Annotated in this window: 96 protein-coding genes, 2 tRNA genes and 3 pseudogenes (1 of these 101 running past the window's edge); 46 read left to right on the top strand and 55 right to left on the bottom strand. The window is 62.6% G+C overall.

What is annotated here, in order from left to right; all coding sequences use genetic code 11:
* The 3 genes from J7E82_RS09705 to J7E82_RS09695 form a co-directional block, all read right to left on the bottom strand.
* Nucleotides 1–760, bottom strand: the beginning of a protein-coding gene (locus tag J7E82_RS09705) for a chromosome segregation ATPase (RefSeq protein ID WP_214862394.1). It extends 1,607 nt beyond the left edge of the window; 760 of the gene's 2,367 nt are visible here — the first part of the coding sequence; its start codon is at nucleotides 758–760; the stop codon falls past the left edge of the window.
* A gap of 234 nt (nucleotides 761–994) precedes the next feature.
* Nucleotides 995–2,095 carry an AI-2E family transporter gene (locus tag J7E82_RS09700; RefSeq protein ID WP_214862445.1) on the bottom strand — a complete coding sequence of 367 codons (1,101 nt, stop codon included), beginning with the start codon at nucleotides 2,093–2,095 and terminating at the stop codon, nucleotides 995–997.
* A gap of 238 nt (nucleotides 2,096–2,333) precedes the next feature.
* Complete coding sequence (locus J7E82_RS09695) at nucleotides 2,334–3,398, bottom strand: DMT family transporter (RefSeq protein ID WP_214862393.1); 1,065 nt, start codon at nucleotides 3,396–3,398, stop codon at nucleotides 2,334–2,336.
* A gap of 71 nt (nucleotides 3,399–3,469) precedes the next feature.
* On the opposite strand from J7E82_RS09695, the gene J7E82_RS09690 reads away from it, so the two are divergent.
* The gene (locus tag J7E82_RS09690) at nucleotides 3,470–4,024 is read left to right on the top strand and encodes a CGNR zinc finger domain-containing protein (RefSeq protein ID WP_214862392.1); all 555 of its coding nucleotides are present in this window, start codon (nucleotides 3,470–3,472) and stop codon (nucleotides 4,022–4,024) included.
* Between the two features lie 56 nt (nucleotides 4,025–4,080).
* On the opposite strand, the gene rfaE2 is transcribed toward J7E82_RS09690, so the two are convergent.
* From rfaE2 to J7E82_RS09635, 11 genes are all read right to left on the bottom strand, one after another.
* Nucleotides 4,081–5,670, bottom strand: a complete 1,590-nt coding sequence (gene rfaE2 / locus J7E82_RS09685; protein ID WP_214862391.1) for a D-glycero-beta-D-manno-heptose 1-phosphate adenylyltransferase — start codon at nucleotides 5,668–5,670, stop codon at nucleotides 4,081–4,083.
* A gap of 256 nt (nucleotides 5,671–5,926) precedes the next feature.
* The gene (locus J7E82_RS09680; RefSeq protein ID WP_214862390.1) at nucleotides 5,927–6,766 is read right to left on the bottom strand and encodes an SDR family oxidoreductase; all 840 of its coding nucleotides are present in this window, start codon (nucleotides 6,764–6,766) and stop codon (nucleotides 5,927–5,929) included.
* Nucleotides 6,767–6,816: 50 nt separating this feature from the next.
* A complete protein-coding gene (locus J7E82_RS09675) occupies nucleotides 6,817–8,208 on the bottom strand; it encodes a PfkB family carbohydrate kinase (RefSeq protein WP_214862389.1) in 1,392 nt (463 codons plus the stop codon).
* Nucleotides 8,205–8,846, bottom strand: coding sequence for an SIS domain-containing protein (locus tag J7E82_RS09670; protein ID WP_214862388.1), 642 nt, complete (start codon nucleotides 8,844–8,846; stop codon nucleotides 8,205–8,207). The genes J7E82_RS09675 and J7E82_RS09670 overlap by 4 nt, the downstream gene beginning before the upstream one ends.
* On the bottom strand, nucleotides 8,843–10,150 hold the full coding sequence (locus tag J7E82_RS09665; RefSeq protein WP_214862387.1) for a glycosyltransferase: 1,308 nt from the start codon (nucleotides 10,148–10,150) through the stop codon (nucleotides 8,843–8,845). Before J7E82_RS09665 ends, J7E82_RS09670 begins: the two co-directional genes overlap by 4 nt.
* Nucleotides 10,151–10,184: 34 nt before the next feature.
* A complete protein-coding gene (locus tag J7E82_RS09660) occupies nucleotides 10,185–11,138 on the bottom strand; it encodes a glycosyltransferase (protein WP_214862386.1) in 954 nt (317 codons plus the stop codon).
* Nucleotides 11,135–12,205 (bottom strand): glycosyltransferase family 9 protein, encoded by a 1,071-nt coding sequence (locus J7E82_RS09655; protein WP_214862444.1) that lies wholly within the window; start codon nucleotides 12,203–12,205, stop codon nucleotides 11,135–11,137. The genes J7E82_RS09660 and J7E82_RS09655 overlap by 4 nt, the downstream gene beginning before the upstream one ends.
* 89 nt (nucleotides 12,206–12,294) lie before the next feature.
* A complete protein-coding gene (locus J7E82_RS09650; protein WP_214862385.1) occupies nucleotides 12,295–12,900 on the bottom strand; it encodes an HAD-IIIA family hydrolase in 606 nt (201 codons plus the stop codon).
* A gap of 357 nt (nucleotides 12,901–13,257) precedes the next feature.
* Nucleotides 13,258–13,629: a hypothetical protein gene (locus J7E82_RS09645; protein ID WP_214862384.1), complete on the bottom strand. Its 372-nt coding sequence runs from the start codon at nucleotides 13,627–13,629 to the stop codon at nucleotides 13,258–13,260.
* Nucleotides 13,630–13,707: 78 nt separating this feature from the next.
* Complete coding sequence (locus J7E82_RS09640) at nucleotides 13,708–14,259, bottom strand: hypothetical protein (RefSeq protein ID WP_214862383.1); 552 nt, start codon at nucleotides 14,257–14,259, stop codon at nucleotides 13,708–13,710.
* A 9-nt stretch (nucleotides 14,260–14,268) separates the two neighbouring features.
* Nucleotides 14,269–15,609 carry an MATE family efflux transporter gene (locus J7E82_RS09635; RefSeq protein WP_214862382.1) on the bottom strand — a complete coding sequence of 447 codons (1,341 nt, stop codon included), beginning with the start codon at nucleotides 15,607–15,609 and terminating at the stop codon, nucleotides 14,269–14,271.
* A 163-nt stretch (nucleotides 15,610–15,772) separates the two neighbouring features.
* Here J7E82_RS09635 and J7E82_RS09630 point away from each other — a divergent pair, with 163 nt between their 5' ends.
* A complete protein-coding gene (locus tag J7E82_RS09630; RefSeq protein ID WP_214862381.1) occupies nucleotides 15,773–16,207 on the top strand; it encodes a DoxX family protein in 435 nt (144 codons plus the stop codon).
* Between the two features lie 85 nt (nucleotides 16,208–16,292).
* On the opposite strand, the gene aztD is transcribed toward J7E82_RS09630, so the two are convergent.
* Nucleotides 16,293–17,642: a zinc metallochaperone AztD gene (aztD, locus tag J7E82_RS09625; RefSeq protein ID WP_251041694.1), complete on the bottom strand. Its 1,350-nt coding sequence runs from the start codon at nucleotides 17,640–17,642 to the stop codon at nucleotides 16,293–16,295.
* A gap of 383 nt (nucleotides 17,643–18,025) precedes the next feature.
* On the opposite strand from aztD, the gene J7E82_RS21020 reads away from it, so the two are divergent.
* The gene (locus tag J7E82_RS21020; protein WP_308113730.1) at nucleotides 18,026–22,381 is read left to right on the top strand and encodes an SGNH/GDSL hydrolase family protein; all 4,356 of its coding nucleotides are present in this window, start codon (nucleotides 18,026–18,028) and stop codon (nucleotides 22,379–22,381) included.
* A gap of 102 nt (nucleotides 22,382–22,483) precedes the next feature.
* Entirely contained in the window at nucleotides 22,484–23,458 is a 975-nt protein-coding gene (locus J7E82_RS09615; RefSeq protein ID WP_214862379.1) for an acyl-CoA thioesterase, read from the top strand.
* Here the strand turns inward: J7E82_RS09615 and dnaB are convergent.
* Nucleotides 23,455–24,834, bottom strand: a complete 1,380-nt coding sequence (gene dnaB, locus J7E82_RS09610) for a replicative DNA helicase (protein ID WP_214862378.1) — start codon at nucleotides 24,832–24,834, stop codon at nucleotides 23,455–23,457. The genes J7E82_RS09615 and dnaB overlap by 4 nt on opposite strands.
* Before the next feature lie 643 nt (nucleotides 24,835–25,477).
* Here dnaB and J7E82_RS09605 point away from each other — a divergent pair.
* On the top strand, nucleotides 25,478–25,954 hold the full coding sequence (locus J7E82_RS09605; RefSeq protein ID WP_251041692.1) for a hypothetical protein: 477 nt from the start codon (nucleotides 25,478–25,480) through the stop codon (nucleotides 25,952–25,954).
* 2 nt (nucleotides 25,955–25,956) lie between these two features.
* Nucleotides 25,957–26,532: a hypothetical protein gene (locus J7E82_RS09600; protein ID WP_214862377.1), complete on the top strand. Its 576-nt coding sequence runs from the start codon at nucleotides 25,957–25,959 to the stop codon at nucleotides 26,530–26,532.
* Between the two features lie 21 nt (nucleotides 26,533–26,553).
* Here J7E82_RS09600 and J7E82_RS09595 read toward each other — a convergent pair whose 3' ends face one another.
* On the bottom strand, nucleotides 26,554–26,925 hold the full coding sequence (locus J7E82_RS09595) for a zf-TFIIB domain-containing protein (RefSeq protein WP_214862376.1): 372 nt from the start codon (nucleotides 26,923–26,925) through the stop codon (nucleotides 26,554–26,556).
* Between the two features lie 91 nt (nucleotides 26,926–27,016).
* Nucleotides 27,017–27,637: an FMN reductase gene (locus tag J7E82_RS09590; protein WP_214862375.1), complete on the bottom strand. Its 621-nt coding sequence runs from the start codon at nucleotides 27,635–27,637 to the stop codon at nucleotides 27,017–27,019.
* Between the two features lie 153 nt (nucleotides 27,638–27,790).
* Between J7E82_RS09590 and J7E82_RS09585 the strand changes: the two genes are divergently transcribed.
* Complete coding sequence (locus tag J7E82_RS09585) at nucleotides 27,791–28,213, top strand: DUF1801 domain-containing protein (protein ID WP_214862374.1); 423 nt, start codon at nucleotides 27,791–27,793, stop codon at nucleotides 28,211–28,213.
* Nucleotides 28,214–28,403: 190 nt separating this feature from the next.
* On the opposite strand, the gene rplI is transcribed toward J7E82_RS09585, so the two are convergent.
* The 6 genes from rplI to J7E82_RS09555 all read right to left on the bottom strand — a co-directional run bounded on the left by rplI (nucleotide 28,404) and on the right by J7E82_RS09555 (nucleotide 32,906).
* Nucleotides 28,404–28,856 (bottom strand): 50S ribosomal protein L9, encoded by a 453-nt coding sequence (rplI, locus tag J7E82_RS09580; protein ID WP_214862373.1) that lies wholly within the window; start codon nucleotides 28,854–28,856, stop codon nucleotides 28,404–28,406.
* 17 nt (nucleotides 28,857–28,873) lie between these two features.
* Complete coding sequence (gene rpsR, locus J7E82_RS09575) at nucleotides 28,874–29,113, bottom strand: 30S ribosomal protein S18 (protein ID WP_003800144.1); 240 nt, start codon at nucleotides 29,111–29,113, stop codon at nucleotides 28,874–28,876.
* Nucleotides 29,114–29,238: 125 nt separating this feature from the next.
* Nucleotides 29,239–29,820 carry a single-stranded DNA-binding protein gene (locus J7E82_RS09570; protein WP_214862372.1) on the bottom strand — a complete coding sequence of 194 codons (582 nt, stop codon included), beginning with the start codon at nucleotides 29,818–29,820 and terminating at the stop codon, nucleotides 29,239–29,241.
* A 52-nt stretch (nucleotides 29,821–29,872) separates the two neighbouring features.
* Nucleotides 29,873–30,178 (bottom strand): 30S ribosomal protein S6, encoded by a 306-nt coding sequence (rpsF, locus tag J7E82_RS09565; protein ID WP_214862371.1) that lies wholly within the window; start codon nucleotides 30,176–30,178, stop codon nucleotides 29,873–29,875.
* A 236-nt stretch (nucleotides 30,179–30,414) separates the two neighbouring features.
* On the bottom strand, nucleotides 30,415–31,347 hold the full coding sequence (locus J7E82_RS09560) for a hypothetical protein (RefSeq protein WP_214862370.1): 933 nt from the start codon (nucleotides 31,345–31,347) through the stop codon (nucleotides 30,415–30,417).
* A gap of 11 nt (nucleotides 31,348–31,358) precedes the next feature.
* A complete protein-coding gene (locus J7E82_RS09555) occupies nucleotides 31,359–32,906 on the bottom strand; it encodes a hypothetical protein (RefSeq protein ID WP_214862369.1) in 1,548 nt (515 codons plus the stop codon).
* Between the two features lie 278 nt (nucleotides 32,907–33,184).
* Here J7E82_RS09555 and J7E82_RS09550 point away from each other — a divergent pair, with 278 nt between their 5' ends.
* Nucleotides 33,185–33,877: a DUF1345 domain-containing protein gene (locus tag J7E82_RS09550; RefSeq protein WP_214862368.1), complete on the top strand. Its 693-nt coding sequence runs from the start codon at nucleotides 33,185–33,187 to the stop codon at nucleotides 33,875–33,877.
* 32 nt (nucleotides 33,878–33,909) lie between these two features.
* Here J7E82_RS09550 and J7E82_RS09545 read toward each other — a convergent pair whose 3' ends face one another.
* The 3 genes from J7E82_RS09545 to hisC all read right to left on the bottom strand — a co-directional run bounded on the left by J7E82_RS09545 (nucleotide 33,910) and on the right by hisC (nucleotide 37,305).
* Nucleotides 33,910–34,389 carry an Lrp/AsnC family transcriptional regulator gene (locus J7E82_RS09545; protein WP_214862367.1) on the bottom strand — a complete coding sequence of 160 codons (480 nt, stop codon included), beginning with the start codon at nucleotides 34,387–34,389 and terminating at the stop codon, nucleotides 33,910–33,912.
* A 167-nt stretch (nucleotides 34,390–34,556) separates the two neighbouring features.
* Nucleotides 34,557–36,203 (bottom strand): thiamine pyrophosphate-binding protein, encoded by a 1,647-nt coding sequence (locus tag J7E82_RS09540; protein ID WP_214862366.1) that lies wholly within the window; start codon nucleotides 36,201–36,203, stop codon nucleotides 34,557–34,559.
* 16 nt (nucleotides 36,204–36,219) lie between these two features.
* Nucleotides 36,220–37,305 carry a histidinol-phosphate transaminase gene (hisC, locus tag J7E82_RS09535; protein WP_214862365.1) on the bottom strand — a complete coding sequence of 362 codons (1,086 nt, stop codon included), beginning with the start codon at nucleotides 37,303–37,305 and terminating at the stop codon, nucleotides 36,220–36,222.
* Between the two features lie 328 nt (nucleotides 37,306–37,633).
* Between hisC and J7E82_RS09530 the strand changes: the two genes are divergently transcribed.
* The 4 genes and pseudogenes from J7E82_RS09530 to J7E82_RS09515 all read left to right on the top strand — a co-directional run.
* Nucleotides 37,634–39,040, top strand: a complete 1,407-nt coding sequence (locus J7E82_RS09530) for an amino acid permease (protein ID WP_251041690.1) — start codon at nucleotides 37,634–37,636, stop codon at nucleotides 39,038–39,040.
* A gap of 106 nt (nucleotides 39,041–39,146) precedes the next feature.
* The gene (locus J7E82_RS09525) at nucleotides 39,147–39,665 is read left to right on the top strand and encodes a hypothetical protein (protein ID WP_214862364.1); all 519 of its coding nucleotides are present in this window, start codon (nucleotides 39,147–39,149) and stop codon (nucleotides 39,663–39,665) included.
* 74 nt (nucleotides 39,666–39,739) lie between these two features.
* Nucleotides 39,740–41,422 carry an ABC-F family ATP-binding cassette domain-containing protein gene (locus J7E82_RS09520; RefSeq protein ID WP_214862363.1) on the top strand — a complete coding sequence of 561 codons (1,683 nt, stop codon included), beginning with the start codon at nucleotides 39,740–39,742 and terminating at the stop codon, nucleotides 41,420–41,422.
* Nucleotides 41,423–41,682: 260 nt separating this feature from the next.
* A pseudogene (locus tag J7E82_RS09515) lies at nucleotides 41,683–42,846 on the top strand (MFS transporter); the annotation flags it as partial.
* Here the strand turns inward: J7E82_RS09515 and J7E82_RS09510 are convergent.
* Nucleotides 42,800–43,360 carry a phosphatase PAP2 family protein gene (locus J7E82_RS09510; protein ID WP_374223605.1) on the bottom strand — a complete coding sequence of 187 codons (561 nt, stop codon included), beginning with the start codon at nucleotides 43,358–43,360 and terminating at the stop codon, nucleotides 42,800–42,802. The pseudogene J7E82_RS09515 and the gene J7E82_RS09510 overlap by 47 nt on opposite strands.
* 208 nt (nucleotides 43,361–43,568) lie before the next feature.
* Here J7E82_RS09510 and J7E82_RS09505 point away from each other — a divergent pair, with 208 nt between their 5' ends.
* From J7E82_RS09505 to J7E82_RS09440, 13 genes and pseudogenes are all read left to right on the top strand, one after another.
* Nucleotides 43,569–45,071 (top strand): bifunctional phosphatase PAP2/diacylglycerol kinase family protein, encoded by a 1,503-nt coding sequence (locus tag J7E82_RS09505; protein WP_214862360.1) that lies wholly within the window; start codon nucleotides 43,569–43,571, stop codon nucleotides 45,069–45,071.
* Nucleotides 45,072–45,159: 88 nt separating this feature from the next.
* Entirely contained in the window at nucleotides 45,160–46,155 is a 996-nt protein-coding gene (locus J7E82_RS09500) for an ATP-binding cassette domain-containing protein (protein WP_214862359.1), read from the top strand.
* A complete protein-coding gene (locus tag J7E82_RS09495) occupies nucleotides 46,152–46,913 on the top strand; it encodes an ABC transporter permease (RefSeq protein WP_374223603.1) in 762 nt (253 codons plus the stop codon). The genes J7E82_RS09500 and J7E82_RS09495 overlap by 4 nt, the downstream gene beginning before the upstream one ends.
* A 105-nt stretch (nucleotides 46,914–47,018) precedes the next feature.
* On the top strand, nucleotides 47,019–47,963 hold the full coding sequence (locus J7E82_RS09490; RefSeq protein ID WP_214862358.1) for an ABC transporter ATP-binding protein: 945 nt from the start codon (nucleotides 47,019–47,021) through the stop codon (nucleotides 47,961–47,963).
* Nucleotides 47,964–47,965: 2 nt separating this feature from the next.
* Nucleotides 47,966–48,817, top strand: coding sequence for an ABC transporter permease subunit (locus J7E82_RS09485; protein WP_214862357.1), 852 nt, complete (start codon nucleotides 47,966–47,968; stop codon nucleotides 48,815–48,817).
* Nucleotides 48,818–48,844: 27 nt separating this feature from the next.
* A complete protein-coding gene (locus tag J7E82_RS09480) occupies nucleotides 48,845–50,221 on the top strand; it encodes a sensor histidine kinase (protein ID WP_251041689.1) in 1,377 nt (458 codons plus the stop codon).
* 71 nt (nucleotides 50,222–50,292) lie between these two features.
* Complete coding sequence (locus J7E82_RS09475; RefSeq protein ID WP_308113735.1) at nucleotides 50,293–50,967, top strand: response regulator transcription factor; 675 nt, start codon at nucleotides 50,293–50,295, stop codon at nucleotides 50,965–50,967.
* A 141-nt stretch (nucleotides 50,968–51,108) separates the two neighbouring features.
* The gene (locus J7E82_RS09470; protein ID WP_214862355.1) at nucleotides 51,109–52,017 is read left to right on the top strand and encodes an intradiol ring-cleavage dioxygenase; all 909 of its coding nucleotides are present in this window, start codon (nucleotides 51,109–51,111) and stop codon (nucleotides 52,015–52,017) included.
* Between the two features lie 47 nt (nucleotides 52,018–52,064).
* Complete coding sequence (locus J7E82_RS09465) at nucleotides 52,065–53,372, top strand: M18 family aminopeptidase (protein WP_214862354.1); 1,308 nt, start codon at nucleotides 52,065–52,067, stop codon at nucleotides 53,370–53,372.
* 271 nt (nucleotides 53,373–53,643) lie between these two features.
* Nucleotides 53,644–54,495: a glycosyltransferase family 2 protein gene (locus J7E82_RS09460; protein ID WP_214862353.1), complete on the top strand. Its 852-nt coding sequence runs from the start codon at nucleotides 53,644–53,646 to the stop codon at nucleotides 54,493–54,495.
* Between the two features lie 2 nt (nucleotides 54,496–54,497).
* Nucleotides 54,498–55,496: a glycosyltransferase family 2 protein gene (locus J7E82_RS09455; protein ID WP_214862352.1), complete on the top strand. Its 999-nt coding sequence runs from the start codon at nucleotides 54,498–54,500 to the stop codon at nucleotides 55,494–55,496.
* Nucleotides 55,497–55,624: 128 nt separating this feature from the next.
* Nucleotides 55,625–59,254 carry an Ig-like domain-containing protein gene (locus tag J7E82_RS20670; protein ID WP_251041710.1) on the top strand — a complete coding sequence of 1,210 codons (3,630 nt, stop codon included), beginning with the start codon at nucleotides 55,625–55,627 and terminating at the stop codon, nucleotides 59,252–59,254.
* A gap of 209 nt (nucleotides 59,255–59,463) precedes the next feature.
* A pseudogene (locus J7E82_RS09440) lies at nucleotides 59,464–59,760 on the top strand (DDE-type integrase/transposase/recombinase); the annotation flags it as partial.
* 542 nt (nucleotides 59,761–60,302) lie between these two features.
* On the opposite strand, the gene J7E82_RS09435 reads toward J7E82_RS09440, so the two are convergent.
* The 13 genes and pseudogenes from J7E82_RS09435 to J7E82_RS09375 all read right to left on the bottom strand — a co-directional run bounded on the left by J7E82_RS09435 (nucleotide 60,303) and on the right by J7E82_RS09375 (nucleotide 75,187).
* Nucleotides 60,303–61,355, bottom strand: a complete 1,053-nt coding sequence (locus J7E82_RS09435) for a hypothetical protein (protein WP_214862351.1) — start codon at nucleotides 61,353–61,355, stop codon at nucleotides 60,303–60,305.
* On the bottom strand, nucleotides 61,352–61,558 hold the full coding sequence (locus J7E82_RS09430) for a hypothetical protein (RefSeq protein ID WP_214862350.1): 207 nt from the start codon (nucleotides 61,556–61,558) through the stop codon (nucleotides 61,352–61,354). The genes J7E82_RS09435 and J7E82_RS09430 overlap by 4 nt, the downstream gene beginning before the upstream one ends.
* Nucleotides 61,555–61,839, bottom strand: coding sequence for a hypothetical protein (locus J7E82_RS09425; RefSeq protein WP_308113728.1), 285 nt, complete (start codon nucleotides 61,837–61,839; stop codon nucleotides 61,555–61,557). Before J7E82_RS09425 ends, J7E82_RS09430 begins: the two co-directional genes overlap by 4 nt.
* Before the next feature lie 59 nt (nucleotides 61,840–61,898).
* Nucleotides 61,899–63,710 carry a glycosyltransferase gene (locus J7E82_RS09420; protein ID WP_214862348.1) on the bottom strand — a complete coding sequence of 604 codons (1,812 nt, stop codon included), beginning with the start codon at nucleotides 63,708–63,710 and terminating at the stop codon, nucleotides 61,899–61,901.
* The gene (locus J7E82_RS09415; RefSeq protein WP_308113727.1) at nucleotides 63,707–64,990 is read right to left on the bottom strand and encodes a polysaccharide biosynthesis protein; all 1,284 of its coding nucleotides are present in this window, start codon (nucleotides 64,988–64,990) and stop codon (nucleotides 63,707–63,709) included. The genes J7E82_RS09420 and J7E82_RS09415 overlap by 4 nt, the downstream gene beginning before the upstream one ends.
* Entirely contained in the window at nucleotides 64,987–65,799 is an 813-nt protein-coding gene (locus tag J7E82_RS09410; protein WP_214862347.1) for a glycosyltransferase, read from the bottom strand. The genes J7E82_RS09415 and J7E82_RS09410 overlap by 4 nt, the downstream gene beginning before the upstream one ends.
* 13 nt (nucleotides 65,800–65,812) lie before the next feature.
* Nucleotides 65,813–66,904, bottom strand: coding sequence for a hypothetical protein (locus J7E82_RS09405; RefSeq protein WP_214862346.1), 1,092 nt, complete (start codon nucleotides 66,902–66,904; stop codon nucleotides 65,813–65,815).
* A gap of 455 nt (nucleotides 66,905–67,359) precedes the next feature.
* Nucleotides 67,360–68,655, bottom strand: a complete 1,296-nt coding sequence (locus tag J7E82_RS09400; protein ID WP_214862345.1) for an FAD-dependent oxidoreductase — start codon at nucleotides 68,653–68,655, stop codon at nucleotides 67,360–67,362.
* A gap of 179 nt (nucleotides 68,656–68,834) precedes the next feature.
* On the bottom strand, nucleotides 68,835–69,425 hold the full coding sequence (locus J7E82_RS09395; protein ID WP_251041688.1) for an amidase family protein: 591 nt from the start codon (nucleotides 69,423–69,425) through the stop codon (nucleotides 68,835–68,837).
* A 113-nt stretch (nucleotides 69,426–69,538) separates the two neighbouring features.
* A pseudogene (locus tag J7E82_RS09390) lies at nucleotides 69,539–69,850 on the bottom strand (LysR family transcriptional regulator); the annotation flags it as partial.
* A gap of 319 nt (nucleotides 69,851–70,169) precedes the next feature.
* Nucleotides 70,170–72,140, bottom strand: a complete 1,971-nt coding sequence (locus tag J7E82_RS09385) for a penicillin-binding transpeptidase domain-containing protein (protein WP_308113726.1) — start codon at nucleotides 72,138–72,140, stop codon at nucleotides 70,170–70,172.
* A gap of 91 nt (nucleotides 72,141–72,231) precedes the next feature.
* Nucleotides 72,232–73,707: an NAD(P)/FAD-dependent oxidoreductase gene (locus J7E82_RS09380; protein ID WP_214862343.1), complete on the bottom strand. Its 1,476-nt coding sequence runs from the start codon at nucleotides 73,705–73,707 to the stop codon at nucleotides 72,232–72,234.
* Between the two features lie 10 nt (nucleotides 73,708–73,717).
* Nucleotides 73,718–75,187, bottom strand: a complete 1,470-nt coding sequence (locus J7E82_RS09375; protein WP_214862342.1) for a glycosyltransferase family 87 protein — start codon at nucleotides 75,185–75,187, stop codon at nucleotides 73,718–73,720.
* A gap of 155 nt (nucleotides 75,188–75,342) precedes the next feature.
* Between J7E82_RS09375 and J7E82_RS09370 the strand changes: the two genes are divergently transcribed.
* On the top strand, nucleotides 75,343–75,834 hold the full coding sequence (locus J7E82_RS09370; protein WP_214862341.1) for a hypothetical protein: 492 nt from the start codon (nucleotides 75,343–75,345) through the stop codon (nucleotides 75,832–75,834).
* Between the two features lie 335 nt (nucleotides 75,835–76,169).
* On the opposite strand, the gene J7E82_RS09365 is transcribed toward J7E82_RS09370, so the two are convergent.
* Nucleotides 76,170–76,754 (bottom strand): histidine phosphatase family protein, encoded by a 585-nt coding sequence (locus J7E82_RS09365; RefSeq protein WP_214862340.1) that lies wholly within the window; start codon nucleotides 76,752–76,754, stop codon nucleotides 76,170–76,172.
* The gene (locus tag J7E82_RS09360; RefSeq protein ID WP_214862339.1) at nucleotides 76,755–78,221 is read right to left on the bottom strand and encodes a CCA tRNA nucleotidyltransferase; all 1,467 of its coding nucleotides are present in this window, start codon (nucleotides 78,219–78,221) and stop codon (nucleotides 76,755–76,757) included.
* Nucleotides 78,222–78,418: 197 nt separating this feature from the next.
* On the opposite strand from J7E82_RS09360, the gene J7E82_RS09355 reads away from it, so the two are divergent.
* From J7E82_RS09355 to J7E82_RS09330, 6 genes are all read left to right on the top strand, one after another.
* A complete protein-coding gene (locus J7E82_RS09355; RefSeq protein ID WP_214862437.1) occupies nucleotides 78,419–78,919 on the top strand; it encodes an NUDIX hydrolase in 501 nt (166 codons plus the stop codon).
* Nucleotides 78,920–78,968: 49 nt separating this feature from the next.
* On the top strand, nucleotides 78,969–81,029 hold the full coding sequence (murJ, locus tag J7E82_RS09350) for a murein biosynthesis integral membrane protein MurJ (RefSeq protein ID WP_214862338.1): 2,061 nt from the start codon (nucleotides 78,969–78,971) through the stop codon (nucleotides 81,027–81,029).
* A gap of 143 nt (nucleotides 81,030–81,172) precedes the next feature.
* The gene (locus J7E82_RS09345) at nucleotides 81,173–82,885 is read left to right on the top strand and encodes an ABC transporter substrate-binding protein (RefSeq protein ID WP_214862337.1); all 1,713 of its coding nucleotides are present in this window, start codon (nucleotides 81,173–81,175) and stop codon (nucleotides 82,883–82,885) included.
* Between the two features lie 183 nt (nucleotides 82,886–83,068).
* A complete protein-coding gene (gene trxB / locus J7E82_RS09340; protein ID WP_214862336.1) occupies nucleotides 83,069–84,022 on the top strand; it encodes a thioredoxin-disulfide reductase in 954 nt (317 codons plus the stop codon).
* 39 nt (nucleotides 84,023–84,061) lie between these two features.
* Entirely contained in the window at nucleotides 84,062–84,388 is a 327-nt protein-coding gene (gene trxA / locus J7E82_RS09335; protein WP_214862335.1) for a thioredoxin, read from the top strand.
* 902 nt (nucleotides 84,389–85,290) lie between these two features.
* Nucleotides 85,291–85,464: a hypothetical protein gene (locus tag J7E82_RS09330; RefSeq protein WP_214862334.1), complete on the top strand. Its 174-nt coding sequence runs from the start codon at nucleotides 85,291–85,293 to the stop codon at nucleotides 85,462–85,464.
* 5,522 nt (nucleotides 85,465–90,986) lie between these two features.
* Here the strand turns inward: J7E82_RS09330 and J7E82_RS09325 are convergent.
* The 8 genes from J7E82_RS09325 to rpmH all read right to left on the bottom strand — a co-directional run bounded on the left by J7E82_RS09325 (nucleotide 90,987) and on the right by rpmH (nucleotide 96,569).
* The gene (locus J7E82_RS09325) at nucleotides 90,987–92,183 is read right to left on the bottom strand and encodes a ParB/RepB/Spo0J family partition protein (protein ID WP_214862333.1); all 1,197 of its coding nucleotides are present in this window, start codon (nucleotides 92,181–92,183) and stop codon (nucleotides 90,987–90,989) included.
* A gap of 65 nt (nucleotides 92,184–92,248) precedes the next feature.
* Nucleotides 92,249–93,301, bottom strand: a complete 1,053-nt coding sequence (locus J7E82_RS09320; RefSeq protein WP_308113725.1) for a ParA family protein — start codon at nucleotides 93,299–93,301, stop codon at nucleotides 92,249–92,251.
* Between the two features lie 85 nt (nucleotides 93,302–93,386).
* Nucleotides 93,387–94,037, bottom strand: a complete 651-nt coding sequence (rsmG, locus tag J7E82_RS09315; RefSeq protein ID WP_214862332.1) for a 16S rRNA (guanine(527)-N(7))-methyltransferase RsmG — start codon at nucleotides 94,035–94,037, stop codon at nucleotides 93,387–93,389.
* A 6-nt stretch (nucleotides 94,038–94,043) separates the two neighbouring features.
* A complete protein-coding gene (locus tag J7E82_RS09310; protein WP_214862331.1) occupies nucleotides 94,044–94,604 on the bottom strand; it encodes a R3H domain-containing nucleic acid-binding protein in 561 nt (186 codons plus the stop codon).
* The gene (gene yidC, locus J7E82_RS09305) at nucleotides 94,604–95,566 is read right to left on the bottom strand and encodes a membrane protein insertase YidC (RefSeq protein ID WP_214862330.1); all 963 of its coding nucleotides are present in this window, start codon (nucleotides 95,564–95,566) and stop codon (nucleotides 94,604–94,606) included. Before yidC ends, J7E82_RS09310 begins: the two co-directional genes overlap by 1 nt.
* 17 nt (nucleotides 95,567–95,583) lie before the next feature.
* Nucleotides 95,584–95,979: a membrane protein insertion efficiency factor YidD gene (yidD, locus tag J7E82_RS09300; RefSeq protein ID WP_214862329.1), complete on the bottom strand. Its 396-nt coding sequence runs from the start codon at nucleotides 95,977–95,979 to the stop codon at nucleotides 95,584–95,586.
* Nucleotides 95,972–96,391 (bottom strand): ribonuclease P protein component, encoded by a 420-nt coding sequence (gene rnpA, locus J7E82_RS09295; protein WP_214862328.1) that lies wholly within the window; start codon nucleotides 96,389–96,391, stop codon nucleotides 95,972–95,974. The genes yidD and rnpA overlap by 8 nt, the downstream gene beginning before the upstream one ends.
* Before the next feature lie 40 nt (nucleotides 96,392–96,431).
* Nucleotides 96,432–96,569 carry a 50S ribosomal protein L34 gene (gene rpmH / locus J7E82_RS09290; RefSeq protein ID WP_011776797.1) on the bottom strand — a complete coding sequence of 46 codons (138 nt, stop codon included), beginning with the start codon at nucleotides 96,567–96,569 and terminating at the stop codon, nucleotides 96,432–96,434.
* Between the two features lie 472 nt (nucleotides 96,570–97,041).
* On the opposite strand from rpmH, the gene dnaA reads away from it, so the two are divergent.
* The 12 genes from dnaA (at nucleotide 97,042) to J7E82_RS09230 (ending at nucleotide 110,403) form a co-directional block, all read left to right on the top strand.
* Nucleotides 97,042–98,463 (top strand): chromosomal replication initiator protein DnaA, encoded by a 1,422-nt coding sequence (gene dnaA, locus J7E82_RS09285; protein ID WP_214862327.1) that lies wholly within the window; start codon nucleotides 97,042–97,044, stop codon nucleotides 98,461–98,463.
* Between the two features lie 560 nt (nucleotides 98,464–99,023).
* Nucleotides 99,024–100,148, top strand: a complete 1,125-nt coding sequence (gene dnaN / locus J7E82_RS09280) for a DNA polymerase III subunit beta (protein ID WP_214862326.1) — start codon at nucleotides 99,024–99,026, stop codon at nucleotides 100,146–100,148.
* 95 nt (nucleotides 100,149–100,243) lie between these two features.
* On the top strand, nucleotides 100,244–101,128 hold the full coding sequence (gnd, locus tag J7E82_RS09275; RefSeq protein WP_214862325.1) for a phosphogluconate dehydrogenase (NAD(+)-dependent, decarboxylating): 885 nt from the start codon (nucleotides 100,244–100,246) through the stop codon (nucleotides 101,126–101,128).
* 24 nt (nucleotides 101,129–101,152) lie between these two features.
* Nucleotides 101,153–102,382 (top strand): DNA replication/repair protein RecF, encoded by a 1,230-nt coding sequence (gene recF, locus J7E82_RS09270; RefSeq protein ID WP_214862324.1) that lies wholly within the window; start codon nucleotides 101,153–101,155, stop codon nucleotides 102,380–102,382.
* Nucleotides 102,369–102,935: a DUF721 domain-containing protein gene (locus J7E82_RS09265; RefSeq protein ID WP_214862323.1), complete on the top strand. Its 567-nt coding sequence runs from the start codon at nucleotides 102,369–102,371 to the stop codon at nucleotides 102,933–102,935. Before recF ends, J7E82_RS09265 begins: the two co-directional genes overlap by 14 nt.
* 438 nt (nucleotides 102,936–103,373) lie before the next feature.
* Nucleotides 103,374–105,449: a DNA topoisomerase (ATP-hydrolyzing) subunit B gene (gene gyrB / locus J7E82_RS09260; RefSeq protein WP_214862322.1), complete on the top strand. Its 2,076-nt coding sequence runs from the start codon at nucleotides 103,374–103,376 to the stop codon at nucleotides 105,447–105,449.
* A gap of 56 nt (nucleotides 105,450–105,505) precedes the next feature.
* Nucleotides 105,506–108,232: a DNA gyrase subunit A gene (gene gyrA, locus J7E82_RS09255; RefSeq protein WP_214862321.1), complete on the top strand. Its 2,727-nt coding sequence runs from the start codon at nucleotides 105,506–105,508 to the stop codon at nucleotides 108,230–108,232.
* On the top strand, nucleotides 108,229–108,873 hold the full coding sequence (locus J7E82_RS09250; RefSeq protein WP_214862320.1) for a DUF3566 domain-containing protein: 645 nt from the start codon (nucleotides 108,229–108,231) through the stop codon (nucleotides 108,871–108,873). The genes gyrA and J7E82_RS09250 overlap by 4 nt, the downstream gene beginning before the upstream one ends.
* A 112-nt stretch (nucleotides 108,874–108,985) precedes the next feature.
* Nucleotides 108,986–109,059: transfer RNA gene (locus tag J7E82_RS09245), tRNA-Ile, on the top strand.
* Between the two features lie 57 nt (nucleotides 109,060–109,116).
* On the top strand, nucleotides 109,117–109,233 hold the full coding sequence (locus J7E82_RS09240) for a DLW-39 family protein (protein WP_214862319.1): 117 nt from the start codon (nucleotides 109,117–109,119) through the stop codon (nucleotides 109,231–109,233).
* 70 nt (nucleotides 109,234–109,303) lie between these two features.
* Nucleotides 109,304–109,379 (top strand) — tRNA-Ala (locus tag J7E82_RS09235).
* Between the two features lie 85 nt (nucleotides 109,380–109,464).
* Nucleotides 109,465–110,403: a DMT family transporter gene (locus J7E82_RS09230; RefSeq protein ID WP_214862318.1), complete on the top strand. Its 939-nt coding sequence runs from the start codon at nucleotides 109,465–109,467 to the stop codon at nucleotides 110,401–110,403.
* 57 nt (nucleotides 110,404–110,460) lie between these two features.
* Here J7E82_RS09230 and J7E82_RS09225 read toward each other — a convergent pair whose 3' ends face one another.
* Both J7E82_RS09225 and J7E82_RS09220 read right to left on the bottom strand, forming a co-directional pair.
* Nucleotides 110,461–111,336 carry a glycosyltransferase family 2 protein gene (locus tag J7E82_RS09225; protein ID WP_214862317.1) on the bottom strand — a complete coding sequence of 292 codons (876 nt, stop codon included), beginning with the start codon at nucleotides 111,334–111,336 and terminating at the stop codon, nucleotides 110,461–110,463.
* Nucleotides 111,337–111,468: 132 nt separating this feature from the next.
* Entirely contained in the window at nucleotides 111,469–112,464 is a 996-nt protein-coding gene (locus J7E82_RS09220) for a hypothetical protein (protein ID WP_214862316.1), read from the bottom strand.
* Nucleotides 112,465–112,617: 153 nt separating this feature from the next.
* Between J7E82_RS09220 and J7E82_RS09215 the strand changes: the two genes are divergently transcribed.
* Together J7E82_RS09215 and J7E82_RS09210 are read left to right on the top strand one after the other, a co-directional pair.
* Nucleotides 112,618–113,163 carry a peptidylprolyl isomerase gene (locus J7E82_RS09215; protein ID WP_214862315.1) on the top strand — a complete coding sequence of 182 codons (546 nt, stop codon included), beginning with the start codon at nucleotides 112,618–112,620 and terminating at the stop codon, nucleotides 113,161–113,163.
* Between the two features lie 13 nt (nucleotides 113,164–113,176).
* Nucleotides 113,177–114,031, top strand: a complete 855-nt coding sequence (locus tag J7E82_RS09210) for a rhomboid family intramembrane serine protease (RefSeq protein WP_214862314.1) — start codon at nucleotides 113,177–113,179, stop codon at nucleotides 114,029–114,031.
* Here the strand turns inward: J7E82_RS09210 and J7E82_RS09205 are convergent.
* Nucleotides 114,028–114,498: an SRPBCC family protein gene (locus J7E82_RS09205; RefSeq protein WP_214862313.1), complete on the bottom strand. Its 471-nt coding sequence runs from the start codon at nucleotides 114,496–114,498 to the stop codon at nucleotides 114,028–114,030. The two genes, J7E82_RS09210 and J7E82_RS09205, sit on opposite strands and share 4 nt — an antisense overlap.
* A complete protein-coding gene (locus J7E82_RS09200) occupies nucleotides 114,495–114,860 on the bottom strand; it encodes a helix-turn-helix transcriptional regulator (protein ID WP_214862312.1) in 366 nt (121 codons plus the stop codon). The genes J7E82_RS09205 and J7E82_RS09200 overlap by 4 nt, the downstream gene beginning before the upstream one ends.
* Between the last annotated feature and the right edge of the window lie 483 nt (nucleotides 114,861–115,343).

The raw sequence follows: 115,343 nt of genomic DNA, 5'->3' as shown, positions 1-115,343 counted from the left end.
CCACTGCCGCAGCGGCAGCAGCGGCCACTCCCTCAAGCGTCGAAAGTTCACCTTCGGCTGCCGCGATCTGGCCATTCTTGGCTGTCAGCGCGTCAGCTGCAGTTTTCGCAACAGCGTCCAACCCCGCCAACTCTGTCTCAGCAGCACCGATGCGTCCCTCGAGTGCGGCAATGTCGCCCTGTACGCCGTCAGCTTCTGCTTTGAGTTGGGCAGCCGTAGTCTGTGCCGTGGCGAGCTCAGCCAGCAGCGGCGTGAGCTTGCTTTGGACGCCGTCGCGCTCAGCCTGCAGATTGGCCAGCTGGGCGGCTGTGGCAGCAGCCTCGGATTCAGTAGAGGCCTTCAAGGCCTCAAGCGCTGCAAGGGACTTGCTCGTCGTCGCGAGGTCGCTGGTGAGCTGCAACTCTTCCGCGTCAAGGGCGGCAATTGCCGTGTCTGCCGAGGCGATTTCGACCTGCAACGAGGCCGCACTTGCCTCCAGTGCCGATTTCTCGGCCTGGAGCTTCGCGATGAGCTCGGCGTTCTTCCGGGCGGCTGCCTTGAGAAGGTTCTCCTGGACAGTGCCCCGGTGTGCAGTTTGGCTCACCACCCCGGTGCAGATTCCCGACGCCGTTGGAGTGGGCGCGGCCATAGCCGGCGGAGTGAACACCAGCATTCCGGTAATGATGCCAGGAACGACGACGGCGCCGGCCAGCCGACGTGTCAGTCGCCACGGCCTGTCGCCGGACGGTGGCAGGGCAGAAGAAAGTAGTGCGTTGCGCATTGAGACCCCCAGTAATGAGATGCGTAACAGCAGTCGCCGTCGACCGCCGCGGAAATCAAACGTACTGGGAGTGGCATACCGTGGGCACGAGTAGTTCGTACTCTATTTTCGGCGGTGACTACTCGTCTTTTGGCGAAAGATTCCGCCCAAGCTACTTGGATTGTTGCCCGAAGCCGCTGCCAACGTGGCCCCAAATCCTGCCGTTGGCGTACCACCGAGCGGAATGGAGTACAGCTATGTGGGCTGCGTGTGTGCAGGCGGAAGGTCCGGATTCATGGGTTCAAGCCGGGGGTCTTCGGCCGTCCAGACCTGGATGATGGCCCAGACCACCGCCGCCAGTGGAACGGAGAGGACCGCCCCCACAATGCCGGCAAGGATGGTTCCGGCCGTCAGTGCCATGAGGATCACCAGGGCATGGAGCTGGAGGGACTTCCCCATGACAACTGGTTGCAGGAGGTCGCCTTCCAGCTGGTTCACAGCAATCACCACGATGACGACGATCAGCGCAACAACGGGCCCCTTGGCTACGAGGGCGACCAGCGCAGCCAGGATGCCTGCCACAGTGGCCCCCACCAAGGGAATATACGCGCCGAGGAATACGATCATGGCCAGCGGAAAGGCCAGTGGAACCTGCAAGATCAGCAAGGCAGCACCGATGGCCACGGTATCGACCAAGGCAACGATGGTGGTGCCGCGTACGTACCCGCCCAGCACTTCCATTGTCCGGGTCCCCACCCGCCGCAGCTTGAGCTCTTTGGCTCCGCTGAAGGGCCTCAGCAGGAAATTCCAGATCTTGGCGCCGTCCTTGAGCAAAAAGAATAGGATGACGGCCATGAGGCTGGCGCCGGCCAGGAATTCCGTGGCCAGGGACAGTCCGGACAATGCGCCGGAGCGGGCCTGGGAGCTTGTGGCGAAGTCGATAACGCCCTGCCGGGCCTGGTTGAGCTGCTCCTGGTCGATAGGGAACGGCCCTGTCAGGAGGAAGGACTGCAGCTCGTCCAGGCCTTCGGATGCCTGCGCTACAAGCTCGTCCCACTGGTTGCGCACGGACATCACGATCACGGTCACCGCAAGGGCAAGGAGCGCGAGGATGCTTAGGAAGGCCACGCCGGTGGCGAGCGCGCCGGGTACGCCGCGACGCCTCAACAGGTTCACGAATGGGCCGATGGCCGCGGCCAGGATCAGGGCAATGAGCACTGGAATCACCAGCAGCCGGATCTGGAGGAGTCCGTAAACCGCCACGCTGGCGAGGGCAAGAATCAGCAGGACCTGGGCGCATCTGATGGATGTTCGGCCAAGGCCCGTGGCCCACAAGTTTGGTGGTGGCGTGGCCATATTGGGTGGAGCTGTTGTGCCCGGGGTTGTGCTGCGGTCGGTCGCCGGGATGGGGGCCGCTGGAGGAGTCGACGGCCTGGATTCAAAGAATTCCAGGGCCCGGGAAATTATGGACTTTTTGGCCATCCGTGCACTCCTTCGCTCACGCGGCAAGGTCCCGAACACGCTGCGGCAGACTGCGTTACCGCTTGCTGCGAGTCTATCCGGGACTCATCGCCACCGCGTAGACGTGGCTCGGCTAGGGAACGGGCTCGACGTCGTTCGCGTGGTCCAGCTCGGCACTCACACCAGAGCCCGTGCCCTGCGGCCCGGACACGGCGGCGGGAACACCGCCGTCGGGCATCTTTGCGAGCACCACCTCGGTGCGCGCCGCGCGCAGCTCATCTACACGGACCAGCACGACGCCGGCGACGATCAGCACGCCGCCAAGGAGCTGTATGGTCCCCGGAAGCTCACCGAGCAGCAGCCATGCCCAGACGACGGCGAACAACACCTCGGTAAGCGACACGAAGGAAGCCACCTTTGAACCGAGGGCGCGGGCGGCCATGACCCCTGCCACATAGGAAAGGACGGTGGACATGATCACCAGGCCCGCGAGGGAAACCCACCACGGTGCCACCCACGGTCCTAGCCTGGCGTCCGCGACCGTAAAGGCCATCGGCAACAGTCCTGTCACAGCCACGAGCCACATCACCGCAGCCCCCACCATCAATCCGCAGGACGCGAGCACGATTGGCGGCAGGGTGTCGTTCTCTTTGGCTGTAATAAAGAAGTAGATGGCCAGGCAGACAGCGGCCGCCATACCCCATAAGACGCCGATGAAGTCCACCTTCACGGAACCAGTGAGGTCCAGTACCAGCACAAGGCCGCCGAGGGAGAGCAGGGTACCCGCGATAGTCAGTATCCGGGGCCGGCGCCTGCTTGCCAGCCAGAGCCACAGCACAATCAGCACGGGGGCGAGATATTCGAGCAGGAGTGCCACACCCACGGAAAGCCGGGCGACGGCGTTGAAGAAGAAGAGCTGGCAGGCCGCTACGCCGATCAGTCCGAATAGCGCGATGGTCAGCCAGTTGTCCTTGAGCTGGTGCCACCTGCCTCGAAGTGCGAGGACTGCAGGGATGGCCAGAATCAGGGCTGCGCCAGTCAGGCGGGCCGCCACCGCGGAACCGGGAGTCCAGCCCGCCTCCAGCAGGGCCTTCCCAAAGGACCCGGACATACCAAACACGGCCGAAGAGAAAAGGGCGATGCCCAATCCCGAACCCAAGAATCCTGCCGTCCCAGCGGGCCTCGTTGCAGCTGACACAGCAGCCTCCTGTCAGGAGTAAAGTTGCGTAATGGTCCTGACAGTACTCCCCAATCCCGTAAGGAGTCAAAGTGCTCTTTGCCCCTGACACTGAGGTGGCCCTCCGCACCGTGGTCAACCTGATCAACACGGCTGCCAATGGCAGCGATACCCTGACCACCCTGGATCAGCTGGACGCCTTCCTGGAGGCCGAACAGTTCTCCGGTTCGCGCACGCGCACAGAGGCGGAATTGGACAGCATCAGGAAGCTCCGTAGCGAGTTGGCCGCCGTGTGGCTGGCCGATGAGGGAACTGCGGCAATGGCGGTCAACCGGCTGCTGGCGGAGGCCCATGCACTCCCCCAACTCGTGAAGCATGATCAATGGGACTGGCACCTGCATGCCACGCCGCCCGAGGCGCCGCTGGTGGATCGCATGGGAACGGAAGCGGCCATGGCCATCGTGGACGTGATCCGCAGCAAAGAACTCGAGCGGCTCCGTGTATGCGACGCCGAGGACTGCGACGCCGCTGTCCTGGACCTCAGCCGGAACCGCTCCAAGCGCTACTGCGATACCGGCAACTGCGCCAACAGGGCTCACGTGGCCGCCTACCGCGCACGGAAAGCGGCAGGCGAACTCGCGAGCTAAGCTGCCGACCGAAACCCACGAGATTCCTGAAGACCCAGAACCCTAGAGGCTGGGCTCTAGAGGCTGGTCTGGATCCTGCCCACGACTGCCGACGTCGAATGGTCCGGCACGTAGTCCAGGATGGCCACCCGGCCGCCGCACTCCTCTACGACGGGTGCCTCTGCCAGGCTTCCGGCGTCGTAGTCCCCGCCCTTGGCATAGACATCCGGCCGCAGCGACTCGATCAAGGGAATGGGCGTGTCCGAGTCGAACACCGTCACGTAGTCCACACAGCCCAGGGATGCGAGCAATGCTGTGCGATCGGTGACGGGATTGATTGGCCGTCCAGGACCTTTGAGCCTGCGCGTGGAGTCATCGCCGTTCACTGCCACCACCAGGATGTCGCCCAGGCCCTTTGCCTGGTTGAGGTAGCTCGTGTGGCCGCGGTGGAGGACATCGAAGACGCCGTTGGTCAGCACGATTCTGAGTCCCTGCCTGCGCGCCTCGGCAACCTCCCTGAGCAGCCGAGCGGAGTCAACCACCTTCCGGGGAGTGTCACCGAGATGCTCGGCGAGGTCGGCCGTCGAACATACCGCGGTTCCCGGGCGGTGGACCGCTACGTCGGCCGCCATCTGGGCAAGGTCCGCGCAGAGCGGCAACGGCAGGCCGCTAGCGCGGGCTACCGTGAGTGCTGCCACGAAGGTGTCCCCTCCGCCGCTGGCCTGCTTGTTCGGCACCGGGTGGGCCCATGTTCGGTGGCTCTGGCCCACGCGGTGGCTCAGGTCTGTCCGGCTCAAACCATTTTGAGCGTCAGAACCTTCACCGCCCTCAACCAGCACGGTCCCGTCCCTGTCCAGGGTCACCACGAGGTTCCTCGCGCCAGTGCGGGCAAGGATTTTTGGGGCAACGGCCAGCACCCATTCGTCGCGACGGTAAGGGTCGACGGCGGGGACGCCCGCCAATCCGGCAGCCTCGCTGGCATTGGGAGTGATCAGGTCCGGTTCCAGCGCTGCCCAACGGGAGGCGTCATGGGCGTCAACCACGTAGAACGGCTGGTGTGGAGCCCACCCCCGGAGCTCCCCCGCCAACCAGAGGGGAAGCAGTTCCTGGCCGTAATCACACACGATCACTGCATCGGCGCCGGCCACTGCCTGGCGGACGACGGCGGCGAGTCGCTCCTGGGCTTCGGCGACCTTCGCCGCAGCCGCGCCGCCCGCCTGGCCGCGCTGGCCGTCGTCGAACCTTAACAGCAGCTGTTCGTCACTCGTCAGGCGGGTCTTGGTTTCGGTCCGACCGCCGGACATGGCCAGGACACCACGCGTGTCCACTCCAGCCTGGGCGAGGAGGTTGCGAAGCAGCCGGCCGTCGTGGTCGTCTCCGACAAGCCCGAACAGCGAAACCTCAGCGCCCATGGCCGCAAGGTTCACAGCCGTGTTTGCGCCGCCGCCGGGGCTGTACTCACGCGACCTGACATCGAAAACTGGAACAGGAGCTTCCCGGCAGAGGCGATCGATGCTGCCGGACCACCAGCCGTCCAGGATCAGTTCCCCCAGAACCACTATGCGCGGCCGGCAGTCGGCGATATCCCCGGGGAGCAGCGGATCCAGGGATCGTCTCTCCTGAATCCGCCGGCGGGCATCAAGGCCCGTCACCTCAAGGGCGTCCATGGATGGCAGCCTCCTCTCGTGCTGCTTGAGCGCGGGTTGCGCTGTTTACTGCTCCGAACATTGCTAGCTCCGCCTCGCCCGCCCCTGAACGGCGTGGTGTCCGCCGGGGCCGGTGGACCAAATGCCCATTGTCCGCCGCTCTTTGGGACAGGGAAAATGAACGGTATCGCCGTGGTGATGCTTGCTGTGCGGGCGGCGTTTCATCGGAAACTGCGTACGGGGGCCTCTCACGGTTACTCCAAGGATTCCAGCCCCGTCACGGCCACGAGTCTTCGGCACTCGGGCACACCAGCAGTTCCCTGATCTCACAGCCCTTGGGTTGCCCGAGGGCAAAAATCACGGAATCAGCGACCCGTGCGGGGTCATTGAGGAGGCTGGGGTCGGCCGGCTTGTACTTCTCCTCGCGACTGTCGAAGAAGGCTGTGTTCATGCCGCCGGGAATGAGCGTGGTAACTCCGATTTCCCCCCGAGTTTCCGCCGCGAGCGCCCTGCTGAAACCGATCACGCCGAACTTGGAGGCACAGTAGGCCGTGGCTTCCGGCAGCGCCCGGAGCCCGAGCGTGGACGCCACAGTGACCACCCTCCCGTTCGGCGCTTCCTTAAGCCAGGGCATTGCTGCGCGGATGACGGCGGCCGTACCCAGCAGGTTCACTCCGATGACCTTGTTCCAGTCGTCGGCCGCCACTTGGTCCAGCCGGCCGCACCGGTCGATGCCAGCCGCCGTCACGACGGCGTCGATGCCGCCGAAAACCTCGGCAGCCGCCGCGATGACGTCGGGTACTGCCTGGCTGTCGGAGACGTCCAGTGCAAAGCCTGCTGTCCGCTCGGCGTCCAAGCCAGGGCTGTTCCGGGCGGGTTCGCCGCCCGAGAGGCCAGCGGATGCGCCCGCCGGGGCGCCGCCCTCGGAGGCATGACCGGCAAAGGCCCCCACCGCCGTCGGAATGCGGGATGTTTCGTTCGCTACGGAGAGGTCCAGCACCACAGCGTTTCCGCCAGCGGCGAGAACGCCCTGCACGACGGCGGCGCCAAGCCCGGAGGCGCCTCCCGTCACAAGAACTGTCTTTCCGGCGAGGTTTCCTTGGGTTTCGGGGTTCATGTGTGTCCTTCCTGTTTCCGTTGGTATTGGACGTCTTTGCAGCCAGTGTCCTAGCCGATCTTTTCCAGGACGGCGGCCAGTTTGGTGGTGGACCGTGCCGGGTGGTGGGGCAAGGTGATGGTCCGGCCGCCCCACTGCTCCAGCAGCTCCGATTCCGGTAGCCGGGTGCCGGCGTAGTCTCCACCCTTGATCCAAAGGTGCGGCCTGAGTTCGGCCAGGATCCGCTCCGGCGTATCCTCGTCAAACACCGCGACGGCGTCGACGCACTTCAGCGCCATGAGCAGTTCAACCCTGTCATTCAGTGAGATCACCGGCCGGTCAGGGCCCTTTAGCCGCCGGACCGAATCATCGGAGTTCAGGCAAACGATCAGGCAGTCGCCCAGCTTCCTGGCCGCTTCGAGCGTGCGGACATGCCCTGCGTGGACCAGGTCGAAGCAGCCGCCCGTCGCCACTACCGTCCCCTGCTGCGCCCGAACCCTTCGCGCCAGGTCCGCGGCCGACAGCCCGAATTCATCGCTCATAGCCTCCGGCTCCTCCGGATAGCTGCTGTGGGCTACACCCCCGAGGCTCAGGAAGTGCGCGGCTTCCTCCACCGCAGCCTGCACGGCCGCCGGGAGCGCTTCATGGGCGGCGAGCCTGAGTGCCAGCGAAGCCGCAAACCTGTCGCCGGCTCCGCAGGGGTCGTCCACCACCGTGCGTGGGGCCGGGAGCACCTGCGGAACGCTCGGGGAACCGGCGGGCAGGCCCTGTGCAGGCTGCTCAAGCAGCAGTGCGCCCATTCCGCCCAGGGTGACCACCACGGAACTACTGACCCAACGCTCCATGAGCCGCTCAGCCGCGGCGGCCGCCGACGTCGTGCCTCTAGCGGGGATCCCGCTGAACTTTGCGGCTTCCGAGGCATTGGGGGTTACCGCCGCGACCCCCGGAACCGGAGTAGTGCCGGACGGGTGCGGATCCCAGACAATAGGAATCCGGGGCGCCAGCTGCTCCAGCCGTGAACGCAGGAGCGCATTGCGGGTGATCCCCCGCCCGTAGTCGGCCACCACGATCGCATCAACGCTGTCCAGCGAATAGAGCATTTCCTCGGAGAACTCCGGCACGGGGACAATCCGGCACCCCGTATCGATCCTCACGACTGCCTGCCCCGATGCGCGGACCCTGGTCTTGACCGGGGTGGGCCCAAGGAGCGGCGCCGCCGTGATGGACACGCCTGCTAGGGCGGCCCGGATTTTGCCGGCCCATTCATCCGTGGAAAGGGCCGTGATGAGTTGGACCTCTTCGCCGTCCTCGGCCAGCATGGACGCCACCAGTCCGGCACCCCCGGGGCGGTGAACTGTTTCCTGGACGTCCACTACCGGCACCGGCGCATCCGGTGACAGCCGGTCGGCGTCGCCGAACATATCAACGTCGAGCAGGACATCCCCTACAACTGCGATTTTCATGGCTTTCCTGCCAGCCTTTCCACTGCAGCGTCGAAGCATTCACAGAGCGCGTGAAGGGCGATCAGGTGCGCCTCCTGGACGTTCGGGGACGGCGCATTGATACAGATCACGTCATCGACGACGGCGGCGAGCGGGTTGGGTGCCGCCCCCGTCAGTGCCCAACTGGTAGCCCCGGCCTCCCGAGCGGCCTTCGCGGCTTCGAGGAGGTTGGGGCTCCGTCCGCTGGTTGTCAGCAGCAGGAGGATGTCTCCCTCGCGGATATGCCCTGTGACCTGGCGGGCGAAGACGTTGTCATAGCCGTAATCGTTGCCGATCGCAGTGATGGCCGAAGAGTCACCGTGCAGAGCGATAGCGGAAAACGGACGCCTCTCCCCGGCATAGCGACCCAGCAGTTCCGCCGTGAAATGTTGGACTTCGGCTGCGGATCCGCCGTTGCCCGCCGCCAGGATGCGATGTCCATCAATGAGGCGGCGGGCCAGTTCATCCCCCCAATTTGCAAGCCTTGATGACTCCCGGCGCAGTGAGGCGACGGCCGGAGCTACCTGGAAGAGGTGCTCGAGGACGATATCCACTCCGTAGGGAGCCTCGGTTGCGGGGGCGCGCCGGCCCCGGTACGGCCTCCTGTCAATGGTCCTCATTGCGCCCAGCTCCTTCCAAAGCCGCTGCCGTCTGAGCGCACCACGCGCCTTCGCACCGCTTCCAAGGCTTCGGTGCGCTTGCTTTCCCGGCCCATCATCAGCTCATAAATGCGTTCGGTATCCGCCGCGATGCGCTCCCAGGTGTAGCGGCTGCGCACTCGGCTTACCCCTGCCCTGCCGAACGACCTAAGGATGTTAGGTTGCGGAAGAAGCTCTGCCAGGGCTTGCGCCAGCGCATCGGGGTCCTTGGGTGGAACATGCAGCCCGGTGACTCCGTCAGTCACGGTGTCGACCAGCCCGCCCACGGCGGAGGCGATAACGGGAATCCCGCAGCCCATGGCTTCCAAGGGCACAATCCCGAACGGCTCATACCAGGGTGTGCAGACCACGACGTCGGCGCTCCTCAGCACCGCGGGCATGCGTTCCCGTGGAACCTGGCCTATGAACTTGACGTGGGACGAGACGCCGACGTCGGAAGCCAGGCTGCTTAGGCGCCTGACCTCGGCATCGTCGCCGAGTGCTTCGGCTCCTGAGCCTCCGCCCACCACCCACAATTCGGTGTCGGCGACGCCCAGCTCCTTCAGGGTTGCAAGGGCCTGAATGATGGTGTCCATGCCCTTCCGGGGAACCAGGCGTCCCACAGTGACGATCCGATACCGTGACGTCCTTGTCTCGGCGCGACCCCTGGGCGTGAACATCCCGGTATCGACCCCGCACGGGACGATTGAGATGCGGGAACGGTCGACGCCGAGGCTCTTTAGCTCGAAGGCCTCGTCCGTGCAGGTGGCAATGACCCGGTCCGCTGCCCGCCCTACCCAGGGCTCCATCCATTCCCGTTCCTCGGGGCTGGTGTCCTTGATTCCCTGATGCCGCCGCTTCACGCTCCCCAGGGCGTGGAACGTTTGCGCCATTCGCGGCGGTTCTGCTAGGTCCAGGGATAACTGCTGGACAGCGTCAATACTTGCGACGCCGGACATCCAGAAATGCCCGTGCACCACGTCCGGGGCGTCATGTCTCCAGGATGCGGTGATGCCGTCGGCCAGCGCGGGAATGAAGGGGAGGAGCTCGTCCTTCGGGATGAGCTCGGGAGGACCGGCCGATATATTGACGATGTCGTAGCCTTCCGCCACCGTGACCCGCTCCGGGAGCTCCCGGTCATCCTTCCGGGTGTAGACGGCTACCTCGTGTCCCCGTGCCGCGAGCGCCTTGGCCAGTTCGGCCACATGGACATTCTGGCCGCCGGCATCCACACCTCCGATCGCCGCCAGTGGACTGGCGTGTTCCGAAACCATGGAAATCTTCATTCTGCTCTCCCTTCACGTGCCGCTACACCTCAGGTCACTGCCCCAACATCAGGTCCCATCGATGCAGGAACTGCTCCAGTCCGTACTTCTCCAAGGCGACACTGCGTGCGGCCCGTCCACAGTCAGCAGCCAGGTCCGGATCGGCGATGAACCGTCCGGCCGCTGCTGTGAGTTCCCCCAAATCATTGGAGACAACGCCCGCCTCCGGCGGCACCGCCCGGCCGGCCTCGGTGGCGGCCACCACCACCACCGGCATCGCCAGGAACATGGCCTCCAGCAGCGACAATCCCAGCGATGTCCACCTTGCCGTGTGGATGTATGCCCTGTTGGCAGCGAGCTGCTTGTGCACGTCCGCGGTGGGCAGGTCGCCCTTCCAGGTCAGCCTGCCCGCGGGGAGTCCCAGCTTTTCCTGGACGCCGGCGCCATCGATTCCAAAGAGCTCCAGCGGAGCAACCCCGGCAAAGTCCGGCAGGAGGTCGGTGCCCGTGATGCGCCAGCGGCGCAGGGGTTCGTTGATCATGGCGCCCAACGAGTCCTGGTCCCCCGTGTAGAGGGGACCGGGGTCCGGGATACCGTGGTCGATCACTGTTGTCCGGGCGCGGCCGTTGTCCCAAAAGAGCCTGTTGAAGTGCGTGACATGGACTATGGGGATCTCCCGCTGGTCCGCCAAGGGATGAAGGGTGTTCACGGCATCCGGTTTTGGCGTGTTGTGTTCAAGGTAGAAGGCGGCCACGTCCCGTCCCGGTCGCCTGTGCATCAGTTTCGCGACTGCTCCGACTTCCTCGGGGCGTTGCAGGATCACTGCGTCCACCTCAGCGTCGGAGAGTTTGTTGAGCGGGATATCGCGAACACTGTCCGGCCAGTTCCGTCCGGCCCTGCCCAACCCCCAAGGTCCGCCTTCGGGTGTGACGGGAAGCAGGTATTCGTGTTGTCCGCGCACAAACGCGTCGGTCCAGCCGCCGTGGACATGCCAAAGGAGGATTCTCATGTGATCGCCCCCGTTCGTCGTCCGGCAGCCGCAGCCACAGCGGTTTCAGCCAGGGTGCGGCCGGTCGCTGCGGCGAGCCGATAGACGGCGTCCACCACGTCTCCGGGAGTCACCGAGCTGAGGCAGGGATGCCCGGGTACGGGGCATTCCCGGGCGCGCGTCATGGCACAGGTAGCCGATTGATCCCCAAGCAGTTCGAGGGCAACGCCGTAGGGTGCCCAGCTTTCGGCCGCGGTTACCGGAGAGAACAGGCAGACCACCGGGGTCTGCAGGGCGGCAGCCAGATGGGCGGGGCCCGTGTTTCCGGTGATGAGTACCGAGGCGCCCGCGATTATGTGGACAAGGCCGGCGACGTCGGTTGTCCCGGCCAGATTCCGGGCAAGTCCCCCGCCGGAGACGAACGAGCACAATTCGGCTTCCTCCGCTCCGCCCGTCACGAAAACCTCATGGCCGGCGTCGACCAACTGCCGGACACACTCGGCATAATGGCTCGCGGGCCAGGTCCTGGCGGGTGCGTCGGCGCCCGGGTGAACCACGATGTACCCGCCCGGGACTGTTCCTTCGGGCGTTGTCCCTGGGACTATTTCAGTCCTGGCGGGCAAGCGAACCGCGAGCTTGCCGTCGTCGTCGTCGGGCAGTTCAAAGCCCGCCGCGCGGACAACTGCAAGGTTCCGTTCCGGCTCGGGAATCAACCCGGGAACGTCGACGTCCGGTCGCACCCGGACGTCCAGGAGCGTGCCGGGATAGTCCTCCGAGATTGCCGCGATGTGGCGTACGCCCGCCAGGCGGAGCACCAAGGCGGTGGGCAGGGACGACTGATGGAAGGAAGTCAGGATAACTGCCCGCGCGGGTGCGGGGTCCAGGAGCTGCAGCAGCTCAGCCACCATAGCCCAGGTGGCGTCGGGAGCAGGGTTGGCAATCCACGGGCAGTCCCACACGAGCACCCTGTCCACTCCTGGAAGAAGCTCGGCCGCTGCTTGTCCCCTGGGTCCGCACAACATGGTCACGCTCCGAGCGCCATATGCCACGGCGCGGACGGCGGGCCCGGTCATCAGCATGTCGCCCATGCTGTCCAAGCGGACGATCAGGACGTCTTCGCGGGAGTTCCGATTGGGGCTCTCTTTTCCCAGGTGGTCTTTGCTCAGGATGTCTTTCCTCAAGGTGCCACCCGCTTGCGGCCCGCGTCCTGGAATTCCCGCCCTTCGGAATCCGGCGCGGGGTGCTGGTACTCCCCCAATAGCAGTGCCAGCACCTCGTGAAGATCGGTGGCAACCTCCTCCGCGGACTCCGCTTCCTCCCGGAGGGTTTCCGCCGTAGGGACAAGGATGCCTCGGGCGCCGGCCGCGCGTGCAGCCTCGACGTCGGCTCCTATGTCACCCACCACCGTCACGTCCTTCGGGTTGAGACCAAGGTTGGAGGCGGCATCGAGGATCATCCCCGGCTTGGGCTTCCTGCAGGCGCAGCCATCCTCCTCAATGTGCGGACAGTGCTTCCAGACATCAAAGGGGCCCAGGAGCCGGTCGACACGATCATTGACGGCAGCCACTGCGTCGCGAGTGAGCAGGCCTCGGGCAATTCCCGACTGGTTGCTGACCACTCCGAGCTTGAACCCGTGTGCCCTCAGTGTGGAAACCAGGGCACGGGCACCAGGCATTGGCACCACTCGGTCGGGAAGCCCGTTGTAGGGGACATTCACGATCAGCGTTCCGTCCCTGTCGAACAGAACACCCCGACTTGGTGCCTGCTTGGTTTGCTTCGTCATAGTCTCTCCAGAATCTGAGTCACACCCTGAATATTAAGAAGTATACTTATCTTTTCGAGAAGAAGCTCGAGCCTGTTCTCCGAAGAGCGTGTCCCGGCCCGCGAAAAGGTGGCCTGCGATTCGACGGAAAACCGCGTAATTACTGGGCAAACGACGGGTCTCGGAGGATTTGCGAGAGGAAAAATCCAGCATCACGACCTCCGAGCACAATGAGCTAAAGTGGTCGTGCCAACTGCCTGACACAGTTACAGAGAAGCAGAAGCAAGGAGGAGAAGCAATACTTCTCCTCGATTCCCCCTATCGCCCCAATCGTCCGGGATAGCGGGCATTCCGGCGTCGTTTTGGCTCCGCTGGGGGTCAGCGGGCCGCCGGATCCTCGGGCTCATCGGATGGGAAACCGCCGGAGGAAGTGCCTCCGTGGCCGGGTCCGCCATGACCTGTGCTGGGCTTCCGGGAGCTCAGGTTCACTCCGGAGCCTTTGCCAAGGTGGTCGGCGTTTTCCTTGTGGCTCATGGACAGCATGGCCGCGATCACCAGGCTGACGATGAACGCAATGCCGGCGCCAGTGAACGCGAGGTCGAAGCGCGGTGCGCGGGCGCTTCCTCCAGAAGCAAAAATCAGCACGGCCAAAAATGCCAGTACGCCCCAGAAGGCGGAGAACATGAGCGGGCCCTTCACCGAGGTCCGCAGCTTGCGCGGGGCTCCTGGTTCCTGGTTTGCCACAGTCATTCCTCCAATAGTGGCGGGCCATTCAGGGGTGTCCGCCGTTGAAAAGTTCTACAAGCAGTAGAACGTGCGACTACTAGTTTACGGCCTCGCAGCCGCGACCCGCCCATCATGCCGCAGGGTCAGGCCAGAGAGCATCCAGAGCACCCCGGAAATAATGGCTCCGCCGCCCGCCACCCCAAGCAAGGCATGGGCGCCTAGTCCCACAAAGAACGGAAGCGCCGCAGCGGTTCCGATGCCGATCACGCCCGACACCAGCCAGTCCCTGGCCAGAATATGGCGGCGGCGAGACCTGATTCCCAGCACGAGCTCCCCCACGCCAAGCACAAAAAGGCCAAGGGACGCGGAGGCAGCAACGGCTGCGTCGGACTGGAAAATCAGCGCAGCCACGCCCGCCACCCCCACCACGGCCGGAATCACGACGGCGACGGTCCTGGTGAGGAAAACGGCAGCCGCTGTTCCGAGCAGGTAGAGTCCGACTGCCCAGGCAAGGACCTGCACTGATGGCTGCGCCCAGAAGATGGTCACGGCGCCGAACACTGCGGCGACTGCGGCCCGCAGCAATACCGGTTTCCATAGCCCCGCCTTGGCGGCAGGGACGGGTTCGGGCGCTGGAACGGCGGGGAGAGTCACCCGTCCAGTTTAGTGCGAACCGAGGACCATCCACTTGTCCGTTCGGGCACGAAGGCCCAGCGTGACTCCCCGGGCCAGCATGTACCCCAGCGAGAACGCCACCCAGAGCCACACAAGTCCGGAGACGCCGTCGGGCCTGGTCAGGTGTACCGCAACAAGCAGCGGCAGGTAAACCGCAAGGTTTACGACGCCGGCAATCGCCAGATACTTCCCGTCACCCGCGCCGATCAGCACTCCGTCAAGCACGAAGACGTACCCCGCCAGGGGCTGGCCCACAGCCAACACCCACAGGGCCGGTGTGAGGGCCGACTGGATGCCGGCATCAGACGTGAACAGCAGCCCCGCCCATGGAGCCGCGATAGCCAGCAGCACACCCGTAACGACCCCAAAGCCGGCACCCCAGCGGATCATGATGCGGGTCAGCTCCCTGGCCCGCTGTGCATTGGCGGCGCCCAGCTCTTTGCCGATCAGGGCCTGGGCGGCGATGGCGAGGGCGTCGAGGGCGAAGGCGAGAAGCGAAAAGATGGCCATGGCCAGCTGGTGGGCCGCGAGGTTCACGGCACCCTGGGCAGTGACCACGAGCACCGTGACGAGGATGGCAAGGCGGAGGCTAAGCGTCCGCAGCATCAGCCAGGAGCCCACCTTGGTCATGGAGCGAATGCCGCGCCAGTTCGGGCGGAGCGGGACGCCAAGCCGCCGCGCATTGCGGGCCACCATCACCAGGTACACCGCTGCCATGGCCCACTGCGCAATGCTTGTCCCAATCGCCGAGCCTGCCACGGAGAGGTTCATGCCGTAGACCAGGAACCAGTTCAGGGCGATGTTGAGGGCGAAACCTGCCGTGGCAACCACCAGCGGTGTGCGGGTGTCCTGCAATCCACGCAGCACGCCGGTCCCCGCAAACACCAGCAGCATAGCCTCCAGTCCAGGCATGGACCAGCGAAGGTAGTCGACGGCGAAGGTGCGGACCTCGCCGACGGCGCCGGTGAGGCCCACCAGGGGTTCCGCGGCGGCTGTTCCGGCGAGAGCAAGCGCAACTCCCAGGAGCAGTGCCAGCCAGACGCCGTCGCGCCCTGCCGCCATTGCCTTGGCGAGCTGGCCCTCGCCAATGGCACGTGCGACGGCGGGCGTCGTCGAATAGGCAAGGAAGACCATGAGCCCGACGGCGGTGTGCAGCACTGCGGAGGCGAGTCCGACGCCGGCCAGCTGGGACACGCCAAGGTGACCGACGATAGCCGAATCCGCCAGCAGGAAGAGCGGCTCGGCGATCAGGGCACCGAACGCCGGGACGGCGAGGCGCAGGATCTGCCGGGCGTGACTGCGGGGCGGTCGGAGAGCGGTGGATGGCACGAGTCAAGGGTAGCTGTCAGTTGGATTGGATTGATTGAGTAGGACGTAACACTTGGTTGACACGTCAACAAATTTCAGGGAGAGTTTTAGATGAAGTTTCAACTAAGCGGCACCGGCCGCGGGCTTCCGCAAAGCAATAGCTATTCGAAACGGTGATATTTCCATGAACCAGTCCACCCTGACCAACACAGCCCTTACCCTCCTGCGCGTCATCGTCGGCTTCATCTTCGCCGCACACGGCCTCCAGAAGTTCAATGAATTCACCATCGCCGGCACCCAGGCCGCCTTCACGCAGATGGGAGTGCCCGCCGCACAGCTGGTCGCCCCTGTTGTGGCCACGCTGGAAGTGGTTGGCGGAATCGCCCTTATCGCCGGCGTCCTGGCTCGCGTCTTCGCCGCCCTCCTCGCCCTGGACATGCTGGGCGCGCTCTTCCTGGTGCACGCGTCGGCGGGTGTGTTTGCAGACAAGGGCGGATTCGAGTTCGTCCTGGCCCTCGCCGCAGCCTCCCTGGCCATTGCACTGATCGGCGCAGGCCGCTTCTCCGCAGACGCCGCCCTCTTCGGCCGCAGCAACTCGAAGCTGAGCGTCCTGGCGTAACCAACCCAACTGACTCGCAATTGTTGTCGCCACGAGCCCGAATGGCGACAACAACTGCGAGTCAGATGGGCCATCCTGGCGCTTTTTAGCCGGTCACACCGGTCAGTTCGTTAGGAATATGCTCAAGCTCCGCGGTCTTCGCGACGGCGGCCTTCTTCAGGTCCACCGCGTGGATCTTGCGCGCCTCGGGTTCGGTGACGTACGCAGTCGAGCCCTGCACAAAAAGTGTGGGGCGTGGGTCCTGCCACGTCTCCGACTCCTCCCAGGGAGCCACCACGGGAATCGTGGAAGTCACCGTCCCTGACAAGGGGTCGATCACCCGGAGGGCGCCGTCAGTGCCCAGCACCAGCGCTTCGCCGGCCGGGCCGCGACCCAGGGAGCGGAAGGAATAGCTTGTTCCGAGCTCAACCAGCTGAAGTCCACCGGTGCGTGTATCAACAAGGGAAATCCGCGTAGGCCGCTCAAGTGTCGCTTCCTTGTCCACCTTGTAGTCACCCAGGACTATGGGCGACGCCTCGGAGCCGGCCTGGTTACCCATTCGGCCATAGGCGTCAGGGCTTTTTACTTTGGTGATCACCCCGTCCTTATAGATGAGCATCCCGTTCTCGCAGTCAACTACCACGGCGCCATCAGCGGCAGTGGCTTCGCCGTGGACACCCGGGCAATCCTCGTTACGCAGAAGTTCCTCGCGATCCTGGCCCTTCCCTGGTCCCAGAATTGCAATGCCCGTACGTGCTTCTTCGGTGCCGACGGTGACCAGCAACTTCCCCTCCTCCAACGGCACAGCGACGCCGTGATGCGGCGACGGCGTCGTGTAAACGTCCGTGTCCGGGAGTCCTGATTCCAGGCTTGACGCAAGGTCCTCCGAATTAAAGGACTCCACCTTTCCGGAGCCGTCGCTAAACAAGACGGTGAGGTCCTCATGAACAACGACGTGGCCGGCATGATCTGCCTCGAAGGCCCGATCCGTCAGTTGAGGCTGCGCAGCGTAGTGGTGGCCATGGTCGCCGTGCGCCTCGGTCCAGGAACCGGCGTCGAAGACCCGGAAGGCGTCTCCCGTCGAGACCAGTACGTGCCGGCCATCCCCGGCGGGGTTCAGGCGGTTGAAGCCGGGGAGATCGGCGTCGCCCACCGGCGCCAGCGTCTTGGCGTCGAGGACAACGATGCCGCCGTCGTAGGTGTGCATCAGGCGCTTCGCTGGGGCTGAAACCTCCTTGGCAGCTTTGGCCCTGGACTCCTGGCCGGAATTTTCGCCGGCTGCCTGTGCTGCTGACTGATCGCCGTTGCTGCAACCGGCAAGCACCAGAGTGGCGGCAAGCAGCACGGAAGGAACGACGGCGGCGCGCAGGGCGGGACGGGCGGCGGCAGGCCTGGTGGCCAGGCCGAGAGGGACGGGGGCAAGCCTCAGTGGGGAGAGAGTGATCTTTTGGGTCATCCCTAGATGATATTCATTCTCATTTGCATTTCCAAAGCGTGTCCTCTTGCGCCCGCATGATCTGCGATGCCACGCAAGCATTCCGCGAGAAAATGGCATGTCTGTACGTGGGGTGGGGCACATCCTGACACAAAAGAGAACACTTCAGAACAGAAATTCCTTGACGCTTGAAACGATACACTGATAAACATAGGCGTCATGGAAAGCGGTTACCGAGGGATTGTCCGGTTTGAGGCATCACCTGGGAGGCGGAAATATTACCCCTTCGAGCCGCAGTCTTCGTTCCTGACTGAAACGATACAAAATCGCTATAGCAGTCCCGCAACGATATGCAGTCCGACACTGCGGTTGGGCACAACTACGTGTCATCAAAGGAGATGTTCGTGAAAGAACCCTGTCATCGCGCGGCCAGGACGGGCGCTACCGCCCTGACAGCCGCGGTCGCCTCGGCGGCGATCGCCTTCAGCGGCATGCCGACCGTTCACGCCGAGGCCAGCCTGCCGCCAGCAGGCTCAGGCTTTAGCTTCGACTTCGGACCTGGCGCCACAGCCTCCGGGTACACCCCGGTAGATGCCACAACGGGCTACAACCCCGAGCTAAAGTTCGGATTCACCAATACCGATGTCACTACCGGCGCCGACCGCGGAACATCCGACCCGCTGCGCAGTGACTTCGTGCAGGCCCAGGGCAGCACGTTCCAAGTGGACCTGCCAAATGGCGATTACACCGTAAAGCTGATTGCCGGCGATGCGTCGGAGGCCACGAACATCGCCATCACCGCTGAGAAGATGGCCAAGGTCCAGCTAACGGACAAAGCCGCCGGCCAGTACCTGGAAATGGAATTCCCCATCTCCTTGGTGGACGGCCAGCTCAACCTCGATTTCAGCGGCTCGGCCGCGAAAATCAACTCCCTCGTCATCGCGGCCCGTGCTCCCCGAACAGCAACTGTGGACCCCGGCGTCTACCTGGCCGGTGACTCAACGGTCCAAACCTACGACCCCGGCTTTGCACCGCAGGCAGGCTGGGGCCAGATGATCGACCGCTTTTTTGACGACAACGTGGCCTTCTACAACAAAGCCATCGGCGGCCGCAGCTCCAAGAACTTCATCAGCCAGGGCCGCTTGGACGAAATCCTCCGGGTCATCAATCCGGGCGACTATCTGATGGTCCAGTTCGGGCACAATGACGCGACGACCGGCGTGGACGACCGCTATGCCTCCCCCGCGGACTACAAGGAGTACTTGCGCGTCTACGTCAATGGTGCCCGCCAGCGCGGAGCCATCCCCATCCTGGTGACCCCGGTTGGCCGACGCGACTATGACGAGGCCACCGGCAAGTTCAACGTGAGCTTCCCGGAATATGTCGAGAAGATGAAGGAACTCGCGGCAGAGGAGAACGTCGCCCTCGTGGATCTTTCCGCCCTCAGCCGGGCCTACTTCGACGAAATTGGACCCGAAGCCACCAAGTCCGTCTTCCTGCACGTCGATGCCGGCGTCTACCCCAACCGCCCCAGCGGAACCGTGGACAATACCCACTTCCAGGATTATGGCGCCATTCAGGTAGCCCGGCTCGTGAGCGGTGGCGTGAAGCAACTCAATCTTCCGCTGGCTTCCCGCGTCGAGGAGATCGTCCCGCCGTCGTCCGTTCCGTCCAAGCCGCAAGGCCTGGTGGCGGGCAGCGTCTCCAACGCCGGAGCTTTGCTGAAATGGCAGGCAACCGAGGGTGCGGATATTTACAAGGTCTACCGGAAGCTGGCCTCCGAACCCGACTCGGCCTACAAGCTGGCCACTACTTCCACTGTTCCCACGGCAAACCTCTCCGGACTGGCTGAAGGCACCGCGTACTCCGTACGGCTGACGGCCATGAACGCGAAGGGCGACTCCGAACCGAGCGACGCGCTGCCCGTGACCACGAAGGAAGCCAAGTACCGCTTCGACTTCGGCCCGGTGGGAGCTCCCGTTGAAGCCGGCTACACCGAGGTCAACCGCACCATGGCCTACTCAAAGGATCGCGGTTTCGGCTTCAAGGACCTCTCCGTGCTCAGCGACCGCGACCGCGGCGCCGTCACCACCAACCTGCTCCGCGACTTCGTCCTCAGCGGCTCAAGCTTCGAGTTCCAGCTCGACGTCCCCAACGGAACCTACGCCCTGAAGACCTACCACAGCGACTGGATTGGCTCCACGAGGACCGACGTGGCCGCCGAGGGCAAGGGCTTCGGCCAGGTGACCTCGGGCAGGGCGTCCTCCGCTACGAAGATCATCAACCAGGTCCTCGTCACGGACGGCCAGCTTAACCTCACCATCAGCGGCCCAGGTCAGCGCCTGAACGGCCTCGAAGTCACGCCGCTGCTCATTGGCCCCACCAACCTTCGGACCACGAACGTCGACGCCGCGGCGAGCCCACCCGCCGTCGACCTCGCCTGGGACCCCGTAACGGACGCGGCCAGCTACAAGGTCTTCCGCCAGGCGTCCTATGAGACCGAGCCCCAGCTGGTTGCCGGGAACCTCACGGGAACCAGCTACCAGGACACCACGGCGTTCGCCGGGCTGCCCTACAAGTACCACGTGATCGCCGTCGACAACACGGGACTGGAATCCGTGCCGTCCAATATTTTCGAGGTGTCCCTGACTGATCCGAACACCGCCATTCCGTCCGCCCCGGCCAAGATCGACGTCAAGGGCATTGAGAAGACCAGCGTCAGCCTGAAGTGGCAGAAGGTTACCGGAGCCACCGCTTACCACATCTACCGCTCGACGTCGGCGACGGGTCCGTTCACGTTCGCTGGCCGCTCCTCGGAGGTCGATTTCACCGACCATACGGTGCTCACCACGATCAAGTACTACTACCGTGCCACTGCCATTAATAATGGCGGCGAATCGGCTCCCTCTCCAGTCACGGGTACCGAAAGAGTCACAGTCGTGAACCGCCAGATGGAAGCCTTGGACCGGGCACCAGTGGCCATCGCAACCGAGCAGGGAATCCGCGTGGGCTGGCGCATGCTGGGCCGTGACCCGCAGAGCATCGGCTTCCATGTGATTCGCGACGGCGTCCAGCTCACCGTAGACCCGATCCGCAACAGCACAACGTACCTCGACCCTGAAGGCACCACAGCGTCCAAGTACGTGATCAAGGCCGTGGGCAACGGCGCTGACCAACTCACCGCCCAGTTCACGCCGATGAGCGGCAACTACCTGTCCATCAAGCTGGACAAGCCCGCCGACGACTACACGAAGGACGGCCAGCCATACAGCTATTCGGCAGGTGACGCGAGCGTGGCCGACGTCGACGGCGACGGCGCGTACGAAGTCATCCAGATGTGGTCGCCCTCCAATGCGAAGGACAACTCGCAGGCCGGATACACCGGAACGGTCTACGTGGACGCCTACAAGATGGACGGCACCAAGCTCTGGCGCATCAACATGGGCCCGAACATCCGCGCCGGCGCACACTACACGCAACTGCTGGCCTACGACTTCGACGGTGACGGCAAGGCCGAAATCGCCATGAAGACAGCGGACGGCACACGCGACGCAGCGGGTACGGCCATTGGCAACCCCAATGCAGACCACCGCAACAGCAGCGGCTACGTCCTGACCGGGGATGAGTTCCTCACTGTGTTCCATGGCTCCACCGGCACCATCATGGACACGGTCAAGTACGATCCGCCGCGCGGAGACGTGGCCGCGTGGGGCGACGGCTATGGCAACCGCGTGGACCGTTTCCTCGGTGCGGTGGCCTACCTCGACGCCGAACACCCGTCCATGATGTTCAGCCGCGGCTACTACACCCGTACGGTGCTGGCCACGTATGACCTGGTCGGCGGAAAGATCGCCAAGCGCTGGATCTTCGACTCGGACGCCGCCGGAAGCCAATACCGCGGACAGGGCAACCACAATCTGTCCGTAGCGGACGTCGACGCCGACGGCAAGGACGAATTCGTCTTCGGTTCCATGACGATCGACGATAACGGCAAGCCACTCTACACCACAGGCCTCGGCCACGGCGATGCCATCCATACCAGCGATCTGGACCCAAGCCGTCCCGGCCTGGAAACCTTTGCAGTCCATGAGGACATGGGATCGAGCGGCAATCTGGGCGCCACGTTCCGCGACTCGGCCACCGGGGAAGTGCTCTGGAGCATCCCGGCGCTCAAGGATACGGGGCGTGGTGCAGCAGGTGACATCGATCCTCGCCATGCAGGCGCGGAAGGCTGGGCCATCGGCGGCACCGCCGCCTGGAACTCCCCAGTCGGAGAACTGCGCTCCGCCAAGGGCGAGCTGATTGCCAACAAGATCCCTGCAGCCAACTTTCTGGCGTGGTGGGATGGCGACCTGCTCCGTGAAATCGTCGACCACGATTTCGATGAAGCGGCCTACAAAGGAGTACCGACCATCAGCAAGTGGAACTGGAATACCGAATCCAGCGACAAGTTGCTGACAGCCACCGGAGCCAAGTCCAACAACGGCACCAAGGGCAATCCGGCCATCCAGGCGGACCTCCTCGGTGACTGGCGCGAGGAGATCGCGTGGCCGTCGTCGGACAGCACTGAACTGCGGATCTACACCACCACTGCAGGAACAGACGTCCGCTTGCGCACACTGATGCACGATCCCGTATATCGGCTCTCCGTGGCCAGGGAGAACATCTCCTACAACCAGCCGCCTCACCCGAGCTTCTATATCGGAGAAGGCATGGAGACGCCCACGATGCCCGACATCACGTACACGGCTGTTCGCTAGCGCTGTCCACTAGCAAGCGCTGTCCCGGCCACCTCCAACGGTCGGGACAGCGTTTCGCTTTTAAGTCACGTAACGAACACCCGCCCTCAGTAAACTTCGAGCATGAGCGAGCACCCCTCCAATTCAGTCACCCTCCGCTTCCTGGCGGCCCCTACCGACGTCGGGCATAGCGGCTCCGTCGACGCCGGCACCGTCCTGGAGTGGGTGGACAAGGCCGCCTACGCGGCGGCCGTAGGCTGGGCCAAGTCCTACTGCGTCACCGCCTATGTGGGAAACATCCACTTCGCCGATCCCGTGAACAGCGGGGACATGGTGGAAGTCGAGGCTACGATCGTGTACACCGGCCGCTCTTCCATGCACATCCGTACCGTGGTTTCCTCGGGAGATCCCAAGGGTGGACCGGCGACCATGCGCAGCCAATGCATGGTGATTTTCGTGGCGGTGGGCGCCGACGGCAAGCCCATCCGCGTGCCGGAATTCGAGCCGACGGCCGCCGAAGAGATTGAGCAGCGGGACCATGCGCTGGCACGTATCGAGGTGCGCGAGCAGATTGTCCAGGCGATGAACGCACAGGAATACACCGACGCCGGAACTGCCGAGCGGGTGGTCCTCCGCTTCATGGCCGCGCCCACGGACGTGAACTGGGGAGGCAAGGTCCACGGCGGAACCGTCATGAAGTGGATCGATGAGGCGGCCTATGTCTGCGCCTCACGCTACTGCGGCAGGGACACGGTGGCGGTGTTCTCAGGCGGAGTGCGCTTTTACCGGCCACTCCTGATCGGGCACCTCGTTGAGGTCGAAGCGCGGCTGGTGTACACCGGCCGAAAGGGCATGCACATCGCAGTCCATGTCCGCTCCGGCGATCCGAAGGGCCATGAAATGAACCTCACGACATACTGCCTGACGGTGATGGTGGCTCGGGACGAGACGGGGACTTCCGTTCCGATTCCCGCCTGGCACCCCGTCTCAGACGAGGATCGCAGGCTGCACGCCCACGCCCGGGAACTCCTGGAGATCCGTGGCCGCGCACCCGGGAACCGGCTTCCGGACCACCTGCTGCGGGCAGGCGGCGCCTAGAAGCCGCCGCCCGAGTCACCGGCCATGTTGGCGAAGCGGGAATAGTGTCCTTGGAAGGCCACCACAATGTCTTTAGTGGGGCCGTTACGGTGCTTGGCCACGAGGATATCTGCTTCACCAGCGCGCGGCGATTCCTTGTCATAGACGTCCTCGCGGTGGAGCAGGATGACCATGTCGGCGTCCTGCTCGATGGAGCCGGATTCACGCAAGTCCGACACCATTGGGCGCTTGTCCTGGCGCTGTTCCGATCCACGGTTCAGCTGTGACAGCGCAATGACCGGAACCTGCAGTTCCTTGGCCAGGAGCTTGAGCGCACGGGAGAACTCCGAGACTTCCTGCTGGCGGGACTCGACCTTCTTGCCTGAGCTCATGAGCTGGAGGTAGTCGAGGATCACGAGCTTGAGATCGTGCTGCTGCTTGAGGCGCCGGCATTTGGCCCGAATTTCCATCAAGGACATGTTGGGGCTGTCATCGATGAACAGCGGGGCATCGTTCATCCGGCCCATGGTGGTAGCGATCTTGGACCACTGTTCGTCGCGAATGGTGCCCTTGCGGAGGTCCTGCAGGCCGATGGTGGCCTCGGCGGACAGCAGGCGCATGGCGATTTCGTTGCGACCCATTTCGAGGGAGAACATCACTGTGGCCAGGTTGTTCTTGATGGCGGCGGAACGGGCAAAGTCCAGGGCGAAAGTGGACTTACCGACGGCGGGGCGGGCGGCGATGACAATCATCTGTCCCGGATGCAGTCCATGGGTGAGCTCGTCGAGTTCATAGAATCCGGTAGGGACACCAACCATGCCTTCGCCACGGTGGCCTGACGCCTCGATTTCGTCAACCGTGGACTCCATAACGTCCTTGAGTGCCACGTAGTCCTCGGCCGTCCGCCGCTCGGCCACGGCGTACACCTCGGCCTGCGCCTGGTTGACGAGGTCTTCCACTTCGCCGTCCTGGCCATAGCCCATCTGGACAATCTTGGTGCCGGCATTAACCAGGCGCCTCAGGACAGCCCGCTCGGCAACAATCTCAGCGTAGTAGCCTGCGTTGGCGGCCGTGGGCACGGTCTGGATGAGCTCGTGAAGGTACGCCGGCCCGCCGATCCTGTTGATTTCCCCGCGCTTGGTCAGCTCATCGGAGACGGTCACGGCATCGGCAGGTTCGCCGCGACCGTACAGGTCGATGATGGACTCGTAGATTGTCTCGTGTGCGGGGCGGTAGAAGTCGTGCCCCCGAACGATCTCCACCACATCCGCAATGGCGTCCTTGGAGAGCATCATGCCGCCCAAAACGGACTGTTCGGCGGCGATATCCTGAGGCGGCTTCCTACTGGCTTCGGATCCTCTAGTGCCTTCGATCGAGTCCAAGTGCGTAACTGACAAAGCCGTCCTCCATTGTGTACCGCGGTGGAATGGTTGCTGACCGGCGGCGTCAAAGCTCATGCCGCCGGGTGCGCCCAAACGGCTGGAAACCGCGTAGGCGAGACCACTTTTACAGCCCCCTACGACAATTTCCTGACCCGCCCCCAACTTTCCATAACTTATCCACAGGACAATCCACAGGGGCATCCGTAAACGCTGCTACGGAGCCTGAAAGCGAACGTCAAGCACACAAATTTGGCTATCGGGAACGGGTATTTAGCCACGGTAGCCGTCGTTTTCAATGCAACCAAGCCCGCTGCCCCTAGAGGGTGTGGATAAGTTGTGGAATACGTGCTCCTCCTTGTGCACAGCCTGTGCGCAGGCCTGTGGAAAGAAAAATAGTTTGGCCCTTAAACTGCCTCTGACCTGCGAAAACGTCTCAGCCAACGTGTGGACGAAAGGATTTTTTTCCACACGTCATCCACAACCGGCGTGTCGTTCCCATCCCGTTTTTGGACCTAGGCGTGTCGCTGGAGAACCAAACATGTGGAATTTGTGATGGATTCCACAGGCTCCCTGGAGAATTTGACAGCCCACTCTCAAAACCATATGTGGATTGGGGAATATGGTGTGGATAACCTGCGGAAGGGAATAAGCTTTCTGCATGGGACCGAGTATGGGTGATGTGCTTCTCGTCGGTTTTCCAGCGCTGGTCCTTCTTGCCGTCCTCTGGGCCGTCTCAGCAGCTTTGAAGCCCCGAGACCATGGCCTCTCAGACGCCGAACGCTACCAGCGGGAGCTGGCTGCCCGCTCGGCCGCTCACCAGGCGGCGCAGACGCAGGCTGCCTTGGCTGCGCGGGCCAAAATGGAAGCATCCACCAGGCATCGCGACGCTGAACAGCGGCATCAGCAGAATCCACAGGCCCATTCGGTATCAGGGCAACTGGCGGCTTTTGCGCCGGGAGGAACGCCCTCCGGGCATCAGGGCAATATACTTCCGAATGGTCAGCTCAATCCGCAGTTGGCGCTGCAGTTGCGGGCCATGGTCCGCAGCGGCCAGAAGGTCCAGGCCGTCAAGCTCCTGCGGCAAGCCACACACGTGGACCTTTCCACCGCAAAGAACTACATAGATCGGCTTTAGGAATGGAATCTTTGTTGGTGCCTGTACTGATCCTGCTTGCCGTCATCGGCGGCGTCCTGGTGACAAGCCGCATCATTGCCCGTCGCGCAGCCGCATCGAAGGCGGAGTCGGCGCAGCCGTCCGCCCCCAAGGACGCCGCCGAACTTGCGAGGGAATCGGCGGCCAAGCTCAGTGAGGACCAGCATCGGCGGCTGTATTCGCTTATCGCGCAGGGACAGGCCATGGCCGCCATCAAGCTCTATCTGGAGGCTACAGGTGAGGGCCTGCGCGCCTCCCGTGACGCCGTCGGCGCCCTGGCGGCACATCCCCAGCCCTTCCGCGCCCCCGAGCCCGCGCCGCAGGACCTGATGCCCGACGACGACGAGCCCGTCCGCTTCCCGTACCGCTACCGCGCCATCGCCAGCAAGGGCGATGTCACCCGGGAAGTCAGCAGCAACATGCTGAATGACGAAATCTATGGGCGCATTCGCACTCTGGCCAAAAGCGGGGACGTCGAGGCGGCGGCCCTCGCACTGACGAAACATTCCGATATCACCATGAAACAGGCACTCGAGTTCATCGAACTCCTGGAGGATTAGCGGGCTGGTCCAGGGGCTTGCCTAGAAGTCGAAAAGGTCCCCCAGCCATCCTTCCTTCTTTTTCCGGCGACGATCGTAGTCGCGATCGTAACCGGGCTTGCCGTAGTTCCTGTCGCCCTCGTGACGGTCGTCGTAGCGGGGCTTTCCGCGCTGGTCGCCATAGCGGGGATCGAAGTTGTTGTAGAGCGGTGGCGGTGTCATGCCAGGGGCCGGAGCCTGTGGTGCCGGAGCCGCCTGAGCCTGCTGGGCCGCGGGCTGCGAATTGACGCGGTCTATGATCTTGTCCAGCTCGCCGCGGTCCAGCCACACACCTCGACATTGCGGACAATAATCGATCTCCACACCGCTGCGTTCGCTCATGATCAGGTCATTTGAATCAACAGGACATTTCATGTCCAGCCCAACGACCGGCCCTTCGGAAAAGTTCGCTCTGTCAGAAAAGTTCACCTGTCAGAAAAGTTCGCCCTGCCAGAAGAGCTGAGCGTCAGCGGTTGCCTGAGATGCCGGCAAGCAGTTGTTCGAACGGCAGGGACTCAAGCGGTTCGGGCTTCCGTGACGGCTGCCGTCCGCTGAGCAACTGGGTGAATTCAGCAGCCGCCCTTTCCACGCGGGCAGACAGCGAACCGTCGTCGTTGTTTCCCCAGTCCTGTGGTCCGGCAAACACCGACGTGGCAGTCATCCTGGTGCGCAGGTAGGTGAACAGCGGGCGCATCGCGTAGTCAAGGACCATCTGGTGCCGGTCGCTGCCACCTGTGGCCCCGAGCAGCACTGCCTTGCCCTCCAGGGACTTCGGATCCAGGACATCGATGAAGGACTTGAAGAGTCCGCTGTAGGACGCGCTAAAAACAGGCGTCACGGCGATGATCCCGTCCGAGGATTCAACACCTGCGATCACGTCCGCCAGCCGGGGCCCGGCATAGCCGGTGACGAAGTTGTTCGCGATGTCCACGGCCAGGTCGCGGAGTTCGACGACGTCTACCACGGCCTCGTAGCCCGCCTCCGCAAGTTGCCTGCGTACCGAAGCGGCCAGCTGGTCCGCGAGCAAGCGGCTCGAAGACGGCAGACTAAGTCCGGCGGATAGAACGGTAATACGACGTGTCTCCATGACGTCCTCCTGCGCTGAAATCATCAACTGCCTTACATGCATTTGCATCTAAATCATCAAACTGCCCCGGTGTCGCTTTTATTCCGCCGGGCGTTCCTGACCCGGCGATCTCCCTTTGCTGACACAGTGCCGGGTGCGTGCGAAACTACGGTCATGGGAGAGAACAAGACCCGCCCCAGCGATGCGGTGGTAGAGGATTTTCTGGGCTCAGTGGAGCATCCAGTGCGTCGGGAGGACGGTTTTGCACTCCTGGAACTCATGCGTGAAGGGACCGGACAGCCTGCCGTGATGTGGGGCGCCAGCATGGTGGGCTTTGGCAGCTACCACTACAAGTACGACACCGGACGCGAAGGGGATTCCCTCGCCGTGGGATTTTCGCCGCGGAAGGGCAACCTGGCCCTATACGGCCTCACATACTCTCCCGAGGCCGGCAAGCTCCTCCGCAAGCTCGGTAAGCACAAAACCGGAGCTGCCTGCCTCTACATCAACAAACTCGACGACGTGAACCGCTCCGTCCTGCTGGAACTGATCAGGGCCGGCTACAAACACGTGACTACCGAAATGAACCAGGCGTAAAGCAACGCGGGGTCAGTTACGGCCCATCCGTGGCACCACATGGGCGTTAGGTGACCCCGCGTTGGGGTTAAAAGCGAAGCCCCCGCCTCCGGAATCCGGAGACGGGGGCCTGCGAAGCACTCGCGCTACTACTTGCGCTGCGTGATGCCCCCTCGAAGCTTCGCAAGCTCAGCTTCCAGGGAACCCAGCATCACTTGCTTGCTACGACCTCGAGGTCGATGACAGCGGAAACGTCTTCGTGCAGACGAACGTTGGCCTGGTACGAACCGACGGACTTGATGTGGTTCGGCAGTTCAACGTTGCGCTTGTCGATGGCGCCGAGGCCGGCAGCCTCAACAGCAGCGGCGACGTCGGCCGGCTTGACGGTACCGAAGAGACGACCGGACTCGCCGGCCTTCACCTCGAGCGTAACCTTCTTGGAGGACAGTGCAGAAGCCTGGGCCTGCGCAGCCTCGATGGAAGCGTGGGCACGGGCAGCACGGGCAGTCTTGATGGACTCAACCTGCTTCTCGCCACCCTTGCTCCAGGTCAGTGCGAAGCCGCGGGGCAGCAGGAAGTTACGTGCGTAACCGTCCTTGACCTCGACAACATCGCCAGCAGCACCGAGACCGGTTACTTCGTGGGTCAGAATGAGCTTTGCCATGTTAGTTAATCCCTTCCTTAGCCGCGGCCAGCGCCGGAGTAAGGCAGCAGAGCAACTTCGCGGGCGTTCTTGATTGCCTGGGCGATCTTGCGCTGTTCCTGCACGGTCACGCCGGTGACGCGACGTGCACGGATCTTTCCGCGGTCGGAGATGAACTTGCGCAGCAATGCTACGTCCTTGTAGTCGATGACGGTGATGTCAGCGGCCTTCAAGGGGTTGGACTTTGGTTTGGGCTTACGGAGTTCAGCCTTAGCCATCGTGGAGCTCCTTTTCTATGGAGCCCGTGGAATGGATCCACGGGATGGTGGGTGTTCGACGACGATCGCCACCCAGTGCCATTCGGCACGTAAGGCGGGTTCCGGCGTCGGACGTTATTGGTTGTTTAGAAGGGAGGTTCGGAATCCGGGCCGTTGCCCCAGCCGCCAGCGTTGCTGACACCGGGCGTCGCCCAGGGGTCTTCCTGCTGTGCGGACTGGCCGCCGCCCCAGTTGCCTCCGGAGCTGCCGCCCTGATTTGCACCAGCGCCGCCTCCCCCGAAGCCACCGCTGTTTGCGCCGCCAAAGCCGCCGCTGTTTCCAGCGCCGAACCCGCCGCCGGAGCGCTGGGTACGGTTGACCTTGGCAGAGGCGTAACGCAGACTCGGGCCGATCTCGTCGACTTCGAGCTCAATAACGGTGCGCTTTTCGCCTTCTTTGGTTTCGTAGGAACGGCTCTTCAGGCGGCCGGAGACAATCACGCGCATGCCCTTGGTCAGGGACTCCGCAACGTTCTCGGCCGCTTCACGCCACACGGACGCCCGGAGGAACAGGGTCTCCCCGTCCTTCCATTCGTTCGACTGGCGATCGAAGGTCCGGGGAGTAGACGCGATGGTGAAATTCGCTACTGCCGAACCTGACGGGGTGAACCGCAGCTCGGGGTCATTGGTGAGATTACCGATGACCGTGATAGTGGTTTCGCCTGCCATCTACTGCCTCCTTGTTTCGTTCCTGCGGATAAAGATTTGAAGGAAGTGCTGATTACTCAGCAACAACCTTCTGGTCTTCGGGGCGGATGATCTTGGTGCGCATGATGGTCTCGTTAAGACCAAGCTGGCGGTCAAGCTCCTTGGCGGTAGCCGGCGCAGCGGTGAAGTTCACCACGGCGTAGATACCTTCGGACTTCTTCTTGATGTCGTAGGCGAGACGGCGACGGCCCCAGATGTCAACCTTTTCGATGGTTCCACCATCGTTGGTGATGACGTTCAGGAACTTCTGAAGCGACGGCTCAACGGTACGCTCGTCGACCTCGGGGTCGATAATTACCATCAATTCGTAAGGACGCATATGTGAACCCACCTCCTTTGGGCTAAGCGGTTACGGTATTTCCGTAACAGGAGGTTCATTTGCGATTCCGTGCCTCGGCCCGCTTTCATCTACATGAAGGCAGGGCGCAGCACAGACCTTCAATATCTTAGTGCATCTCCTGCATTCAAGCCTATTCGGGCGTGTCGCACAGCAAGGGGTGCGAAGTCGGCTTTGTGGAAAACATGTTCGCGCCTCGCGCGGGTTCCTAATGTTGACTAGTAGCGGCTCAACTCCACAATCACCTTTCCACCTTCGATGCTGACCGCCCCTCGTAGCTGGAACTCGTCTGAATCCGAATCGGGTTTCCAGTCAGGCTTGTCCTTGTTCCACGAGGCGTTTCGCTCGTAGTTGACTGCGGCCAGTCCGGAAGCTCCTCCGGAGAGTCGCCATCCACCATCCGAAGATCGCAGCAGTTCGTATGTCGGTTTCCTTGTCACGGACCACGAGACTCCGCGCACGTCACCAAAGGCGTAGACAGAGAAGGGGCAATTTTCGGGAGACAGTTTGTCCGAAGCGGCACAGCCCGCAAGGGCTACATCGACGTGCTGAGCAACTTCCGCACGCAGGGCTTCGCTCGCTTCTGTCTTGAGTCCCGCACCGTCCGGTGCCTGCTTGCCTGTACCAATAGTCACGAAGGCCTTGGCTTCAACTGCAGCAAGATACTTCTCCTGGACACCCAGCGCGAGCGTGTACTCCCCCGGGAAGGCAGCCAGCGTGAGCGTACTTTTTCGTGAGTAGGCATCGGGGGCGTCTGTCACGGGAACTTCTACGCCGTTGACTCGCACAGCCTCCACAGCTGTATCGACTGTCAGAGTCACGGGTTGGGAAGCGTCTGCAGTCAGCCTCCATCGATCGTCCAGCAGTTCGGGATCGACCTTTGCCAGCCCATAAACGACTTCGGTTTTACGGCCCGACTGGCGCAGTTCCGCACGCACAATAGCCGAATCCCCGGTGACGGTTGTTGAGAGGAGGGAAAATCCATCGATCCTCTTTCCGGCCTTGGCGTAGACGGCGTTGCTGAGGAGCGGCCGCTCTTCCTCCGGAATGTTTGGATCCGAAATGCGCAGTGCCGCCTCCGCATCCCCGTCAATGAGTGCCTGCAAGTAGTCCTCAACCAGTCGGTCCGGCCCGTTTGCGCCCTTAATCACATTCACAGTGATCAAGGAGCCCGCCGCAAGCACCCCGACGCAAAGGCTGCAATCAGCCCTGCCAGGATGCGCTTGCGCTGTTTGGGACTGGGTGTCTTAGCGGGATTCTCATTGTGCAGAGGCTGGAGGGAGCCCATATCGCCTGGTTCGGTGGTAGTCGCAATGTCGGTGGCCGCAACGTCTGATGCAGAACCTGCAGCCGAGGGCGTCCCAAACCCGGCCTGTTTCATCGCAGTTCTCCCGCCGCCTCCTCGTTCTGAGAGCGCAGCCCGGAAACGGACGGGCAGGTAGGGAAGCACAAATGGTGCCAAGTAGCGGGACCCCGCCTCGACCAGCACGCCCCAGAATGCCATTACCGCAACAAACCACGATGCTGCGCCAAAGGAGTAGTCAGCGGTGAACATGCCTGCCATGTCAATCTGCAGCCCCGCACCCAGGAGGACAGTAGCCACGAGTCCCAGCGCTGCGAAGGCGAGGGGTACCGGCAACCAAGCGATCAAACCGGCGGCAGGAACATGGCCACGATGGAACAGCAGCACTGCGGAGCTCACGGCAACGGAAACAAGGGAGAGCAGCACCAAAAGCCAAGCCGCCCATGTTGGAAGGCCGACATCAGCCATGGTTCCGGCGACGCCATAGAAATACCCGTCACTCGAGGATGTCCCCGACGCTCCCCAAAGCTGTGACGTCCGGGCGATACCGTGAAGGCCACCGAGGTGGCCGTCAACAAATAGGTAGCCCGCAACATTCACGACCCACAAAGGTGCCGACAGAGCACCAGCCCAACCGAGCTTGGCCCCCGCAACAATCCACGCCGTTGGAACGGCGATAAGGAAGAAGACGACCACGTGAGCACCCACAGCCGGAAGCAGTCCCTCTGTGAAGCGCTTTGACCACCCCGAACCTGGATCTTGGACCTCCTTGGGACCCGGCCCCTTGACATGTGTGGAGGAACGCCTTCCCAGCCACGACATGCCCGTGACAGCGACAAAGGCAACAATCAGCGGCCAAAGACCGGCAGCACTCACGGGCTCCACTCGCAACCCGCCTATGGCCGGGAAGTTTACGGATGCCACCGCGGCCACGGAGGTAGTGAGGACGGAGAAGACTCCGCCGGCAATAATGGACTGGGCCCAAACCTGGGCCGAGGTTACAGAGCTCACCCTTCCCTCCGCGATTCGTCCCGAGAACCAGGCTGCGGCGAGGCAAATGGCAAGCAGCACCAAGGGAACGGCGGAGGCGGATGCCTCTATGCGGACCTGCCCCAGGAATGGAACACTGCCCTCGGACGTCGTCGATAGCACGCCTAGATGCGCAAGGGGAATGAGCTGTGCGGCGAACTGGCCGAGAATTGACCATCCCTGCCCCAAGGACGTTTCTGGGATGGCGGCGGCTGGCAGCAACATTGTCTGTTGTCTCGCCGAGGCGGCAACTCCGGCAATGGTCAAGGCAGCCAGCGCGAGCGACGCAAGGAAGGCCAGCAAGTAGAGGGCGCCTCCCGCGACGGCGCCGAGCCAGAGCGTCCGGCAATCAATGTCCGCTAGCAGCTTCGGAGGCATGCCCACGGGCATCGCCGGCAGAACCGAACCCGGCCCTTGTCCAACGGCAGGTGGCTGTGAAGCCGGTGGCTGGGAAGCGGTTTCAGCGGATGGTGGTGGCTGATGAGACGTCATGAATCCCCAAATTCCTCGTACCGATACTCATTACGGGCGACGCTATCGGCAGTTCAGGAAGCATTCCAGTCACAAAGAGGAGTCTGTGGATAAGTTCGAGCATGCGCTGTAACACCTCCCTGTTCCAACACACCTGCGGCGCCCTCCTTGACTAGGGTTGGCTCATGGATGGTCCAGTGAACGGTCCGCGGGAAAGCAAGATCAGGCACAGCCGCCTTCGCTTCGTGGTGATGGTGTTCACGGGCCTCGCGGCTGGTTTCTCCGCGGCAGCCAGTGGCCATCTGGTGGAAGCCCCGGCCGTGGGCTGGGGAACAGCTGCATTGACCTATGTGGCCTGGGCCTGGATAGTGGTGGGCCCGATGGATCCGGAGCAGACTCGTGCGCATGCCACCAGCGAGGATCCGTCCCGGGGAGTGACCGACATCCTGATCCTCGCGGCGAACATCGCTAGCCTGGCGGCAGTCGCCGTCGTCGTCATTGATTCCCACCGGGGCGACGGCGGCGGCCGGCTGGGCGGAGGCCTCCTCGCGCTGGCGTCGGTCGCCCTATCCTGGATGCTCGTGCAGACATTGTTCACGCTGCGGTATGCGGAGCTCTACTACAGCAGCGGTGAAGGCGGCAGGAACGACGTCGGCAATGGCCAGGGAGGCGGCATCGACTTCAACCAGGAGGACCCGCCCCGATACACCGACTTCGCCTACCTTGCCACGAGTCTCGGCATGACGTACCAAGTATCAGACACCAACCTGCAAAACCACAGGATTCGGGCGGAGGCCCTCAAACACGGTCTGCTTTCCTATCTGTTTGGCACGATCATCCTGGCGGCCACCATCAACCTTGTGATCGGCCTCGCCTGAGTTCGACTAGGTGCGGGCCAGCTAGCCCCGGGCTAGCCCCGCTTGCCGGAGGCCACCGCCTCCAGCAGCGGCAGCGTTCTTCCTTGGAAGTGGGTGTTAAGCACAATCACGGAGGAGGACCGCAGTATTGTCTTCGTGGCCATCATCGCGTCGAGTACACGCTGCAGGTCGGAATTGGAACGGGCAGCAATACGTGCCATGAGATCCGAACTCCCGGATACGGTATGCATTTCAATGAGCTCGGGGATTTCCGCGAGGGCGGCCACAACGGCGTCGTGCCCCAGGTCCTGGTTGATGGTCAATGAACAGAACGCCACCACGGGAAACCCGAAATGCGACGGTTCAGGATGTGGCACCCACGATCCAATCACGCCGCTGTCGGTCAAACGGTCCAGCCGGGACTGCACCGTTGCGCGTGCGATCCCCAGCACGCGGGAGGCCTCGAGCACCGACGCCCGCGGCGAATTGGTGAAGAATCGGACTATTTTCGAGTCCAATGCGTCCACGTTCATCGTGTCCTCCCGCCTACTGGGGCCCGCAATACAAAGTGCTGCAGTGTCGGCCGATCCTTAGAGCAAACTGCGCCCATGATCTCACGCGGACTTCGTCTCAGGCGGACCTGGATGCAGGGCCGGGTGCACCCGGACATGAGTGCAGGGCCGGTCACTGTAAGAATCTGCTAAGCAGCGGAGAGGATGTCGGCCATGCTTTCGCGCATATAGTCGGCCACGACAGTCTGGGAAATAGCCACATCGAGGATAAAGAGACCCTCGGCGCCCGCAGCCAGCCACTCCTTAAGGGGAGCAATGTCTGCCAGCGAACGCATCTTGATACCGTGGGCGCCCATTGCCCGGCCCAGCGCACTGAAGTCCACTTCGTCGATCTGCATGGCTGTATCGTCCAGACCCCGTACTGCATACTGGTGAATTTCGGCGCCATAGGCGGCGTCGTTGAAGACGACCATGATGCCGCTGGGGATCGTACGGACGGCGGTCTCGAGATCCGCCAAGGCCATGAGGGCTCCTCCGTCACCTGAAATAAGGACGGTGGTCCGGTCAGGTCGGGCCACAGCAGCTCCGACGGCGGCTGGCAGTCCGAGGCCGATGGTCTGGAAGGCGGTTCCAACCATCATCAGGCCCTCCGGGTCGGGGGCCTGGCAGTACATAGGAATCCATCCGCAGAAGTGCCCGCCATCCTGGACGATGCTGCGCTCAACGGGCAGAACGGAATCCAGGAGCTGGGCTACAGCGGGAGGGTTCAATCGGCCATCAGTCGCAAACTCGACCATCGGCTGGTTGGGGAGGAGGGCCCCGTCGGCAATCTCAGCGTGTTCAGCACGCCATCCACCATTAGCGGACGGCTGGACCGTTTCAGCCAGTGACCAGGCAAAGGCGGCGGCATCTGCCTGCACAAAATCGGTCACTTGCTCGCACGTGGGTGCCTCACGTTCGTCGACCTGGACCACAGCAGTTCCTGGAGAGAAGAGGGAGCCGTAGCGGGTCTGGAAGAGGTTCAGGCTTGCCCCAACGACCAGCACAACGTCCGCGCTGCGCATGATGTCCACACGCTCTTGTCGGGCGAAGCCACCCGCGATGCCCAGATCCCAAGGGGAATCAAAGAAGTTCCGCGCCATCACGGACGTGGCAAAGAGGGCGCCGAGCTTGTCGCCCAGTTCCAGGAGGGCTGCCCGTGCCCCTGCCGCCACAGCACCATGGCCGGCGATAATCAAAGGCCGCTGGGCCTGCATGAGCAACGCGGAAATCCGTTGTGTGGCCAGAGCATCAATCTGCAAGGGCCGTTCGGCTACCAAGGTCCGCTGCGGTTGTTGCGGGCCGGCCGGCAGCGCCGAGATGTCATAGGGGATTGCAACCACAACCGGTCTCCGCTCCCGGTAGGCGGTTGCCCATGCTTCTTCCGTGATGCGAGCGGCACTCTCCGGCGTAACCGTCAATGTCTGCACGCCCAGTCCTTGGGCCACGACAACCTGGTCGATGTCCCAGGGCCGGGGGCCGCTGGTCGGGGCATCGCCCACCACCACAACCATCGGGATGCCTGCCTTTGCTGCTTCTGTGAGCGCGGTGAGGCTATTAGTAAACCCGGCCCCGTAGGTGACTGTGGCAATCGCAAGCCTTCGGCAGGCGCGGTGATAGGCGTCGGCCATGGCAATGGTTCCGGCCTCGTGCCGTGCACTGACGTAGCGCATGCCGCGGCTTGTGAGGTTGCTGATAAAGAAGGCGTTGCCGTTGCCCATCAGCCCAAAAGCCACATCGGCGTAGCTGGCGCAGACGTCAGCAACGACGTCGGATACGGTCTGGTTGTTTGTCATGGGGTGTCCTAAGAGATCAGAGTCGGGGAGTCAGTAGGCCGGCGGCCTGCCGGGCCGTGGCCAGGACACGGTCGTTGCTGTCGGGAGTACCGACGGAAATGCGAATACCCTCGCCGGGGAAGGCGCGGACGGACAGCGCGTTGTCTTCGAACAACGAGGCGAGGGCGTCTGTGTGAATCCCGCTGCCCAGCCAGAGGAAGTTCGCCTGCGACGGCAAGACAGGGAGGCCGGCGTCGAGAAGCCCGACGTAAACGCGCTGGCGCTCGGCGACCAGGACATTGATGCGCTCCTGCAGTTCCTTTTCGGCCTGGAGTGAGGCTATTCCGGCCTCCTGGGCCAGGGCGGTGACCGCAAAAGGAACAGCAACCTTCCGCAGATTAACAATCAGCTCAGGGGCGCCGATGGCATATCCAAGGCGGAGGCCGGCCAGCCCATAGGCCTTGGAAAAGGTGTGCAGAACCACAACATTCGGGTGCCGCCGGAAGACATCCATTCCTATTGCAGATTCGGGATCGTCGTTGAAGTGCAGATACGCCTCATCGATGACGATCAGCACCTCCGTCGGCACGGCGTCGATAAATTCTTCGACGGCGGAGGCTGTCAGTACCGATCCCGTGGGGTTGTTGGGATTGCACAGGAAGATCATTCTGGTCCGCGGGGTAACCGCAGCCGCCATTGCGGGCAAGTCGTGACCACCTTCCGGAGTCAAGGGAACAGGCTGGGGAGTTGCTCCCGCAACAGTGATCAGGACGGGGTAGGCCTCAAAGGAGCGCCACGCGAACATCACCTGGTCCCCGGGATTGGTTATGGCGTGAATGAGCTGGGAGGCCACTTCCACTGAGCCTGCACCTAGGGCGACATTGCCGGGGGCGACTCCCCACCTTTCGGCCAGCGCATTGGTCAGCGCATCAGCGGAGATGGAGGGGTAGCGGTGGATATTTGCGGCCGCTGCCGCCACAACTTTCGTGACGGAGGGCAAAGGAGGATACGGGTTCTCGTTGGATGACAACTTGAACGGTTCCAGTCCATGGATCGTCCTAGGGGCAATTCCCTGCTTGTAGGGCGCGATCGCCTCAAGCCCGGCTCGCTGTGCAATGGTCATGTGTCCTCCAGGTGTTGGTAGTCCAGGCGGCCTTGATGCGGGTTCCTGTGGTGTCGGACACACGCTAAAGAGGTGGCTGTGCGGTAGGCAAGTTCACGTTCGCAGGGTGCACAAGCTGTACAGTTTGTCCCTGCATGCCGCCAACAGAATTAGCAGCTTGCACATTGACTTCCGCATTGCTTGCCATCATTGCAGGAGAGTGATTAGCGTCACGTCCGGGCTCCCCAACACGGAGCCACAACGTCAGGGCGCTCAAAGAGGATCGCTCTGAGGTCAATGATCTCCAAGCGGAGGGCATCCGCTTCCACACCCCGATGCGAGGCAACTTATGAACAAGGCAGCCACCCTCGTCCCTCCCCAGGTCATGACCCGGCCTGGACTGGGACAATCCTTGAAATCCAGGCAGTTGACCATGATGGGACTCGGCAGCGCAATCGGTGCGGGCCTGTTCCTAGGGTCAGGCGTTGGTGTGAAGGCGGCAGGTCCGGCCGTGTTGGTCTCCTACTTGGTCGCCGGGACCCTGGTTATCCTGGTCATGCGGGCCCTTGGGGAACTGGCCGCGGCCAACCCCAACATTGGCGCCTTCTCCGTCTACGCCCAGAAGGCTTTTGGCAAAACCGCCGGCTCAACCCTTGGCTGGCTATGGTGGTTCCAACTGGTAGTGGTGATCGCCGCAGAAGCCGTGGGAGCAGCTGGACTCCTCGCCACAGTCATTCCCGGTCTTCCGGTCTGGCTGTTATCGCTGGTTTTTGTCACCGTCTTCACCGCAGTGAACGTGGCGGGAGTGCGCAACTACGGAGAGTTTGAGTTTTGGTTCGCCATCCTCAAAGTCGTGGCCATTGCAGCCTTCATCCTTATTGGCGCCGCCCTCATCTTCGGGTGGCTGCCCGCTGTTGCCTCCCCCGGCCTGTCGAACCTCTTCGGAAACGGCGGATTCGCGCCAACAGGAGTGGCCGGAATTGCCTCGGCGCTGCTTGTGGTGGTCTTCGCCTTCGGCGGAACGGAAATCGTCAGCGTCGCCGCGGCCGAAACGCAGGATCCGGTCCGTAGCGTAGGGAAGGCGATACGGACTGTGGTGTGGCGGATCATGGTCTTCTACATTGGCTCGATCCTGGTGATCGTTACCGTGGTGCCCTGGGATTCCGAGGAACTGAAGTCTCCCTTTGCGGCGGTGCTTGGCGTAGCCAGGATTCCAGGCGCCGAAGCGGCCATCACCCTGGTCGCCGTCGTTGCCCTGCTCTCCGCGCTCAATGCCAACCTCTACGGCGCGTCCCGTATGGTGTATTCACTCGCGGAGCGCGGTGAGGCACCCACGGCCCTGACCCGTCTCAACAGGTCCAAAGCCCCCGCCAGGGCGGTATTCGCCTCCGTCGCCTTCGGCGTCGGCTCAACCGTGCTGGAACTATTCTTCCCAGGCCAGGTACTACCGCTGCTCCTCAACCTGGTGGGCTCAACCGTCCTCGTGGTCTGGACGTCCGTGCTTCTTTCACAGCTGGTCCTGCGTCGGCGAGCAGACCGGGACGGCCATGTACTTCCCCTCAGAATGTGGGCGTTTCCTTATCTGACCTACCTGGCGATGGCCATCCTGGCCACCATCTTCGTCCTTGGTTTTCTCGATCCCGGAGCCAGGACGCAACTGCTGTCTACATTCGCATTGACTGCCGGCATTGCCGTCGCCTGCCGGCTCGCCGAGCGGAACCGCAGCCGCAAAACGGGAGCACTAAGTAAAGACTGACGACCGCGGCGAGGCTTAAGCTGGGCCATGTCCGTCGAGGAGGGACGTCCTGGGAGTCGAAACAAGCGCCCAGGACTGACCCAAGCTACCCAGCCCGGAGGGCCCGATGACTGAACGACGCCTCCTGCCGCAACCATGGCGAAAGCTGCTCCTGGCCCTCCATATGGTTGGTGGCGTCGGTTGGATGGGACTCGACGTCGGACTCCTTGCGCTCGTGCTGACAGGATTAACCACCGAGAGTGGAAACATTGCCGTGGCCATATATACGGCTTTGGGAATAATTGTTCCTCCCTCAGTGATCACGCTTAGCCTGCTGATGCTCCTCACCGGACTGGCGCAGGGCCTGTGGACCAAATGGGGCCTGCTGCAGTATTGGTGGGTGGCAGTAAAACTCGTGCTTGGCCTGATACTGATCGCTCTGGTGTTCTTTGTCCTGATCCCGGCAGTGGAGGGACTGCCAGAGCGGGCGCCCGACATGCCCGACGGCGGAGGCGCGGCTGTGCGGGCGGCCCTCGGTAACGCCCCTGTGCAGCTCCTCTTCCCGCCAGTTGTGTCGTTCCTGTCGCTGGCGTTTGCCCTGGTCCTGGGCATCTATAAGCCCTGGGGAAAGATCCGCGGTTCGTAGGCACGGCTGGCGGGCGAGCCGCTCGTCGGCATGATTGGCGGGCGGACCGTGCAGGCGCTGTGGGAAGATTGGGCGTGGCCCATATTGACGTTTCCGGCATCGACTACTTCCTCTCCGACGGCACGCAACTGCTCAACGGCGTGACCTTCAAAGTCCCGGACGGCAGTAAGACGGCATTGATTGGGCCCAACGGAACCGGCAAGACAACCCTTTTCAAGATCATTTCCGGTGACCTCACGCCCGACGAAGGAGTCATTGGCCGCTCGGGGAACATGGGCATCATGCGCCAGTTCGTGGGCCAGGTACGCGACGAATCCACCGTCCGCGACCTGCTGCTGTCGGCGGCTCCCCCTGTCCTGGCTGCCGCTGCCCGGGCTGTCGACGAGGCGGAGCTCGCCATGATGGAGCACGACGACGAGCCAACCCAGATGCGGTATGCCCAGGCAATCGTGGACTGGGGAGACGCCGGCGGCTATGACGTCGAGACGGTCTGGGACGAAGTGTGCATGGCCGCCTTGGGCCTGCCGTTTGACCGCGCACAGCACCGCCCGGCGTCGAGCCTCTCCGGCGGCGAGCAGAAGCGGCTGGTGCTGGAAGCGCTGTTTTCCGGCCCGGACGAACTGCTCCTCCTTGACGAGCCGGACAACTACCTGGATGTCCCGGGCAAGCGCTGGCTTGAGGACAAGCTCAACGAGTCCAAAAAGACTGTCTTCTTCATCAGCCATGACCGCGAACTACTGAACAACGCTGCCGGCCGGATTGTCACCTTGGAACCGGGTATCAACGGCGCCGGGGCCTGGGTGCACGGCGGCGGCTTCGGCTCCTATGTTGGGGCCAGGGCTGACCGCAACGCCCGCTTCGAAGAACTGAGGAAGCGCTGGGACGAGGAGCACACGAAGCTCAAGGAACTCGTCAACATGTACAAGACCAAGGCGGCATTCCGCTCGGACATGGCCAACAAGTACCAGGCGGCACAGACACGCCTGGCAAGATTCCTGGAAGCCGGACCGCCGGAGGCACTGCCCCTGGAGCAGAACGTCCACATGCGGCTCCGCGGCGGACGAACCGGGAAGCGAGCTGTCGTCGCCGAAAAGCTGGAGCTAACCGGCCTCATGAAGCCATTCTCCAGCGAGATCTGGTTCGGTGACCGGGTAGGGGTCCTGGGTTCCAACGGTTCCGGAAAGAGTCATTTCCTCCGCCTCCTGGCCGCAGGGGGCACCGACCCGGACCGCGAGCATCTTCCCGTTTCGGACGTCGTCATTGCTCCCGTTCCGCATGAGGGAACAGTCAAGCTGGGCGCACGCATCCGGCCCGGTTTCTTTGCCCAGACCCATTCGCGGCCAGACCTGCTGGGCAGGACACTCCTGGACATCCTGCACCGCGGAGACGAGCACCGTTCAGGGTTGGGGCGCGAGGCTGCATCCGGCGCTTTGGATTCCTATGGCCTGGTGGGACAGGCCGAGCAGAAGTACGAGTCACTGTCCGGCGGCCAGCAGGCACGGTTCCAGATCCTGCTCCTGCAGCTTTCGGGGGCCACCCTCCTGCTTCTGGATGAGCCGACCGACAACCTGGACCTGCACTCCGGCGAGGCACTGGAACGGGCCATTGAGGCCTTCGAAGGAACGGTGCTTGCCGTGACCCACGACCGCTGGTTTGCAAGGTCTTTCGACCGCTTCCTGGTCTTCGGCTCAGACGGAAAGGTCTATGAGTCCGAGGAACCGGTCTGGGACGAGGCGAGAGTCGAGCGCGCCCGCTAGCGCGCCCTGACCTTTCACTACACGCTCACTCTCCTTTAGTCCCCTTTTTTGGAATGCTCTCTCAAACATCTGGCGGCGGGATGTGCGGGAGGGTCGGGTTGCCTTGATCTGGCCGTTGCGATAATAGAAGACCCAGTGGCCCTGGCGTTCGCCGTCAACGTACTCGCCTCGACCGGAAACTTTTCCATCCTTGAACAGTTTCCTCTGCCATGGCGTGAGCCTACCGGTTCCTGCCCTGTACGCATGAAAGAATCGAACGAATGAGCACAGCAACTACCATCAACGTCCGTGCCGCAGCCGTAGCCACCTTCCTTGTGTTCGGAATGAACGGACTGGTTTTTGCCAGCTGGGCCGCACGCATCCCCGCCGTCACCGAAGCGTTGAGCCTGACCTCCGGGCAGATGGGCACGCTCCTTCTGTGCATCGCCGTCGGCTCCCTGACCGCGCTGCCCTCCGCGGGCTGGGTGATCGGCAGGATCGGCACTGCCAACACGGTCAGGGGCGCTGGGCTACTTGTTTCCGCGGCCGGGACGGGTGTTGCCTTTTCATTGATGGCCGGTTCGGTAATAGCCACAGCAGTGGCTCTCTTCTTTTTCGGGGTGGGCATCGGGCTCTGGGACGTAGCCCAGAATGTCGAAGGGGCCGACGTCGAACATCGCCTCATGCGCACGGTGATGCCGCAGTTCCATGCAGCCTTCAGCGGAGGCGCCTTTGTTGGGGCCCTGATCGGTGCCGGCCTGGCAAGGCTCGGAGTCGGGCTTCCGGCGCACCTCCTTGCCATCGCTGTGGCGTCCCTGGTCCTGGCGCTCATTGCCCCGCGGTACTTCCTGCCCCACATCGTTGAGCCCGAACCGGCCGACGGAGAAGCGCGTGAGCGGAAGGGGGCCACAGCTTGGCGCGATGGCAGGACTTTGCTGATTGGCGTCGTTGTCCTGGGCGCTACCCTCACGGAAGGGGCAGGCAATGACTGGATCGCCAAGGCGGCCGTGGACGGGCTTCGGGTGACCGAGTCCGCCGGTGCCCTGCTGTTCGCGCTCTTTGTTGGGGCCATGACGGCGATGCGGTTCTTTGGTGGACGCGCTATCGACGCTTACGGCCGGGTCGCAGTGTTGAGGGCCAGCATGGTCGCCGCCGCGGCGGGCCTTGCCCTCTATGTTTTTGCAGGGAACATGGTCCTCGCGTCCATCGGTGCGGCACTTTGGGGCATCGGCGCGGCACTGGCCTTTCCGATGGGCATGTCCGCGGCGGCAGATGACCCCAAGCATGCTGCTGCACGGGTGTCAGTGGTTTCGACGATTGGCTACGTCGCCTTCCTCGCTGGACCACCCCTCTTGGGTTACCTGGGCGACCACACAGGCATCCGCCTGGCCCTCCTGGCTATTGCGGCGCCGATTCTGCTCGCCCTTCTGCTCGCCGGCGCCGCGCGGCCCTTGCACGCCAAGTAAGGATCCGCTCAGCGTCGACATTCTCCTGCACACAGGCCCTTTGGAAAGCGATCCAGAGCAGTAGAACGACGCCAATGGAGAAACAGGCGGCCCCCACCACATCCATAAGCCAGTGCGCGGCGAGATAGGTGCGGCTCAGCATCATGGAAAGGATGCCGAGCAAGGAAATAATCCAGGCCCACAGGCGTCCAATCAACAGAGCGAGTACCACTAGCAGGACCGTGGTCGCGGAAACATGCCCAGATGGGTATGAACCACTGTCACTCAGGACCACTGCCTCCGCGGGACGGGAACGGTCAATAAGCGCCTTGGCGAGCTGGGTCACAAGGAGGCCCACAAATCCGGCAAGGATGCAAAAGGCGGCCGTGCCGGGGCGACGGCGCAGAATCAGGATGGTGGCAAGGAGTGCCTGGAGCAAAAGTGCCCCCAGAAACCCGAGGGCGTTCAGGACCCAGTTGACACCATCCCACCACGGGGCACGGAGAGAGGCCATGAAGTCATGCCAGCCGGTGTCCAGTTCCAGGAAGGGAACGTCGCGAGGCTGGGCTATCAGCATTCCTGCGGGGATGATCGCGGCCGCCAGGAGGATTGTGCCGACTGTTACCAATCCGCCGAGGGCAAAGCTGCGGGGAGCCAGGAGCCGTGCCATGGCAATCATCCTAGCCCTCCTCATCAGTGCAGACACCGCGCTATGGTGAGGTGTGCGAACAATTCTCCGGAGGGGGTCGGGCTGGGTTTCAGCCCGGGACCGCTCGTTGGTGCGCGCCGTCGGGCGCCTGCCACACGGAAACCACGACCACTTCTTCCGCGCACTCTCCGCGTCAGCCACTAAAGGCAAATTGTGGTTCGCCGTGGCCGCCGTCCTGGGGGCCGTGCCGGGCAGGGAGCGGCGCGCCGCTGTCCACGGAATCCTGGCCCTGGGCGTTGCATCCGCCGTGACCAACCTGGGATTCAAGACACTCCTTCCGCGGGCACGCCCGCTTCCCGAGCACCTGCCCGTGTTTCGCTTTGTACATCCACAGCCCATCAGTTCCTCGTTGCCGTCCGGCCACTCGGCCTCAGCCGTGGCCTTCGCGCTGGGCGTCGGGTTCGTCAGTCCGGCCGCCGGGCTCGTCCTGGCTCCTGTTGCGGCCGGTGTCGCTTACTCCCGCATCCACACGGGGGCACACTGGCCATCGGACGTGCTCTTCGGATCGGCGATCGGCGCGGGGGCGGCACTGCTGACCCGCCGCTGGTGGCCGGAGCGCCCGCCCGTACCCAAGATTCGCCAGTCACCGGTAGAAGCTCCCGCACTGAAAGACGGCGAGGGCCTCAGCATTGTGGTGAACCCGCTGGGAGGTTCTTACACCCCGGAAACCGCCCGTGTCCTGAGCAAAGAATTCCCGAAGGCGCATATACATGAGATTCCGGAAGGGTCGGACTTAGCCGAGGAAGTACTGGCGGGGGCCCTTCACCCCGGAACCCGTGCTCTCGGAGTCTGGGGCGGGGACGGGACTGTGGGCTGCGCAGCCGGGACCGCCGTCGAGCAGTCCCTTCCGCTCCTGGTGCTGCCGGGCGGGACGCTCAACCATTTTGCGCGGGACGCCGGGATCGACTCAGTAGAAACGGCCGCACGCGCAGCCTCCAAAGGCGAAGCGGTCCGTGCAGACCTCGGGAACGTTGTCGTCGAGCGAGGCCTTCCCGACACGCCTGAAACAACCCGGCTGACCATGCTCAATACAGCCAGCATCGGCGTCTATCCGAACTTGGTGAGGCGCCGTGAGCGGCTTACCCCGGCACTGGGAAAACCCCTAGCTGGCCTGATCGCCGGATTTCGAACCTTCGCCGCCGCCACTCCATCTACCTTGCGCATCAACGGGGTCCGCCACAAACTCTGGATCCTCTATCTGGGGCGCGGCCGCTACTACCCACGGGATCTCGCACCGTTGACGAGGCCCATCCTGGACGACGGCCTTTTCGATATCCGCATCGTTACGGCAGATGAGCCCTTCGCACGGCTGCGGCTTTTGTGGGCCATCCTGACCGGAACCGCGGCGACGTCGAAAGTCACGCACCTCACGGAGGCGAGCCATGTGGTTGTGGAGGCCGATGCCCAGCCCCTGGTGCTGGCCGTAGACGGCGAAATCCTGCCCGGTGTACGGCGTGCCGAATTCAAGGTTCTGCGGGGGAAGTTGCACTGCTATTCGCTCAATTCCGAGGCCTGAAAGACACCGGACTTCGGCAGCCCATATGCGGACCGAATATGACCGCGAACCTCTATCCTCCCGCGAGGCACCCTCCTAGCCTGTTCGGGTGAACATCATTGAAGCCTCCGGATTAAAGAAGTTCTACAAAGCCAAAACGGGCCAGGTCCACGCGCTGAACGGCCTTGACCTCTCAGTCCCCCAAGGAACCGTCACCGCCTTGTTGGGGCCCAACGGAGCCGGGAAAACGACCGCCGTCAAGGTCCTGACCACCCTCATCAAACCCGACGCCGGCACCGCGCACATTGACGGAATCGACGTCGTACGGGATCCGCATGGTGCCCGTCGAATCATTGGCGTGTCAGGTCAGTATGCCGCCGTCGACGAGAACCTGACGGGATTCGAAAACCTTGAGATGGTAGGACGGCTCTACCACCTGGGGCGACGGGAGTCGCGGCGCCGGGCGCAGGAACTGATCGACATGTTCGAGCTGACTGCCGCCGGAAACCGTCCCGTAAAGGGGTTCTCCGGCGGGATGCGACGGCGGATCGACGTCGCCGGAGCCCTTGTGAACAAGCCTAGGATCCTGTTCCTGGATGAGCCCACCACCGGGCTGGACCCGAGAAGCAGGCTGGCCCTCTGGGAAATCATCCGGGGACTGGTCAATGACGGAACCACCCTGCTACTGACCACCCAGTACCTTGAGGAAGCAGACCAGTTGGCCGATGACATTGCCGTGATCGACGGCGGCCAGCTCATCGCCCGCGGCACCGCCGACGAGCTCAAGGCGCAGGTCGGCGGGCATCGGGTGGTGATTGCCTTGGTCAGGGCGGCCGATTCCGACACCGCCCTGCGCATCCTTGCCAGGCACGGCGAAAGGGAGGCGGAACTGGCTTCGGACGGGCGCACCATCGAAGTCCCGGTCGGGGAAGGTCCTCGGGCCCTGCAGTACATCCTCTCCGAGTTCGCTTCCCAACGCATTGAATTGCACGACGCCGGAATGCGACGGCCTACCCTGGATGACGTCTTCCTGCGGATCACCGGCCGCAAGGTTGAGAAGGACGGGGCGCTCAACACCAGGAACGAGATGGAGGACGCGAAATGAGCACGGTGACAATGCCCGCGACACCCATGACCGCCGCCAACCATGGCCCGGGACGCTGGGCCAGCGACGGCTGGACCGTGACCAAGCGGAACCTCACCAAGATGAAGCGCTCCCCCGACATGCTGCTGTTTGCCGTACTCCAGCCCATCATGTTTGTCCTCCTGTTCAGCCAGGTCTATGGGGGCTCCATAAAAGTGGAGGGATCGGACTACACGCAGTTCCTCATGGCCGGGATCTTTGGCCAAACAGTCGTTTTCGGCGCCACGTTCTCCGGTGCCGCCATGGCGCAGGACCTCAAGGAAGGAATCATCGACCGCTTCCGGACCCTGCCCATGAGCTCATCGGCCGTACTGATAGGGCGGACCAACGCAGACCTGGTGCCCAACGCCATCTCCATGCTCATCATGATTGGGACGGGGCTGATGGTCGGTTGGCGGGTGAATACCTCCCTCCCCGAGTTTCTGGCCGGCGTGGGCCTGCTGCTGCTTTTCAGCTACGCATTCAGCCACTCCGCTGCGGATCTTCGCCGACTGGAACCCTGTTTCTGCACTGGTGCAGGCAGCTCGCCAGTTGTTCGGAAACCTGGGCACTGCACCCATCCCGGATGCCTGGCCGATGCAAAATGCTGTAGCAACCGTGCTGATTGGGGCTGCACTGATGATCGTTGTCTTCGTTCCGCTGTGCATCCGAAAGTTCGAGTCGATCAGCTCACGGTGATCCCGCTCGCGGTAGACCGTCATCCATGCGGACTACCCTGAACGGACCCTGAATCATCCCTAAGACCGGCGAATCCCGGGCCGCTGATGGCTAGCGTTGTTACTACAGTCAATCGGCTGCGAAGCAAGCGGAGGGAACGCTTCCAAATGATCGAGGCAAAAGGCCTGACCAAAGTCTACGGCGACAAGACCGCCGTCGGAGGGGTCAGCTTCACAGTCCAGGCCGGGCAGGTGACGGGCTTCCTTGGCCCTAACGGCGCCGGCAAATCCACCACTATGCGCATGATCATGGGCCTGGATGCCCCGACGGCGGGCGCGGTAACGGTCAACGGCGTCCCGTTCGCGCATCACTCAGCGCCACTGCGTGAAATCGGGGCGCTCCTTGACGCCAAGGCCGTCCACACGAGCCGCAGCGCCTACAACCACTTGTTGGCTATGGCCGCCACGCACAGCATCCCGAAAAAGCGCGTCCACGAAGTCATCGAAATGACAGGCCTGGGCGACGTCGCGAAGAAGAAAGTGAAAGGCTTCTCGCTGGGAATGGGCCAGCGACTTGGCATTGCCGCCGCCCTCCTGGGCGATCCGCAGACGATCATCCTGGACGAGCCCGTCAACGGCCTTGATCCCGAAGGCGTCGTCTGGGTCCGAAACCTGGTCAAGTTCCTCGCCTCCGAAGGGCGGACTGTGTTCCTGTCCAGCCATCTCATGAGCGAAATGGCCCAAACTGCGGACCACCTCATCGTAATCGGCCGCGGCAGGATCATCGCCGATGCCCCGATCAAGGAGATCATCACCGGCAAGGGGCAGGCGCGAACGCGCGTCCGCACCGACCAGCCCGAGCAGCTCATGGGCCTGCTGGCCAGCGACGGAGTTTCGGTGGAGGTCCAGGACCACGAGCTCCTCGAGGTCAAGGGAATAACACCACGGCAGATTGCACGGGCCGCCCTGGACCATCACGTCATGGTCTATGAGCTGACGCCTTTGCAGGCGAGCTTGGAAGAGGCCTACATGGAGCTGACCAAGGACGAGGTGGAATACCACTCACTCATCACTACCGGGGCTCCCGTTCCCGCCCAGACCGGAGGCAAGTAACTATGAGCGCCACCACCCTTGACCTCCGCCGGTCCCGCGTCGATGTGGGCCCCGGTCCCAGCTTCTTTCGCGTCCTGAACTCGGAGTTCATCAAGTTCCGCACCCTGCTGTCCACCCTGATCCTGCTCGGGTCGACCGTGCTGGTCATGGTCGGTTTCGGGGCCCTCAACGCTTGGGGCGTCGGGCAGTTTTCCGAGGCGTCCAGGGACGATCCGGAGGCGGCGGCGGCTTTCGCCGCGCAGGGCGCCGACCTCACGGTGCGCGTACCGACGTCGGGCCTGGACTTCGCGCAGCTCATCATCGGTTCGCTGGCCGTCCTGTTGATGAGCTCCGAATTCACCACCGGAATGGCCCGCTCCACTTTCGCCGCCGTGCCGAAGCGGACACCGGCGTTCGTGGCGAAGCTGCTCGTGGTTACGGTCTCCGCGTTTGTCCTGACCGTCGCAGCAGCCCTGCTCACGTACGTCGTAGCCGCCCCCATCCTGGACAATTACGGCTTCACGATTGACCTGGGGACTGAACATTCGCTCCGGATGCTGCTGGTCAGTGGGCTCTATGTCGCGGCTGTTGCTGCAATCGGCATGTCACTGGGCACGCTCCTGCGCAACTCCGCCGGGGGCATCATGTCCCTCGTTGGCCTTTTCTTCGTAGTTCCGATTGCCTTCCAGCTCATTCCCGGGGACTTCTTTGTCGAAGCAAGGAAGTACCTGCCGGGGAACCTGTTCCAGACAATCACAGCGGGAACGCCGGCAGACGGTGCCCTGGAGATCTGGCAGGCGTCGCTGTGGCTGGGAGCCTGGGTTGCGGTGCCACTGGTCCTGGCCATGGTGCTGCTCAAGAAGCGCGACGTGTAGGTGAACATTGCCAACTAGGCTCAATCCATGACGGAGGGACAGGCAGTCGAGGAAGCGGTGGTCGGAGCGGCCGCCGCTTCCCGCGCGTCCACAGAATCCCGCGCGTCCACAGGGTCCCGCGCGTCCACGCAACCCCAGGCCAGCGACCCCTCCTTTGCCGAGATCACGGCCAAACGGCGTGGCCGCATCCGACGCTATCTTTTCCAGCATCCGCGAATCATGGATCTGGTGGTGGTGCTGTGCTACCTGCTGCTGGCCGCTTCCACGGTCGTGGCCTCCAGCGCCGACGGCGAGTGGCAGGCCGGCGTCGTCCTTGGGGCGATCGCCGGGGTTCTGTTCCTCCGGAGGCGCTTCCCGACGGCGGTAACGGCCGTCGTCGCGCTCCTGGAAGTAGCCGCTACCCTGCTGAACCCGTGGGGATCCAACGTGTCCGCCGGCCTGTGGTTCGCCCTGTATGCGGTGGCGGTGGCGAGGCAACGGAAGTTCGCTTTCTTCACCCTGGCAGCAGCGAGCACTCCCCTGGCGCTCGTTTATCTGTTCATGGCAACCAGCCCGACCTCCGTGATGGGCAGTCCTGAGGCTGCGGCCGGTTCCGATCACTTCCACCTCGTGAGCAACATCGCCGCGGCAATAAGCATCATGCTGTCCAACATGATCGCCACGGGGATCGGGATCTCGGTACGCCAGCGGCGGGAGCATGAGGACGAGGTGGCCGCTTGGGCGGCTAGAACGGCGCAGCTGGGCTCCGTCAACGAGCGCAACAGGATCGCGCGGGAAATGCACGACGTCGTGGCACACTCCCTGACCGTCATGATCAGCCTGTCCGATGGCGCCGCGGTAGTGGTCAAGAAGGACCCGGAGCGCGCCGGAGAGGTGCTGGGGGAACTCAGCAGGACGGGGCGGATGGCACTGTCGGACATGCGCCGGGTCCTGGGCGTGCTCCGCGATGACCGCACTCCACGGTCACCGCTGGAGCCCCTTGCTGCGGGGGATAACCTCACCACGCTGCTTGACGGCTTCCGCACCGCGGGCCTGCCGCTGCACTATTCCCATACCGGCCCTTCGCTGCCCGAGGACCCGGCCTTCCGCCTGACCGTCTACCGGATCGTGCAGGAGTCACTGACCAACGTGCTGCGCTATGGCCGCGGCCTGACCCATGTGGATGTGGAAATCAGGCGCGACGGCGATGTCGTCACCATTGACGTGCTCGACGACGGCCGACGACTGCAGGACGAGGGTCGCGGACTGCAGGGGGAAGGCAGCCTTGGCACGGGCCAGGGCATCGCAGGCATGCGCGAGCGGGCAAGGATTTATGCGGGAACGGTGGAGGCCGGCCCTGCTTCAAACGGGGGATGGCAGGTCCATGCCCTGCTGCATTGGAACGGAGACAAGGAGAAAACGTGACTGGGGGACAAACTGGGGGACTTGCCGGGGGATACGGCGAGGCGGAGGAGCCCGCTGAGGACGGCGGGCCGATCCGGGTCTTGCTGGTTGATGACCAGCCGCTGCTGAGGATGGGGTTCAGGCTCATTCTGGAGGGTGAGGATGACCTCGAAATCGTGGGTGAAGCCTCGGACGGGGCGGAGGGTGCCCGGCTGGTTCAGGATCTTCGGCCTGACGTGGTGCTCATGGACATTAGGATGCCGGTGCTTGACGGTATCGAGGCCACACGGAGGATCACGTCCTCCAACTCCCGAGCAAGGCTCATCCTCCTGACCACTTTCGACCTCGACGAATACGCCTTCGCCGGGCTACAGGCCGGAGCGTCGGCCTTTCTGCTCAAGGACGTGGCACCGGCGGAGCTCGTCCAGGCTGTTCGGCTGGTAGCCAGCGGTGACGCCGTTGTGGCGCCACGCGTCACGCAGCGACTCCTGGAAACATACGTGCGGGGGGCTATTCGCCCCGACGCCGTTCCCCCTCCTCGCGATCCCCTGCTTGAAGACCTCACCAGGCGCGAAACCGAGGTCCTGGAGGCAATCGCCGACGGACTATCCAATGCCGAGATTGCGCACAAGTTTTTCCTGTCAGAAGCCACGGTCAAAACTCACGTCCGGAGGATCCTGAACAAGCTGCACCTGCGCGACCGGGTGCAGGCGGTTGTCTACGCGTACGAAACCGGTTTGGTGGTACCCAGCAATCCCGATTTCTGAGCGGAACGCTAAGTGGACACCAGGGCCGGGCTCGCCTCCCCCAACTGCCAGCCCCAACTTCCTCCGCCCAACTGCCGGCCTCACAGGCTGCTCACAGCTTCGCTATGTACAGGTCATAGGCGGGGCGGGTTCCATTGACGCATGAACAAAAATCCGCTCCCGCCCTCGGACCCCATCAAAGATGCCCAGCCGCACCCGGACCACGACCGCGGACTGGAATTCGATCTCTCCACGCTGTTGAGCCGACGCCGAACCCTCGGCGTGCTGCTGGGCGGCGGCGCCGCCGTCGCGCTTGGAGCCTGCACGCCGAGTGACCCCGGAAGTGCCGGTGCCACGACCACGCCAGCTTCTACGGGTACGACGGCGGCGACGTCCACGCCGTCGTCGGCTTCTCCCACGGTCACACGGGCGATCGCCGAGTGCGGGGTGGAGATCCCCAAGGAAACCGCCGGTCCCTTCCCCGGGGACGGTTCCAACGGTCCCAATGTACTGGAGGCTTCGGGCGTGGTCCGCCAGGACATCACCTCCAGCTTCGGCACGTCCAGCACCAAGGTCACCGGTGTGCCGCTCACCGTGACCCTGACCCTGCTCGATAACGCCAACGGCTGCAAACCCCTGGCCGGCGCCGCCGTTTACGCCTGGCACTGTGACAAAAACGGCAAGTATTCAATGTACGATTCCGGGCTCGAGAACGAGAACTATCTTCGCGGGGTCCAGGAGGCCGACGCCAACGGCCAGCTGACCTTCACCACAATTTTCCCCGGCGCCTATAACGGCCGCTGGCCCCACATCCACTTCGAAGTGTTCGAATCCATGTCCAATGCCACCAGCGCCGGGCAGATCCTGCGAGTGTCGCAGATCGCCCTCACCGATGCGGCCTGTAACGAGGTCTATGCCACGGCGGGCTACGAGACCAGCGCGCGAAACTTCCCCAACACCACGCTGCAGTCGGACAACGTGTTTGGCGACGACGGCGGTATCTACCAGCTGGCCACGATGTCAGGATCCGTCTCGGCCGGCTACACCGCGGCGCTGAACGTGACGGTGTAGCTGCTGGATTGGCGGGTCCGATTTAGCCCCGGGCTAAACTCGGTCCCATGCCTTCCAACACCTCCGCTTTAGAGCACATCCGGGACCTCGGCGACTACGTGAACGCTTCGCCGTCAAGCTTCCATGCGGTCCACGAAGCCGGTCGTCGGCTGGATGCCGCCGGCTTCAGCGCGCAGGATGAGCGGGAGGCCTGGGAGGGCGGTCCCGGTAGCTTCTACGTCCTCCGCGACGGCGCCTTGATCGCCTGGGTCGTCCCGCAGGCGGCTGGCCCCGCCACGGGCTTCAACATCCTGGGCACCCACACCGATTCGCCGTCGTTCAAGCTCAAGCCCAAATCCACGAGCGGAAAACTGGGCTGGCTGCAGGCGGGAGTCGAGGTCTATGGCGGGCCGCTGCTGAACTCGTGGCTGGACCGGGAACTACGGCTCGCGGGACGGCTCGTGATGCTTGACGGCACGGAACACCTGACATCTACGGGGCCGCTCCTGCGCTTTCCCCAGCTTGCCATCCACCTGGACCGGGCAGCGAACGATGGCCTGACCCTGGACAAGCAGCAGCACATGAACCCGGTATTCGGCCTCGGCGATCCCGCCGGCGAAGACCTCCTGGGGCTGCTGGCCAAAACTGTTGAGGGGGGTGCCGTGGACCCGGCGCAGATCGGCGGGTACGACGTCGTTGTGGCGGACACGCAGGAGCCTGCTGTTTTCGGTGCCAACAGCGAGTTCTTCGCGTCCGCGCGCCTGGACAATCTTTCAGCAACGCACGCGGGGCTGGCGGCGCTGATCCGGCACGCGGAAGCTGATAATGGAACCGGGTCCGCACCCATTGCAGTCCTCGCCGCCTTCGATCACGAGGAAGTGGGCTCGGCGTCCCGCTCAGGCGCCTCCGGACCCCTCCTCGAAGACATCCTGTTACGCATCTCAGACGGCCTCGGCGCGACGGTGAGCGAACGGCGGCGGGCCCTGGCGGCGTCGTTCTGTGTTTCGGCCGATGCCGGGCATGCAGTACACCCCAACTATCCCGAACGCCACGACCCCGCCAACCGCCCAGTGCTGAACGGCGGCCCGCTGTTGAAAATCAACGCGAACCAGCGGTATGCCACTGACGCCGGCGGGGCGGCCTTGTGGGCGCGGTTGTGCAAGGAGAGCGGCGTCGCATATCAGGAGTTTGTGTCCAATAATGCGATCCCCTGCGGCTCGACGATCGGCCCCCTGACGGCTACCAGGATCGGGATCAGGACGGTCGACGTCGGCGTACCGCTGCTGTCCATGCACTCCGCGCGGGAGCTGTGCGGCGTAGAGGACCCCTACAGCCTGGCCACGGTGACCCGTTTGTTCTTCCGGACGGCCGTTTAGCGCTGAAGAAACGTTTATTCAGGTGCTAAATAGCGATTACTCCAATGAATTTGAGTACGGCTGTATGGATTGACCCTACAAAAGCGAGTACTGGCTACTCGTGATACCTAAGGGAGCCGCCCGTAGGCTCTAATCCACGGGCAGAGTCATTGGCTATGAGTAGCTGGGACCACAGACCAGACCAGACCGGATAAGCGCTAGTGTCGCGACCTTCTCTTGAGTTGGCGCGGCATTATCAAATTTTCGTCAAAGTCATGAAGTGGTGAGGCATTTGTCTATTTCCACCCAGCTTCCAAGTACGTTCTCCGAGCCGGCAGTGCCGTCGTCGAGGGCGTCAGTAAGCGTGGTTATCCCAACATTGAATGAAGCAAAGAACCTCCCCTGGGTTCTTCGCCGAATGCCGTCGTACGTGGACGAAGTAGTGATCGTCGATGGTCGCTCCCAAGACAACACTGTGGATGTGGCCCGGGCTCTCCGAAACGACGTCGTAGTGGTGCACGAACTGCGCAAGGGGAAAGGTGTTGCCCTCCGTGCGGGATTCGCCGCGGCTTCAGGGGACATCATCGTCATGCTGGATGCCGATGGAAGCATGGATCCCCAGGAGATCGGCTGGTTCGTCTCCCCGCTTCAGCATGATTACGACTTCGTCAAAGGCTCGCGCTATGTGACGGGCGGCGGCTCTGAGGACCTGACCCCATTGCGGCGGACCGGCAATCGTGCGCTGACAGCCTTGGCTAACACCGTACTCCACAGCAACTATTCAGACCTTTGCTACGGATACATAGCCTTCCGCAGGGAATGCCTGGAGATCCTCCAGCTGGAATCGGACGGTTTCGAAATCGAGACTGAACTCATAGTCCGGGCAGCCAAGGCGGGTCTCCGCATTGCCGAGGTACCAAGCATTGAGCTTGACCGTATATCAGGAGTGTCCAATCTGCAGACCTTCCGGGATGGCTGGAGAGTCTTAAGGACGATGGCACGCGAATGCACGCTCTGGGAGGCCCCTACCGCGGGAGCTCGTCCCGAGGCCTTGCGCCGCGTGAAATACACCTACGCCAACGTCAAGTTTCCCCGGACGCCAACGGATCCCCAAAGCATTCTCTCCTTGATTGCGGAGGCTTAGCAATGTCTACTTTTGTTGAATCTCCTACAGTCACCGTGGTGATTTGCGCTTATACCCAGGAGCGCTGGAGTCTTTTGCTGAACGTCATTCAGTCCGTCCACGCACAAACTTTCACTCCCCAGGAAGTCGTTGTGGTGGTTGACCACAACGAGGGTCTTTATAAGCGGCTCATTGAGAATGTGCGTGATGTGACTCTCGTGGAAAATACCGGCCCCCAAGGGCTTTCCGGAGCACGCAATACCGGGGTCAGCCTGGCGGACTCCGACGTTGTGGCCTTTTTGGACGACGATGCCGAAGCGGCGCCGGATTGGCTGGAACGACTGATGGCTCTCTATGACGATCCTGATGTGCTGGCTGTAGGTGGCCGCGTTGAGCCGGTATGGGAAAAGGGACGTCCCGGATACTTCGGCGAAGAGCTGGATTGGATTGTTGGGTGCAGCCATCGGGGGATGCCAAGGGTTGCATCTGAAGTCCGAAATGTCATTGGTGCAAACATGTCCTTTCGGCTTGATGTCCTCCGTCAGGTTGGCGGTTTCAACCTCACACTTGGCCGCCAGGGAACCAGGCCCCTTGGCTGCGAAGAGACAGAAATCTGCATCCGTTCCAGGATCGGGTCACCTGGCTCGAGGATTGTCTACGAACCAGCAGCCCTGGTACATCACCACGTGCCGGCCAGCAGGGCAACCCTCCGATACATGCTGGCCCGGTCCTGGTCTGAGGGGATCTCCAAGGCGCAGGTCAGCCAGGTCGTCGGCCACAAACGGGCCTTGGGCGCGGAGCGGCGGTATGTCCGAAGCGTCCTTCCGAGGGCCGTTTTTTCCGGAATACAGGACTGGAGCCGGGATGGAAACGTCTATGGACTCGGCCGTGCCGGAGCCGTCATCGCCGTTCTGGCCTTCACCGCCGCGGGGTACTTCCGGGGACGTCGGCTTGCACACCTCTCCGCGCGTCTCCAGAGCAGCACAGCTCTTGTCGGAGCGCCATGGAGGGAAGTGCAGTGAACAATCGTGCAAGGGAGGGAAATGCAGTGAACAAGCATACAAGGCGAGTCCAGTCCCGTTTAGGCGGGTCGCGGATTCTGCGGCTGCCGGCACTGCTGGCAGCGCTGCTGCTTGCGCTGGGTGTTCTGATGGTGCCGGGTGCGGCGTCGGCTGCTGTGGGTGATGTTGGGGTAGAGGGTCCGTCTCACTCGGGGACGGGGACGCCGACGGGTACGAAGCGGGCGACGAGTGCGTTGTGGTTCAACGACGGGGTCTGGTGGGGGAACCTGTGGGACACTGCCAGTTCGGATTTTCACATCTTCCGGTTCAATGCCGCGACGAGCTCGTGGGTCGATACGCGTGTGGCGACGGATACTCGGGCGAACACTCATCATGACGTGTTGTGGGACGGGACGACGTTGTATGTGGCGAGCTATCGGTTCGTCAACGACGGTGCGCCCGCTGAGCCGAACTACCCGACGACGATGCGGCGTTTCAGCTACGACTCGGGTACGAAGACGTACAAGCTGCTGACTTCTGAAAACATCAACAACCACCGCGTTGAGGTTCTGACCATCGATAAGGACTCGACTGGTCGGGTGTGGGCCACGTGGCAGCAAGGGAACCGGATTTACCTTAACGTCACTGACACGGAGGGCAAGAAATGGGGGACGCCGTTCCCGCATCCTGCGTCGTTGAGCAACGTGTCTGTGGACGACACGTCGGCTGTGATCGCGTTCGACGGGAACAAGATGGGTGTGATGTGGAGCCGGCAAATCGGTGACTCCACCGACGGCATGTACTGGAGCTACCATGTCGATGGAGCGCCGAACACCGCCTGGACCGCTCCTGTGGCGGCGGTGTCGGGGCAGCGCAGCGGTGATGACCATATGAACTTGAAGTGGCTGGACTCCTCGGAGGGTCAAGTTTTCGCCGCTATTAAGACGTCGTTCACGTCCGCGTCCCAGCCGCTGATCCAGCTGTTGGCATTGAATGGTACGACGTGGTCGGCGCACACGATCGCGACTGTGGCGGAGTGCCCCAACCGGGTGATCGTCTTGATTGACGAGAGTACGACTCCAAAGAAGCTGCGTACCTTCGCAACCTATCCCAAGCCGAGTGGCACGACGAACGCTGGTGTCTGCACCAGTTCGGGGGGTGCGATCTACGAGAAATCCACGGGGCTGGACAAGATCAGCTTCACCACCACGAAGACGGCTCGTATTGTTGACGCCGACCAGTATGTCCACAACGTGACGTCGACGAAGCAGAACCTCAACACTGCGGCGCGGGGCACGGCCAACAGCGGCCTGCTGGTGCTCGCCGATGTGAACGCCACAAGCCGGTACTGGCACTTTTACGACCCCAGCAGCGGTGGTGGTGGCGGCGGCGGCGGTGATACGACGGCTCCGGTGGTGACGGGTACGTCTCCCGTTGCTGGTGCGACGGGTGTGGCGGTGACCGCGAATGTGACGGGGTCATTCTCGGAGGCGATGGATCCGTCGACTGTCACGTCGGCCACATTCACGTTGCAGACGGTGACGACGCCGGTGAGGACGGTGGCGGCCGCTGTGACGTACAACCCCACGGACAAGGTTGCGACGTTGAACCCGGATGCGGACCTGGCAGCGGGTACGACGTACACGGCGACCATCAGGGGCGGCTCCGGTGGGGTGAAGGATGTTGCCGGTAACGCGTTGGCGTCGGACAAGACCTGGACCTTCACCACGGCCTCCGCCGCCCCCAGCGATACGACGGCTCCGACGGTGACGGGTACGTCTCCGGTTGCTGGTGCGACGGGTGTGGCGCTGGCAACGAATGTGACGGGATCGTTCTCGGAGGCGATGGATGCGTCGACGGTCACGTCGAACACATTCACGTTGACGAAGGAGGGGACGACGACGCCGGTGACAGCCGTTGTGACGTACGACGGCACGGTTGCGACGTTGAACCCGGGTACGGACCTGGCGGCCAATACGAAGTACACCGCGACGATCAAGGGCGGCTCCAGTGGAGTGAAGGATGCTGCCGGGAACGCGTTGGCGGCGGACACGACGTGGACCTTCACCACAGCGCCCCCGGGCGGCACGCCCGAGACCGTCACGCTCACGGCCACCGCTGACAGCTATGTGTCGAACGCGAGCGGGGCGGCGGGGACGAACTTTGGCACGAGTATCTTGTTGGGTGTGGACTTCAGCCCGGTGGAGGTCACGTACTTGAAGTTCGACCTGTCGGCGTATGCGGGTAGGACGCTGGAGAGTGCGACGTTGCAGCTGCGCAGCGCCGGGAGTGGGTCAACCGGTAAGCAGAACGTCAAGCCCCTTCTGAACGCTAATGACGACAGCTGGACCGAGGGCGGGATCACGTACAGCATCCGTCCGGCGCTCGGCACCAGCATCGGCACGCTCGGCCCGACAACGACCAACACCAACTACAACGTTCAGCTGACAGTCAGCGGCCTGACCGGTGAGCTCGGCCAACAGCTCTCACTGGGCATGGACTCCATCAGCAGCGACGGCCTGGACCTCAACTCCAAGGAGGCCGGCAGCACCGTCGCACCCAAGCTGGTGCTCACGGTGAGCGGCGGCGGTAGCGTCGGTGATACGACGGCTCCGACGGTGACGGAGACATCTCCGGCTGCTGATGCGCGTGATGTGGCGGTGACCGCGAATGTAACGGGAACCTTCTCGGAAGCGATGAATCCGTCGACGGTCACGCCGACCACGTTCACGTTGACGAAGGAGGGGACGACGACGCCGGTGACAGCCGATGTGACGTACAACGGCACGGTGGCGACGTTGAACCCGGATACGGACCTGGCAGCGGGTACGAAGTACACCGCGACCATCAAGGGCGGCTCCAGTGGGGTGAAGGATGCCGCCGGGAACGCCTTGGCGGCGGACAAGACCTGGACCTTCACCACGGCCTCCGCGGGCGCCGGTGATACGACGGCTCCGACGGTGACGGAGACATCTCCGGCTGCTGATGCGCGTGATGTGGCGGTGACCGCGAATGTAACGGGAACCTTCTCGGAAGCGATGGATCTGTCGACGGTCACGCCGACCACGTTCACGTTGACGAAGGAGGGGACGACGACGCCGGTGACAGCCGATGTGACGTACAACGGCACGGTGGCGACGTTGAACCCGGATACGGATCTGGCGGCGGGTACGAAGTACACCGCGACCATCAAGGGCGGCTCCAGTGGGGTGAAGGATGCTGCCGGGAACGCCTTGGCGGCGGACAAGACCTGGACCTTCACCACGGCCTCCGCGGGCGGCGGTACGCCGGAGACCGTCACGCTCACGGCCACCGCTGACAGCTACGTGTTAAGCGGGACATCGGCGGCGACGAATTTCGGCACGAGTACCGTGTTGGGTGTGGACAACAGCCCGGTGACGGTCACGTACTTGAAGTTCGATCTGTCGGCGTATGCGGGCAGGACGCTGGAAAGCGCGACGTTGCAGCTGCACAGCGCCGGGAGTGGGTCAACGGGTACGCAGAACGTCAAGCCCCTTCTGAACGCTAATGACGACAGCTGGACCGAGACTGGGATCACGTACGACAACCGTCCGGCGCTCGGCACCAGCATCGCCACGCTCGGCCCGACAGCGAAAAACACCAGCTACAGCGTTCAGCTGACGGTCAGCGGCCTGACCGGCGAGCCCGGCCAACACCTCACCCTTGGCATGGACTCCAGCAGCAGCGACGGCCTGGACCTCAACTCCAAGGAAGCCGGCAGCACGCTCGCACCCACGCTGGTGCTCACCCTGCGCTAGGTCAGGCAGGAAGAGGACTGGGCTGGCCGGGACTGCATCCATAAGGATGCAGTCCCGGCACTGCCTTGTCCGCCTGCAGTCGGTAAGCCCAGACCCGCTGGTTCGATGTGCTGGCGAAGTGGGCGAGTCAGCGAAGGAAGTCGTCCGGCCCGGTGAGGCTGAGCAGAACGTCGGCGATGGAGACAGCTTTGTGAGATCTTGGCCGAAACAAGTTCGTCGGGGACATCACGTACATCCATACCTGGCAAGGATTCGTTTACTTGGCCACTGTGATCGACTGCTACTCAAAGAAGGCCGTGGGCTGGGCCATCGACGGGCACATGCGCGCTCAGCTCGTAGAGAAGGCACTGCGAGATGCCGCCGAAACCACGAGGCCCAGGCCAGGCGCGACGTTATCCGCTACATTGAGGGCTTCTACAACAGCCGGCGCCAGCATTCGGCGCTCGGTTACCGGTACCCCCAACAAGGTCCATTACAGTTACAAGCAGCCAGCCATGGGAGCGTAGAAAACCAACAAATCCGCTGTCCGAAATTTCCTAGGCAGCCCAGTCTCGCGTCTTTCCGGCTCTTGCGAGTTGATGCGCAGAGTAGGAATGCCGTCGCGTCTTAAGTCGAGCCACATTAGTCCAGGTTCGCCTAAGACCAACCGGACAACCTGGGTCAGCCTGATTGCCTCCCCATCGCGGGGTAATGCTGACACTGGCAGATGCGCATTGCTCGGCGGGCCCTTGGTCAAGGGCGAGCCTCACGATCCCTCGCGGTGTCTCGAGGTGCAGTGAAATAATGAATCCCGGATGAGGTATGAATGGCGAAGTTCACGCCACGCTGTTCATAACCTGCATGGGAACTACACCTGGACCTGTGCTGGGTGACGCCAGGGGAGGCTGCCTCGCTCGCCGCCAGCGGCGAGATGCCCGGCTCACACGGAAAGTGCTCGTGCGCCAGGCTCTGGCGCACGTCTGGTTCCCCGCGTGATCGGCGGCCCGCCGCCCAATCCTTGCACGCGCCCGTGCAGCCCGCCCGGCCGGTGCACTGACACCGGTACGGCTCAGCCACCGTCCGGACGCCAGTACCGCAGCCCGCCGCTCGTGGCGCCGTCACGGGCGACGTTGACGACGGCGTACGGGAACGCCCGACGGTCCGACTGGTCAGGTCCGCGACCGCGGACGTCCGAACACCACGTGCCAGTGTTGACATACCGGGTGGGGCACGCTTCGAGCGTCGACTCGAGGGCCCGGTGGGTGTGGCCCGAGACGTACCAGGCCACCCCGGAACCGTGCGCCTCGAGGGTACGTGCGAACCGGCCCGCTGCAGCAGGAGCCTCCTCGCCGGTGACTCTGCGCCCGGCGGCCGCGAGCACCATGCGAGTCGCGGCGACCGGGAGCGCCGACACCGTCCGGAACCGGGACAGACGCGCCAGGTCCCGAACGGCCACGCCGTCGAGCGCGAGCCGCTTTGACTCGGCCTGCAACAGCTCGTCGTACGCGAGCTTCCGGACGCGGCGTTCCGCCCGCTCGGACGCCAGGCAGGCCCGGGCAACGGCCCCAGCACGGCTCAGGCGCGACCTCGACGGATGGGCATTCCATGCGGCGAGCGGTGGTAGGTCCAGCTCGTCGCTGCCGTTGACCGCCGCGCGGAGTACCTCGGGCATCCGATGCAGCGCGTGGTGCTGGTGCCCGTGCTCGGCCACGAGCACCTGGGGAACGTGCAGGAACCACGGGTACACCCGGACCCGCGTCGGCTCGACGGGTGACAGCAGCGCCGACAGGCGGGCGGCAACCGAGTGCCGGGCCAGCTCCACGTCATGGTTGCCGCACAAGAAGTGCAGTTGCACGCCGCGCGCCGCACAGGCCTCCAGGGCCCGGAACGTGTCGAGGTGGCGGGCGAGGATGGACTCGAGCCGGGCCAGGCTCTCGTCCTCGCCGAACCCGACCAGCTCGAACGTGTCACCGACGAAGGCGACGTGCTGCTGCGGACCGGAGGCTGCGAGCACCTCGCGGCGCAGGAACTCGGGCAGCACTCTGCCGGGGCACCGGGGGTCGTCGTCCGACACGCCCAGGTGGAGATCGCTGAGGAGCCACCACCGTGCCGCGCGGCTCACGTAAGCAGTCCCAGCACGCGTGGAAGGAAGAGGAGCAGGTACATCGTCCACATGACGGCGACAACCCAGCGGTTCGCCGTTCGGTCGAGGAGCCTCTTGCGTGTGGGCTGCCCGGTGTCTGGTCCCGCGCGTCGGACCTCGAGCGCGACGAGGGTGACGAGCAGGGCGGCAGTCGCGAGCAGTCCCGCCAGGTCGATCATCATGATGCCTCCTGCCGTGTGTCCTGCCGTGCGCGTGCTATGCACGCAAGGACTGTGATGACGCCCATCGTGACGACGCACGCCTGCCAAGACCACACAGCGAGGTAGAACATCGCCGCGGACACCGCCGTGAGCGCGGCGAGGCCGAGCGCCAAGACGAGCAGTGCGCCGAGCGCGAGGTCGTCCACCGGCGTGAGTCGGGCCAGCGCCTGGCCCGGGAGCAGGACGAGGACAGCTATCGCGGCGATCGCCTGCAGCGGTGTCGGCAGCCCGACGAGCGTCACCAGCGACAGCGCGACGGCCGCGAGACCGAGCGCCACGGTGGGTCGGCTGACGCGCGCGCTCATGGCGTCACCCGGTAAGCGCGTGCATCTTCGTTGCTGAATGCGAGCTCCACGCCGTCCTGCGCGCCCAGCCACTCCTCCAGCTCGGCTAAGCCGCCAGCGCTGCTGGTGCCCTGGACCACGAGACTCGCCTCCGACGAGCGCGTGAGCAGCACGACGGCACCGGGAGGGTTTTGCCGGGCGTAGTCGTAGACGAGTGGGCCGCACGTCGCCGTCGACAAGTCGGACCGACACAGGTCGTCGATCGTCCGGTACCGGTGTTCGAGGTAGGCCTCACTGCGCCACGGCGTCGGATGTGCAGCCGAAATGATCGTAGAGCCAGGGGGCGCGAGACGCTGCGCGGCGGCGACGGCGGCGATCTCACCGTCGGTGAAGACGTCGAACCGGGCGTTCCCGAACCGGCCAGTCACGGTCATCACGGCCAGCAGGATGCAGGTGAGCGCAACGCCCCCTGCGGCAAGGGGAGAGGGGCGTGTGCTGCCCCCCGCGGCAAGGGCAGAGGGGCGTGTGCTGCCGTCCGTGGGAAGCAGGACCGAGCACGCCTGCAATGCGATGAAGGGCAGCGCGAACAGCGAGACGCGGATGAGCATCTCCCCGCCGTACACCTGCGCGGGGAAGAGCAGCAGTGGGGTGACGGCGAGGAGGACTACCCGGATGTCGAGACGCCCTCTGCGCCAGTCGCGCACGGCCCCGACCGCGGCGAGTGCCCACAGCAGGAGGGTGAGAACCACCCGGACCTGCACCACGAGCACGTGCCCGGCGGTCCCGCTCACGCGGTCGACTACGTTCGCCTCGGTCGCAGCCTGCAGTCCTGCGTCCGCCAGGGGTGGGTGCCCGAGGAGGTATGTACTCGCGGGGTACGCGAGCCAGAGCGACAGCACGACTACGGTGATCAGGGGCAGCCGGCTGGGCCAGACACGTCCGCTCAGGGTGAGAGCGGTGATGGTGATGAGCACCGTGAACGGCGTCAGCTGATGGCTCGCGCAGATGACCGCGATGAGCAAGAGGGTCACCACGAGGGCACTCACCCGGTGCCCCGGCCGGGACTCGGCGGGTAACCGCCCTCGCCACCTCGCCGCCAGGTCCGCGCGTCTGAAGCCGCGGATCTCGGGGGGGCGCGCGGCCAACGGGCCTAGGAGCAACGCCACCACGACGAGGTAAAGGAAGAAGCCGAAGGCCTGGGGAGAGAGGTAGTCCTGGTCATGCCAGTTGCCGAGGCAGAAGAGCCAGAGCGCGAGCCAGCGCCGTCGCGGATCGCTAGTCAGGTAGCGCATCAGCACGCCCAGGGCAGCGAGCCACAGACCCATGTTGAGCACCGGTGCCCACAGGGCAACGGCCACCGGGTCGAGACCGGTCGCCCGGAGCACCGTCGCCAGGAGGGCGAAGAAACCCGGCCAGTTGAAGTATCCGTCGATGTCCGGGTCGATCCCCTGAATGCCCGAGAGGGCGTCGGCGACGCCGAGATGACGGAACGCGACCTCACCCCGGGGTACGTCCGTCGCGAAGGCTGCGGTCCCGAAGAGCACGAGCACGAGCACCACGACCAGCCACATCATGACCGGGCGGCGGGCCGGGCCCGCGGCATCCCCCCGCAGCGCAACGACGAAGGCGACGTTCAGAAGCAGGACCCCCACCCAGAACGGGTAGGGCAGCACGGCGACGAGCCCCAGGTCACTGTCCACGGGCACGGCCACCGTGGAGGCGGCCCCCGCGGCAAGCGCCAGCGACACGACTCCCGCCAGTGCGCACCACACGTCACGAGGCTTCCAGCGTCCCTGGGTGCGGGTGGTCGCTTCGAGCGTGCCGGTCATGGCGTGTCCCGCGAGACGCGCCGGAGGACGGCGACCAGCCGGAGGCCGACCGCCGCGGCCCCGATGGAGAGCACCACCAGCCACGCAAGGGCCATGTCGCTGGCGCCCCTGCCGGCGGCCAACAGCGCTGAGGCGCAGAGGGCGACTCCGAGCGTCACGCCGACCACGATCGCCTCCGCGTAGTGACCGCGGGCCCGGCACACGGCGTTGTAGGCCTGCAGCACCGCGTACGGCACCAGTCCGGCCGCCAACCACCGCAGAGCGCCGGCGGACGAGTCGGCGTACCGCTCGCCCAGCAGACTGAGCAGCGGGTGAGCGAGGAGGACGAGGACGGCGGCAGCCAGACCTCCTACAGCGAGCGACCAACGGAGACTCGCCCATGTGGTTGACACCAGGCGGTCCGCGTCGCGGACACCCTCGGAGAACTGAACGATCCCCATCAGCACCGGAGCGTTGTAGGCGGCCCAGGCCATCATCCATGCGGGATACCAGTAGGCAGCGGCCTCCGGCGCCACCATGTGCGCGAGCAGGAGCGGCAGCACCAGCCCGGGGGCGCGCTCGGTGAGGGTGAGGAGCTGGTGCGGAATACCCAGCGCCAGCAGTGGACGGCCGCGCGCCAAGCGCAAGGACGGTCGCGGCCGGTAGCCAACCAGTCTTCGCAGCTGGACCACACCAACGACGAACGCCACGGTCGCTCCGAGGGTCCAGCAGGCCATCAGTACCTCGGCGGGGGCGCCGTGCGCCTGCCAGGCCACAAACGCTGCAGCCCCGAGTGAGACCCCGCCGCCCAACGTGTACCTCAAGGTCGCGCTGGCACCGTGTCCCAACGCCACGAGCGCCTGGTCCAGCACGATGACCAGGGTGCCGGTGACGGCAGCCACGGGGAACGTGAGCCAGAAGAGAACCGATGCCGAGGCCGTGTCCGGCGCCACAGCCGAATGCAGCACGAGGTAGCCGAGGGCCAGCACGGTGCCGGCTACCCCCACGATGGCGAACGCCGCGTCCAGCACCCGCGCGGGCGGCTCCCCTCGCCCCACCGCTACGATCACGGCCGACCCGGCGCCCAGCACCGCGAGCTGCGTGCAGATCATCACCGCCGAGACCGCGGCCGTGGTGAGTCCGACCTCACGGTCGGACGTCGCGTGCGCGGCCACGACCCAGAAGGCGAAACCCGCGCCCGTCTGGGCGGCCTTGCCCGCGACGAGGCCGAGCGAGCTGCGCAGGGCGGAGTGCCGGACGGTCGAGGGGTCCATGACAGCAGTCTCCCGATTAGTCCTCACGACGCAACACCCTTCGCCAGGCCCACGTAGTTGTACCAGCAGAAGGCGACGTAGTAGCGCAGCCAGCGAGGCTGGCCCGCGGCGAGGCTCAAGGCGCTGCCCCGGACTGCCGCGGCGGCGGGCAGCAGAGCCAACCTCGCACCGCGCCAGCCGTGTTTGCGGATCATCCGTCCCAGTCCCGTTCCATCCATGAGGAACTGGTCGAGCGCGAAGTCGAAGTCGTCTGCGGCGAAACGATGTTCGACGACGACCCGGCGTGACACCGCCGTTCGCAGCCCTGACTCCCGCATCCGCCAACGCAGCTCGATGTCCTCCCCCGATTTGAACGCGTCGTCGAAACCCACGCCCAGCATCAGGTCTCGGTCGACGAGCGTCGCCACGAGCCCGAACCAGTTGCGGCTGCGGCCGGTGCGATGGTGATGTGCCAGCGCCTGCCCCCAGTAGCCGGGTCCACCGACACTCTCCAGACCGGCCTGGAGGGCGTCGTAACCGCCCTCGACCAGCTCCGTGAGCAGGTCGGCGACCCCCGTGGGCCCAAACACGACGTCGGAGTCGACGAGCAGGACCCAACGGGTGCTGCTGCTCTTCACACCGAGCGTCCGGGCCCATGGCAGGCCGCGGCCCTCGTCACTCAGGACCCGGGCGCCGGCCGCGAGGGCGAGGCCGACGGTGCGGTCGGTGGAGCATCCGTCCACCACGATGATCTCGGCGACACCGGACTGGCGCAGGGCCTCGAGACAGCGCGGGAGCATGTGCTCTGCGTTGCGGGCCGGAACGACCGCGGTGACCTCGGCAGGGCTATGACCCACTGTGTCCCACCCCTCAGGCCTGCTCGTCGAGGACCGACGGCAGCAGCTCCTCGAGAAACCGGACGATGTCGTCCGACGCCTCGTCCGCCGTGTATGCGGAGGGCACCTGCAGCAGGTGGCAGGGCCGTCCGTCGAGCGCCTTGCTCAGCACGAGCCCCTTCGCCGCGAAGTGCTCGCGCCAAGGGACGACGGACGTGGCCGCCAGGCCGGTCACGACCCGCTGCGAGAAGCCCGCCATCTCGATGTGGAAGTTGCCGAGCATTCGGTCGACCATCCACTCGCTTGTCCGCTCGACGATCCGAGACCGGGCGCCCTCGAAGCGCTCGACGTAGATGGCGGCCGCGAGCGGGGCCGAGGTCGTCACTTCCCGCCCCGGGAATGCGGCCCCAGCGTCGACCATGCGATGCTCCGGCGACCATCGCCGGGAGAAGTCTGCGAGGCGCGGATAACGGATCACGTACGGGTGCACCACCGTGGTGAGACGGCCGACGCTCTTCGAGAGCTGTGGCGGGACGAGGGGCTTCCGGGCACCTTCGAACAGGTGCGGGTAGATGGCCCGGTGGTGCGGCTTGATGAACATCGGCTTCGCGTAGCCGAGCAGCGTGGCGTCCTCGGCGAGGAAGGCCCAGTCATCGCCCATGAATGACCATCCCTCGCGCCGCATCAGCTTGGCGGCTGTGCTCGTCTTACCGGTCCCTCCGGCGGCGGGCAGCGCGATCGCGTGACCCCTGTACGCCATCGTTGCCGCGTGGATCATGCCGGCTCCTCGACCGACCATGGCGGCATCGAGAACCGGGACCACGGAGGTCAACAGCTCGCCTGGCCCGTGAATGCGCCACTGCTCTCCGTCCCTCACGACCTGGACCCGCTCGGCTTGGAAACGCACGCTGTTCTCCGTATACGCGAGCTCGTGCTCGAGGAGACCCGCATCCGGCATCGGCTCCGGCCGATCATCGACGACGATGTCAGCCGGCCGTTCGGTGTTGCTGGCGAAGCATGCCAACATGGTCTGGAGCTGGGTCGCTGCCGGCGCCTTTGCGTCGACGCGGATGGTAACGCGGCCGTGGATGTCGAAGTGCAGTGCCTCGGTCTGCCGGGTGCGCATGGTTGTCCCCTATCTGGGTGGTGTTGGTCGGATGATGTTGCTGGTGTGGACGGTGATCACGACCTCGTCCACGTATAAAGGCATACGCCGAAGGACCCAAGGGACGTTTTTGGCCTCGTTCAAAGTTGTGGGTTGGGTGGAAATAGACAAATGCCTCACCTCTTCATGGCGTGAGTAGAGAAACTTTGGCCAATAGGACGTCCTGCTGCAGGAGAGCCGCACCAGCGCTCATCGGAGGGATCCGAAACCCCCGACCGAGAACGTGTAAGAGAGACTCTGCCCGTAAATTGAGCGTAAGATAGGCCGGCTAGATAAACACCAGTAGTGAGTACTCGCTTTTATATGGGTCCTAATAGTGATTACTCGCTTTTATATCGCGTGCTATGTGGGGAATTTCGTGCTCTGAGAGCGTCGCTCTTACCGACGTTCCAACCGGACTTCCATCGGGTGCCGTGTCAGTCCTTTGGCGGCGTGAGGGACCGGCTGCCTGCCGGTTGGCGGCGTGCGAAATCCGGGGCATGCTCGGGCCGTGGCCCGAAGGCAATCATGAGGGCTGGAAGTTTGCGAAGCCAGGGGAAGTTCCGGGCAACAAAGATCACAGCTTTCGGCACCTGCTGCCCCTTACCTGCAACGGCAGGGCCGAAGACCACGCTATGGAGGCCGCGTTGAAGGGTCTGAAGCACCACGGTGGGCAGCCAGCGGCGCTTTCGGACAGCCGCAAGGTCGGACTCGTTGACGGTTCGTCGCAGCAGCGGCTGCGCCAGCCGCTGCGCTGCGGCCACTGCGTCCTGGATAGCCAGGTTGATTCCCACGCCTCCCGCCGGTGACATCGCATGGGCGGCATCCCCAATGAGCAGCAGTCCTGGTTTGTGCCATGGGTTGATCCGGTTCAGCCGGACGTCCAGAAGATGGAGATCGTCCAGGGACGTGATCTCGTCAACCCTGCCCGCCAGGTCCGGGCGAAGCCTCGAGACCCGTGAGCGGAAACTCTCCACGCCTTCTGCGCGAAGCTGTGGGTCCAGGCCTTTCTTCGCGATGTAGGCGATCTGGTAGTAATCCTTGCGGGTCAGGCTTAGGAGTATCTCGGACCCGGCGAACCGCGGGACCAGGGCTGCCACCTCCGCACGATCGTTCGCGCTGCGGGAGAGCCGGAACCACCAGGCGTCAAAAGGTACGGGGAATTCCCGGGGTATGAACCCGGCCTTTTCCCGCAGCACTGACCCGCGCCCGTCGCAGGCGACGGTGAGGTCAGCCCGCAGTTCCCCGGTTCCCGTTGTTGCACCAGTCGAGGCATTCCTGGTGCGATAGGACACCCCGGCGACCTTGCCGCCGTCGTACAGCAGGTCAACGGCCTCAGTGTTCATCCGGAGGCTGAAGACGGGCTCCTGCCGGGCAGCATCCACCAGGAAGTTCAACAGGTCCCATTGGGGGACCATGGCCACATAGTTGTAGGGCGGCTTGAGCAGGGAGAAATCGGAGAGCATCACTGTTTCCTCGCCATCGCCGGTGGGGAGCCGGAAGCTGCCCAGCTTGCTCTGCGGCAAGGCGCGGAAGGCGTCGCCCAGGCCCAGCTCATCGAGGAGCCGAATCGTGGAGGCGTGGACGGTGTCGCCGCGAAAATCGCGCAGGAAGTCTGCGTGCTTCTCAAGAACCGTGACCTCGACGCCGGCCCGCGCCAGCAGGAGCCCGAGCATGATTCCGGCGGGTCCGCCACCGACTATCAAACAGGTCGTGCGTTCATCGTGGTTCATGGTCCCCAAGCATTCCCCGACACCGTGGGGATGTACAGAGGATGGGCCACAGCGGCCGCTGAAGGCCAGGACCTGGCCGGCGGCGGCCAGGAACGCCTTCAGCGGCGGACCGGACTAGACGGCGGCCAGCAAATGTGGGCGCCGACCCTCCCAGGGCAGGAGGGCCTCGACGGCGGCACCTACGGTGAAGACGGTGGCATCATCGAACGGGTGGCCGACGATCTGCACGCCTGTCGGAATCCCGCAGTCTGCCATACCGCTGGGAACGGCCAGGACCGGGCATCGATTATTGATGCCGCCAGCTCTGCCTGGATCCGGGTTTCTGCACGCACTCCGTCCAGAAAGCGGTGGGATTCGGCGGCCTTGCGGGCATCCGCCATGAATCGGCGTGTATAAGGCGCGAGCAGCTCTTCTGATCCGACTGTTTCGTCTTCCATGGCTGGACCCAGCAGGTAGCCAAAATGGGTGAACATAGTCCGGCTGATTTCCTCGCTGGTCCAATGGAGTTCGATCTCTTCAACCAGCGCCCCTGCCTCCCGCAGTGCGGCTGCCACACTCCTCGTGTTGGCTTCGACGTCGGGGGCCACCAGATAATTCCCCAAGCGGATTGACAGTGCAATCCGCTTGCCCGCCAGCGGACCGAAAAGGTCAGGGGCGGCTGCCTCTTCCCGCCAAAGCCCCGGCCTGTCTGCAAGGGAGGTGTGGTCCCCAGGATGCCGGCCCACCATAACCCCGGCCAGCAGCGCCGCATCCGCAACTGTCCGGGCCATCCGCCCGTCGCCGCGATAATGATCCGCCGAAAGGGGAGCCAAGCCAGGGATGCGGGGCCCTCAAGTAGCGCAGTCTGCAGTTTCGCCAGGTCGGCTTCGAGGAAGGAGACCTCCACGCCGGGGTGTTGGGACTCGAAGGTCTGCAGAATTGCTGGCAGCCTGAACGGTGCGAGCGGAGCAAAGACGCCCACCTTTAATTCGCCCACCAGGCTCGCGGCCATTCCACGCGCTGATTCATAAAGGGAGTCAGCATGTTCAAGGAAGACCTTGATGTCCTGGGCAAATTGGCGGCCGCTCGGCGTCAGCCGAAGTCCCCTTGTTAGAAGCCGGACAAACAACTGTGTGGACAAACTCGCTTCGAGCTGGGCCATGGCCGTGGAGAGGGCGGACTGCGTGACCAGTAGCCTTTCGGCTGCTGCCGTCATGTTCTCCAGTTCGGCCACTACGGCGAAATACCGCAACTGGGTGAGGGTGAATGGCTTGGCCATTGGTTAGAAATCATAATCCGCGGCGTGGCCGCTTAGAGGCTACGGAGTTTATACAGCAGGAGGGCAACATGAGTGTGTCTCGTACGACGGCGTGGCCATCAGCCCCGGGATCGCAACGACCCTCTGCACCGTGGCCTCTTCCCGTCGCCGACTAGATATCGCCGACAGCATCATCCCCTAGGTCATCCTCTCTCCCTTCCGGTCGCCCAATCACCGACCCTCCCTCACTGTTCGTGAGTATGGGATGCTTCGCGGCTCAGCCGGCGGCGGTCAGGAATGCCTTCAGCAGCGGACCGCTCGTGGTGGCACCGAATCCGCCGTCTTCCACGAACACGGCCACGGCCAGGTCTCCATGGGTGGCCACGATCCAGGCGTGCGTCTTGGGCGGGTTCTCGTTCCCAAATTCGGCAGTTCCCGTTTTCGCATTGACCGGCGCGCCCGGTACGTCGGCCAGGAAGCCCGCATGGCCGGACGTGACGACCGCGCGCATCATCTCTCCGAGGGCTGCTGCCTCCTCCTTCGTCACCGGCGTTTCCGGGGCTTTCGCAGTGGGCGCGGGCGGCTCTCCCGAGGCTGTGACTGACGGGGACGACGACGGCGAGACAGTCTTCGCCGCCGCCGCACCGGCGTCGGCGTTAAGCACGAGCTGGGGCGAAACGGGGGAGCCCTTGGCAACCGATCCGGCCATGATGGCCGCTGCCAGGGGCGAGACCAGCACTTTGCCCTGGCCGATCATGGACGCTGCGTGCTCGGTGCCTTCGGCGGTTCCCGGGACCGAGCCAAGGAAAGCGGACGCCCCTAGCTTGGGGGCCTCAACGGCAATGCCCAGGGAGGTTGCTGCCGACTCCAGCTGTGCCTGGCTGACTGTGTTCCGGGCATTGATGAAGGCCGTGTTGCAGGAGTGTGCAAAGGCGTCGCGGAGGGTCACAGTTCCCAGGGAACTGGCCGGATAACCCTCGGCGTTCTTGAATGTCCTACCGTCAACGGTGAGGGTAGGAGGGCATTCGACCGTGGAATCGGGGGTCATGCCGTTGCGGATCATGGCCAGGGAGTCCACGATCTTGAAGGTAGAGCCCGGAGCGTACTGGCCCAGCATCGCGGTGTTATAGCCGTTGCTGCCCGGTCCCGAGGCCGCCGCGAGGACTGCGCCGTCGGAGGGCCGCAAGGCGACGAGCGCGGATGCGGGGCCCACCTTTGACAGCGTGTCCTCTGCGAGTTGCTGCAGCCCTGGATCGAGGGTGGTCTTCAGCGCAGTGCCCGGGATAGCCTCCGTGCTGAACAGTTCCCTGCTCACGGGCGTGGAACCGTCAGCGGGTTTCTCTGTGGAGACGGCATTAACCTGCACCCCGTCAGTGCCGCGCAGCAGGGTGTCGTACTGTTCCTGAAGGCCGCCCCGGCCTGTGGAATCCCCTGCCTTGAGGGCGCCGTTGGACTGCTCGATCTGCTCAGCGCTGGCCTGGCTGACGCTTCCCAGCAACGGCCGGGCAAATGTTCGCGTGGGGGCAAGCGCCATGGTGTCCTCGACACTGATGGCCCCGGGAATCTCTCCCAGTTTTGCCACCGTGATTTCCTCGGTGAATGCCCGCAGGACGATGGCTTCGACGAAGGCCTCAGGCCCGAAGTCCGCAACCTGCTTAACATAGGTGTCCACGTCCAGTCCCACCAGCCCGGCAAGGACCCGAGCCGAGGCTGCAGCCTGTTCCGCAGAGACCTTAGTCTTGTCGATGCCGATGCGGAGCACGGGCCGGTCGACCACGATCGGCGCGTCTCCCGCCCCCAGGATCTCACCGCGCTTGGCTGTGGTGGTCTTGACCTGGACCACTTCCTGCTCACCGAGCTCAGGCGCCAGCAGCGCAGGACTCCACTGTGTCCGCCACTGGTCATCGGTCTTTTCCAAGGTGGCCTGCACGGTGTACTTCCACTCGGCCGATCCGATCTTCCACCGGTAGTCGAGGGGGACCGTAGCCGAGCCGCCGTCGAGCTTCACCTCGCCGGAGCTTACTTCCGGCTTGGAATCCAGGGCTGCGAAGACGCTCTTAAGCTGCTCATTCGCCGCTGCCCCCTCCTTGCCCGCGAGGGGAAGCGCGCCGACATCCAGTCCTGCCAACGACGATGCCAGTGAATTGGCGGCGTCCTGGGCAGCGGCACGGCCATCGTCGCAGGCAGCCAGCGAGCTGGCCGTCAACAGTGCTACAAGACCACAGACAAGTTTTCGAGTTATCCCCACTCGCGACATTATGCCTCACGCCACTGACAGGCCGGGTTCAAGGCGCTGCCCTCCCGATTGAATCCTTGGACTTTTGCCTTGAAGCGGAATCTCACGCGCTTTGGCTAAGCGCCGGGACCTCCAGCCCGAATATGTCCTTGAGTGCATGTTTCGCCGCGAGGTGGCCAGGCATTCCAGTGACACCGGGCCCTGGCGGGGTTGATGATGAGCACAGGTAAACCCCGCGAAGCGGAGTTCGCCACGGCACCCGAGATAGCACCGGCCGCTGCAGCAGGCCGCGGACATCCATAATTCCTGCTCCAAAATCGCCCCCCACATAGTTGGGGTTATACGCGGCCAGTCCCGCCGCCGTCGTGGTGTGGCTCGAGACGATTGTGTCCCGGAAGCCCGGGGCAAATCTTTCTATCTGAGCGGTAACTTCCTCCGCCATATCCTTGTCAGATCCGGCCGGTGCATGGCAGTAGGCCCAGAGAACGTGGCGCCCCTGAGGTGCGCGGCTTGGGTCGAACCACGAGGGTTGTGAGACGAGAACATACGGCCGATCCGAATGCCTTCCGGCGGCGACGGCGTTCTCGGCCGCTGCCGTCTCCGCCCTTGTCCCGCCTACGTGAACTGTGGCCGCCTCCGCCAGAGCCTGCTCCTTCCATGGCACAGGCGCGGACAGGATGTAGTCCACCTTGCAAGCCGCGTTTCCATATCGGAAGCGCTCGAGCCGCCTGCGGTAGGAGGAAGGAAGCCACTCTCGTCCCATCTGGAGCAGTCCTTGCGGGGCTGTGTCCAACAGGACAGCCTTGGCGCCATTGACGCCGTCGCCGTGCAGGCGGTCACCGAAGACCTGGTCAAGGGAGTCCACAAAAACGCTTGTTTCGATCCTGCCGCCGTGCGCTAAAAGGTCAACCGCCATGGCACGGGCGATGGAGGCGGAACCGCCAACAGGAATGGGCCAGCCTCTAGCGTGGGCCAGCGCTGTCAGCATGAGTCCCGCGCCGGCTGCGGTCAGTGCCGGAAGGGGCGAGACGGCGTGGGCGATGGTTCCGGTGATGAGCGCTGGAGCCAGCTCCCCCGAGAAGCGCCGCCCCCACAGCCGCGTTCCCTGCTCCAGGGTGGCGCGGGCAAGCTGCATCGCGGCCAATGGGTCCCGGGGCACCCGGAGCAACTGATTCATGGTGACGTCCAGCAGGCCATCCAGCCGTTCGACGAGGGGTGCCATCAGCTTCCGGTAGGCCTGTCCGTCTGCTCCCAGCCCCTGCACCGTCTTGTCGAGGGACCGGTAGGCCAGGGCGACCTGACCGCTGTCCAGCGGATTGGCGAAGGCAAGCTCGGGAACCACGAATTCCATTCGTCGGTCCAGTTCGAAGGCCCGGAAGAACGGGGAGGCCAGCGCCATGGGATGCACGGCCGAGCATATGTCGTGAAGGTGGCCAGGCTCCATCAGCTCCTTCGTCCGAAGTCCGCCGCCAAATGACTCGGCTCCCTCGTAGACGTGTACCTCCAGCCCTGCCCGGGCCATTGTCACGGCAGCCGCGAGTCCATTCGGACCGGAACCAACGACGACGACGTCAGGCATAGCAGGCCTCCTAGCCTAGGGCCTTGGTACCCCGCCAAGGCAGCAGGGACGCGGACGGGTTGACGGGATCAAGGCGCAGCCAGTCCGGCGCCTCGTCAAAGGGACCGCCATGTAGATCGTCGCTGCCGTGCCGGCGAAGGGGATCGGACCGGGGGTCCCAGACGTCGAACGCCACCCGCACCATCAAATATGCCGTAGAAGCCATATGCAGCATCACCGCGAAGACGTAATACGGCATGTCGATATTGTTCTGGGCCGAACCCGCGCTTGTCACCTGTCCCAGGTACATCCACACGGCTCCCCAATGCAGGCCCTCAGCCGCCTGCCAGAGCAGGAAATCGCGCCAGTTGGGCCTGGCCAGGGCCAGGAGAGGAACCAGCCAGATGACGAACTGGGGCGAATAGACCTTGTTGGTCAGGATGAAGGCAGCCACGATCAGGAACACCAGCTGGGCCAGCCGTGGCCGCCGGGGGGAGCAGAGTGCCAGTATGCCGATGAGTATGCACACGAGCAGAAACAGGTTGGTGGCCGCCGAGTTGATCGTCCCCGCTTCAAGCTGGACCCAGTTCATCCGTCCAGCGATGAGGTTGTAGGCGAACCATACTGAGCTGTAACCGGCGGGGCGGTCTTCGGAGAACTGGAAGAAATATTTCCACCCGGCCGGATTCATTGCGGCGATCGGCAGATTCACGGCCAGCCAAGCCACCGCTGCGGCTCCCGAGACGACCAGGAAGGGACGGATCTTTCCGCTGCGGAGGGCGAGTAGGAACACTGCTCCCAGGAAAAGCAGGGGGTAGAGCTTGGTGGCCGTCCCGAGGCCGATAAAAATTCCGGCCAACCCAGGGTGGTTTCGGGCGAAAAACAGCATGGCGACCGCAAGCATGGCCACTGCCCACATGTCCCAATTGATGAAGCCGGCCAGGATTATTCCCGGTGCTACGGCCACCATGGCCGCGTCCCAGGAGCGTACCCGGCTCATTCTGGCCGTTGCGACGACAGTGACAATCCAGACCGCGGCGATCAGGGTGGCATTGACGTCGAAATAGCCGAGGATGCGTGCGTCGCCAACTTCCTCGCCTCGCACCAAAAAGGCAGTGGCTCCCGCAATCAGCCCCATAATCACCGGGTACTCGAAGAAGCCTTCCTGGCTAAAAAAGGGGAAGATCCCCTCGCCGAGGCCCCTGTTCCGGAACAGTTCCGGAAAGTCCGAATAGCAAGTGGCGTAGAACTGCACGGGGTTGTGCCATCCCTGGGAGCGGCAATGGTTCTTGACCACTACTGCAAGTAGCGCCGCGATCACCGTCAGGACGATGAGGACGCGTTCCACAGTGAAGACGCCCGGCGATACAAGACCGGGAGCGGAACGGTTCCCCAAGGGCCCGCCAACGATTTCCGTAAAATTCCGCAACAAGGCATCACAGCGGCTGGGTACAACAAAGCGCGCACGCCTCGACTGCCGGTGCGGCTTTGTCTCCTGCATGGTTTCGAGCATACCGTCCGCAAAAACGTGGAGCCCACGCATTGTGGCGTGGGCTCCACGCAGGCCTCGACGCGAACCACCGGATGCTCCTTCTTGCTGCAGGACCAGGTTGCTGCAGGATCAGGCGTTTGGCGTCAACGGATAACGGTCATCATGTGCAGCACGACAAATACGTCCTCGCGCCGCTGGTCCAGCAGTTGTCCATTGAAGATGGTGCGATCCTTTTCAACGGGCTTTCCGTTGTAAATCTCGATGTCTTTTGGCTTTCCCAAGTTTCACCTCCTTTCATGATGTTTGCCTCTGGCATTTTGGACACGACAAATAAAGCCTCATATTTAGCTGGACAAAACAGGGAGCATTTATGGCAGGGACGAATTACGAATGAGGCGGACCGCCTGTATTTGCAAAAACCGAATATCCGATTGCGTTCGCATTTACAGGCTCTATTCCCGCCACGACTGTCAGCCGGCCCTATTCAGCTCGTCCCGGTCAGCACTATGCCAGCAAGGATCGGGCTGAAGCCGTCAGGATCGGGCGCCAAGCCGTCAGGTCAAAATGGGGATGATTTCCGTCGCAGTCCATACTTTCGCGGAGAACTGGCGTTGCCACTGGCAGTCGGCAAACCGCTGATATTCCCCGGGCAGTAGGGCCGGGCCGGAATATCAGGAATGCGTCAAGGTGCCAGCGACAGGCAAGTCAACACGACCAGACCAAAAATGATCAGGAATGCGCGGTGACTCTAAATTGGCGCCAGAGTACATGGGAAGTCGGGAGTGCGGCGACGTTCATCATCCGTCCGCTAGTCAAAGTAATCAATTTTCCCAACCTCCTTTTCCTCTTTGGCGCTGCCGCAACATGACCGGACAACGCGCGCTCTCTATCCCGGCGTATCGCTCTGGGATTGATAATAAAGCTACACCATGAATTGGCGCATTGACCACCGAATTAGCAGAAATAGCCAAAAAAACTTCGAAAGAGGGAATTAGAGTCCCCAGCGGACGATTGCGGGCGTCCTCTTATCCCAACCAAGCGTGCATACCTTGGCTGTTCCCAGGAGGAAACGACGACCCTCCTTGGGACCCATTTCGAGCCAGCGAGCAGTGAGGACGCGGGAAAAATGCCCGTGCCCCACAATCAGCACATTATCCATCCCCGACTCCAGGACACGCGCGATAATCTTGTCCGCCCGCGCCGCCACCTCATCCAAGGTCTCACCGTTGGGCACCCCGTCCGTCCAGATCAGGTAGTCGGGGTTGTCCTTGCGGATGAGGTCCGAACTGACTCCCTCATAGTCGCCATAGTTCCATTCCACGGCGAGGGGTTCGTGAACGGCGTCCGGATATCCCGCAAGCTCGGCTGTCCTCCGTGCGCGGCGCAGGGGAGAAGTCAGCACCAGGTCAAACTCGATCCCCTCAAGGACCTTGCGGGCCTCGACAGCCTGCTGCTCGCCCTCGACAGTCAAGGGTAGGTCAGTGAGTCCCGTGTACTGTCCGCTCTTTGACCATTCGGTCTCACCGTGCCGCAGGATCCAGAGCTGCGGACGGGCGGTGTTCGCTGGGGCGTTCACTTAGGACTCCTCGATGTTTGATAGTTCGACGGCGGTTGCGGATTCCGGCTGCTCAGCCCACCACGCCCGAAGTTTGGAGACCGCCTCGTCGTGGGCCAGCGGTCCGTGTTCCATCCGCTCCTCCAACAGGAACTTGTACGCCCTACCCACTACAGGTCCTGGCTTGAGGCCAAGAAGTTCCATAATCTGCGCCCCATCCAGGTCAGGACGGATCGCGTTCAGGGACTCCTGTTCAGCCAGAGCGGCGATGCGGTCCTCGAGGTCATCGTAGGCGAAGGACAGGCGGTCCGCTTTGCGTTGATTGCGAGTGGTGACGTCGGACCGGGTCAGTCGGTGCAGGCGTTCCAGCAGGGGACCGGCGTCCGTTACGTACCGGCGCACAGCCGAGTCTGACCAGCCGGCATCGCCGTAGCCGTAAAAGCGCATGTGCAGTTCAACGAGTTTGGCCACGGCCTTGATGGTGTCGTTGTCGAAGCGGAGCGCCTTCATCCTCTTGGTCGTCAGCTTGGCACCCACCAGGTCGTGGTGGCGGAAGCTCACCGCCCCGCCGGGTTCGAAGCGCCGCGTAGCCGGCTTACCGACGTCGTGCATCAACGCAGCAAACCGCAAGACGAAATCAGGCCCCGGCACCGGGCCGTCAGGGCCGGTCTCCAGCTGTGCCGCCTGCTCAAGGACCTGCAGCGAGTGCTGGTAGACATCCTTGTGGCGGTGATGTTCGTCAGCCTCAAGACGGAGCGCGGAAACTTCCGGCAGCACGAACTCGGCAAGCCCGGTGTCCACCACGAGGTCGATGCCCACACGAGGCCGTGCACCGGTAATAAGCTTCGTGAGTTCATCGCGGACGCGTTCGGCGGAGATGATCTTGATCCGCTCGGCCATCTGCGTCATGGCAAGCCGCACGTCGTCACGCACAGTGACGCCCAGCTGGGATGAAAAACGGGCAGCGCGCATCATGCGGAGCGGATCGTCGGAGAAGGAGGCTTCAGGAGCCCCCGGAGTGGCGAGTATGGAGGCATGGAGGTCCCGAATGCCGCCGAATGGATCGATCAGTTCGAGCGCAGGCAGGCGAAGAGCCATGGCATTAATGGTGAAATCACGACGCTGGAGGTCGTCGATGAGCGAGGTGCCGAAGGCCACCACGGGTTTACGCGACTCCGGATCGTAGGCTTCGGCACGGTAGGTGGTGATTTCGATCTGGAAGCCCGCCTTGCGCATTCCGATCGTGCCGAAGGCGCGACCGATCTCCCAGAATGTATCCGCCCACTTCTTGATCACGGCAATCGTCTGGTCCGGCGTTGCATCGGTGGTGAAGTCCAGGTCCGGTGAGATGCGGCCAAGGAAAAGGTCCCGTACAGGACCTCCGACCAGGGATAGCTCGTATCCGGCGTCAACGAAGCGCTGACCGAGGTCCAGGACCACGGGATCCATCTTGAAGTTGACTGAAGAGCTGTCCAATACGTGCGCCATAGTTCCTTAAGCTTGGCAGAAAACGGGGCATCAACTACACCAAAACCGTGTAGTTACGATGTGAAGCCGATTAATGCAGTCACACGCAGTACACCTCAAGGCCATGTTCCGGTCATCACCACAGGACAAGAGTCGTTAGAGTGGACTTCATGGCCAACCCGATTCCGAGTGCTCCCGGCAGGAGGACAAACGCACCGTTGCCGTCGGCGATCGGTGCCCATGTCGCGCCTGCCCCGCACCCGGCCCAGGCCTCCCTTCCCACAGTGGAAGAGGTCTCAGCGGGTGGCGTTGTTGTTGACACGTCCGACGGCGACCTCCGGGTCGCGATCATCGCCCGCCTTAATAGGGGTGGCCGGCTTGAATGGTGCCTGCCGAAGGGCCATCCGGAGGGCAAGGAGAACAACGAGCAGGCTGCAGTACGTGAGATCGCCGAGGAAACGGGGATCGAAGGCAATATCCTGGCGCCCTTGGGCAGCATTGACTACTGGTTTACGGTCAGCGGCCACAGAGTCCACAAGACCGTGCATCATTTCCTGCTTCGTGCCACGGGCGGGGAATTGACCATCGAAAACGACCCCGACAAGGAGGCTGTCGACGCCGCCTGGGTTCCCATCCAGGATTTGGCGCGCAAGCTCTCCTTCCCCAACGAACGCCGTATCGCGGACCTGGCACGGGAAGTCCTTCCAGAGCACCTCTAATCCTGCCGGATACCGTTCCAGGCAGCACCATGGTGAGACTATAGAGGCGATGTCAGCAGCCAAAGCAAACCAGTCGGTCCAGTCCGGAGAAGCCCGTTCCAGCGCCATCATGGCGGCCGGAACGCTCGTTTCCCGGTTCCTTGGGTTCGCCAAGACCTGGATGCTGGGAACGGCCCTCGGCCTGGGCTCCACCGTCAATGACACGTTCATCAACGCCAATAACCTCCCCAACCTGATCTTCCTGCTCGTGGCCGGTGGAGTCTTCAACGCGGTCCTGGTTCCGCAGATCATCAAGGCGAGCAACGCTCCGGACAGGGGAGCGGACTACATCAGCCGCCTTTTGACGCTGGCTGTGCTCGTCCTGCTTGGGCTGACACTCCTGGTGACGCTGTTTGCGCCCCTGGTCATCGACCTCACAACTCAGGGCTACTCGCCCCCGCAGAAGGCCCTGGCTGTAACCTTTGCGTTCTGGTGCCTGCCGCAGATCTTCTTCTACGGGCTCTATGCCCTCCTCACGCAGGTCCTAAACGCGCATGGTGCGTTTGGACCCGCAATGTGGGCCCCCATCCTGAACAATGTTGTGGCAATAGCCGGCCTGGGAATGTTCATCTGGATCCTGGGCGCGAACGCCACCAATCCGCACACCCTGGACAATTGGGGCGACTTCCAGACGTTCCTCGTCGCCGGGTTCTCCACCGTCGGCGTTGTCTCCCAGACTGCCATCCTGCTCATACCGGTGATGAAGCTGCGCCTGGGCATCCGGCCGCGCTTCGGATGGCGCGGCGTCGGACTTGGCCACGCCGCCAGGTTGAGCATCTGGACCCTGCTGACTGCCGCCGTCGGGCAGTTGGCGTTCCTGTACGTCATGAGGATCGCCACTATTCCAGGCGCCGAGCGGCTCCGCCTCCAGCAGAACGGCGATCCCGCGGCGGAGGCGCTCCCCGGCAACGCGATCCTCGAGGTGGCCAGCCAGCTGTATCTGCTGCCGCACTCGATCATCGCCCTGTCCCTGGCCACCGTCCTTTTTAACCGTATGACCCGCGCCTCGCAGGACGGGAACAGGGGTGAGCTTCGGGACGCCCTCTCCCATGGCTTGCGGACTATGGCGGTGGCCACCGTGTTTGGGGCGCTTGCGCTCTTCGCCCTGGCCGGCCCGCTGGGAATGTTCTTCTCCGGCGGCAAGCTGCAGGACGGCGTCATGCTCGCGCAGACCCTCACCATCCTGGCCCTGAGCACACCATTCATGAGCGCCAACTTCATGATGTCCAGGGTCTTCTACGCCAACGAGGACGCCCGGACGCCGTTCTACATCCAGGTGATGCTGGCGCTGCTGAACGTGGTGGGCGCCTTCGCCATCCAGTTCCTGCCGGTGGGCCAGATCATCTACACGATCGCCATCCTGTACACGCTCGGCAACATCCTGTCGGTGGTGATCAGCGCCGCGTTCCTGCGCCGGCTGCTGGGAAACCTGGATGGCCCGAGGGTGGCCAATTCCTATATCCGGATGGGCTATGCGGCGCTTGGCTCGGCCCTGGCCGGTGCCCTCGCGCTCTGGCTTTTGGGCAGTTACCAGGCGGACGGCTTCGCCTGGAGCAGCCGGCTGGCAGCTTTGGTGACCATCGTCGTCGTCGGACCCGTCATGCTGGTGGCCTATTTCTTCCTGCTGCGCCTTTTCCACGTCAGCGAGCTCCAGGACCTCCTGCGACCCCTGCTCGGCAGGCTCGGCAAGGGTCCGAAGCCACAGCGGGCCACCGTCTCCGATGACACCGGCCTGATCCCGCGGATCTCCGGGGAGTTCGACGCCGCCTCCTACCGTGCGGGGCCAATCGCCCACCACTCCGACAAGGAAGAGCACCTCCCCGCCGGACATGGGGATTCGCGGGACGACAAGTCCGACGGCGGCGCGGCGGACGGGGAGGCGGTCGACGTCGGCGCTGCGGGAGGGGAGAATCACGACGGCGGCAAACCGTACCTTCCGCAGGAGGAAGTACCCAATACGGCGCAGGGTAGTTTCGGCCGCCCGGAGATCCCCTTGCCCGGCCGGAGAACCTATCAGGGCCCCGCCGGGAGGAACCCCTACTTCCACCGCCAGTCCCGTCGGAAACGGTGACATCCCCCGGTCAACCCCGGCGTGCCGCGCTCAATCCGCTAGGATCAGAAGCTAATACAGGTAGTTTGCAGACCAGGCTGGAATGGCTGGACGGAAGACCAGTGTGCAGGATCTGCAACTCCCGGACAGTCTAGGAGGAACCCGTGTCCCATCCGATCGATGTCGGATCAGTACTTGGCGGCCGTTATAGGGTAACCGCCACCGTATTGACCTCGCACGACCAGGATCTGGTGCTCGACGGCGTGGACCAGGTCCTCAATCGACCCGTCAGCATTCTCGTGGCCGGTCCCGGAAATGCCGAACAAGTAGCGCAGAGTGCCCGCGAAGTGGCCACGGGGGAGCGCCCGGGCAACGTCCAGATCCTGGACCTCGGCGTCAGCGACAACACCACGTACCTCATCACCAACCACAGCAGCGCGCCGGACCTCCTGGATCTCGTAGTGGCAGCGAATCCGCCCTACGTGGAGCCCTTCTTCACCGATACTTTGGGCAGCGAAATCTTCGGACAGGCCCGTTCCCGCGAGCCCGAGGCTTACGACGGACTGTACGACGACGAAGAGGACGCCCAGTACATCACGTATGACGACGATCCCTATCGATACCCGAGCACCCGTCCGGCCGAAGCCGCTCCAGCGTCGGATCATGACGGTACGCCGTCCCGCAACGACGCTCCGGCCGCCCGCCGTGCGCCGCTGGTTCCGCCGATGCCGCCGTCGAAGCCTGCCTCCCCGCCCGGCTCGGGAATTGCCGCCAGGCTCGCAGCTGCTGCAGCCGGCGCCGGTGCGGCTGCCTCCGCAGCGGCAGCCGCGGTAAAGAGTTCCGGGAACAAGGCTTCGTCGGAGGAAGACACTGCGGGGTCCGGAGCACGTCCAACTCCGTCCACCGCACCCCAGGATGTCCAGCCGAGCCCTGCGACACAACCGTTCCAGGCGCCCAAGGCATCCATGCCGATGACCAGCACCGAATCTTCCGAAGAAGAATCGCCCAAGGTGTCCCTCTGGTCCGAAGAGGACTACGGCTTCGTTAACGCCGGTGGAGCGTCAGCCAGGGGAGCCGGCTCGGCCGAGCGGGAGCAGACCGCGGATCGTGGCCGGGCGGTGGGCGCTGCTGGCGCTCTCGGGTATGCGGATTCGGGTAATGGGCGTGATGCCGGACGGTTCCCGTCCACCCCCGACCGTGAAGAGTTTGAGGACGAGGACTACGACGACGAGCCCGAGCGCGAGCCTCGCTCGCTCCGCTGGCTTGTTGGTGGAATTCTTGCCGCAGTTCTCGTAATCGGACTGATCCTGGCTGTCACCAACCTGGGCAGCTTCCTCGGACAGCCGGCCGCGACTGAAGCTACTACCTCCGCCCCTTCGGACGCCGGTACTTCCGAACCGTCCCCGTCGGCGAGCACAGCGCCCGCTGCCGGCCCGCCCGCCATCGAGGGCATCACCAGGCTGGGCTCCTTCGATTTCGCGCAAAGCTACGACAAGGACTTGCCCAAGGCATTCGATGGGAACGCAGCGAGCTACTGGTCTGACATGGAATTTGCCAACCAGAACTGGGGCGGCTTTGCTACTGAAGTTCCCCTCGTCGTGAAGCTGAAGGCGCCTTCGAAGGTCAATTCCATCACACTAAGCCAACTCGGTGCCTCGGGTGGAAGCATCAGCGTTTTCACGAATGACCGCCCCGCTATGGACGGCGCCAAGCACGTGGGCACCAACAGCTTCACCTCGCCGGACTTGACCATGCCGCTGAACGAACCCGTCACCGCTCAGTACGTGATCATCTCCATCAAGAGCCTGCCCAAGCTGGCCGCGCCCAAGACACAGTTTGGCTTCGGCCTGCGCCTGGCTGAAATCAAAGTTCAGTAGGCGTTCGTCCCCCGTTACGCAGCATTTCCCGTTTCCTTGGACGAAGGTTCCAGACGGTACCCTGATAGTTGGCGTCTATCTGTGGTGCCTATGACATGGAATATTCGGCACCTTCAATGAGTTGTGCCCTGTGGCTGGCCCCTGTGGGCCGGTGCGTCGACTAAGGAAGAGGTTCACCGCAACGTGAGCAACGCAAACACTGCGTCCCAAGTACGTGATGTAATCATCGTCGGATCGGGCCCTGCGGGCTACACCGCCGCAGTTTATACGGCTCGCGCCAACATGAACCCGCTGCTCATCGCCGGTTCGGTCACCGCTGGCGGAGAACTGATGAACACCACGGATGTCGAGAACTACCCGGGCTTCCCGGACGGCATCATGGGACCAGACCTGATGGAGAACTTCGAGAAGCAGGCTGCGCGCTTCGGCACTGAGATTCAATTCGAGGATGTAACAGAGCTGGACCTCGAAGGGGATATCAAGACCGTAACCATCGCCACGGGGGAGACCTTCAAGGCCCGCGCCATCATTCTTTCCACCGGCTCCGCTTACCGTGAGCTCGGCCTAAAGAACGAGAAGCGACTCTCAGGCCACGGTGTTAGCTGGTGTGCAACCTGTGACGGTTTCTTCTTCAAGGACCAGGACATTGCCGTAATCGGTGGCGGGGACTCGGCTATGGAGGAAGCTCTCTTCCTGACGAAGTTCGCCAGGTCCGTAACTGTTGTGCACCGCCGGGATACGCTCAAGGCTTCCAAGATCATGGGCGACCGCGCGCAGGCACACGAGAAGATCAGGTTCCTGTGGAACACCGCCGTCGAGGACGTCCTTGGCGCGGACAAGGTAACCGGACTGAAACTAAAGAACCTGGTGGATGGCACTGAGTCAGAGCTGGCGGTCACCGGAGTGTTCGTGGCCATCGGCAACGACCCCCGCATCGAGCTGGTGAAGGACAAGCTGGAGCTCACGCCTGAGGGCACCATCGCCGTAGACGGCCGCAGCTCTCGTACCAGTATCAAGGGTGTCTTCGCTGCTGGCGATGTCATTGACCCGACCTACCGTCAGGCTGTCACTGCCTCCGGTTCGGGATGTGTGGCGGCTCTTGACGTTGAACACTACCTCGCAGACCTGCACTCCTAATCGGCTAGTCAACAAGTTCATTCGAAGGGAAGAGAACATATGAGCAACGCCAAAGACGTCACAGACGCAAGCTTCAGCACGGACGTCCTCGCCGCCGATAAGCCGGTCATCGTGGATTTCTGGGCAGAGTGGTGCGGTCCTTGCCGCAAGCTCGGCCCCATCCTGGACGAGATCTCTGTGGAGTACGGAGAAAAGATCGACGTCGTCAAGGTGAACGTCGATGATAATCCGGCCATCGCCGCCGAGTACGGAATCACCTCCATCCCTGCTGTCTACCTGTTCTCCGGTGGCGAGGTGAAGAACACCGTTATTGGCGCGAAGCCAAAGCAGTTCTTCGAGAAGGAATTTGCCGACGTACTGTCCTAGCAGTTTCGGGCCAGGCCGCTAGAGGTTTGGGCTATTGCAAGCGTGAAGTGCCGGTGACCACATCCCCACAGGGAGTGGTCGCCGGCACTTTGCTTTCTTCCTAATTCAATGTCAATTGATTTCTTACTGGGCAGAGTTTCGCCTGACGGCTTTGGTTGGCGGTTGCTGGCTTCTTGGGGGTCACTGGGCTACATGGGGTCGTTTGCGTTGCTTCGTATGGCCTCCTAGCGGCGCCTTTTTCTTGTTGGGTTGCGCAATTCTCATCTGAGTCAGGTGCCCTACACGGGATTGTTCTGCCGTAGCATCCCGATCCCCATGTTGCTTCTTTCATACTGGCCCTTGTACTGGCCGGGCTTGGCCTGGCCGGGGTTGGCCTGGCCGGGGTCATCGCACTGGCACTCTTCTTTGGTGTCCGGTCAAAGTGCCGCAATGCTCTATCTGAGCCGCTCGGTCGTTGGATCGGTACTTGAGACGGCGGTCACCAGACCTCCATCCAGCACTGCATGAAGGAGGAGTCCAGGAGGAGAATGTCCCTTGATGAATGAGGGGCTGTCCCGACGGCTTCCCAGTGCCGCCTCGGGAATGGAATCAAGTCAGGCGTGCAGACCGTGGGTGCCGAGCAAGGAAGCTCTTGGTGCGCGGCGGTAAGCATTGAACAATAAGCATTGAACAATACTTCGGTCAAACTTGACCGGAATGGGTTGTCAGCAGTGTTGGCTGCTGTCAGCATCGACGATCAGGCCGGCTAGAGTGCTAAATGAGTTGACTACATGTCTGGGAGGGAAGGAGATAGTTCTCAGAAGGTTTTCGCAGCCAAGCTCACTTTCCGGGCTTTCCGCTGATGGAGCCTGTCCAAGTCTGCTTCGGGCCAGCGAAGGTGCCCGGTGTCTCGTCTGTTTCACGTGAAACAGAGGCAAATCGAGATCCAAGTTGCGGCAGGCGACGACCAGAAGTCTCTGGTTATCGAGCCTATCGAGATCCAGCTTCCGGTAGAGATCGACCGTCAGGCGGCTCTGGATATAGACCCTGTCGCGATCAATGTTCCGACAAGCCCAACCACCAAGCGGCTCGTATGATCGAACCTGTCGAGAAGCCGGTTCCGCGGTCGAAAGGTGATCCGTGGTCCACCTGGAGCACGCTACTCAACGCCAATGGCGTGCCCACGAGCTCTGCGGCCAATCAGATCCAACCAAGTGCCGGATGCTCGCGGGAGTCCATTTCACTCCACGGAGGCCTCACCGTGCACATGGCTAGCTTAGTTAAACTGCACGCCACTCTTACAGGTCCGTAACCCGGTCGAGTACATTCCCGATGATTCGTGATCCCTTCTTGTCAGGGGAATGCGTCCCTTGGAACAGGTGAAAGGACCTTTAATCTCTCGGCATTCCAAACCGTGTTCTTACAGAACGGCTTTCACTCACCGAATGGATGATCTAGGCGGCTGTTGAACCTCAGGCACCACTACGGAAATCCCGCTTCAGTCGCGAAAATGCCGATGTCTTCTTCTTGGTGCCTACGCGCCATACCTAGGCCGATTGCAGGCAAAAATAGGAGTCTCTCTCAGCCTAGGGAACTTATGAATCTATATCTCCCGGAATGCGGGAAGGGGCAGCAAGGAGAGCAGCGCATTCAGAACCTTCGCTGTTTCACGTGAAACAGCGAAGGTTCCGGCCAAACTGTTTTCGCTGTCACTGGTCCTTACGCGCCAAACTTCGCCACTTCATCCACTTGGTCTCCATGAGGCTCCCCGAAGGCTTGGTCCAAGCACAGCAAGCTCATAAAAGCCCTAACGGCCCCCTTCCACTGAAAGGAACAGCAGTTGGGTCCCGCGGTTTCCAGTGAAACCGTGGCAGTGAATCCATCGCGTCGCCAAACTGCTGCGAAAGCGAGCCACATACCGCGGTACTTACGGTCCAAAAGGAGTTATGGCTCCTCTAATCCGACAAGCGACACGGAAACTGGACTATATGTGGTTCAAGAGCAGGCTGCTCCCTAACGGAAATGAGTCTAAGACCCTGCTTACGCACTCATCAAATTACGGCCACAGCCACCGCTTGGCTTGAATGACAGGACTACATTTCGCTGGCGCCTTGGCTCTACGGTTTCAAGAGAAGCGGTGAGCGCACTAACGGATCCTCGGTCGGAACAGCAAATCCAAGAATCAAACACGTGGAACCCCATCCTGTTCAGGGCGGCGACATCTAAAACCAGTCGCAATGGTGTGCCAGAAGGCCGCCCAATCAACGATGCCTCTAATCTCCTTGACTCTCCCAAACCCAGTAAGCCATGGACCGTGCGCCGAAACCAGCCGTGAAGTTCCACCTTCGACGTCATTCCAAGGCGCTGGTGAGGAACCCGCTAAGGCCAATTCAGCGATCGCGGACCCGCTGTGCAGACGGTGCTACTAAGTCTCAGATCGATTATTTGGGGAGCCGATGCCTGCGCCACCACCGCACAATAGACAGGAGCCCCTGACTACTTCATAGTAGCTACAGTCCCGGCCAACGGGTACAAGCCACTACCTGTCCCTCGGTTGGATCAATCGACAGGGACCTTCCCAGAATACGAGAAGGACGACGGAGATTCTCAAGACGACTTACATTGCCCTTCTGAGACAACTTACATTGCCCTTCCGAGGGACGGCTCATTGTGTTAGGGAGCCCTGGCGTCTGTTGGGAAGCTGCCGGCGGTGGTGTCGCGTGGATGAAATCAAGGAACCCCGTCCACTAACATCCGCTACTTCATCCTGTACTAACGGGCCCTTCCGGTGCGGTGACGACGATCCCCGTTCAAGACTGCGAGTCCTCAACGAGTCACAGTTCCTGAAGTCCGCCGTGTCCTGGTCGTTGTACCGAGTGACCTCTACAAACTTTTCTCTACGTCATTCCGTCCACTAACTCCGAGGGGTCAGCGGTCCCGACGTCGTTGAGATACCGACGATTAGTGAGCTGCTAAGGATCGAATTGGCGAAGGGTGACCGCAATCCTTGGTCATTCTGTTTCACGTGAAACACTCTGGGACCCCCTCGACTACCATGACCAAGCGGTCCCTGATTACCCTGGGACTGCAGTCTGAACCCAATTTTCAGACCTCGCCGCGGATCCGGATGAGTGATCCGGAAGGCTCTCGGCTCATCCTGCCAGAAGGGTCCCTGTCCACAGTGGATAAGTTATCCACAGCAATATCCACAGCCCTTCCAGGGGCCCTGTGGATACTGTGGAGAGCTCACGTGTAGGCGATTGCTACTTCGCGGTTCAGCCCGCTTCTCGGAGGTGCTCCCTGGAGGGCCATGCATTGTCGTGACTGCGAACAATGGTGCTTAAGAAATCATAGAAAATGAGTCACTTTCCTGCGTCATATGACCAAAAACACAGTGCCAGTCAGGATACTGAGTCTGTTTCACGTGAAACACCACCCACTCACCTCTTCCGCTGGAAGTCGTTGTAGGGACTGGGTGCACAGATGGAGCCGACCGTAGCGCGACCCAGATCACTTATACACAAAGTTATCCACAGCGATTTCCACAAGGAAATCCACAGCAGAATTCACAGCTTGTGCGGGCTACACTCTCGGCAATAGGGCGTTCCACGTTCCCGGCAGCCACATAGGAAACCCTCCTGGGAGGAACTTATCCAGCAGGAGAGTCGTCCGGAGAGTGTGACATCTGGGATCATTGAGACCCATTTGGGTCAGCCGAATAGTATCTGTTTGACCGGCAGGGTCCGTTAGCTGTGTCGATCTAAGGGCCAGCCACCAAACTTGCTCGAGCCATGCATAGACAGGGTGACTGCCGTCTGTCTGCCGCGTCATCCTATCGAGCCCACGAACCCGCTAGCCTTCCAGTGTCGAGATCTCCAAGGGATTTCGACGTCTATACGAGTTTTAGCTGATGGCCCTCCGACTATCTGCCCGTCGGATCATCCGGCAGGGCAACTGTCTTTCGAACGATATGCAGGCGCTCTATGTCGAGGAACGGAGCTTGAGGAACAGAGCCTGCAGGGGAGTGACCGTCAAGTGCCGGCGAACCAGCCAGTTCACAAACAGCCACCCGTTCCGCTCATGGCATTCATGCCCATGCAGCTAGCTCCACCAGGAAGAGAGTGCCCGGGCGAATGTTGCGCGAGGAGAAGTTGTTGAGCCGCCGCTGAGTGGAATTGGCCTGGTGAGGAACTGCCCCAGTGGAACCAGAGTGTCGAGCAGCGTGCTGCAATTTACGACAGTGGCCGGGGCAGTCGTTCCGGGCTAGTGTCGCCAACGAAATTCACGTCGCTTCGCCATCACGGGACTGTTTCCGCCTCAACCTGTGATGAATAGGAGCGTCGAAGCATCTCCCTACTTGGGTGGTCCAAGGCATGGTCTCAGGTTCAAAAGCGCTGGTAGGGGAGGGGCGGTCTCGATCTTCATATTCCCACAAAGACCGACAACAAGACCTTTCGATGCCCACTTCGGCAAGCTCATCTCAGGGAGACGGTGAGTTGTTTGCCTGAGTGCCGCTATTCAGACCATGGGCAACGGATTCTTCGGCAGGGGTCTTCGTCATGGATCATCACTGGAACGAAGAGCGTCAATAGCGGCACCTCCCCAATGCCAGCTGCTCACGCGCTTGTGCCGGGTTCCTGTGGTGCTTGGGCAAGGTGGTGCCCAGATCGACTTCATAGTGAACCCAGACCTCTTTCGTAGTGACCCTAGACCATAGTCGAGTTGCTGGCGTTATCCCCGCAGTGATCCGCTATAGACACATTTCCACTTTCATATAAGAGCTCAGTAGTTCAGCGACTGGTGCCTTCGGTAATGACAGTCCCGCCCTTTTCCGTCGAACGGTTCCTAATGCCCGGGCTCGCGTCCAGGCCCTTCCTGTAGATGCCAAATACGAAGCTCACTTACAAAGATATGAAGCCAGCTTCCTTTTAGGCGTGGCTTAATACCCATGGAATCGCCGATACCGTTTCACGTGAAACATTCCGCAGATCAGGGTCAGGAGGAGTAGCGACTCCTGCAAGCATCGCTGAAGAGGTCACTGGCCCAAAGGCGCGCACGCATGTTTCATGTGAAACCAGGACTGCCGTTTCACGTGATACACATCCTCTACTCTGTGCCTGGTCGGGGGGCGGAAAGAACGCTCCACCTTGGCCTCTCAGTACAAGCCAGTCCGATTGCTAGGGCCGCATTCAGGAAGACATGTGGGATCAACGACAAGGTCGAACGAGGAGTGCTCAAACGTCGCATTCGATTCGCGCAACCAGCGCCATCAAACGTCTTGGCCATTTCGAAGAGAGTTAACTTCCTCCCTGGGACTGCTCCCGGCTGTTCCGGCCATTCATCTGCATCTTGCGGTCTCTCGGCAGTTCCACAATCCGCCACCTATTTCTTAAGCAATTCCAATAGTTGGGATGCCCGCCAGAGCTATCACCACCTAGGCGTGCCCGTTTCCATCGTTGCTGGATTTGCGTGTTGTAATTGGATCCATTGGCAACTGATGAAGACCAAACTCCGGATCGGACTCGGGAACTTCTTGAATGTCACCGCTTGAATCGGGACTTCCGTGGCCACGGACGCGTAAATAGGCGAGCGAGTAGTAGGCGGAGAAGTGGTTAGATTCTGTGCGCGAGTCGAGAGTGGGAAAATTCGAGCGGGACTGCAATCACCATCAGGAAGGCAGAAGGCCCATTGTTTTTACGATTTTCGGAACTCCCCAACCCTAGACTGGGTATAGATCCTTGGCTCGCGAAGGACTGGGGTGCCCAAACCACGGGAAACCAGGCCGCAACCATCATTTGGAGTAGCAGCAATCCGTCCCAGAATGCCTGGGCCTCGTTTTCGTGCCTCCAGCGCCTTCGACACACTCCGCCTGGCAATAGATCCGCAAAACGAGAACAGTGGACTTCCTGAATAGTCGGGCTCGCCACGCGGCGAGCCCGATGGCCAGAACCAGCCTTGTTTCACGTGAAACACGACCACTTACATTGAGATCCAAGGTCAAAGCGGGCCGAAAATGCACGGGCTGATTGGGTAGGAACGTGTTCAACTGGCAACGACACCCTCCATTTCATGTCCCCAGGAAGCACCCAAGATGGGCTACGACCTGCCACACACGAGCAGCTGTAGGCAAGAAGTAGCAACATAGGTGAACCTGCCCCCACCACTTACACAAAGGCCAGGAGCGCCTCCAGCAAGGAATTTCGAAGACGAGCGAAGAGCTCCATTTGGGTATTGAACACGCCCAAAAGGGACGACGAGACTCGTTCGCGGCTGCAGAAATAGCGGAAAGCCTTCCAGAACCTGCTCCTGAGCCGCTATAGGCGCCAACCACCGCCTAAAGCGGCTAGCCAACGCCCTGCTCCGCAACCACAACGAGAGGTTCCTCAGCTCGCGTCATGGCCCCTGTTCAAAGCCCTTCTGGGGGCGAAGGAGGGTCGCCGAAGCATACCAACCACGCCTCAGAAGTGGCTTCTTGCCAGCCAAACACCGTAACAACAGTCGGATTGGGCCAATGCACTTCGAAGGCCAAGATGACGACCTCGGCCGCTACAAACAGGCTCCCTACAAACAAATAGGGACTCGTTCCGAAGAACGAGTCCCAATTTCAAACGAACCAGGTCTAGCTTTCACTTCCGGGGCTCAGTACGTCCATGATGCGGTTCAAGTCTTCAACGCTGGCGAATTCGATGCTCACACGTCCCTTACGGGCACCGAGGGTGATCTTGACGTTCGTATCCAACCGGTCGGACAGCGAGGAAGCCAGATAGTCCAAGCGTTCGTGCCTGGCATTCGGTTTAGGAATATTGTTCTTGGCGGGGGCAGCAGGATCCTGATAGAGGGTGACGGCTTCCTCGGTGGCACGGACCGACATGCCCTCAGCTACGATTTTCTGCGCCAGGCGCTCCATGGCAGCAGCATCTGGCAGGGAGAGCAGGGCACGAGCGTGGCCGGCGGACAAGACACTGGCAGCGACCCTCCGCTGCACCAAGGGAGGCAGCTTCAGCAGTCGGAGTGTATTTGATACCTGAGGACGGGACCGGCCGATGCGGTCCGCCAGCTGTTCATGGGTAGTACCAAAGTCCTCCAACAGCTGCTGATAAGCCGCGGCTTCTTCAAGCGGATTCAGCTGGCTCCGGTGAAGGTTTTCCAGGAGTGCGTCGCGCAGAAGGTCATCATCCGAGGTATCCCGGACGATTGCGGGGATGGTTTCGAGTCCAGCAGCCTGGACTGCACGCCAACGGCGCTCACCCATGACCAGCTCATACGGTTCTCCACCAACTTCGGTTGAAGTACGAACAACAATTGGCTGCAGGACGCCGATTTCGCGAACGGAGTGGATGAGCTCCGCCATATCATCGTCATCAAAGACACTGCGAGGCTGCTTCCGGTTTGGATGAATGTCTGCGACCGGGATCTCGGCAAACCGTGCGCCGGGAACGTCGACGAGATCAGCCTCGGGCGCGAGGGGAATCTCCGGAACCGATTCAATGGCAGTAGCGGCACCGGAGTCAGTTCCGGTAGTCCGTGAATTGGAGCCAGCATTCGACGCACCAGGCTTGGAAGCCTGGGTCATCGGAGCAGCAGTCTTCGTTTGCGCTGACCTCACCCCCGAAGATTCAGCTGATGAATCAGTGGAGTCAAAATCTTCGTTCTCCGTGGAGGGAACCGTGGATTCAGCCGGCCTGCGCGTCTGTTCTGGGAAGAAAAGATCAACCGGACGTGCGGGTGCTGCGCCAGTGACCGCTACACCAGTCGTTGGGGAACTGGGAATGAGAGCCCCAAGACCCCTACCCAGGCCTCGTCGCTTTTCGCTCATAAATACATCCCTCCGATGGAATAGCCGGCCGCGGCTGGCTTGGCTGTTGCAGTAATTGAAAGATTCTAGCGTTCAGCGATTTCCGCTGCCGCTTCCATGTAGGAGAGAGCACCGCTCGAAGACGGGTCGTAGGTCATTACCGTCTGCTGGTAGCTAGGGGCTTCGGAGATGCGAACCGAGCGTGGCACCACGGCTGAAAGTACCTGGTTGGGAAAATGCTGCCGGACCTCCGCCGCCACCTGGGCGGCCAGATTGGTGCGGCCGTCGTACATAGTCAGGAGAATCGTCGAAACTACCAGATCCGCGTTCAGGTGCTTCTGGATCATCTCGATGTTCTTCAGGAGCTGGCTCAGGCCCTCCAGCGCGTAGTACTCACACTGGATCGGAATCAGGACCTCGGTGGCTGCACAGAAGGCGTTGACTGTGAGGAGGCCCAGGCTGGGTGGGCAATCAATGAACACAAAGTCCAGTCGGGCCTCGCCCTTCTTTTCGCGCTCTTTCGCATAGACATCGATGGCCCGCCGCAGACGCTGTTCACGGGCAACGAGGGATACGAGCTCGATCTCAGCGCCGGCGAGGTGAATGGTGGCCGGCGCACAAATGAGATTGGGGATGTCAGGGCAGGGAGCCACGACCTCCTTCAACGGAAGGTCGTTGATTAGGACATCGTAGATGCTGTCCACATCGGCGTGATGCTCGACACCCAAGGCAGTGGAGGCATTTCCCTGCGGATCGATGTCGATAACCAGGACATTGAGGCCGGCCGCCGCAAGGGCCGCCGCAATGTTGACCGTCGTGGTGGTCTTACCCACTCCACCCTTCTGGTTGGACACCGTGAAGATACGAGTCTTCTCGGGGCGGGGAAGCCTGCGGCCATCCAGGCGTTCCCGCCTGCGCGTCTCGTTCGCCAACTGCCGGGCAATGGGACTGGAATCATCCATTGAATCCATAACGTTAACGCCAGAAACGGGAGTTTCACGTGAAACAGCTGAGTTTTCAACCAAATTCGTGTGAGTGGAGGACGCATCAGCGGTCGCCGCCGCTACAGTCATCGCCCGCGCGGATCCCAGGGAAATAAACGGCGGGATCCGTTGCGTGGAGGCTTCGCTACTGCTCACTTCACACTCTCACTCTCATTCGGCTCTTGCTGCCGTTCTCTAGCCTAGCCGCTTACCTGCACGGACCAGCGAAGCCTTGCTTAGGCTACGCAATCTTCCCGGGCTTGTTGACGACGATCCTCACCACTGTGGTGGGTTCCTTCAAAAGATCCTGTCCGACCACTACAACAGACGTTTTCACGCCTCCAAGCTTGCGGATCACCTTGGACGCTTTCTCGATTTCCTCCGCGGCGCTCCGTCCCTTGATGGCAACCACCTCACCCTTGCCGCCGAGAAGCGGGATGGTCAGGCCCGCCAGGTTGGACAGCGCCGAAACCGCGCGAGCCGTAACGACGTCGGCGTTTATCAGGCCAACGGCCAGCTCCGCCCTGGTGCGCATAACCGTGACGTTGTCTAGCCCGAGGTCGTCCACGACCTCCTGAAGCCAGATCACCCTCCGCTCCAGCGGCTCGATGAGTGTCAGTTCAAGGTCGGGTCGCGCAATTGCAAGGCACAGGCCGGGCAGGCCGGCGCCGCTTCCGACGTCGGCTACGTGGCTGTCTTGGGCAATTTCGGATTCGATGACGGCGCAGTTCAGGACGTGCCGGCTCCACAGCCGGGGAATTTCCCGGGGGCCGATGAGGCCACGTTCTGTCCCCGACGTGGCAAGGTGCTCCACATAACGCTTGGCGAGCTCCAGGCGCGAACCGAAAATTTTCTCGGCCGCCTGGAGCTCAGCTGGAGTTATTTCAACCATGGTTCGTCAGTCGGCCGATACAACGATGTGTCGGCCCGAGCCTTCACCCTCAGACTCGCTGACTAAACCCAGGTCAGCGACGGCGTCGTGAACGATCTTGCGTTCGTAAGCGCTCATGGGCTCCAGGGCTACAGATTCGCCATTCTCCTTGACCTTGGCCACGGCGTCCTCCGCGATCTGCTGCAGGTGGCCTGCACGCTCCTTGCGATAGCCGTTGATGTCGAGAACGAGCCGCGAACGGTTCTCGGTAGCCGACAAAACAGACAGCCGGGCCAGCTCCTGGAGTGCCTCCAGAACCTCTCCGTCAGGGCCGACAAGGCTGTCGAGGCCAGAGGATTCCTCTTCCGCGGCGATGGAGATGTAGGTCCTGCCGTTGCGCACTTCAATGTCGATGTCGCCGTCGATGTCGGCGATATCAAGCAGTTCCTCGAGGTAGTCGGCCGCGACGTCGCCTTCTTCTTCCAGTCGCTTTATGCTCGATCCCTTGGATGAGGACTGCGTATCTTCCTGGGCCTCGTCCTGGCCTTCAACCGCTGACACGTCTTCTTCGGTGCTCTCAACAGACATTACTTCTTCTTCCTGTTCTTGCGCTGCGGCTGGACGCGCTGGCTTTTGACCTCAACGACGGCGGGGGCGGCTTCTACTTCTTCACGCTTACCGCTCAGAATGGGCAGGGCCGGCAGGCCCTTGGCGGCACGACGCTCGGCGAGGGCCTTCGCGGCCGGGGATCCCGGCGTCGGCATGCGACGGATGACGAAGAACTGCTGCGCCATAGTCCAAAGGTTCGTGGTGGTCCAGTAGATGAGGACACCGATGGGGAAGTTGATGCCGCCGACGCCGAACACGATCGGCAGGATGTATAGCATCATCTTCTGCTGGCGCATGAAGGGGCTGGCCATCGCCTCTTCAGACATGTTCTTCGCCATGATCTGCTTCTGCGTGATGAACTGCGACGCCGTCATCGCGAGGATCATGACGATGGTCAGGATGGTGACCGCTAGGGGGTTGCCTTCCGGATTGTGAAGCAGCGTTGCGGAGAGGGGTGCACCGAAAATCGTGGAATCGTCGAACTGCACAACCTGATCGTGGCCCATAGCACCGATGCCCTGGCCCTTGTCACGGGCGGATGAGATGCCGGAGAGCACCTGGAACAGCGCAAAGAAGAACGGCATCTGGATCAGCATCGGAAGGCATGCAGAGAACGGGTTGGTCCCGTGCTTCTTGTACATCGCCATCTGTTCCTGCGCCATGGCCTGGCGGGACAGCTGGTCGGTCTTGCCCTTGTACTTGTCCTGGAGCTTCTTCAAGTCCGGCTGCAGGAGCTGCATACCGCGCTGCGCCTTGATCTGCTTGACGAAGACAGGAATCAGCGCCGCCCGAATCACCAGCACGAGGCCAATAATCGACAGGGTCCAGGTCCATCCGGACGCTTCCGGAAGGCCAATGAAGCTCAGTCCTTCATGGAAGCCGACCATGATGACCGAGACCAGCCACTTGAACGGAAACATGATTGTTTCAAAGAAGTCCATACGTTATCCCTATTTTGTTAGGCCGCCGGGCGGCCTTCTTCATCAGCCTGAGCAGCCAGGAACAGATCCGGGTTATTCAGTACAACAATCATGGGGGTCCGGCCTTCAGGCCAGTGACGGTGGCCGGCGGGGACATGGTCCACACCACCGGCATTCCAAGGATGGCATTTGGCCAGACGCCTGGCTGCGAGCCAGCTGCCCTTCACGGCGCCGTGAACGGTAACTGCCTCAAGGGCATAGGCAGAACAGGAAGGAAAGAAGCGGCAGACCTGCCCATAGAGAGGAGACACAAGCCTGCGATAGGTCCGCAGCAACAGGATCAGGATGTTCCGGGGGAGATCACACAGGAAAGCGCCGGCGGCAGAGGCCAGGGCTTTGAGGGAAGGAACGACGCCGACGGTCCGGTTATGCACGCGGTGTCCCTTCCTCTGTTGTGCCGTTTAGTTCGGGCGAAGCGACCTTCTCGCCGTTGCGCACGCTTCCGGCCAGCCTCTTGGTAGTCACGCTGAGGGCGGCGTTGTAATCCGCCAACAGTTGGTCCCAACTGGCAGTCGCCGCCGCAGGCAATGCGCGAACCACGACCGCCAGGCCGGTTCCGTGCATGCCGAGTGACAAGGCACCTGCTTCCCTCAGTCTCCTCTTAACGAGGTTCCTGGTCACGGCGTTCCCGATAGCTTTGGAAACAATAAAGCCGATTCGGGTGGCCTGGTCCGCGGCGATGGGTGCCGTATATAACACTAAGTTCCGGCGTCCATTGCGGACGCCGGAACGTACAGTTGTTGAAAAGTCCGTCGAAGTCCGCAAGCGGTTACGGGTGGCAAGCACCGTCAAACTCGCATAGAAGGGCTGACCGACAAGTCAGTATTTACGCCGACAGTTCGACGCGGCCCTTGCCACGGCGGGCAGCCAGGATGGCGCGGCCGGCACGGGTGCGCATACGAAGGCGGAAACCGTGCTTCTTGGCTCGACGGCGGTTATTCGGCTGAAAAGTCCGCTTGCTCACGTTAGTTACTCCAGTGGATCAAAGGTGCGCCCACCCGATCAAAGGGGAAGAACTGGCCGACGCTAAGTTTTGTAGATGTCTGCTGCCGCCGCTTACCGGACGCTGGGCGTACGGAGGCGCGGTTGGTCAAAAAGCGGACACAAAGGACTTCACAACGTTAGGGCAAATACGACTTCCCAGTCAAACCGGGACTGGTCCGATGCCCTGTCCCCAACTGTGGCTAACAGTGCCCCACAGCCTGTGGATGAAGCACGTCACAGACCCCGTTTTCGAACAACAACGGTGTAATTATCCACAAGCAACTAGCCAGCTATCTTCTAGCGTTTTCATACCCTAGAGTGTCTCAGTAGCCGATTATCCACGGACTGTGCATAACCCTGTGGATTGCCCCGGAATCCATACGTCTTTGGGGGACTTTTTGGACACTTCGGCTGCGGGCAATGCAGGCAAGCAATATTTAGGAACCAATTTGATGACAGTAGACGAAGCCAACCACGCCAATACTGTCGGAAGTTCCTGGCGTCGAGTGCTGACCCTGCTGGAGCAGGACGACAGGGTCACCCCCCGTCAGCGTGGCTTCGTCATCCTTGCCCAGGCCCAGGGCCTGATTGGTTCCACCCTGCTGGTGGCCGTACCCAACGAACTCACCCGTGAAGTCCTGCAAACCCAGGTCAAGGACGCCCTTGACGACGCTCTGCGCAATGTCTTTTCTGATGACATCCGCTGCGCCATCGACGTAGACACTGACCTGGTGCCCATCCACGAGGAGCCGGAACCCGCCGTCGAGCTCTCCCTTGGAGCAGATGCTGCCTTCGAACCCAAGCCGCAGCCCACGCCTCCCAGCACATCCCACGAATTCGGACGGCTGAACCCCAAGTACGTTTTCGACACCTTCGTCATCGGCTCCTCCAACCGCTTTGCCCACGCCGCTGCAGTGGCCGTGGCCGAGGCGCCGGCCAAGGCGTACAACCCGCTCTTCATCTATGGCGATTCCGGACTTGGCAAGACCCACCTGCTGCACGCCATCGGGCACTATGCGCGGCGCCTCTACGGCGGAATCCGGGTCCGCTACGTGAACTCGGAAGAGTTCACCAACGACTTCATCAACTCGATTCGCGACGACGAGGGTGCCAGCTTCAAGACGACCTACCGCAACGTGGACGTCCTGTTGATCGATGACATCCAGTTCCTGGCCGGCAAGGACCGGACGCTGGAAGAGTTCTTCCACACATTCAATGCGCTGCACAACAACAACAAACAAGTCGTGATCACCTCGGACCAGCCGCCCAAGTTGCTGGCCGGCTTCGAGGACCGCATGAAGTCCCGCTTCGAGTGGGGCCTGCTGACGGACATCCAGCCCCCGGAACTGGAAACCCGAATTGCCATCCTGCGCAAGAAGGCACAGAACGAGGGGCTTTCCGCTCCGGACGATGCCCTGGAGTACATCGCCTCCAAAATCTCCAGCAACATCCGTGAACTCGAAGGCGCACTGATTCGCGTCACGGCGTTTGCCAGCCTCAACCGCCAGCCAGTTGATGTGGCACTCGCGGAAATGGTGCTGAAGGATCTCATTACCGACGACGGCGCCCAAGAAATCACGGCCGAGCAGATCCTGCGGCAGACTGCCGATTACTTCAAGCTCAGCATGGACGAGCTTTGCAGCAAGTCCCGCACACGCACCCTGGTGACGGCCCGCCAGATCGCCATGTACCTCTGCCGGGAGCTGACCGATATGTCGCTGCCCAAAATCGGCCAGGAACTGGGTGGGCGGGACCACACCACCGTGATCCACGCCGACCGCAAGATCCGCGAACTCATGGCCGAACGCCGCGTGATCTACAACCAGGTCACTGAACTGACCAACCGCATCAAGCAGCAGCAGCGCGACTCCTGATTCCACAGCCCTTGTTCCACACTCGGGCTGCCCGCGGCCGCCTATCCCTACCTTATTAACAGGTGCATGTGGATAACCCTGTGGATGGTTAAGGGGACAAGCGTGGTTAATGGGCTTAAAACCCTTAAGCCGTCTGTGGATCGTTAAAAACCGTGCTTGAGGTTATCCACGTCCACACCCTGTTTAAAACCCCTTGGACCCACAGCCCATGAACAGGGCTTAACCGCGGAACGGCGCCGCCATCGCGGGTTTTCCACAGTTTCCACAACAGTTATTAACACTACGAATCCCAAAAAATTGATATCCCTCAAATAACAACCACCCTCTCCTGGCCCACCTGCCCGGTCCGGCGCTGCCGGAAACGACAAGGCTGTAAGCCGGGGATGGGTTAATCCCGGCTGTTCCGGCTAAGCTGTCAGCAACGCGTCCATCCTTGAGCTTGTTTTGTCATCCGTAAACGCGGACCGTGCAGCTTCCAGGGAGACGAGCACAAGTTTCGGGGCCAAACGGAGTTCCGGGTTTAGGCAACGAACAGCAGTAATGAAAGGCGGCACCCTTCCGTGAAGTTCAGAGTCGAACGGGACGTCCTGGCAGAAGCCGTTACATGGACCGCCCGGTCGTTGTCTCCGCGGCCGCCCGTCCCTGTCCTGTCCGGTCTCCTCCTGAAAGCAGAAGCCGGCACCGTTAGCCTGTCCAGTTTTGACTACGAGACGTCCGCACGGCTGGAAATTCCCGCGGACATCACCACCGAGGGAACCATCCTGGTGTCGGGGCGCCTACTTGCCGACATTTGCCGCAGCCTGCCCTCGGCCCCGGTTGAGGTGGAAACGGACGGCAGCAAAGTCACCCTCACCTGCCGCCGAAGCAGCTTCCACCTGGCCACCATGCCGGAGAGTGAATACCCTCCGCTTCCAGCCCTGCCTACCATTACCGGAACGGTCCCGGGCGATGCTTTCGCCCAAGCCGTTTCCCAGGTGATCATCGCGGCCAGCAAGGATGACACGCTCCCGATCCTCACCGGCGTCCGGATGGAAATCGAGGACGACCTGATCACCTTGCTCGCCACGGACCGCTACCGGCTTGCCATGCGGGAACTTCCCTGGAAGCCCGTCAACCCGAGCATCTCAACCAGTGCACTGGTCAAATCCAAGACCCTCAACGAGGTTGCCAAGACCTTGGGCGGCAGCGGCGAAATCAACCTGGCAATCGCCGACGACGACAGCCGGCTTATCGGTTTCGAAAGCGGCGGCCGCACCACCACGTCCCTGCTCGTCGATGGCGACTACCCCAAGATCCGCTCACTCTTTCCGGATTCCACGCCGATCCACGCCACCGTCCAGACCCAGGAACTTGTGGAAGCGGTACGCCGCGTCTCGCTCGTGGCCGAACGGAACACCCCGGTTCGGCTTGCCTTCACGCAGGGCCAACTGCACCTTGACGCAGGCACCGGCGAAGACGCCCAAGCCTCGGAGGAACTCGAGGCCCAGCTGACAGGTGACGACATCACAGTGGCCTTCAACCCGCACTATCTTGTAGAGGGCTTGAGCGTCATCGAAACCAAGTTTGTCCGGTTCTCTTTCACCACCGCGCCGAAGCCGGCCATGATCACGGCTCAGGCTGACGCCGATGGCGAAGACCAAGACGACTACCGCTACCTCGTGATGCCGGTACGCCTTCCCAACTAGGTAGCAGTTGTTGTCGTTATGGGCGCTCATGACGACAACAAATGCGAGTCAGTTGGCCCGCCATCACGCCACCAATGCAGAAAAGAGCTCACACGGTGCATATCGGATTGATCGGTCTTGGAAAAATGGGCTTCAACATGCGCGAACGCATGCGGAAGGGTGGCATCGACGTCACTGGCTACGATCGCAATCCGGACGTGACTGACGTCGGCTCCGTGGATGAGCTCCTGGCCGCGGTGCCTGCGCCCCGACTCATCTGGATCATGGTTCCGGCCGGCCAGATCACTGACGCAGTGGTGACCGAACTCGGGGAGAAGCTCGCCCCGGGAGATCTCGTCATCGACGGCGGCAACTCCCGCTTCACCGAGGACCAGAAACATGCCGCGTTCCTTGTCGAAAAGGGCATACGGTTCGCCGACTGCGGAGTCTCGGGCGGGGTCTGGGGACTCCAGAACGGCTACGGACTGATGGCAGGTGGCAACGAAGACGACATTGCGGCGGCCATGCCGATCTTCGATGCGCTGCGCCCCGAGGGTGAGCGGGCTGACAGCTTCGTCCATGTTGGCGGCGTTGGGGCCGGGCATTACGCCAAGATGGTCCACAACGGAATCGAATACGGGCTCATGCAGGCCTACGCCGAGGGCTACGAGTTGCTGGCCGCGAAGGACATCGTCAACGACCTTCCCGGAACCTTCCGCGCCTGGCAGAAGGGGACCGTGGTGCGTTCGTGGCTCCTTGACCTCATGGTTAAGGCACTGGACGAAGATCCAGGCCTCGAATCTATCGACGACTACGTTGAGGATTCGGGCGAAGGACGCTGGACTGTGGAGGAAGCGATCGCCAACGCCGTTCCGGCGCCGGCTATCACCGCTGCACTGTTCGCCCGTTTTGCCTCCCGTGAGGACAACTCACCCGCCATGAAGATGGTCTCGGCCCTGCGCCACCAGTTCGGCGGGCATGCCACCCGCCCGGCCAAATAAGGGGCCGGGAGGCCGGCGGCAAGCGTGTATCTTGAACACCTTTCACTCACCGATTTCCGAAGCTACGCCCAGGTCGACCTGAAGCTCGGGCCCGGCGTCACCGTGCTCGTGGGGTCTAACGGAATAGGCAAGACGAACCTCATGGAGGCGATCGGTTACCTGGCTAACCTCAGCTCCCACCGGGTCAGTTCGGACGGACCCCTGCTTCGCTTTGGCACCGAACGCGCCATGATTCGCGCCAAGCTTGTCCGTGGTGAGCAGTCCACCATCATCGAGCTTGAAATCAACGCCAACCGGGCCAACCGCGGACGCATCAACCGCGGAAATCCCGTTCGGGCGCGTGACATCGTAGGCATCTGCCACACAGTGCTGTTCGCACCGGAAGACCTTGCCCTGGTGAAGGGCGATCCCTCCAACCGGAGACGCTTCCTGGACGAATTGCTGGTCAGCCTTATCCCCAGGCACGCCGCCACGCGCAGCGACTATGACCGGGTCCTCAAACAGCGCAATGCCCTGTTGAAATCCGCCCGTTCGGGCAAGTTCACAGCGGCCCACGAGGCAACACTCGAGGTATGGGACCAGCACATGGCCAAGGCGGGAGCGGAGTTACTGCATGCCCGCCTCGAACTCGTAGAGCGGTTGCGCCCTCACCTGAACAGCGCCTATGCCCAGCTCACCGACGGATCAAGGGAAGCCGACGCCCAGTACCGTTCCACGATCCAGGGCGTCCTTGACGACGACGGCGGGCTGCCAGATCCCGCTGCAGGCTCGGCAGTCGCCGCGGACACCGTTCCCGCCGCAGCCACAGCAGGAACGACGGAAGCCCTGCGGTCCCTGTCCGTGGAGGAATTGTCTGACCGCTACATCCAGGCCTTTGCCGCCTCCCGCCGCAAGGAGCTGGAACGCGGGATTTCCCTGGTGGGGCCGCACCGGGACGAGCTCGAACTGATGCTTGGCGAAGCACCGGCGAAGGGCTACGCCTCCCACGGCGAGACCTGGTCAATGTGCCTTGCGCTCCGGCTGGCCTCCTACTACATAATGCTGGACGACGCCATCACCGGAGGCTCTGCTCCTATCCTGATCCTCGACGACGTTTTCGCCGAGCTGGACGTCCAGCGCAGGCGTAAACTGGCAGCGATCGTAGCCGGCGCCGAGCAAGTGCTGGTGACTGCCGCCGTCGACGCCGACATCCCCGAAGAACTGGCCGGGCGGCGGGTGAGGGTGGTTCCGGGAGGCATTGATGGCGAAGGATGATTCCGGCGGGCTCCAGCCCGGCCGTGACCCCGACCAAATTGATGCCGCCCAGGCAGCACTGAACCGCATGCGCGAGGCCGCGGCAGCGCGCGGCGAGATCCGCCAGTCCGCCTCCAGAGCCGCTTCAAGCACAGGCTCAACCAGCAAAAAGCGCGGGCCCCAGAACACCCGGGGATTCACCCAATTCCATGGCACCGGCCGCGATCCGCTCGGACTGAGCAAGGTGGTGGGCAGGCTCGTGGCCGAGCGAGGGTGGACTTCTCCAGTGGCTGTGGGATCGGTCATGGCAGAGTGGGCAGCCCTCGTGGGGCCGGAAATTTCCGCCCACTGCAGTCCGGAAAGCTTCACGGATACCACGCTGCATGTGCGCTGTGATTCGACGGCGTGGGCTACTCAGCTTCGACTCCTCAGCACAAGCCTCCTGGAAAAGTTCCGGACGGAACTGGGCGAGGGCGTTGTCACCAAAATTCACGTCCTGGGCCCCTCCGCTCCCAGTTGGCGCAAAGGGGGGCGCAGCGTCAACGGCCGCGGGCCCCGAGATACTTACGGCTGACACCCCACGACTGGCACCTACGATTGGCACCCACGATTGGCACCCACGATTGAGGGCGATGAACCTGGGAGCGCCCGGGAAGTCAAGCACTGCGTAAAGGGCATGCAGGGCGCCTCAACGCCCCAGGGATGTATAGGCACCCAGAGACGTCACCGTTGGAGCCTTGCAGCGGCGGTCAGTGACTTCCTAGAGCACATTTCGCTGGCCACGGAGCCCTGCCGATGCGAGGTTCTGGCTGTTTTCACGATAGAATCGCAACAGATAACTGGGCGCCGGTGAAACGTTGACTGAGTCCGTTTTCCAGCGCGCTGGAGGCGGATCCGCGAGTCCACGGAGTAATCGGCGTTATCAGTGACGTGCCTGTTGGCATTGCTGTTCCCTGCTCAGACGCGGGAGGGCGGCAGTCCATCATCGAATGCAGAGGAGTCGAAAGCGCCTGTGGCTAGCGACAATGTAGAGACCGTGGCAGTAGAGCCTGCAGAGGAGACCGCACCGACGCCGGATACCCCGGCGGCCCCTCGCGAATACGGGGCCAGCGACATCACTGTCCTTGAAGGCCTGGAAGCAGTCCGCAAGCGTCCCGGCATGTACATCGGTTCCACCGGACCCCGTGGCCTCCACCACTTGGTGTATGAAGTGGTGGACAACTCTGTTGATGAGGCCCTGGCCGGTTATTGCAGCCACATTGAGGTTACGCTCCAGGCCGATGGCGGAGTCAAGGTAGTCGACGACGGCCGAGGCATTCCGGTGGATATCCACCCGAGCGAAGGCAAGCCAACGGTCGAAGTTGTCATGACCATCCTGCATGCTGGCGGCAAGTTCGGTGGCGGCGGGTACGCCGTTTCCGGTGGCCTGCACGGCGTCGGCATCTCGGTGGTCAACGCCTTGTCCCGCCGGGTCGATACTGAAGTCCGCCGCCAGGGACACGTCTGGCGGATGTCCTTCGCCGACGGCGGCAAGCCGCAGGGCGAACTCGTCAAGGGCGAGCCCACGGACAGAACGGGAACGACGCAGACGTTCTATCCTGACGACAGGATCTTTGAAAGCACGGAGTTCGAATTCGAAACCCTCCGCGCGCGATTCCAGCAGATGGCCTTCCTGAACAAGGGCCTGCGCATCACACTCATTGACGAGCGCCCGGATAAGACTGTTGCCGATGCTGATATGGACCTTGATTCCGTGGCGGCCGAAGGCGAAGTTGCCGCAGAATACCGAACCGTCGTCTACCAGTACAACGATGGCCTCCTGGACTACGTCAAGCACCTGAACTCCAGCAAGAAAGTCGACGTCGTCCACGAAGACGTCATCGCCTTCGAGACCGAGGACACGGACAGGCATATCGCAGTCGAGATGGCCATGCAGTGGACTACCGCCTACTCGGAGAGCGTCCACACCTACGCCAACACGATCAACACCCACGAAGGCGGAACTCACGAAGAGGGCTTCCGGGCAGCGATGACGTCGCTCATTAACCGCTACGCGCGGGAGAAGGGCATCATCAAGGAAAAGGAAGACAACCTCACGGGTGACGATATCCGGGAGGGCCTCACCGCCGTCATCTCCGTTAAGCTGTCCGAGCCGCAGTTCGAAGGCCAGACCAAGACCAAGCTGGGCAACTCCGAGGTCAAGGGCTTTGTGCAGCGGGTAGTGACGGACCAGTTGGGTGACTGGCTGGAACGCAACCCGGGCCCGGCCCGCGATGTGATCCGCAAGGCCATTTCCGCTGCCCAGGCTCGCATGGCAGCGCGCAAAGCCCGCGACAACGCCCGCCGTAAGAGCCCGTTGGAATCCTTTGGCATGCCGGGCAAGCTGTCCGACTGCTCTTCCAAGGACCCTTCGCGCTGCGAAGTCTACTTGGTGGAGGGTGACTCGGCCGGCGGTTCGGCCAAGCGTGGCCGGAATCCGGAAACCCAGGCGATCCTTCCGCTGCGTGGCAAGATCCTGAACGTTGAACGCGCCCGGTTGGACAAAGCCCTCGGCAACAACGAAGTGCAGTCAATGATCACGGCATTCGGCACGGGCATCGGCGAGGACTTCGACATCGCCAAGCTGCGGTACCACAAGATCGTGCTCATGGCCGATGCCGACGTCGACGGACAGCACATCACCACCCTGTTGATGACCCTGCTATTCCGCTACATGCGGCCGCTGATTGAGAACGGCTATGTCTACCTGGCCCAGCCTCCGCTGTACCGGATCAAGTGGTCCAATGCACCCCACGACTACGTGTTCAGTGACCGTGAACGCGACGACACCATCAGCAAGGGTGTGGCCAGAAACCAGCGCCTTCCCAAGGAAAACGGGATCCAGCGCTACAAGGGCCTGGGCGAAATGGACTACACGGAGCTGTGGGACACCACCATGGACCCGGATCGCCGCACGCTGCTGCAAGTGACAATGGAGGACGCGGCCGCCGCAGACCAGGTCTTCTCGGTCCTGATGGGCGAGGACGTCGAGTCGCGGCGGAATTTCATTCAGCAGAACGCCAAGGATGTCAGGTTCCTGGATATCTAGGGAGTCCTCCCAGATTATTTCGAAGCTGACATATACCTGAAACGGAAAACAAAACGATGAGTGACGAAACACCCGAGGGCCCCACGGCGGGCGACTTGGATCCAATTCTTGAGGGCGACGTGCTGACCGACCGCGTCGAACAGGTGGATCTGCAGACGGAAATGCAGCGCTCCTACCTGGACTACGCCATGGCGGTAATCGTCGGTCGTGCCCTGCCGGATGTCAGGGACGGCCTGAAGCCCGTCCACCGCCGCGTGCTGTATGCGATGTTCGACGGCGGCTACCGCCCGGACCGCGCCTTCAACAAGTGTGCACGCGTGGTGGGCGACGTCATGGGCACGTACCACCCCCACGGCGACATGGCCATCTACGATGCGCTGGTCAGGCTCATCCAGGACTGGACCATGCGCTACCCGTTGGCATTGGGACAGGGCAACTTCGGCTCGCCCGGCAACGACGGCGCCGCGGCTCCCCGATACACCGAAACCAAGATGGCCCAGCTCGCCATGGAAATGGTCCGGGACATCGACGAGGAAACAGTCGACTTCCAAGACAACTACGACGGCAAGAACCAGGAACCGACCATCCTGCCGTCCCGGTTCCCGAACCTGCTGGTCAACGGCTCCTCGGGCATCGCCGTCGGCATGGCCACCAACATCCCGCCGCACAACCTGCGCGAGGTTGCTGACGGAGTGCAGTGGGCCCTGGACAACCCGCAGGCAAGCCGCGAGGAGCTCCTTGAAGCCCTGCTGCACCGCATCAAGGGACCGGACTTCCCCACGGGCGCAACCATCCTGGGCCACAAGGGGATCGAGGAGGCCTACCGCACCGGCCGCGGCTCCATCACTATGCGTGCCGTGGTCAATGTGGAGGAACTGCAGGGCCGCACCTGCCTCGTAGTTACGGAACTGCCGTACCAGGCAAACCCGGATAACCTCGCGATCAAGATCGCTGAGCTGGTCAAGGACGGCAAGATCCAAGGCATCGCGGACCTCCGCGACGAGACCTCGGGCCGCACGGGCCAGCGCCTCGTGATTGTGCTGAAGCGTGACGCTGTTGCCAAGGTCGTGCTCAACAACCTTTACAAGCACACGCAGCTCCAGGACAACTTCTCGGCCAATATGCTGGCGATCGTGGACGGCGTGCCCCGAACCCTGAGTCTGGACGCGTTCATCCGCCACTGGGTGACGCACCAGATGGACGTCATTGCACGGCGCACCCGATACAGGCTGCGCAAGGCCGAGGAAGAGGCCCACATCCTGCGGGCCCTCCTGAAGGCGCTGGACATGCTGGATGAGGTCATCGCCCTCATCCGCGCGTCGAACACCACAGAAGCGGCCCGTGACGGCCTGATGGAGCTCCTGGACATCGACGAGCTCCAGGCACGCGCCATTCTGGACATGCAGCTGCGCCGACTCGCCGCCCTGGAGCGCCAGAAGATCCAGGACCGGCACTCCGATCTGGAAGCCATGATCGCCGAATACCACGCGATCCTGAGCTCGGAGCAGCGGCAGCGTGAAATCATCAGCACCGAGCTCGCCGAGATCGTGGAAAAGCACGGTGACGACCGCCGAACCCACATCCTCATGGGCTTCGACGGCGATATGTCCATGGAAGACCTCATTCCTGAAGAGGAAGTGGTGGTCACCATCACCCGCGGCGGGTATGTCAAGCGCACCCGCAGTGACAACTACCGCTCGCAGCAGCGCGGCGGCAAGGGCGTCAAGGGCGCCCAGCTGCGCGGAGACGACGTCGTGGAGCACTTCTTCGTCACCACCACCCATCACTGGCTGTTGTTCTTCACGAACCTCGGCCGGGTGTACCGCGCGAAGGCCTACGAGCTGGCGGAGGCGGGCAGGGACGCGAAGGGCCAGCACGTGGCCAACCTGCTGGCATTCCAGCCGGATGAGCACATTGCCCAGGTTCTGGACATCAAGGACTACCAGCAGGCGCCATACCTGATCCTCGCCACCAAGAACGGACTGGTCAAGAAAACCCGCCTTGAGGACTACGACACTAACCGGACCGCGGGCGTCATTGCGATCAATCTCCGTGACGGGGACGAACTTGTATCTGCCCAGCTCGTGTCCGAAACCGATGACCTCCTGCTGGTCTCGCGCAAGGGCCAGTCGATCCGCTTCACGGCCACTGATGACGCCCTGCGTCCGATGGGGCGAGCCACCTCGGGCGTGACTGGCATGAAGTTCCGGGAAGACGACGAACTCCTGGCGGCTGACGTCGTCCAAGACGGTTCCTTTGTCTTCGTGGTGACCGAGGGCGGCTATGCAAAGCGGACCGCCGTCGAGGAATACCGGCTTCAGGGCCGAGGCGGCCTGGGCATCAAAGTGGCCAAGCTGGCCGAGGAACGCGGAGACCTCGTCGGTGCGCTTATTGTCCAGGAGGAAGATGAAGTCCTCGTGGTCATGGAAGGCGGCAAGATCGTTCGCTCTGCCGTTGCAGGTGTGCCGGCAAAGGGCCGTGACACCATGGGTGTCATCTTCGCGAAGCCGGACAAGAATGACCGCATCATCGAGGTTGCCCGCAACAGCGAACGAGGCCTCGAAGGGGAAGAATTCGAAGAAGATGGGGCCGCCGTGGAAGGCGGAACCGATGGCGAAAACATGGCCGAAGACACGGCCGGGGCTGCCAATGACGTAACGTTGGCTGAAGAAACCGGTGCGGGGCCAACATCCCCAACGGCTGAATTCCGACCCCTCCAAGGGTCAGACGACGGTTCCGGCGCCGCAGAGCTGAACGAAGACAATACCGGAGGTAACGAGTGAGTAATTCCGACTCATATCCCAAGCCGAGCACAGGCGACCCCGGCGGACTCCGGCAGCCGTCGTCGGCCCCGCGTGTAGGCGCCCCTGAACGGCCCCAGCAACGGCCCCTGTCGGGTGACGGCACGCGCCCCATGGCTACCGGCCAGCGTGCGGCGGCCCCCGGGCAACGTCCGGCAGTCCCCGGGCAGCGCCCGCAAGGAGCCCCCCGTCCCGGAGTCCAGGGCCAGCGGCCCGGACAGGGCGGCCCCGGACTGGTGAAGCCGGCCCCGAAGGCGAAAGTGCGCCGCGCGCGCCTGCTCGTCAGCAGGGTAGATCCGTGGTCCGTACTGAAGATGGCCTTCCTGCTGTCCGTTGCCCTCGGCATCGTGACCGTCGTGGCGGCGATCGTCCTCTGGACCGTGCTGGACCTGACCGGCATTTTCGATCAGGTGGACAGCCTGCTCGGCACTTTGGCCGGATCCGAGGGCGGCGGCTTCGAACTGAAGAAGGTGGCCTCCCTTGGACAGGTTGCCTCGTTTGCGACCATCATCGCAGTGGTGAACGTAGTCCTGCTGACCGCCCTCTCCATGCTGTCCGCCGTGCTGTACAACATCTCGGCAACACTCGTTGGCGGCATCGGCGTCACCCTCACCGACGACTGATCCGACTGCCCGAATTCCCGTGTTTTTGCGGTGAAATCCTGGCAGAAATGCCTCGATTTGAGATCGGGCCGGGATGTGCTGTAAAGTCATGTCTCGGCCCGATGAGGCATCGGGGCGTATAGCTCAGGCGGTTAGAGCGCTTCGCTGATAACGAAGAGGTCCCAGGTTCAAGTCCTGGTACGCCCACGGAACTAATGCAGGTTCAGGTAAAGGTTCGGGAGACCGGGCCGGAACGGGGTGCATGTGAAGAAGTTGCTGGTAGTTGCAGCCGCGATCGCAAGCGTCCTGGTCTACAAGAAGATGCAGGAGTCCGAAGCCCGCAAGTCAGTCTGGAGCAAGGGAACCGACAAGGTTACTTAGCCGGAACCGCGCCGGACGGTGGTCAAGACCACTGAACGAACTGCGGTAGGATAGACGGGTTGCTTCTTATGGGGGCATGGCGCAATTGGTAGCGCACCTGCTTTGCAAGCAGGGGGTTAGGGGTTCGAGTCCCCTTGCCTCCACCATAAGGAAAGTCCCGGACAGCGGAAACGCAGTCCGGGACTTTTTTGTTGCCCCTTTTCCTTCACGCACCACGATTAGGGTTGGACCATGAACCTCGTCATTGCCGCCTTGGGGGTGCTGGGCGTCGCGTCGTCAGGGCCACTGATTGCAGCGACCCTTGGCGCCACCTCCGTGACGGCACTCGCGATCGCCTTTTGGCGCAACGCGATCGGGGCTGTGGTAATGGCGACGCCGGTCGCGGTTCGCGAGCCTGGACAGTTCGGCAGGCTGACCCGGCCGGAAGTCACCTGGTCGGCGGTAGCGGCGGTGGCGCTGGCCCTTCATTTTGCCTGCTTCATTACCTCGCTGCAGCTGACTTCCGTTGCAGCCGCGACGGCGCTTGTGTGCCTCCAGTCCGCCTGGATCGCGGTCTTCCAGCTGTTCAGGGGAACCCGGCACAGCTGGCAAGTCCTTGCCGGGCTAGGCATCGCGTTTGGTGGCGTCGTGGCTATCACAGGCTTCGACATGGGTTCCTCGGCCGATGCGCTCCTCGGTGACGTCCTGGCGCTTGCCGGCGGAGCCCTGGCCGGCCTCTATACGCTGGCCGGAGGCCGGGCGAGGCAGTCGATGAGCACGGGGACGTATACGACGCTCTGCTACGGCATGTGTTCCGCAATAGTGGCGTTGCTTGCCCTGTTCGGCGGGCAGGCCCTCACAGGGTTCGACGCCGAAGGCTGGCTTGGAATCGTGGCGATCACCGTCTGCGCCCAACTGGTGGGGCACACGGCGTTCAACCACCTCCTGGCTACCATGAGTCCCCTCGTCGTCTCGATGATCATCCTGCTGGAGATTCCCGGGGCCGCGGTTCTGGCCGCTGTCTTCCTGGACGAGAAGCTCCCGGCAGGCACGTATGCCGGCCTTGGCCTGATACTCGCCGGGCTGGCCGTGGTGGTCACGGGGCAGAAACGGGCGGGGCGGAAGGAAACAGGAGCCGGCCGCGACGACGGTACTGGCGGCAGAGGGGTTGCCGAACTCGGGACGGACTAGGGGTGTGGGCTAAGACGGCGCCAGGGCTGCGGTGCCTACTAGCCAGGGGTGCGATGCCTACTGGCCGCCGCGGCGAATGCCCTGGCTGTTACCCGCGCTGTGGATGGCCCTGAGGAGCTTCGCGGGGAAATACACGGAGAAGAACACCACCATGGGCGCCTTGAGGGCCATCTTCTTGACGTTGTGCGCCTTGTATGTGCGATCGAACCGCGTGACGTAGTAGCGGTAGTCGCGTGGGGAGTCTTCAAGCCGGCGCGCGGACATGCCCGACACCATCTGCGGCCAGTACTGGACCCTCAGGTCGTGCTCGGCCAGATGCAAGGACAGATCGATGTCCTCATGCATCTCGTCCTTTTCGTCGAGGCAGGCCTCGTCCCGGATGGCTTCCCACGCTGAGCGTCGCATGGCCATGTTGGAACCGAACAGGAAGTGGTATTGGTGCTTTGCGAGTCTGAGCATCAGCTGGCGCATCTTGTCATCCGCCTTTAGCCCGAACCGTCTCATGGGCATGTCGTAATAGACCACCGGACCCGTGGCGGCCTGGACGGACGGGTCCAGGAACGCTTTCTGCACCTGCTCTACCCAGTCCGGTTCAAGGACCGAGTCCGCGTCGATCCTGCCCAGGATCTCCGACGTCGCGTTGTTCAGCCCGAAGTTCCGGGTGGGAATCAACCCCTGCTCCCGGTCCTGCGTCAGCAGGATGATCGGGCTCTCGGGGTACTCCTGCTGCATTTGTCGAACGATCATGGCAGTCCGGTCCTTAGACATGTTGTCCACGACGATGATTTCGTCTGCGGGAACGGACTGATAAATGGCTGCAATGAGGCATTGCCTGATGACGCTTTCCTCGTTATAAGCCGGGATCACAATTGAAACACCGGGCAGCTGCGGGGCGTCGTTCACGGCATCCTCGAGGGATTGGTCGGCGGACATCCCCTCAAACTTAGCATCAGGGCGCCGGGTGCCTGGAAACACCGAAGGGATCCTGGCGAACCAGGATCCCCTCAGGAGATATTCCGCACCGGCCCCCGAGCGCTTGTTTGGGGCAGGGTGCTGTTTAGGCCCTCACGGCTCCTTGGAAGCGCTGCCGGTAGTGCCCGCTTCGCCCTCTTGGTCGTCCTTATTCAGGCCCGATGCCATGTTCCTCATGGCCGTCTTGGCATCCGTGGCAACCTTGGCTCCGGCATCCTTGGCGTCCTCTGCGAGGTCGCCTGCCTTTTCCGCTGCCTCTGCTGCGGCGTGGGCAGCAGCGCTGGTTGTGGCGTCATAAGCGTCCTCCACCTTGTCCACGGCCTCGGTAGCGGCTTCCTTGGCCTTCTCGGCCGCCAGGTCCTGGGAGGAAACGGAAGAGGCAGGAACCGGTGAGGGCGTGACAGGAGAGGGCGTCTTCCACGGATCCTCCACAGGCTTTGAAGCACGCCATGCAGCGACGCCGGCAGCGACTGCCGCGGCGATGACCGTGACGATCAGCAGTCCGCGCCGCTTCGGCTTCTGCGGCCGGCCCAGTTCTGCCGACACGACCTTCGCGGCTTCGTCCGCTGCCGCCTTCAGCTGCGCCCGCGTAACGTTGGCCTGCTCCTGGATGTTGTGGACCACTCCGGAATCAACGAGCTTCTGCGCGACGGCGTCAACTTGGGCGGGTGCGTTCTCCAGCACATGGTGGACGGCTACAGAAGCCTGGCCGATCTGGTCGGAGAGCTTGGGCAGGTACTCCACAACCACCTTGTCCCGTGCATTGAGCAGGACGGGAGTGGCCTTGTTCAGGGTTTCCTGGATCCGGGGGGTTGCGTCGTCGACGGCGTCCTGGATCTTCGGCGCGAGGTGCGCCAGGCCCTCCTGGAGCCGCGGCGTGACGGTCGCGACGCCGTCGGCGAGGTTGTGGGCCGCCGACTTGAGGCCTTCCTGGATCTTCGGAGAAGCAGAATCAATTCCATGCTGCAGCCGCGGGACCGCCCAGCTCACTGCCGCATCGACTTTAGGTGCCGCCCAGTCCCTGGCGGTCACGACTCCTGTTGCGACGGACTGCTCTAGCTCGTGGGCAATACGATCCGACTTCTTCACAACTACCTCCCGATATACGTGATGGGTTGTTGTTAGCCTACGTCGATTGCACCTGACCGGCTATTCCCCCAATGAATTGGGCGCCGATTTCACCCAGCGCGGAACCAGCACCTTCACAGCCTGTGCTGTGGCGCTGCATGAAAGAATGGCACTATGACTGCCATCGCAACCGCAAAAGCAACCATTCACACGAACCTCGGCGACATCGTGGTGAACCTCTTCGGCAACCACGCACCCAAGACGGTCGAGAACTTCGTCGGCCTGGCCACGGGTGAAAAGTCCTGGACGCACCCGGAGACTGGCGAGGACAAGACCGGAACGCCTCTGTACAACGGCACCATCTTCCACCGGATCATCAAGGACTTCATGATCCAGGGCGGCGATCCCCTGGGCCGCGGCGTAGGCGGACCCGGCTACAAGTTCGATGACGAGATCCACCCGGAACTGAGCTTCAACGCACCCTACAAGCTCGCAATGGCCAATGCGGGCATCCAGATGGGCAAGGGCACCAACGGCTCCCAGTTCTTCATCACCACGGTCAACACCGACTGGCTGTTCGGCAAGCACTCCATCTTCGGTGAAGTTGCCGACGACGAGTCCAAGAAGGTCGTCGACGCGATCGAAGGCGTTCGTACCGGCATGGGTGACCGCCCGGTTGAGGACGTCGTCATCAACAGTATCGACGTCGAACAGCTCTGATTCTTCCGAATTCATGAGTTTTGGAATCCCGGCGGCCGAGCCGTCCGCAGACATTCCCGTTTGCCCCCGTCATCCGGACCGGCCCTCCTATGTCCGCTGCCAGCGCTGCGGCCGGCCGGCCTGCCCTGAATGCCAGAGGGCGGCGGCCGTCGGGTTCCAATGCGTTGACTGCGTCAACGAATTAAAGCGCACGACGCCGACCGTCCGTTCGACGTATGGCGGCGCCTATGTTTCCGGCCCACCACTCGTGACGTACACGATCATCGGCCTGTGCATCCTTGCTTTTATCCTCCAATGGCTGGTGCCCGGCAACGAGGTTTATCAGCAGTTCGCCTTCGCGAATGTCTTTGCCGTAAGCGAACCGTGGCGCATGGTGACGGCCGCGTTCCTTCATTCGCAGTCCTTCCTCCTCCACATCGTGCTGAACATGTACACGCTGTGGATCTTCGGCCAGGCCCTCGAACCCCTGTTGGGACGGGCCCGGTTCCTGGCCGTGTACCTGATCTCGGCCGTCGGCGGTTCAGTGGGTTTTTACCTGCTGACACCGGATTTCCCGGTTTCCGGCGTCGTGGGTGCCTCTGGGGCAATCTTCGGACTCTTCGGAGCGATGCTGGTCATCCAGCGCCACCGCGGCGGTGAGACAAGGCAGCTATGGGTGCTTATGGCCATCAATGGAGCAATCGGCTTCCTCGTTCCAAGCATCGCCTGGCAGGCGCACCTTGGTGGCGCCGTCACAGGCGCCCTCTGTGCCGCCGCCATCGCCTACGCTCCCAGGGGCCGTCGTCGTGGACTGCTCCAGGCCGGAGCCCTTGTGCTGGTGCTGGGGTTGCTCATCGTGATCACAGCATTCCGCACCCTCAACGGCTAGGACACCAGCTCGTCCAGTCGATCCATGGAATCCCTCATGCCCGATTCCAGCCCGTCTGAGATGAACATGTCCCGCGACTCGACGGTTGGGAACACCGAGTGCTGCATGATTCGACAGCGGCTGCCCAGATCCTCGAACGTCACGGTCTCCAGGCTCACCTGACCGGGATAGCCTTCGAATTCAAAGGTCTGGACGATGCGCAGCGGTGCCTGGACTTCGTGGAAGACGCCACGGAACGCATACTCATTTCCCGCCTGGTCTCTATGGATAAAGCGGTAGCTGCCTCCCGAACAGGCATCGAAAACGTCGGTGTGGATTGAATATCCTCGGGGGCCCATCCACTTCTCCACGAGGGCAGGATCCGTAAAGGCCTTGAAAACCCTTTTCACAGGTGCATCGAATTCCCGCTCTGTATCAACGAATGGCGTGTTTGCCGGAGCATTGACGGTTGTTGTGTTGCTGCTCATGATGATTTCTCCTCCTTTTCCTGGGATTCCAGCAGCTCATCCAGCCGCTGAAAGCGTTCTTCGGCCATCAGCCGGTAGCTGTCGATCCAGGCAGCCAAAGGTCCCATGGCGCTTGTGTTCAGATGGCAGGGCCGCCGTTGCGCTTCCTTCCGGCGTGTGACAAGGCCGGCGGCCTCGAGTACCTGCAGGTGCTTGGAGACCGCCTGCACTGTAACGCTGAACGGCTCGGCCAACTCGTTGACTGTGGCATCGCCTTGCGCCAGGCGTGCAACGATCCTCCTTCGGAGGGGATCTGAAAGGGCCATGAATGCCCTGTTCAGCCGATCCTCCTGCTCGGAGCCTGCAAGAGGCAACGTCTTCATGGTGGCTTCACAATCTCTTCTTTACAACCTATTGGTTGTTCAACCGGAAGGTTGAACACGACCATGTTAGGCCTGCCCTGCGACCAATTCAAGAGGGCCAGTAGGTTTTCCACAGTAGTTATCCACATTGTGTGTAACTTACAGCGGTGTAGTTCCACAGCCGGGAGAAGACCTAGTGGCGGGAACTGGGGGTCCGGGCGGGGTTCCAAGCTGTGGGAACCGATGTGCGTCCACAGCTGGGGACAACTTTCCCAAGGTGCCCTGTGGTTAAGTGGACAACTCGCCGACTTCTGGCTCCAATGTGGACAACGCCAGGAAAAGGCGCCTGTTGAACGCCTTTTCAACAGGCTTATCAACACTGTTAATAACTACAGGCCTGTAGTTTGCGGCGGCCAGGAAGCGTCCTCCCCCATGTGCCACGGCAAATTCGCTACACAGTGACCACAAGTTTTCCCCAACTGTGGGCGGAGTCAAGTAGTCGGG

The organism is Arthrobacter sp. ISL-30 (genome assembly GCF_018613855.1).
Taxonomy (GTDB): Bacteria; Actinomycetota; Actinomycetes; order Actinomycetales; family Micrococcaceae; genus Arthrobacter.
The sequence above is the reverse complement of the archived record's forward strand: the minus strand, read 5'-3'. Positions and strand labels throughout refer to the sequence as shown.

What these genes read in the sequence shown, in the direction of transcription:
- J7E82_RS09700 (WP_214862445.1), bottom strand. Translation starts at nt 2,095, where the DNA reads ATGGCCACGCCACCACCAAACTTGTGGGCCACGGGCCTTGGCCGAACA.
- rfaE2 (WP_214862391.1), bottom strand. Translation starts at nt 5,670, where the DNA reads ATGGACGCCCTTGAGGTGACGGGCCTTGATGCCCGCCGGCGGATTCAG.
- J7E82_RS09680 (WP_214862390.1), bottom strand. Translation starts at nt 6,766, where the DNA reads ATGAACCCCGAAACCCAAGGAAACCTCGCCGGAAAGACAGTTCTTGTG.
- J7E82_RS09675 (WP_214862389.1), bottom strand. Translation starts at nt 8,208, where the DNA reads ATGAAAATCGCAGTTGTAGGGGATGTCCTGCTCGACGTTGATATGTTC.
- J7E82_RS09670 (WP_214862388.1), bottom strand. Translation starts at nt 8,846, where the DNA reads ATGAGGACCATTGACAGGAGGCCGTACCGGGGCCGGCGCGCCCCCGCA.
- J7E82_RS09665 (WP_214862387.1), bottom strand. Translation starts at nt 10,150, where the DNA reads ATGAAGATTTCCATGGTTTCGGAACACGCCAGTCCACTGGCGGCGATC.
- J7E82_RS09660 (WP_214862386.1), bottom strand. Translation starts at nt 11,138, where the DNA reads ATGAGAATCCTCCTTTGGCATGTCCACGGCGGCTGGACCGACGCGTTT.
- J7E82_RS09655 (WP_214862444.1), bottom strand. Translation starts at nt 12,205, where the DNA reads ATGGGCGACATGCTGATGACCGGGCCCGCCGTCCGCGCCGTGGCATAT.
- J7E82_RS09650 (WP_214862385.1), bottom strand. Translation starts at nt 12,900, where the DNA reads ATGACGAAGCAAACCAAGCAGGCACCAAGTCGGGGTGTTCTGTTCGAC.
- J7E82_RS09645 (WP_214862384.1), bottom strand. Translation starts at nt 13,629, where the DNA reads ATGACTGTGGCAAACCAGGAACCAGGAGCCCCGCGCAAGCTGCGGACC.
- J7E82_RS09630 (WP_214862381.1), top strand. Translation starts at nt 15,773, where the DNA reads ATGAACCAGTCCACCCTGACCAACACAGCCCTTACCCTCCTGCGCGTC.
- aztD (WP_251041694.1), bottom strand. Translation starts at nt 17,642, where the DNA reads ATGACCCAAAAGATCACTCTCTCCCCACTGAGGCTTGCCCCCGTCCCT.
- J7E82_RS09615 (WP_214862379.1), top strand. Translation starts at nt 22,484, where the DNA reads ATGAGCGAGCACCCCTCCAATTCAGTCACCCTCCGCTTCCTGGCGGCC.
- J7E82_RS09605 (WP_251041692.1), top strand. Translation starts at nt 25,478, where the DNA reads ATGGGACCGAGTATGGGTGATGTGCTTCTCGTCGGTTTTCCAGCGCTG.
- J7E82_RS09600 (WP_214862377.1), top strand. Translation starts at nt 25,957, where the DNA reads ATGGAATCTTTGTTGGTGCCTGTACTGATCCTGCTTGCCGTCATCGGC.
- J7E82_RS09595 (WP_214862376.1), bottom strand. Translation starts at nt 26,925, where the DNA reads ATGAAATGTCCTGTTGATTCAAATGACCTGATCATGAGCGAACGCAGC.
- J7E82_RS09590 (WP_214862375.1), bottom strand. Translation starts at nt 27,637, where the DNA reads ATGGAGACACGTCGTATTACCGTTCTATCCGCCGGACTTAGTCTGCCG.
- J7E82_RS09585 (WP_214862374.1), top strand. Translation starts at nt 27,791, where the DNA reads ATGGGAGAGAACAAGACCCGCCCCAGCGATGCGGTGGTAGAGGATTTT.
- rplI (WP_214862373.1), bottom strand. Translation starts at nt 28,856, where the DNA reads ATGGCAAAGCTCATTCTGACCCACGAAGTAACCGGTCTCGGTGCTGCT.
- rpsR (WP_003800144.1), bottom strand. Translation starts at nt 29,113, where the DNA reads ATGGCTAAGGCTGAACTCCGTAAGCCCAAACCAAAGTCCAACCCCTTG.
- J7E82_RS09570 (WP_214862372.1), bottom strand. Translation starts at nt 29,820, where the DNA reads ATGGCAGGCGAAACCACTATCACGGTCATCGGTAATCTCACCAATGAC.
- rpsF (WP_214862371.1), bottom strand. Translation starts at nt 30,178, where the DNA reads ATGCGTCCTTACGAATTGATGGTAATTATCGACCCCGAGGTCGACGAG.
- J7E82_RS09555 (WP_214862369.1), bottom strand. Translation starts at nt 32,906, where the DNA reads ATGCCTCCGAAGCTGCTAGCGGACATTGATTGCCGGACGCTCTGGCTC.
- J7E82_RS09550 (WP_214862368.1), top strand. Translation starts at nt 33,185, where the DNA reads ATGGATGGTCCAGTGAACGGTCCGCGGGAAAGCAAGATCAGGCACAGC.
- J7E82_RS09545 (WP_214862367.1), bottom strand. Translation starts at nt 34,389, where the DNA reads ATGAACGTGGACGCATTGGACTCGAAAATAGTCCGATTCTTCACCAAT.
- J7E82_RS09540 (WP_214862366.1), bottom strand. Translation starts at nt 36,203, where the DNA reads ATGACAAACAACCAGACCGTATCCGACGTCGTTGCTGACGTCTGCGCC.
- hisC (WP_214862365.1), bottom strand. Translation starts at nt 37,305, where the DNA reads ATGACCATTGCACAGCGAGCCGGGCTTGAGGCGATCGCGCCCTACAAG.
- J7E82_RS09530 (WP_251041690.1), top strand. Translation starts at nt 37,634, where the DNA reads ATGAACAAGGCAGCCACCCTCGTCCCTCCCCAGGTCATGACCCGGCCT.
- J7E82_RS09525 (WP_214862364.1), top strand. Translation starts at nt 39,147, where the DNA reads ATGACTGAACGACGCCTCCTGCCGCAACCATGGCGAAAGCTGCTCCTG.
- J7E82_RS09510 (WP_374223605.1), bottom strand. Translation starts at nt 43,360, where the DNA reads ATGGCCTCTCTCCGTGCCCCGTGGTGGGATGGTGTCAACTGGGTCCTG.
- J7E82_RS09495 (WP_374223603.1), top strand. Translation starts at nt 46,152, where the DNA reads ATGAGCACGGTGACAATGCCCGCGACACCCATGACCGCCGCCAACCAT.
- J7E82_RS09490 (WP_214862358.1), top strand. Translation starts at nt 47,019, where the DNA reads ATGATCGAGGCAAAAGGCCTGACCAAAGTCTACGGCGACAAGACCGCC.
- J7E82_RS09485 (WP_214862357.1), top strand. Translation starts at nt 47,966, where the DNA reads ATGAGCGCCACCACCCTTGACCTCCGCCGGTCCCGCGTCGATGTGGGC.
- J7E82_RS09480 (WP_251041689.1), top strand. Translation starts at nt 48,845, where the DNA reads ATGACGGAGGGACAGGCAGTCGAGGAAGCGGTGGTCGGAGCGGCCGCC.
- J7E82_RS09470 (WP_214862355.1), top strand. Translation starts at nt 51,109, where the DNA reads ATGAACAAAAATCCGCTCCCGCCCTCGGACCCCATCAAAGATGCCCAG.
- J7E82_RS09465 (WP_214862354.1), top strand. Translation starts at nt 52,065, where the DNA reads ATGCCTTCCAACACCTCCGCTTTAGAGCACATCCGGGACCTCGGCGAC.
- J7E82_RS09455 (WP_214862352.1), top strand. Translation starts at nt 54,498, where the DNA reads ATGTCTACTTTTGTTGAATCTCCTACAGTCACCGTGGTGATTTGCGCT.
- J7E82_RS20670 (WP_251041710.1), top strand. Translation starts at nt 55,625, where the DNA reads ATGGTGCCGGGTGCGGCGTCGGCTGCTGTGGGTGATGTTGGGGTAGAG.
- J7E82_RS09430 (WP_214862350.1), bottom strand. Translation starts at nt 61,558, where the DNA reads ATGATGATCGACCTGGCGGGACTGCTCGCGACTGCCGCCCTGCTCGTC.
- J7E82_RS09420 (WP_214862348.1), bottom strand. Translation starts at nt 63,710, where the DNA reads ATGACCGGCACGCTCGAAGCGACCACCCGCACCCAGGGACGCTGGAAG.
- J7E82_RS09405 (WP_214862346.1), bottom strand. Translation starts at nt 66,904, where the DNA reads ATGCGCACCCGGCAGACCGAGGCACTGCACTTCGACATCCACGGCCGC.
- J7E82_RS09400 (WP_214862345.1), bottom strand. Translation starts at nt 68,655, where the DNA reads ATGAACCACGATGAACGCACGACCTGTTTGATAGTCGGTGGCGGACCC.
- J7E82_RS09395 (WP_251041688.1), bottom strand. Translation starts at nt 69,425, where the DNA reads ATGGCCCGGACAGTTGCGGATGCGGCGCTGCTGGCCGGGGTTATGGTG.
- J7E82_RS09380 (WP_214862343.1), bottom strand. Translation starts at nt 73,707, where the DNA reads ATGCCTGACGTCGTCGTCGTTGGTTCCGGTCCGAATGGACTCGCGGCT.
- J7E82_RS09375 (WP_214862342.1), bottom strand. Translation starts at nt 75,187, where the DNA reads ATGCAGGAGACAAAGCCGCACCGGCAGTCGAGGCGTGCGCGCTTTGTT.
- J7E82_RS09360 (WP_214862339.1), bottom strand. Translation starts at nt 78,221, where the DNA reads ATGGCGCACGTATTGGACAGCTCTTCAGTCAACTTCAAGATGGATCCC.
- murJ (WP_214862338.1), top strand. Translation starts at nt 78,969, where the DNA reads ATGTCAGCAGCCAAAGCAAACCAGTCGGTCCAGTCCGGAGAAGCCCGT.
- trxA (WP_214862335.1), top strand. Translation starts at nt 84,062, where the DNA reads ATGAGCAACGCCAAAGACGTCACAGACGCAAGCTTCAGCACGGACGTC.
- J7E82_RS09325 (WP_214862333.1), bottom strand. Translation starts at nt 92,183, where the DNA reads ATGAGCGAAAAGCGACGAGGCCTGGGTAGGGGTCTTGGGGCTCTCATT.
- rsmG (WP_214862332.1), bottom strand. Translation starts at nt 94,037, where the DNA reads ATGGTTGAAATAACTCCAGCTGAGCTCCAGGCGGCCGAGAAAATTTTC.
- J7E82_RS09310 (WP_214862331.1), bottom strand. Translation starts at nt 94,604, where the DNA reads ATGTCTGTTGAGAGCACCGAAGAAGACGTGTCAGCGGTTGAAGGCCAG.
- yidC (WP_214862330.1), bottom strand. Translation starts at nt 95,566, where the DNA reads ATGGACTTCTTTGAAACAATCATGTTTCCGTTCAAGTGGCTGGTCTCG.
- dnaA (WP_214862327.1), top strand. Translation starts at nt 97,042, where the DNA reads ATGACAGTAGACGAAGCCAACCACGCCAATACTGTCGGAAGTTCCTGG.
- J7E82_RS09265 (WP_214862323.1), top strand. Translation starts at nt 102,369, where the DNA reads ATGGCGAAGGATGATTCCGGCGGGCTCCAGCCCGGCCGTGACCCCGAC.
- gyrA (WP_214862321.1), top strand. Translation starts at nt 105,506, where the DNA reads ATGAGTGACGAAACACCCGAGGGCCCCACGGCGGGCGACTTGGATCCA.
- J7E82_RS09230 (WP_214862318.1), top strand. Translation starts at nt 109,465, where the DNA reads ATGAACCTCGTCATTGCCGCCTTGGGGGTGCTGGGCGTCGCGTCGTCA.
- J7E82_RS09225 (WP_214862317.1), bottom strand. Translation starts at nt 111,336, where the DNA reads ATGTCCGCCGACCAATCCCTCGAGGATGCCGTGAACGACGCCCCGCAG.
- J7E82_RS09215 (WP_214862315.1), top strand. Translation starts at nt 112,618, where the DNA reads ATGACTGCCATCGCAACCGCAAAAGCAACCATTCACACGAACCTCGGC.
- J7E82_RS09210 (WP_214862314.1), top strand. Translation starts at nt 113,177, where the DNA reads ATGAGTTTTGGAATCCCGGCGGCCGAGCCGTCCGCAGACATTCCCGTT.
- J7E82_RS09205 (WP_214862313.1), bottom strand. Translation starts at nt 114,498, where the DNA reads ATGAGCAGCAACACAACAACCGTCAATGCTCCGGCAAACACGCCATTC.
- J7E82_RS09200 (WP_214862312.1), bottom strand. Translation starts at nt 114,860, where the DNA reads ATGAAGACGTTGCCTCTTGCAGGCTCCGAGCAGGAGGATCGGCTGAAC.